This is a genomic window from Streptomyces sp. NPDC025651, assembly GCF_055558735.1.
The window spans coordinates 397833-511064 of sequence record NZ_JBVHLZ010000007.1 but is presented as its reverse complement, the minus strand read 5'-3'; the positions used below and the strand labels follow the sequence as shown (position 1 = coordinate 511064).

The window sequence follows — 113232 nt, the reverse complement described above, 5'->3', positions numbered from 1 at the left end:
GGAGCTCGATCTGCGGCCCGCCCTGGAGGCCGTCCTGATGGTGGTCGACGAGCCGGCCACCGAGGAGCACCTCGCGAAGATCCTGCAGCGGCCCCGGCGCCAGGTCGCCGACGCGCTGCGGGAGCTCGCGGACGAGTACACCGTGCAGAAGCGGGGCTTCGAGCTGCGGCTCGTGGCGGGCGGCTGGCGGTTCTACACGCGGCCCGAGTACGCCGCCGCCGTGGAGGGCTTCGTCCTGGACGGGCAGCAGGCCCGGCTCACCCAGGCGGCCCTGGAGACCCTCGCGGTCGTCGCGTACCGCCAGCCGGTCAGCCGATCCCGGGTCTCCGCGGTGCGCGGGGTCAACTGCGACGGCGTGATGCGCACGCTCCTGCAGAGGGGTCTGGTGGAGGAGGCGGGCGCGGAACCCGAAACAGGTGCGATCCTGTACAGGACGACGAACTACTTCCTGGAGCGGATGGGCCTGCGCGGCCTGGACGAGCTCCCGGAGCTCGCGCCCTTCCTCCCCGAGGCGGACGCGATCGAGGGCGAGACACAGGAAGGTGTCCCGTCGTTCGACCCGGACGCACCCGATGCGCCGGGGTACGAGTACACCCAGGACACAGCCGACTAGACGGAACATTTGATGCGAAGCAGCAGCGGCAGGAACAGCAGCGGAAACAACGGCGGGAGCCGTGGTGGCAACAGCGGCGGCCGCGGCAACAGCGGTGGTCGTGGCGCGAGCGGCGGCCGCGGCAATTACCGGGGTGCCGGTAACAACCGTGACGACAGGCAGGGCAGGGACGACAGGCCGAGCCGCCCGAGCAAGCCGCGTCCCGAGGAGCGTCGCTACGACGTGGGCGCGGGCGGCACCAAGGACGGCCCGAAGTCGGGTCGCGGCAACGCCGCGCGCGGTGGCGCCAAGGGCGGCCCCAAGCGCGGGCAGCAGTCCGGCGGCCGGACGGCCCCCTCGCGCTCGCGTGAGTACGAGACGCGGGCCGAGGAGCGCAACCGCGAGCGGTACGCGGGCAAGCCCAAGGTGAACCTGCCCAAGACCTTCCCGGGCGCCGAGCAGGAGGGCGAGCGGCTGCAGAAGGTGCTCGCCCGTGCCGGGTACGGCTCGCGGCGCGCCTGCGAGGAGCTGGTCGACCAGGCCCGCGTCGAGGTCAACGGCGAGATCGTCCTGGAGCAGGGGCTGCGCGTCGACACCGACAAGGACGAGATCAAGGTCGACGGCCTGACGGTGGCCACGCAGTCGTACCAGTTCTTCTCGCTGAACAAGCCCGCCGGCGTCGTCTCCACCATGGAGGACACCGAGGGCCGCCAGTGCCTGGGTGACTACGTGACCAACCGCGAGACGCGGCTGTTCCACGTGGGGCGGCTCGACACCGAGACCGAGGGCGTCATCCTGCTCACCAACCACGGCGAGCTGGCGCACCGCCTGACCCACCCGAAGTACGGCGTGAAGAAGGTCTACCTCGCGCACATCGTGGGCCCGATCCCGCGCGACCTGGGCAAGCAGCTCAAGGACGGCATCCAGCTGGAGGACGGGTACGCCCGCGCGGACCACTTCCGCGTCGTCGAGCAGACCGGCAAGAACTACCTCGTCGAGGTCACCCTGCACGAGGGCCGCAAGCACATCGTGCGGCGCATGCTCGCCGAGGCGGGCTTCCCGGTCGACAAGCTGGTGCGGGTGGCCTTCGGGCCGATCACGCTGGGCGACCAGAAGTCCGGCTGGCTGCGGCGGCTCTCCAACACCGAGGTGGGCATGCTGATGAAGGAAGTCGACCTGTAGACCTTCCGGGTCGTGCCTGCGGGTGACGGCTTGTGCGTGCCACCCCCCTCTCTTTATAGTCGGGTAGACCATAAAGAGAGGGGGGTGGTCGTGCATGCAGGGGTACGACAAGCACGCCTTCGAGCCCTTTGCCGTCACCGTCGATCTGGCGGTGTTCACCATCCGCGACGGCGCGCTGCACGTGCTGCTCGTCGAACGCGGCCAGGAGCCGTTCGCCGGGCGCTGGGCACTGCCCGGCGGATTCGTGCTCCCCGACGAGTCGGCCGAACAGGCCGCCGGGCGTGAGCTGGCCGAGGAGACCGGCATCGCGGACGTCAGCGGGCTCCACCTGGAGCAGGTGCGCACCTACAGCGCGCCGGACCGCGATCCGCGCATGCGGGTCGTCTCCGTCGCCTTCGCGGCGCTCGTGCCCGATCCTCCCGAGGCGCGCGGGGGAGGCGACGCGGCCCGCGCGGCCTGGCTGCCGTACGGCCCGGCGACGTACCGGCCGCTCGCCTTCGACCACGACCGGATCCTCGACGACGCCCACGACCGCGTCGGCGCCAAGCTGGAGTACACCGGGCTCGCCACGGCCTTCTGCGCCCCCGAGTTCACGCTCGGCGAGCTGCGCCAGGTCTACGAGGCGGTGTGGGGCGCCGAGCTCGACCCCGCCAACTTCCGGCGCAAGGTCGTCGGCACCGCCGGGCTCGTCGAGGCGATCCCCGGCGCCGCGCGGCTGACCAGCGGGCGCGGCAAGCCCGCGGCCCTCTTCCGGGCGGGCACCGCCACCGCCCTGCACCCGCCCCTGCTCCGGCCCACCTCGGAAGGAACCTCCTCATGAAGCGCGCTGCCACCGGATCCCTCCTCGGGCTCGCCCTCGGGGACGCGCTCGGCTTCCCGACCGAGTTCAACGACGTACCGTCGATCCTCGCCAAGTGCGGGCCGTGGCGGGAGATGGAGCTGCCGAGTCCCGCGTTCATCACGGACGACACGCAGATGACGCTGGCACTCAGCCGTGCGCTCAAGGCCGCGGCCGCGCGCGGGCTGTGCGGTCCTGAGCGCTTCGCGCACCTCGCGCGCCGGGAGTTCGTCGCCTGGAACGAGTCGCCGGACAACAACCGCGCCCCGGGCAACACCTGCATCCGGGCCTGCGAGCTGCTCGCCGACGAGGAGCGGGCCTGGCGGGACGCCAGCCAGGTGCACTCCAAGGGGTGCGGGGCCAACATGCGGGTCGCGCCGCTGGGCCTGATGCCCCGCATCGACGACGAGGTGCGGGCCGGCGCCGCCCAGCTGCAGTCCGCGCTCACCCACGGGCACCCCACGGCGCTGGCCGCCAGTGACCTGACGGCGTACGCGGTGCAGCTCCTCGCCCGGGGTGCGGAACCCATGGGTCTGGTCGGGCAGTTGCGCTCGTACGCCCTGGAGAACCGCACCCACTACCGCGAGGCGTGGCTCGGCGACCTGTGGACCCGCTCGCAGGACCCGTCGCCCGAGCACTTCATCTCCCGCGGCTGGGACGAATGCCTGGCCGTCCTGGAGCGTCTGGAGGCCGCCCTCAAGCACGCCAATCCCGAGACCGACCCGTGCCTGGCCACCGGTGCGGGCTGGATCGCCGAAGAGGCGCTCGCCACCGGCCTGCTGTGCTTCCTGATGTTCGTCGACGAGCCGGTCACCGCGCTGCGCAGGGCCGCCTGCACCTCGGGCGACTCCGACTCGATCGCGTGCCTCGCGGGGGCCTTCGCGGGGGCCCACGTCGGCGCCGGCGCGTGGCCCGCCGCGTGGACGGAGCGGATCGAGCACCGGGCCGAGCTCCTGGAGTTCGGGGCCCTCTGGGACGCTTGAGGGATGACTGTGGACCTGGGCCCCGACCTGGACATCGACCTCACCTCCGTCGTCGCCGAGCAGCGTGACCCGCTGCTCTTCGCGACGGTCTCCGGAGCGCACCTGTACGGCTTCCCGTCCCGTGACTCGGACGTGGACCTGCGCGGGGCGCACCTGCTGCCGGTGGCCGACCTGGTGGGGCTCAGGGAGCCGGACGAGACGCGCTCCAGGGTGGGGGACAGGGACGGGGTCGAGATGGACCTCGTCACGCACGACCTGCGCAAGTTCGTGCGGCTGATGCTGCGGCACAACGGCTACGTCCTGGAGCAGCTGCTCTCCCCGCTGGTCGTGCACACCACGGACGCGCACGCGGAGCTCGTCGCCCTCGCGCCTGAGGTGCTCACCAGCCACCACGCCCACCATTACCGGGGGTTCGCCAGGACCCAGTGGCGGCTGTTCGAGAAGAACGGCGAACTCAAGCCGCTGCTCTACACGTTCCGCGTGCTGCTGACCGGGATCCATCTGATGCGCAGCGGTGTCGTGGACGCGCATCTGCCCACGCTCGTCGGGGAGGTCCCGGCCGCCCCCGCCTATCTGCCCGAGCTCGTCGCCGCCAAGGCCGAGGCCGAGCACGGCGGCGCCGATGTGGACCACGCGCGCGTGGCCGCCGACGTGGGGCGGCTGCACGCCCTCCTCGACGAAGCCCAGGCGGACTCAGCGCTGCCGGGCGTCCACCGCGCGTACGACGCCCTGCACGACCTCGTCGTCCGCGTACGCCTCGCGGGGGCGCAGGGCTGACGCGCGGCGCGTGCGGAACAGGAAGTCCTCGATCCGCTGCCGGTCGGGCCCGGCCGGCAGCGGGCTGTGCGGCGCCGCCTCCTCCGCCTCGGCCGCGAGGCGGTTCATCCAGGACTCGACCTCGGACCAGGACACCTCGCCGCGCTTGACCGCGAGCAGCGGCTCGCGCTGGTCGCCGACGTCGATCGTCAGCTCGCCGGTGCGCAGCAGGTCCCGGCAGGACATCAGCAGCCGCAGCAGGTGCATCGCGTGCTTCCAGCGCGGGGCGCCGTGCGTACGGACGTCCGCGTCCAGCTTCTTGCGCTGGCCCAGGGCGTAGCGCGCGAAGGTGTCGTGGGCCTGGCGGGAGAGGAACGCGCCGCGCAGGTCGAGCAGTTCGCGCCCGGTGTCCGTGACGTGCTCCACGAGCGGGGAGTGCAGGCACTCCAGGACGTTCGGGTTGGCGCGCAGGGCCAGCTCGCAGAAGCGCTCGAGCTCCCAGCTGAACTGCTCGTCGGCGGGCCCGTCCACATGGGTCGGCGGCTTCTCGAAGTGCCAGAAGAGCGGTGTGGGGGCGAGGAAGACGCCCCTGCGGTCGGTGTCGCTGCCGTCCGTGGCCAGGCCGAAGGCGCGCGAGCCCATCACGCAGGAGTAGATCGTGTGGTCGCGTACCAGGTCCTGGGGGTGCATGCGGTCGAGCGTACGGTCCGCGGCTAGCCGAGGGTGATCGAATTTCCGGTGACCGTGATCTTCTGCGGGGACAGCGGGCGAGGGGCGGGGCCACCGGCGACCGAGGCGTCGGCCACGCGGTACTTGCTGCCGTGGCAGGCGCAGTTGATCGTGCCGTCCGCGACCTCGGAGACCGTGCAGCCCTGGTGGGTGCAGACCGCGGAGAAGGCCTTGAAGTCGCCGCTCTCGGGCTGGGTCACGACGACCTTCCTGTCCTTGATGACCTTGCCGCCGCCCACCGGGATGTCGGAGGTCTTCGCCAGCTCGGGCCCCGCGGGCGGCTTGTCTCCGGAGGGCTTGTCGCCGGACTCGGACGGTTCCTTCGAGGCGGGCGTGGTGTCGGCCGCCGTGGGGGAGTCCGGCGGCTCCGGCTCCGCCCCTTCGTCGCCGTACTTGGTGCACCCCGCCGTCAGTGCCGCCGCGCCCGCCGCGAGGACCGCCCGCCGGGACGTGCTGCCGCCGCTCATGTCGTCACCCCGAACGTGCGGAAGAACCAGAGCGCCGACGTCAGCCAGATCACCGTGAGCGAGGCGAAGACCAGGCCCGCGACCACCGGAAGCAGCCAGCCGGGCAGCTTCTCCGAGCGGAGCAGCAGCATCTTGGCGCTGAACGCCCCGAAGAAGAAGCAGCCGAGCAGCGAGTGCCACATCACGCGGGTCGAGTACGTCTGGTAGCCGAGGCCGTAGAGGCAGTGGACCGCCACGGGGACGGCGACCAGGAACGCGATCCGGCCCGACCAGCGGTGCAGGGCCGCCGACCAGGAGGGGCCCGGGACCTTCCCGTACAGCATCAGGGCCGAGAGGACCTGGAGCAGCGCGAAGGCGAACGCCGTCGTGCCCAGCCAGGACTTCACCGCGCTCGTGCTGCTGAACCCCGCCAGGTTGAAGGCGGTGCCCTCGGGGTCGTGGACCGTGCCGTACGCGCCGAGGCCGACCGCCACGGCCGCCGCCACCAGCGCGGGCAGGAGATAGCGGGCGGCGCCCGCCCTGCGGTGCCCACCCGCGTGCGGGGGCACGGGGAAGCCGCCCTGGGTGGGGGCGTTCGGGTCGACGCTCATGCGGGCTCCCTCGGGGCGTTGCGGGACGCTAGGGCGTTACGGGACGTGCGGTGATGTCGTCGCCGTCGACCCGGACGGTGCCGGTGTCCGGGTCGAGTCGCGGGGCCTTGCCGGGCTCGCCGTCGCGGTTGAGGATGCCGACCTGGCCGCCGTCGGGCAGGACGATCCAGCCGCCGTCGAGCTTCGCGCCGCGCACCTCGGTCGTGGCGCGGTAGAGCCCCGAGGGCTTCTCGGCCTTCTCGGCGGTGAACTTCGAGGTCTCTTTGTCGATGTCGACCGTGCCGCGGGCCTTGTCGTCGGCGATCCGGCCGTTCAGCTTCGCGCCGTGCTTGCCGGTCAGCCGCATCGAGCCGTCGTCCTCGACGTCGCCCTTGAGCCAGGACTCCTTGTCGCGGCCGTCGCAGAAGTACGCGATGGCCTTGCCGTCGCGCACCGAGATGGAGACCGCGGAGGTGTCGTCGTCGGTGCGGCCCGCGTAGGTGGCGTCGGGCGGCGGCTTCTTGTCCGGCTTCTCGTCGGGCTTCTCGCTCTCGGTGGGTTCGGGGGAGGAGGGTTCCGGCGAGCTCCTGGTGGGGGAGGGCGTCGGCGTCGCCGCGCCGGGTGCGTCCCCTCCGTACGACGAACTGCCCGTCCCTGTCGTCGCGTTGAGCGACAGCATGAACAGGGCGAGCAGCAGCCCGCCGAGAAGGGTGAGGAGCGGACTTGAGCGCTTCATACGAGCCTCCCCCGAGGCGCGGCACCTGCCGACGTTCCATGCAAGCGGACCCACCCCCGCCCGTCCATAGCTCAACGGCACCCAATCGGCCCAAGTGGCGACAGGGGGCGATTCGGGTGACATTGGCATGGTCTGAGGCCCCGGGTCCCCAAGGCGCGGACCAGGCCACTCTCGGAAAGGCGTGACCATGGCGGGTAACGATCTGGGCAGCCTCCTCGGCGGGCTCCTCGGCGGCGGCCAGGGCAGTGCGGCCGGCGGCGGGGGCGGCAACGTCCTCGGCTCGCTGCTGGGCGGACTGCTGGGCGGGGCGGGCGGCGGTGCCGGCGGCGGTCAGGGAGGGGCGGGGGCCGGGAGCAATCCGCTGGGCGGGCTGCTCGACTTGATCACGAAGTCGGGCCTCGTCGACCAGGCGCAGCTCGACTCCTGGGTCGGCAAGGGCGACAACCAGCCGCTCTCCCCGGACCAGGTCAAGCAGGCCGTCCCCGACGAGACCCTGGACAAGGTGGCGGGCGAGGCGGGCGTGAGCCGTGACGAGGCCGCCGACCAGATCGCGCAGCAGCTCCCGCAGGTCGTCGACAAGCTGACCCCCGAGGGCCAGGTCCCGACCGAGTCCCTGGAGGACCTCGTCAGGCAGCAGCGGCTCTGACCCCCCTGGGGACCGCGCGGCGCCCGTCTCGGCAGACGGGCGCCGCGCACCCCTTTGCCCGGCCCTGACTACGCTTGCCGTACAACAGTCGTACGAAGGCGAGCGAGGAGCAGCACTGTGGCGGTACGAGCGGTCCGGGGCGCCGTCCAACTGGAGCGGGACGAGGCCGGGCACATGGCCGAGCAGGTCGCCGCGCTGCTCACCGAGATCCTGGAGCGCAACGGGCTGACGCAGGACGACCTCATCAGCATCTGGTTCACGGCCACGCCCGACCTGCACTCCGACTTCCCCGCGGCCGCCGCGCGCGGCATCGGCATCGTCGACGTACCCCTGATCTGCGCGCAGGAGCTGGAGATCGACGGGGCCATGCGCCGCGTCGTCCGCGTCCTCGCCCACATCGAGACCGACCGCCCCCGTTCCGAGATCGCGCACGTCTACCTCGGCGCCGCGGCCACACTCCGCAAGGACATCGCCCAGTGAGAACCGCCCTCGTCATCGGAACCGGCCTGATCGGCACCTCCGCCGCCCTGGCCCTGGCCTCGCGCGGCGTCACCGTCCACCTCGACGACCACGACCCGGGGCAGGCCCGCACCGCCGCCGCGCTCGGCGCGGGCACCGACGAGGCCCCCGAGGGCCCCGTCGACCTCTGCGTCGTCGCCGTGCCGCCCGCGCACGTCGCCGCCACGCTCGCCGACGTCATGCGGCGCGGTGTCGCGCGCGCCTACATCGACGTGGCCAGCGTCAAGGGCGGCCCGCGCCGCGACCTGGAGGCGCTCGGCCTCGACCTCACCCCGTACATCGGGACGCACCCCATGTCGGGGCGCGAGCGCAGCGGCCCGCTCGCCGCCACCGCCGACCTCTTCGAGGGGCGGCCCTGGGTGCTGACCCCGACCAGGGACACCGACACCGAGGTGCTCAACCTCGCCCTGGAGCTGGTCGCGCTCTGCCGTGCCGTCCCCGTCGTCATGGACGCCGACGCCCACGACCGCGCCGTCGCCCTCGTCTCGCACATGCCGCACCTGGTCTCCAGCATGGTCGCGGCCCGCCTGGAGCACGCCGAGGAGTCGGCCGTGCGGCTGTGCGGCCAGGGCATCCGCGACGTCACGCGGATCGCCGCCTCCGACCCCCGGATGTGGATCGACATCCTCTCCGCCAACCCGGGCCCCGTCGCCGACCTGCTGGCCGCGGTCGCCACCGACCTGGACGAGACGGTGACGGCGCTGCGCGCGCTGCAGTCCACCGACGAGGAGAAGCGGACCGAGGGCGCGGCCGGCGTCGAGAACGTGCTGCGGCGCGGCAACGCGGGCCAGGTCAGGGTCCCCGGCAAGCACGGCGCCGCCCCGGCCGCGTACGAGGTCGTCGCGGTGCTCATCAACGACCAGCCGGGTCAGCTGGCCCGCATCTTCGCCGACGCGGACGGCGCGGGCGTCAACATCGAGGACGTCCGCATCGAGCACGCGACCGGCCAGCAGGCGGGCCTGGTGCAGCTCATGGTCGAGCCGCGGTCCGTGCCGGTCCTCAGCACGGCGCTGCGGGAGCGCGGCTGGTCGATCCGGCAGTAGGGGGCCCGCGAAGGGGCTGTCGGGGCAGGGTGTGCGAGCCAGTAACCTTGTGCGGGGCGCCTTTCCGTCCCGCCTCCTGCTCCGTGTACTGAGAAAGGTGTTCGCCGCCCCGTGGAAACCGCCACAAACGCCGCCCCGGCAGCCGTGATCGTCGCCATCGACGGACCGTCCGGCACGGGCAAGTCGAGCACCTCCAAGGCCGTCGCCGCCCAGCTCGGCCTCAGCTACCTGGACACGGGCGCCCAGTACCGTGCGATCACCTGGTGGATGGTGCACAACGGCATCGACCTGACCGACCCGGGCGCCATCGCGGCCGCCGCGGGGAAGCCGGAGATCGTCTCGGGCACCGACCCGTCCGCCCCGACCATCACGGTCGACGGCACGGACGTCGCGGGCCCGATCCGCACCACCGAGGTCACCTCCAAGGTCAGCGCGGTCAGCGCCGTCCCCGAGGTGCGCACCCGCATCACCGAGCTGCAGCGCTCCATCGCCGGGTCGGCCGAGAAGGGCATCGTCGTCGAGGGCCGTGACATCGGCACGACCGTGCTGCCCGACGCCGACCTGAAGATCTTCCTCACCGCCTCGGCCGAGGCGCGCGCCGCCCGCCGCTCCGGCGAGCTCAAGGGCGCCGACGTCAAGGCGACCCAGGAAGCCCTGGTCAAGCGGGACCAGGCCGACTCGAGCCGCAAGACGTCCCCGCTGGCCAAGGCCGGCGACGCCGTCGAGGTCGACACCACCGACCTCACGCTGCAGCAGGTCATCGAGTGCGTCGTCACCCTCGTCGAGGAGAAGCGGGCAGCCAAGTGAGCGAGGCTCCCGCCGAGCGGGCCGCCTCCGAGCGGGGTGCCGAGGTCGGCCGCCGCATCGGCGTCGGCCTGATGTACGGCCTGTGGAAGCCGCGCGTGCTCGGCGCCTGGCGGGTGCCCGCGAGCGGGCCCGTGATCCTGGCCGTCAACCACTCGCACAACGTGGACGGCCCGATGGTCATGGGCGTCGCGCCCCGGCCCACGCACTTCCTGATCAAGAAGGAAGCGTTCATCGGGCCGCTCGGCTCCTTCCTGCACGGGATCGGCCAGCTGAAGGTGGACCGCTCGGTCGCCGACCGCACGGCCATCACCCGGGCGCTCGGCGTCCTGGAGCAGGGCGGCGTCCTCGGGATCTTCCCCGAGGGCACCCGGGGCGACGGCGACTTCGCGTCGCTGCGGGCCGGGCTCGCGTACTTCGCGGTGCGCTCCGGCGCCCCGATCGTCCCGGTCGCGGTCCTGGGAAGCACCGAGCGCGGCGGACGGTTGATAAAGCAGCTGCCGCCGCTGCGCAGCCGGGTCGACGTCGTCTTCGGAGACCCTTTCGAAGCGGGCGACGGCAGTGGGCGGCGTACGCGCAAGGCGCTGGACGAGGCGACCGTGCGCATCCAGGAGCGGCTGACCGCCCACCTGGAAAACGCCAGGCGCCTGACCGGGCGCTGAGTGAGACTTATCAAGTAGTGCCCCGATCCGACACGCGGACCGGCGCACCGATCACCACGATGAACGACGAGGTACGGACTTCATGAACGACCAGACACAGCCCGAGGGCGACGGCTTCGCCGAGCACGACCACGGGGCGCTCGGCGACGCCGAGTACGCACAGTTCATGGAGCTCGCCGCCGAAGAGGGCTTCGACATCGAGGACGTCGAGGGCGCCATCGAGGAGGCGGGCCACGGCCCGCTGCCCGTCCTCGCCGTCATCGGCCGCCCCAATGTCGGCAAGTCGACCCTGGTGAACCGCATCATCGGGCGCCGCGAGGCCGTCGTCGAGGACCGCCCCGGCGTCACGCGCGACCGCGTCACCTATGAGGCCGAGTGGTCGGGCCGCCGCTTCAAGCTCGTCGACACCGGCGGCTGGGAGCAGGACGTGCTCGGTATCGACGCCTCCGTCGCCGCCCAGGCGGAGTACGCGATCGAGGCCGCGGACGCCGTGGTCTTCGTCGTCGACGCCACGGTCGGCGCCACCGACACCGACGAGGCCGTCGTGCGCCTGCTCCGCAAGGCGGGCAAGCCCGTCGTGCTCTGCGCCAACAAGGTCGACGGCCCCTCCGGCGAGGCCGACGCCTCCGCCCTGTGGTCCCTCGGCCTCGGCGAGCCGCACCCCGTCTCCGCGCTGCACGGCCGCGGCACCGGCGACATGCTGGACGCCGTCCTTCAGGCGCTGCCCGAGGCACCCGCGCAGACCTTCGGCGGAGCGATCGGCGGCCCGCGCCGCATCGCGCTCATCGGCCGTCCGAACGTCGGCAAGTCCTCGCTGCTCAACAAGGTGGCCAACGAGGAGCGCGTGGTCGTCAACGAACTGGCGGGCACCACCCGCGACCCGGTCGACGAGCTCATCGAGCTGGGCGGCGTCACCTGGAAGTTCGTCGACACGGCGGGCATCCGCAAGCGCGTCCACCTCCAGCAGGGCGCCGACTACTACGCCTCGCTGCGCACCGCCGCCGCCGTCGAGAAGGCGGAGGTCGCGGTGATCCTCATCGACGCCGCCGACACCATCTCCGTCCAGGACCAGCGCATCGTCACGATGGCGGTCGAGGCGGGCCGCGCGATCGTCGTCGCGTACAACAAGTGGGACACCCTCGACGAGGAGCGCCGCTACTACCTGGAGCGGGAGATCGAGACCGAGCTCGGCCAGATCTCCTGGGCGCCGCGCGTGAACGTCTCGGCGCGCACGGGCCGCCACATGGAGAAGCTGGTCCCCGCGATCGAGACGGCCCTGGAGGGCTGGGAGACGCGCGTGCCGACCGGGCGTCTGAACGCGTTCCTCGGCGAGATCGTGGCCGCCCACCCGCACCCGGTGCGCGGCGGCAAGCAGCCCCGCATCCTCTTCGGCACGCAGGCGGGCACCAAGCCGCCGCGGTTCGTCTTCTTCGCGTCGGGCTTCATCGAGGCGGGGTACCGCCGCTTCCTGGAGCGCCGTCTGCGCGAGGAGTTCGGCTTCGAGGGGACGCCGATCCACATCTCGGTGCGGGTGCGCGAGAAGCGCGGCCGCAAGAAGTAACCACCTGTACGAACCGTTCGCCCGCACGAACCATTCGTACGTACGTGAATGCCCGGCCCCCTTCGTGGGGAGCCGGGCATTTCGCTGTCCGGGGCCGCGGGCTCAGTGCTCGCGGCGCGGGCCCGGCGGCAGGGCCGCGGGGAACTGGTGGTGGCCGGTGGCGTGGTGGTCGTGCTGGCCGTAGCGGGCCACGTGGAACTGGCCGTACGAACCGTGGCGTTGGTCGTGCCGCGGGTCGTGGCGGGGGTCGTGCCGGGCGTCGACGCGGTGCTGCATGCCGTAGGGCCCCGTGCCGAAGGCGGTGAACCCCAGCTCCTCCTCGCCGGTCCGGTCGCCCGGCAGGGCCCTGAAGGCCCGCAGGTACTCCGAGTACAGCGTGTCGTAGATGGGAGTGGCCGAGTGGTCGCCCGTCGAGTCCTGCGCCGTGCGCATGGACGGGATGGGGTTCTGGTACGCCGGCCGGTGGCGGGAGGGGTCGTATGTGTGCACGTATGTGCCAACGAAACCGGCGCCCGACGGATGCGGGGCGCGCGCCGCTTTCCCTGTCCGGCAGGAGCGTGACCGGCGCATTCGAGCCCCGCGTGCGGTCGGCTCAGGTCCCGGCGAGCGGCATCGCGGACGCGACGAGCCTGCCCTGGGCCGCGGCCTTGTCCAGGGCGTCGCGCAGCAGGTCCTCGCGGGGCTGGCGGCCGATGGAGCCGACGGGCGCGGCGAAGAGCAGCACGGTCTGCGTCTTGTTGGCCGCGGCCCGCCAGGCCTCGGTGACCTGGAGCGGCTGGTGCGCCTGCCACCAGGCGACGGGGGAGCCCCCGCCGGTGCCGGGCTGCAGGACGGCGTGCAGCTGGCCCATGGCGAGCAGGACGGACCAGCCGGGCAGGACGGGCGGCACGCCGTCGAGCGAGGTGACCGGCATGAAGCCCTGCTCGATCAGGAGCGGCAGGAAGTCGTCGCCGCCACCGGCGCCCGGCTCCGTGCCGGGGCGGGCGATGGGTCCCGTCGGCTCGACGACGAGGGCGGGGCGCAGCTCGCCCTCGATCAGGACGAGACCGCTGGTCACGCCGAGGACGGCCTGGCTCGGCGTGACCTCGGCGGCCCCGTCGCCCTCCTCACCGGTGATCGACCGCACGGCGCCCTGCAGCTGCTCCTCGGAGACCGTGACGATCTGCGAGGGCAGGCAGGTGGCGTGGGCGAAGGCGAGCACGGCGGTCTCGTCGCCGACGAACAGGACCGTGCTGGTGCGCTCCTGTTCGGCGTCGCCAGGGGTGCGGCAGGACGTGCAGTCGTAACTGCCCGGGGTGTTCTCTCCGGCGAGCAGGCGGTCGGCTTCTTCGTCGCCGATCTCGGCGCGTACGTCGTCGCTGACGTCGAGCATGCGCGGCACGGGTGGCTCCTCGGGATCGTCACATGGGGTGCATGGGGTGGGTGTGGTGGGCCGGACGGTGCCCGGCTCATAAGAAGACAACGGCGGATCAGTGGCGCAAGTCACGCGCGAAGGCGAACGGAATCGAACCATCCGCAGCGGAGGGTGAGTTGGCCGCTGGAATCCGTCACTCCGCGCCAACACGTGCTGGGTGCACGGAAGTTGGGGCGGTGAGCTGAGTCACAGATCACCGTGTGGCGTGGTCGATAAATCCTGACATCAGCGAATGAAGTGGGTGGCCGAAACTCGCCGATACCCGGGGTAACGCTCAACTGGCCTGGAATGACAAGGAGTTGGTTGTTATCGGGGCGAGAGGGCTCATAGATTCCACCGCCGTGTGCAGCGAGCACCGCTCGGGTACGTCCGCCGGTCGCATAGCCAGCACGAAGCACCGTTCACCGGCGGGCGGGACCGATCGGACCCCAGGCGCCGGATGCGTGAGGGGCCCGAACGGCCAGGGGGAGCCCGGGTCCTTCGAGAGGGATATTCATGTCCGCACGTCCCAAGCGCACCCGCACCACGGCAGTGATCGGAGGGGCCGCTCTCCTGGCTCCGCTGGGCCTGCTCGCCGCGACCGGCCAGGCCGGAGCGGCGGACAGCGGAGTGTGGGACCGCATCGCACGGTGTGAGAGCGGCGGAAACTGGCAGATCAACACGGGCAACGGCTACTACGGCGGGCTGCAGTTCTCCGCCAGTACCTGGCGCGCGTACGGCGGCGGGGCCTACGCGCCCACCGCCGACAAGGCATCCAAGGCGCAGCAGATCGCTGTCGCCACCAAGGTCCAGCGCGGGCAGGGCTGGGGCGCCTGGCCCGTCTGCTCGGCCCGCGCGGGAGCGTACGGCAGCGCGCCGTCCGCCGCGGCTCCGGTGCCCAAGGCGGTCAAGCCTGCGCCCAGGGCCGTCAAGCCGCGGGCCGCCTCGCCCGGCCACTCCGACCGCGGGTCCTCGCGCGGCGTGCCCGGGAACTACACCGTCCGGCAGGGCGACACCCTGAGCAACATCGCGGCCCGCCACGGGACGAGTTGGCAGCGCGTCTACGCCGCCAACCAGCAGGTCATCGGCGGCGACCCGGACGTCATCGTGCCGGGTCAGCGGCTCAGGGTCTGACCCGCGTCGTCCGACCGGGTGGGGTCGCCTCCGTGGCGGCGCGGCACGCCCCTGGCCCGCCGCGGAGCTGCCTAGCGTGACCCGATGCACCCGAAGCTGACCAAGCGTCTCCGGTCCGTGTCCCTGGTCGTCGGGGCGACCCTGGCGGCGGTGGCGCTCTCCTCGGCCACCGCGTCCGCGGCTCCGCCGCCGCTGCCGGGCGCCCCGTCCCCGACGTACGACTGCTCCCTGACGAAGGGGCCGTGGCACTGCCTCGCCCAGTGCGAGAGCAGCGGCCGCTGGCATGTGAACACGGGCAACGACTACTACGGCGGGCTGCAGTTCTGGCAGCCCACCTGGGAGGAGCACGGCGGGCTCGCGTACGCGCCGCGTGCCGACCTCGCCACCAAGGAGGAGCAGATCAAGGTCGCCGAGGAGGTGTTGCGCACCCAGGGCTGGGAGGCCTGGCCCGTCTGCTCCAAGGAGGTGCGGATCGACCGCTTCGACCGGCGCGTCCACGTGGTGAAGGCCGGGGAGACGCTCAGCTCGATCGCGCTCAAGTACGGCGTGAAGGGCGGGTGGAAGGCCCTGTACAAGGCCAACCGGCACATGGTCGGGGACCGTCCCGACCGGCTCAACGTCGGCACCCTGCTCGTCATTCCGGGGCGTACCGCCTCCGGTGCCCCCGGGCGGAGCTGAGCTCTTCCGGCTCTCCGCTGAACACGACCGCGCCCCGGCGCAGTTCGTGCACCACTGCCGTCCGGCTCGCGCTCTCGCGCAAGGCGGGCGGCAGTCGCTGTTCGGCCACGACCACGCAGGCGTCCAGGTCGCGCAGCAGGGCGTACGTCCGTGCCGCGACGGCGGGAGACATGCCCTGCGCCGGTTCGTCCACGAGGATCACCGCCGCGTCCGAGAGCAGGGCGCGGGACAGGGCCAGCATGCGCTGCTCGCCGCCCGAGAGGGTGCCCGCGCGGCGGGGGAGCAGCGGACGCAGCTCGGGGTAGGCGGCCACGGCGCGGGCGAAGTCGCCCCCGGCTGCGCAGAGTTCGAGGTTCTCCCCGACGGTCAGGGCGGAGAAGACCGCCTGGCGGTCCGGGACGAAGCACAGGCCCTTCGCGGCCCGTACGTGGGCCGGCTGGTGCGTGATGTCCCGCCCGTCGCGGACGACCGCGCCCGCGGAGAGCGCGACCGTGCCGGCCAGGGCGCGCAGGGTCGTGGTGCGGCCCGAGCCGTTGCGGCCGAGCAGGACGGAGACGGCGGCGGCGGGCGCGGCCAGGGTGACGCCGTGCAGGGCCTCCAGGGGGCCGTAGTGGACGTGCGCGCCGCGCAGTTCGATGCCGTGCATTCAGTGGGCCTCTCCCCAGCTCCGCAGGACGTGGTCCGCGGGGCCCGACGTGACGATGCGGCCCGCCGCCATCACGTGCACGGTGTCGGCGAGGCCCGCCACCAGGTCCAGGTCGTGCTCGACGACCAGGAGGGCCGTGCCGTCGGCGGCCAGGGCCCGCAACAGAGTGGTCAGCGCCGCCACTTCGGCCGCGTCCAGGCCCGCGGCCGGCTCGTCCAGGAGGAGGGTGTGGGGCGATCCGGCGAGGGCGCGCGCCAGTTCCGTGCGCCGGAGGGCGCCGGTGGACAGGTCGGCCGCGGGGTGCGCGCGCAGCTCGGTCAGGTCCAGGAGGCGCAGGGCTTCGGGCGTGGCCCGGGGGCTGTGCCGTACGGGGCTCTGTTCCGCGCCCACCCGGACGTTCTCGGCGATCGTCAACGACGGGAAGACCGCGAGCTGTTGGAAGGTGCGGGCCATGCCGGCGCGGGTGCGGGCGTGGGCGGGCAGCCGGGTGATGTCGCGGGCGCCGAGGGTGATGCGGCCGGAGTCGGGCCGCAGGGTGCCCGCCAGGCAGTGGAACAGGGTGCTCTTGCCCGCGCCGTTGGGGCCCACCACGGCGGTGACGTGGCCCGGGGGGACGGTGAGGGTCACGTCGTCCAGGGCGGTGTAGCCGTCGTAGGTGAGGGTGATGTGGTGGGCGGTGAGGGTGGGGTGGGGCGCTCCGCGGTTCCTGTCGGGGGGCAGTGCCTTTGGCCGCGGGTGGGCGGGGGGCTTCAGGTTCGCCCCGTTGGCGGGCGGCTTGGAGGCTGCCTCGTGGCGGGATGTCTGGCGGTGCTCCTCGCGGACGGGCGTCTTCGGGTGGGCCTTGCGGACGGATGCCGTCGGGCGGGCCTCGTGGGCGAGTGTCTTCGGGCGGGTCTCGCGGCCCGGTGCCTCGCCCTCGGGGCGCCGCGGGGGCCGGTCCGCAAGGGTGCCGACCGCCAGGGCCTCCCGGGCCGCCCTGCCGAGGGGAGTCAGGCGCGGGCTTCGGCGGAGCCGTCTCGTGGCCGTGCGCAGCGCCTCGTACGGGCCGCCGGGGAAGCGGCCGATCAGGACGGCGAGTACGCCGATCAGCGCCGCCGCCACGCCGCCCCGCGTGCCCGCGTCCAGGCCGACCAGGAGGGCCGCCGCGGCCAGCGCGCCGAGGACGCTGTCCGAGCCGAGGACCACCACCGCCGCGAACCAGAGCAGCCCGCGCACGGGGTCGTACGCCCCTGAGTCGAACGCCCGCTGCCCCATGGCGAGCATGCCGCCGCCCAGCGCGGCGAGCGCCGCCCCGGTGACGAACGCGGTGAGTTTCAGGGTGCGCACGGGCACCCCGGCCGCCGCCGCGCCCGCCTCGTGGTCCCGCATCGCCGCGAGCGCACGGCCCGTGCGGCCCCGGCGCAACGCGGTCACCAGGAGCAACGCCCCTGCCAGCAGCGCGAGTTCGAGGACGTAGTACGCACGGTCGCTGCCGAAGCCCGCGGGGCGGTCCACGGTCAGGCCCGACGTCGCGTACGGCTGCGCGAAGACGAAGCGGCTCACGCCCACGCCCACCGCGAACGTCGCGAGCGCCAGGGCCAGGCCGTGGCGGCTGATGGCGGGCCAGCCGGTGAGCAGCCCCAAGGGCGCGACGAGCAGGACGGCCACCGCCAGGGCGGGCAGGTGCGGCAGCTCGGGCAGCCCGGGGAAGCGCCCTGCCGTCAGGAGGGCGGTGAAGAGGGCGCCCAGACCCGCGTACGCCGCCTGCCCGAGGGAGATCTGACCGCCCCTGCCCGTGACGATCACGAGGGACAGGAGGATCACCGCGAGCGCGGGCACCTGCACGGAGGTCGTCAGGTCCCGGCCCGCGAAGCCGAGGGGGATGAGGAAGAGGACCGTCGCCACGATCCAGGCGCCCGGCGGCGTGGGGACGCGGGCCGTCGCCGTGCGGGGCAGGGCGTCCTGGGAGCCGATGCCCGGCAGGATCAGGGCCGCGACAAGGAGGGCGATCACGAAGAGGTTCGCGCCCGCGGTCTGGACGAGCTGCTCCTGCCAGCCGCCCGGGTGCAGGCGGGTCACCTGGCTCTGGGCCACGCCCAGGCCGAGCGCCGCCACCACGGCGACGGGCAGGCTGCGCATCCCGGCCGCCACCGCGACGGCCACCACCTCCATGACCAGCAGCGGCATGCCGTACGGGTCGAGACGGACGAAGGGTGCGAGCAGGACGCCCGTGAGGCCCGCCGTGAAGGAGCCGAACGCCCAGCCCGCCGCGGCCACCCGGTCCGCGTCGATGCCGAAGAGCACGGCGAGGCCGCGGTTGTCGACGACGGCGCGCAGCTCGCCGCCGAACCGGGTCCACCGCGTCACCGCCCCCACGGCGACGGCCAGGACGACGGCCGCGCCCAACTGCGCCCAGGGGTCGGAGGACAGGAGGGTGGGTACGTCGTCCCGGGCGCCGGGACCCCATACGAGAGTCGCGCCGCCCACCAGCAGGACGAAGACGCCGATCGACGCCACCAGGGTCTGCGCCGGATCCCTGCCCAGAACCGCCAGCGGGCGGAAGACCGCGCGGTCCAGGAGCAGGCCGATGCCGGGTGCGACCACGAGCAGCGTGACCGCCGCCGCGAGGGGCAGCGGCCAGTGCCATTCGGCCGTGAACTGCCGCAGGACGTACGCGCAGACCATCGCGATGGCGCCGTGCGCGAAGTTGAGGACGCCGGTCGCGCGGTACGTGACGATCAGGCCGATCCCGGTGAGGGCGGCGGCGCTGCCGACCGAGAGCCCGGCCAGCGTGAGGTCGTAGCTCAGGGACGCCACCGGGTCATCGCTCCGGGGCGGGCTCGGGGTCCGGGGCGGGCGGCGGGGCGTCGGGACCCGCGGAGGGCGAGCGCCGCGGCTCGCAGATCGGGCAGGGGGCGAGGCCGCCCGTCGACAGGGCCGTGGCGTCCACGGGCACCGCCTCCGGTTTGCCGGCCACCAGCGGGCAGTCCGCGCGGTGCCAGAGCGTTCCGCCGGGGACCATGAGGAGCTCGCCGCTGGTCGCCACGGGGGGCCGGGGCCGCTCCGCGGAGGTCGCGGGCCCGGCCGCCACCAGGAGGCCGTACAGCTCCTCGACGCGCGCCGCGGCCAGGGTGCTCCTGCCGTGGGTGAGCAGCACCGCGCCCGCGACGATCAGCGCGGCGCCCGGCACCGTGCAGGACGCGAGATAGGGCAACTGCCGCTCGGCGAACCGCTCCCCGGAGATGCCGTACCAGCCGATCACGCAGAGCACCGCGCCGGCCGCGAGCGCCGCGAACGCCGCCCACAGCACGGGGTGCACGGCACGCGGCCCGGCCGGTCGGGGCGCACTGCCGGTCCGATCTGTCCGATCCGCCCGCATCGAGGCCCCCTGGGACACGTCGTCGGTCATCTGGATCACGCAGGTCTGGTCAGTGATGTCGATGGGCTGTCCATGTCAGCCGATCGCTTGCACTATGCCTTCTGGAAGCTGACCCTGAAAGCACCGGGCCCTGACGGCCCGGTCCGACACCCGGTGGTGAGCCAGATGGTTCTCGGGAGCAGCCCCAGGCGGGGGACGGATCACGGGCGGGGAAGGGCGCGGAGCGCGGTACTGGCGGCCGCCGCGGTCCTGCTGATCGTTCCGGCCGCCGCGGCCTGCGGTGACGACAGCGGAGGCGGGGACGGCGGCAAGCCGCCCGAGCCCTCCATGGAGGAGACGACCGAAGCCTCGAAGGAACCACAGGACGGCGCGACCGCGCCCGCCGACCCGGCGGCCGCCAAGAAGGAGGTCGAGGAGAACTGGGAGAAGTTCTTCGACCCCGAGGTCTCCCTCAAGGAGAAGGAGACCGTTCTGGAGAACGGGGCGAAGATGCGCGCCGTACTGAAGAGCTTCAGCGGCGACGAGCGCGGCAAGCAGGTCGCGGCGAAGGTCGGCGAGGTCGAGTTCACCTCGGCCACCGAGGCGGCCGTGACGTACGCACTGACCCTGAAGGGCGCCACCGCGCTGCCCGACGCCTCCGGGACGGCCGTCAACCAGGACGACACCTGGAAGGTGTCCGTCAAGACCCTCTGCGCCCTGGTGAAGCTGAGCGGGAATGCGTCGCCCGGTCCGGGCTGTTGAGGCGCTGCTCGTCGCCGCGCTCCTGACGGCGAGCGCGGCCTGCGGGAGCCGGCTGCCCGAGAGCGACTTCGAGCGGCGCTCCGCGGCGCCCGCACCCGCCGGGGGAGCACCGGTCAGGGTCGGCGTCATCACGAGCGCGACCAGCCCGGTCGGCGGCTCCGCCTTCACGGGTCCGCGCGACGGCGCCCAGGCCTACTTCGACCGCCTGAACGAGCGCGGCGGCATCGCGGGACGCAAGGTCGAGGTGCGCACCTGCGACGACGGCGGCAGCGGCGTCGGCAACAACGACTGCGTGCGCAAGCTGGTCGACGAGCAGAAGGTCGTCGCGCTCGTGGCGACCTCCTCCCTGGACTACGCGGGCGCGTCGAGGGTTTCCGGCGCGGGCGTGCCCGACATCGGGGGCCAGCCCATCGGGTCGGCGTACGAGACGTATCCGCATCTGTACGGGATCTACGGCAGCTCCGCCCCGCGCGAGGGAAAGCCGGGATGGGGCGGCAAGCTGTACGGCGGCACGGAGGTGTACCGCTACTTCAAGCGGGAGCAGGGCGCCAGGACCGCCGCCGTCGTCTCCTACAACCAGGCCTCGTCCGCCGCGTACGCAAGGCTCGTCACCCGGGGCCTGAAGGCCGAGGGGTACGAGGTCGTCACCGAGCAGGTCGACTTCGCGCTGCCCAACTTCCGCGCCGCCGCGGCCGATCTGAAGGAGCGGGACGTCGACCTCGTCTTCGACGCGATGGACACGCACGGCAACGCCCGGCTGTGCGAGGCGATGGACGACGTCGGCGCGGAGGTGACCGCGAAGGTCACCAACGTGCAGAACTGGACGTCCTCCGTGGGCGACGACTACAAGGACGCGCCGCGCTGCCGCAACGCCCTGTGGGCCACGGGATCGAGCCGGAACCACGAGGACACCGGCCACCCGGCCGTACGGGAGTTCCGCGCCGCCATGAAGGGGCACGAGGACCTCTCCCAGTGGCAGTTGGAGGGCTGGGCCGCCGCCATGTGGTTCACCGACGCGGCGAAGTCCTGCACAAGCGGAGGCGGCGACGTCACGCGCGCGTGCGTGGACCGCTTCATGAACCGCGACGAGCCGTACTCCGCGCGCGGGCTGCTTCTCCCGGTCAAGTTCGAGCAAAGGGACGAGCCGCCCAGGACGCGCAGGACGTGTGTGTCGGTGGCCCGCTGGCAGGACGAGAAGGGCTGGGTCACCCAGGGCGGGGACATGAACGACAACTGCTTCGACGTCCCACAGCTCTCCTACCAGCCTTGATGTGTGAGATCGCGGAAAGGTTCCCTTCCCCGGCTACCGATCACGCATCCGTTTGAGAACAGGATGGTGATGACACCCAACCCTTGGCCAGGAATCCCCGTCTAACCCATCGGTAGGCGGACGAGGGGGACTGTCCGCACGGAAGCGCGGAATACGGGGACGCATGCACATCTCTTTCCTGATTCACAACGCGTACGGAATCGGAGGGACGATCCGGACGACGTACAACCTGGCGAACACGCTGGCCCAGCAGCACGACGTCGAGGTCGTCTCCGTCTTCCGGCACCGCGACGAGCCGGTCTTCACGCCCGACCAGCGCGTACGGCTGAGCCACCTCGTCGACCTCCGCAAGGGCACCGCGGGCTACGAGGGCGAGGACCCCGAGCACCTGAGGCCCGCCCGTACGTTCCCCAGCGCCGAGGGCCGCTACGACCAGTACAGCGCGCTCACCGACCGGCGCATCGCCGACCACCTCGCGTCCCTCGACGCGGACGTCGTCGTCGGCACCCGCCCCGGCCTCAACGTGCACATCGCCCGCCAGACCGCGCGCGGCCCCCTGCGGGTGGGTCAGGAACACCTCACGCTCGACAGCCACAGCAGGGAGCTGCGCCGCCAGCTGCGCAGCGTCTACCCCCGCCTCGACGTCCTGACCACGACGACCGAGGCGGACGCCCGCGCCTACACCCGCAAGATGCGGCTGCCCGGCGTCCACGTCCAGGCCGTGCCGAACCCGGTGCCCGCGCCCGGCATCGAGCCGGCCGACGGCTCCCACAAGTGGGTCGTGGCGGCGGGCAGGCTCGCCCCCGTCAAGCGGTACGACCTGCTGATCAGGGCCTTCGACAAGGTGCGGCGCGAGCGCCCCGACTGGCGCCTTCGGATCTACGGCGGCGGCAAGCAGAAGGAGAAGCTCCGCGCGCTGATCGACGAGCTCGGCCTCTACAACCACGTCTTCCTCATGGGCCCCGCCCATCCCATCGAGCCCGAGTGGGCCAAGGGCTCCATCGCCGCCGTCACCTCCAGCCTGGAGTCCTTCGGCATGACGATCGTCGAGGCGATGCGCTGCGGGCTCCCTGTCGTCGCCACCGACTGCCCGCACGGGCCCGGCGAAATCATCGACAACGGTGTCGACGGGCGCCTCGTCGAGGTCGGCAACCCCGACGCCATCGCGGGCGGACTGCTCGAACTGATCAACAACGACTCGCTCCGGCAGCGGATGGCGGGCGCGGCGCTCCAGGACTCCGAGCGCTTCGACCCGGAACGCATCGCCGAGCGCTACGACGCGATGTTCTCCGGGATGCTCGCCCGCGGGAGCTCGCTGGGGGGCCGGATGCGCGGCTCCCTGCACCGCACGCGCGGCGCGCTGCTCGGGGGCGCGTACGCCGTGCGGGATCTCGGCCGCGTACAGACGAAGGGATCGACCGCATGACGGCCTTGGCCACCTCGCAGGCGGCGTCGCACGCCGGGGACGACCAGGAGACGGCCACGGCACCGCATGCCGACTGCATCGCCGACTCCGCCGGAGGCCTCACCTTCGACGTCACCGATCCGGGGGAGCCGGACACGAAGGACGCGGCCTATCTGCTGCTGCGCCGCCGCGACTCCGACGACGAGGTGCGCCTGCCGCTCTCCCCGTCGGCGGACGGCAGGCTGCGGGCCGCGCTGCCCAGCAGCGTCCAGCTCGCCGAGGGCCGCTGGAACGCGTACGCACAGGTCGCCGGCGGCGAGACGCGCCGTCTGATGCCGGGCGTGAACGACCTGCGCTCGCTGGTCGACCGCGCGCCGAGCGGCAGCCGCGGCCATGTCGCGGTGCGCATCCCGTACGCGACGAAGCAGGGCAACCTCTCCGTGCGCAGCTGGCTGCGCGCGCCGCACGCCGAGGCCGGCGAGATCGAGCTCGCCGACGCGGCCATGACCGTCAACGGCCGGGTCTACGGCACCGTGCTCACCGACGACGCGTACGCCGAGGCCGTGCGGCGCGCCGAGCCCGACCTCGTGTACCGGGCCGAAGTCACCGCCGAGGGGCCGGAGTTCGCCTTCCGGCTGCGGCACGGTCTGCTGGCCGACAGCGGCCCCGGGCCCTGGGACCTGTGGCTGCGTCCCGCGGGGGAGAGCGGGCCGCGGGTGCGCCTGGCCCGGCTCCTGGACGACGTCCCGGACAAGAAGACGATCTTCACCTACCCCGTGATGCGCTTCGTGACGGCGGCGCACGGCGCGGTCGAGGCGGGCCCGTACTACACCAACGACAACGACCTGTCGGTCCGCATCCGCGAGGCGCGGGACGAGGGGAAGAGCGGCGGGCAGGGGAACGGCGAGCAGGAGAACGGCACCGAGGCCTGAGACCCCTGACGCCCCTGACGTCCCCGACATCGCGGACCGTGGCTGTCCTCGACCCGGGGCACAATCACGTCCATGTTGGAGACATCGGCACGACTGCTCCGCCTGCTCTCCCTGCTGCAGGCCCACCGCGAATGGTCCGGCGCGGACCTCGCCGACCGGCTCGGCGTCACCCCGCGCACGGTCCGGCGCGACGTGGACCGGCTGCGCGAGCTCGGCTATCCCGTCAACGCGAGCCCCGGCACCGGCGGCGGCTACCAGCTCGGCGCGGGGGCCGAGCTGCCGCCGCTGCTCCTGGACGACGACGAGGCGGTCGCGGTCGCCGTCGGCCTGCGCACCGCCGCGGGGCAGGGCATCGAGGGCATCGGCGAGACCTCCGTACGGGCCCTGACCAAGCTCGAACAGGTGCTGCCGAACAGGCTGCGCCGCCGCGTCGGCGCCCTGAACGCCTTCACCGTGCCGATGCTGCGCACCCCGCAGCCCCAGGGCGTCGACCCTGCGGTCCTGACCGAACTCGCCCACCTGTGCAGGGACTCGGAGCGGCTGCGCTTCGACTACCGCGACCACCAGGGCAGTTCGACCCGCAGGATCGTCGAGCCGCACCGCCTGGTGTGCACCGAGCGCCGCTGGTACCTCGTGGCCTGGGACCTGGACCGCGAGGACTGGCGCACGTTCCGCGCGGACCGCGTCGAGCCGAGGCCGCCGCACGGGCCGCGGTTCGCGCCGCGCACCCCGCCGGCCGACGACCTGGCCGCGTACGTCTCGAAGGGCGTCTCCACGCGCGCGTACGCGGCACAGGCCGTGGTCCGCCTCCTGGTGCCCCTGGCGGAGGCGGCCCAGCGCATCACGCCCTCCGACGGCACCCTGGAGGCCGAGACCGAACAGACCTGTCTGTTGCGCACGGGCGCGGCGAGCCTGGACGTGATGGTCTTCCACGTGATGTTCATGGGCTTCGAGTTCGAGGTCGTCGAGCCCGCCGAGCTGTCCGAGCGGGTCAGGTCGGCCCGGGACCTCCTGAGCCGGGCCCTGGACCGGGGTGCTCCGTCTGGGGATCGGCCCGGGGAACCGACCCGTTCCGAGCGGCCGCGAACGCCGCGTACTCGGGATGGTGCAGGTCGAACGCCGGGGACTCGGAGCGGATCCGGGGCAGCGTGACGAAGTTGTGCCGGGGCGGCGGGCAGGAGGTCGCCCACTCCAGGGAGCGGCCGAAGCCCCAGGGGTCGTCGACGTCCACCTTCTTGCCGTACTTGGCGGTCTTCCAGATGTTGTAGAGGAACGGCAGCGTGGACAGGCCGAGCAGGAACGCCCCGATGGTCGAGATGGTGTTGAGGAGCGTGAAGCCGTCCGCCGCCAGGTAGTCGGCGTAGCGGCGCGGCATGCCCTCGGCGCCCAGCCAGTGCTGGACCAGGAACGTGGTGTGGAAGCCCACGAAGAGCGTCCAGAACTGGAGCTTGCCGAGCCGCTCGTCGAGCATCTTGCCGGTCAGCTTCGGCCACCAGAAGTAGAAGCCGCCGAAGGTCGCGAAGACGACGGTGCCGAACACGACGTAATGGAAGTGGGCGACGACGAAGTACGAGTCGGTGACGTGGAAGTCGAGCGGCGGCGAGGCCAGGATGACGCCGGTCAGGCCGCCGAAGAGGAAGCTCACCAGGAAGCCGACCGCCCACAGCATGGGTGTCTCGAAGGAGAGCGAGCCCTTGAGCATCGTGCCCGTCCAGTTGAAGAACTTCACGCCCGTCGGGACCGCGATGAGGAAGGACACGAAGGAGAAGAAGGGCAGCAGGACCGCGCCGGTGGCGAACATGTGGTGCGCCCACACGACCACGGACAGACCGGTGATGGCCATCGTCGCGCCGACCAGCGGCATGTAGCCGAAGATCGGCTTGCGGCTGAAGACAGGGATGATCTCCGTGACGATGCCGAAGAACGGCAGCGCGATGATGTAGACCTCCGGGTGCCCGAAGAACCAGAACAGGTGCTGCCACAGCAGCGCGCCCCCGTTCTCCGAGGCGAAGACCATCGAGTGGAAGCGCCGGTCGGCCTCCAGGACGAGCAGGGCGGCGGCGAGCACGGGGAACGCGATCAGGACCAGGATCGACGTGAACAGCACATTCCACGTGAAGATGGGCATCCGGAACATCGTCATGCCGGGCGCGCGCATCCCGATGATGGTCGTCAGGAAGTTCACCGAGCCGAGGATCGTGCCGAAGCCGGAGAGCGCGAGCCCCATGATCCACAGATCGGCGCCGATGCCGGGCGAGCGCTCCAGGCTGTTGAGCGGCGCGTACGCGAACCAGCCGAAGGCGGCGGGCCCGCTCGGCACCAGGAGCGAGCCGAGCACCATCAGGCCGCCGAAGAGGAACAGCCAGTACGAGAGCATGTTCAGGCGGGGGAAGGCCACGTCGGGCGAGCCGATCTGCAGCGGCATGATCTCGTTGGCGAACCCCGCGAACGTCGGCGTCGCGAAGAGCAGCAGCATGATCGTGCCGTGCATGGTGAAGGCCTGGTTGAACTCCTCGTTGGTCATCAGCTGCAGCCCGGGGCGGGCCAGTTCGGCCCGCATCATCAGGGCCATCAGGCCCGCGGCGAGGAAGAAGACGAACGACGTGATCAGGTAGAGGTGGCCGATCTTCTTGTGGTCCGTGGTGGTCAGCCAGTCCACGACCACCCGGCCGGGCCGCCGCTCGCGCACCGGCCGCTCGGTCGCACGCACCGTCTCGGTCCCCATCGCTTGCCCCTTCGCCATCGCGTCCTGGGCCTGCCCGAAGCCTGCTCGAAGCTCACGCCATGATGCTCGCGTCGCCCCGACTGCGACAGGGGGCGTACACGGCTTCCGGACGTCCGGCGCGTGGGTGTCCGCGCGGGTGTCCACTCCGGAATCATGAATTCCCTATGCGTCGTCACATCCCGCGCCGCGTCCGGTATTCGGAAATGGGGAGGGCCTGTAAAGAACCCGCGATGTTATTCGGGGCGGGTGGTCGAAGTGATCGGGGATACGGCTTTCGCGTGGCGTGAAGAGGCCCTTGAATTACGTCGCCACAAGTGCGGAACCGCCCGTACGTGTGACGGAGTTCGACCGAAACGCACGTCGTGATCCTGTGACAAAAGCGTGACCGGAGAGGTACCGGTGACGCATGGTGCGCGGCCCCGGCCTTCCCCGCCGACGCCGCGCCGCCTAACGTGGCGGCCATGGCACCTATTCCCACTCCTCCGACGGAGCCCCAGGACAGCCCGGACCGTTACGTGGGCCTGCCGGCCGAGGGCGCCGAGCGACAGGCGCGCGAGCACGGCTGGTCCACCGTCAGGTCGCTGGCGCCGGGCACGATCATCACCATGGAGTACCTCGCGGGGCGGCTGAACTTCGAGGTCGACCAGGGCGTCGTGAAGCGCTGCTGGAAGGGCTGAGCGGCGCTCGCGCGCGCCCCGCGACCGGCACGGCGGAACGACGAAGGCCCCGGCTCCTGTGCGGAACCGGGGCCTTCGCGATGCGAGGGATGGGTTGTGCGTACCGGCCCCCGCCGTCTGGGGTCAGCCGCCCGCCACCGGGCGGGCCGACGTGGTGCCGCGTGAGACGCGGTCGGAGTGCGGCGGCCTGCGGCTGCCCGCGGGGGTGACCGGGCTCCGCTCGGAGCGGGCCGTGTGCGGGCCCGGCGCGAGGTAGGCCGGGCGTCCCGAACGGGCGGCGCCGACCGTCTCGCGGGCGGGCGCGGCGTCCTCCGTGGCGAGGCGCTGGGGCACCATCGCGGAGGCGCCGATGGGCGCGGGCGCCGTTTCGGGGGCGAGGACGACACCGGCGCGGCGGGCGCGCAGGGCCTCGCGGACGCCGAAGACCATGGCCTCGACCCGGGCGACCAGCGGCTCGAACCAGGGCAGCGCGAGCAGGATCAGCAGGCCCGCGGCCCAGCCGAGGAAGACGTCGCTGATCCAGTGCGTACCGAGGTAGACGGTGGTGAGTCCGACGCTGAGGGAGACCACCGCGGACAGGGCCGACAGATAGCGGCGGGTGACCGGGGTCGAGGCGAGGTAGGCCAGGATTCCCCAGGTCACGACGGCGTTGGCGGTGTGGCCGGAGGGGAATATATCGCCGCCGAGCCACATCTCGTTCGAGCCGATGGTGGTGGCGTAGTGCGGGCCGAGGCGGCCCATGCCGAGCTTGGCGGCGCCGACCGTGACGTTGAGCAGCAACAGCGCGGCGCCGAACATCAGGAGCGGGCGCAGGGTGTGCTGCCGCCAGGAGCGCCAGCCGAGCCAGGCCGCGACCATGACGGCGGTGGGGCCGCGCTGGCCGAGGACGACCCAGTAGTCCAGGAAGGCGTGGATCTCGGGCCACTGCTGGTAGGGCCGGAAGAACATGACCTGCCAGTCGAACCGCACCAGCCACGAGGTGGTCAGCACGGCGACGACGATGGCCAGGTAGAAGGCCAGGGTCGCGCTGAAGAGCACGACTCTGTGCCGGCTCATCCTCGGCACATCGAGGTGGGCCGGTCGTTCCGGCTCACGGTCAAGACGGGCGAAGACCCGGTCAAGACGGGTGAGGTTTCGTTCGGTACGCACCCAATCGACGTTACAGCGAGTGAGTGCGGCACTAGGCCGAATCAGTGGCTTTGTGATGACGATGTGATGTGGGATTGATCTCAGGTCGAAGTTTATTCCCCGGGAATCCCCCTGGGAATCCTCATTTCCCCGGCGCTCCCTTACTCAATTCGTTGATCATTTTCGGCGCCGTTTTATGGGTCTTATGAATTCGTTCACCGGTGCCTGGCGTGGAATTTTCCGGCCGGTCGCCGGGGGCGCCGAAATGATCATGACGTGATCACGGTGGGCCCGAGCCGTGCAGCCAGAACGCCCCGTACACCGCGCTCGCCACGGCCACACCCCCCAGGACCAGCGCCGACCTGGACGTACGCAGCCGGGCCAGCGCCACCGCGAGCGGCAGCAGGAGCGGGAAGGCGGGCAGCAGGAGCCGCGGCTTCGAGCCGAAGTAGCCGGCCGCGCACAGCGCGAGCGCGACGACGATCCCGCAGTAGACGAGCAGCGGCAGCGGCTGCCTCTGCCGTACGCCGATGACGTACAGCCACACGACCAGGGCGACGCCCACGATCAGGCCGATCCCCGCGAGAGCCCCGGGCACGGACGTGAACTTCTCCCCGACGAAGCGCGCGAAGGCGTAGCCGAAGTCGAAGCCGTTGCCCCAGCCCGCCTGCACGTCGAGGTAGCCGAAGAGGCCGCCGCCGGTGCGGTGGCCGACCCAGAGCACATAGCCCGCGGCGCCCAGCGGGGCCAGGAGCACGCCGAGGAGCATGCGCCGGTCGGCCCGCCGGTCCCGGTACATCCGCACGGCGGCCGTCACCCAGATCGCGGCGACCACCGCCGCGCCGACCGGCCGGGTCAGACCCGCGAAGGAGGCGAGCACGCCCGCCCACACCCAGCGGCCCCTGAGCACCGCGTACAGCGACCAGGCCGCAAGCGCCGTGAACAGCGACTCGCTGTACGCCATCGACTGCACGATGCCGACGGGCAGCACCGCCCAGAGTCCGACCGCGCAGATCCCTGCCCGGCGCCCGTACACATGGTCGGCGACCGCGAAGATCCCCGCGGCGGCGAAGAGTGAGGCGACCCAGCTGACCACCAGCCCCGCGTCGGCGTACGACAAGGGGCTCACCGCCGAGACGAGCCGCTCCAGCCAGGGCAGCAGCGGGAAGAACGCGAGGTTCGAGTGGACGCTGCCGTCCGGGAGCGTCACCTCCCAGCCGTACCCATGCTCGGCGACGCGGGTGTACCAGAGCGAGTCCCAGCGGGCGGTGAGCAGCGTGTGCGGGCTCTTGCCCGCCACCGCGCCCCACACCGCGAGCACGGCGAGACCCAGCGCACGCACCCCGGCGTACACGAGGAGCGCGGGCGCCGCACGGCGCAGCGCGTGGTCCGCACGGCCCGGCGGGAGGTCTTGATCAAGATCGGTCACGGGCTCGATTATCGGCCGTCGAAGGAACTGGAAGCCCGCCAGGGGCGTGGACGAAGGGTGGGGGCGTGGCGTACGCCACACCGCATCCGTGCAACCGTGAGAGGTCCGCCACGCGCCCCAGGCGTGAACTCGCGTACTCTGACGGCTCACTCGCCTTGTCTGCGCCGCCGGAGCAGGGAGTTCTATCCCGCAGGCCGCCGATGCGAGGGATCACTGGGAGGTACGCACATGTCCGGGACGACCACGGCCGCAGCATCGCAGGGCCGTCGGGGATCCGGGGCCGGTGCCGGGGCCAACCGCTGGGTCGTGCTCGTCGTCCTCTGCGTCAGCCTGCTGCTCGTCGCCGTGGACGCCACCGTGCTGCACGTCGCGGTGCCCGCGGTCACCGAGGACCTGAAGCCGGGCGCGATCGAGCTGCTGTGGATCGTCGACATCTATCCGCTGGTCTGCGCCTCGCTCCTCATCCTCTTCGGCACGCTCGGCGACCGCGTCGGGCGCAGACGCGTGCTCCTCCTCGGATACGCCCTCTTCGGCGTCGCCTCGGCGGTCGCGGCCCTCGCGGACAACGCGCAGGTCCTGATCGCGGCCCGGGCGCTGCTCGGCGTCGGCGGCGCGATGATCATGCCCGCGACGCTCTCGATCCTGCGCCAGGTCTTCCCCGACCGGCGCGAGCGGGCCGTCGCCATCGGCATCTGGAGCGCCGTGGCCGCCGTGGGCGCGGCCGTCGGACCGCTGCTCGGCGGGTTCCTCCTGGAGCACTTCTGGTGGGGCTCGGTCTTCCTCATAAACATCCCGCTGATGCTGGTCAGCCTCCCCATCGGACGCTGGCTGCTGCCCGAGTCCACCGGGGACCGCGACGGGCCGTGGGACGTGACCGGCGCGCTGATGGCCGCGGCCGGACTCTTCGGCGTCGTGCTCGGCGTGAAGCGGCTCGGCGGCGGCGAGTCGCCGCTCGGCGCCACCACCCTGGTCTCCCTCGCCGTGGGCACCGTCCTGCTCGTCGGCTTCGTCCGCAGACAGCGCAGGCGCAAGCACCCGCTGGTCGACCTGTCGATGTTCGCGCGCCCCGCCTTCAGCACGTCGGTCGGCTGCATCGTCCTCGCCATGCTCGCCCTGGTGGGCCTGGAACTGATCGCCGCGCAGTACCTCCAGCTGGTCCTCGGCCTGTCCCCGCTGGAGACGGGGCTGCGCCTGCTGCCCCTCACCATCGCCGCGATGGCCGCGGGCCTCGCCGGATCCAAGCTCCTGAGCCGCTTCGGCCCGCGCGCGATGGTCTGCGCCGGCTTCTGCCTCACCGCCTTCGCCGTGGTGCTCCTCACCGGCATGGGCGGCCACGCCAACGACGTGCTGCTCCTCACCGGCTTCGTCCTGCTCGGCTTCGGCCTGGAGACCACGCTCTTCGGCGCGTACGAGTCGATGCTCAGCGAGGCGCCGCCGTCGCAGGCGGGCGGGGCGGCCGCGATCGGCGAGACCTCGTACCAGCTGGGCGCGGGCATCGGCATCGCCCTGCTCGGCAGCGTCATGAACGCGGCGTACGCGCCGGGCCTCTCCTCCGTCCGCGGCGTGCCGGCGGCGGACAGCGCCGCGGCGAGCCACTCGCTCGGCGAGGCCTACGGGGTCGCCTCGCGGCTCGGCGGCGAGGCGGGCGACGCCCTGCGGGCCGCTGCCCGGGACGCCTTCGTGCACGGGCTGCACGTGACCTTGCTGGTCAGCGCGGGGCTGCTGCTCATCGGGGCCCTCGCGGCGCTGAAGCTGCCGCGGGCCATGGAGTGCGGGGCGCCTGCGGCGCGGCTTGAGCAGGGGGTGCCGGCGCCCCGTGACCCCGCGGGGGTCGGGGCCGAGTCGCTTCGCTGAGGTGCGTTCTGGCCTTCGGCCAAGGCTTTCCCCACCCGCCCGCCCTTTCAGGGCGGGTGGATGGCTGAGGTTCAGGGGGGCGTGGGGTGGGGGGCTTCGGGTGTAGGCGCTCAGCAGCTGGTCGCGCCCGCGCGGCGGAGCCGCATATGGGCACAGCCCCGCGCCCCTGAGGGGGCCCGAGCCGCTCTGGACGTGCGGGACACTCCGTCGTAACGTCAGCGCGAGCCGTAGCTAACTACCACTGCTAGTTTTGTGCCGCCGGAGGCCCGCATGTCCGCAAGTGCCCGCACCCCTCTGCCGCCCTTCGACCCCACCGACCCCCTCGGCATCGACGACCTCCTCGACCCCGAGGACCTCGCGATCCGTGACACCGTGCGCACCTGGGCCACGGACCGGGTCCTGCCGCACGTCGCCGACTGGTACGAGAAGGGCGAGCTGCCCGGCATCCGCGAGCTGGCCCGCGAGCTCGGCTCCCTCGGGGCGCTCGGCATGTCCCTTCAGGGCTACGGCTGCGCCGGTGCGAGCGCCGTGCAGTACGGGCTCGCCTGCCTGGAGCTGGAGGCCGCCGACTCCGGGATCAGGTCCCTGGTCTCGGTGCAGGGGTCCCTCGCCATGTACGCGATCTGGAAGTTCGGCTCCGAGGAACAGAAGCAGCGGTGGCTGCCGGGCATGGCGGCCGGCGAGATCATCGGGTGCTTCGGCCTGACCGAGCCCGACCACGGCTCCGACCCGGCGTCCATGCGGACCCACGCCAAGAAGGACGGCACCGACTGGGTGCTCAGCGGGCGGAAGATGTGGATCACCAACGGGTCGGTCGCCGGTGTCGCCGTCGTCTGGGCGCAGACCGAGGACGGGATCCGCGGTTTCGTCGTGCCGACGGACAGCCCCGGGTTCTCGGCGCCCGAGATCAAGCACAAGTGGTCGCTGCGCGCGAGCGTCACCAGTGAGCTGGTGATGGACGAGGTGCGGCTGCCCGCCGACGCCGTGCTCCCCGAGGTCGTCGGCCTCAAGGGCCCGCTCAGCTGTCTCTCCCACGCCCGGTACGGCATCGTCTGGGGCGCCATGGGCGCGGCCCGCTCCTCCTTCGAGGCGGCCGTGGAGTACGCGAAGACCCGCGAGCAGTTCGGCAGGCCCATCGGCGGCTTCCAGCTCACCCAGGCCAAGCTCGCCGACATGGCGGTCGAGCTGCACAAGGGCATCCTGCTCGCCCACCACCTCGGGCGGCGCCTGGACGCGGGCAGGCTCCGTCCCGAGCAGGTCAGTTTCGGCAAGCTCAACAACGTACGAGAAGCGATCGAGATCTGCCGCACGTCCAGGACGATCCTGGGCGCCAACGGGATCTCGCTCGAGTACCCCGTCATGCGGCACGCGACGAACCTCGAGTCGGTGCTCACCTACGAGGGCACCGTCGAGATGCATCAGCTGGTACTGGGCAAGGCGCTCACCGGTCTCGACGCCTTCCGGTGACCGGTCCGGCCACGGGTCCGGCTCCGGTGAGCGGCCCTGCCCCTAGCTCTGGTTGAAGAAGCCGTCCGAGGGACGGCTCGCGGCCTCGCCGCTGACGATCTGCGTGTCGGCGGGGGTGAGCAGGAAGACCCGCGTCGCCACGCGCTCGATCGAACCGCGCAGACCGAAGGTGAGGCCGGCCGCGAAGTCGACTACGCGCTTGGCGTCGGTGGGCTCCATGGACGTGAGGTTCATGATGACCGGGACGCCGTCCCGGAAGAGCTCGCCGATGCCGCGCGCGTCCCGGAAGCTGTCCGGGGTCACGGTCCCGATCCGGTGTCCCTGCTCCTCGGCCGTCTCGCTCGCCACCCGCACCCGCGGGTCGGTGACCCAGGCCTCCGGCTGGTCGGGCCCCTCAGTCCGGTCGTCTTCGTAGCCGTCGTCGTAGTAACGCTCGTCGTTGTTGTCGTCGACGAGGCCAAGCCAGGCACTCGCCTTGCGCACCGATCCCATGGACGCCTCCTCTCACAGCGGTTTCCCTGCGTTCCGCATCCCTATGGTCGTCCATGATGCGGATGGTGCGCCAAGTGGATAGTCGCCGCGCGGGGTTTTCGTGACGGTACTGGTGCAGAGTCAACACGCCGACGCACGTGGCACTCCAAGGGTATTGCCGTGTACGGCTGCTGACGGAGAGTGAAATATGATTCTTCACGGCGTATGGGTGACGGTCGGTGCGTCCGGGTGAACGAGACCCTCTACGATGCCGGAGTTGATCGACATCGGGCTCTCGGGGGAGTCGTCTTGTTCGGAATCGTGCGGCCCTGCAGTCATCGTCTCGGCGAAGGACTCAAGACGCAGTGGATGGCGCACCTGTGCGGGCTCTGCCTCGCACTGCGCGGTGACCACGGGCAGTTCGCCCGCGTCGTCACCAACTACGACGGGCTCATCATCTCGGTTCTGACGGAGGCTCAGGCCGAGCGGGCCACCGGGTGGCGGCGCACCGCGGGGCCCTGTCCGCTGCGCGGGATGCGCACGGCCTCCGTCGCGCAGGGCGAGGGGGCGCGGCTCGCCGCCGCCGTCTCGCTGGTGCTCGCGTCGGCCAAGGTCCGTGACCATGTCGTCGACGGGGACGGGCTGCTCGCCCGCAGGCCGGTGGCCGTCGCCGCCCGGCGCGTGGCCAGGAGCTGGGACAAGGCGGGGGCGCGGACCGGCGCCGATGTGGGATTCGACACGGCGGTTCTGGTCGACGCCGTCGAACGGCAGGCCGGCGTCGAGGCCTTGGCGGGCCCCGGCACCTCGCTGCTCGCGGTCACCGAGCCGACCGAGACGGCGACCGCCGCGGCCTTCGCGCACACCGCCGTGCTCGCCGGGCGGCCCGGCAACGCGGAGCCGCTCGCCGAGGCCGGCCGGCTCTTCGGCCGCCTCGCGCACCTGCTCGACGCCGTGGAGGACAAGGAAGCTGACGCCGCGTCGGGTGCGTGGAACCCGCTCGCCGCGACCGGCACGTCCCTGGCCGAGGCGCGGCGGCTGGCCGACGACGCGCTGCACGGCATCCGGCTCGCGCTGCGTGACGCCGAGTTCACCGACGGCAAGCTCGCGCACCTGCTGCTCGCGCACGAGCTGGGCCGGTCGATCGACCGGGCCTTCGGCACCGACGCGTGCGGGCACACCCATGAGGTGACGGCCCATCAGGGCGGGTCCTTCGGGCCGCCGCAGGGCGGCGGACAGCACGACGGACAACAGGGCGGGCCGTACGGACCTCCCTCCAGTGGTCCGTACGGCCCGCAGAATCCGTACGGGGGTGGCAATCCGTACGGAGGCGGTGGGCCCGCTGTTCCGGGTGGGCCGGGTGGGCCGGGTGGCCCCGGTGGCTTCGGTGGCGGGCCCGACTTCGGGAAGCCGCCGAAGCCGGGCAGGCGGGGCTTCTGGGCGGGGTGCGCCGTCGCCATCGGGCTGTGCTGTACGTGCAAGATGTGCTGCGCCGACGAGTACGAGGGTCCCTGGTCGCGCAAGAAGCGCGAGGGGTGCTGCTCGAACTGCGACTGCGGCGACGCGGGCTGCTGCTCGTGCTGCGAGTGCTGTGCGTGCTGCGATTGCGGGCTGTGAACGGGCCGCGCCCCGCAGGGGCGCGGGGAACCGCGCGACAAGCCACGACGAACCCGCAGGAGTCCGACGGCGTGACGAGGCAGATCCGGCCGGTCAGTCCTTGATCTCCGGTGGGGAGATCCGTGACTTCTCGATCGCCGAGCCCTGGGTGCCCCACTTGTTCAGGATGCGGTCGTACGTCCCGTCCTTGATCAGCTGATCGACCGCGGCCCGGAACGCGGGCGCCAGCTTCGTGCCCTTCTTGAAGGCGAAGCCGACGTCGAGCCGGTGGTACTCGCCGAGGAACTTCAGGCCCTCCTGCTGCTTCACCGCGTACCGCAGGCCGTTGATGGTGGACATCACCACGTCGGCGCGGCCCTGCTGCAGCGCGGCCCAGATCGCGCTCTGCTCGGCGTACGTCTTCACGCTGTACGGCTTCTTGCCCGCGTCCTCGCAGACGTGCTTGTTGTCCTCAAGAGTGACCTCGAAGGTGGTGCCCGCGCCGGTCGCCACGTTCAGGCCGCACAGCTGCTCGAAGTCGGTGACCTTCTTCAGCTTGCTGTCCTTGCGGACGGCGAAGCCCTGGCCGTCGTTGATGTACGTGACGAAGTCGATGGTCCTGCGGCGTTCGTCGGTGACGCCGAAGTTGCCGGTGCCCAGGTCGTACTTGCCGCTGCCGAGGGCGGGCAGGATCGCCTCGAAGCTCGCGGCCTCCCGCTTCAGCCTCAGGCCGAGGACCTTGGCGACCGCGTCCGCGAAGTCGATGTCCTGGCCGACGATCGTCCTGCCGTCCTCCAGGTAGAGCGCGCCGGGCGGGGTGCCGCCGACGGAGGAGGCGAGGGCGAGCGTGCCCCGCTCGCGCACGTCCGCGGGCAGCAGGTCCGCCGCGGCCCCGTTCTTCTTGACGGAGGACACCACGTCCGTGGTCGGGATCTTCGCGCTGTCGCCGGCCGGGGCCGCGCCCGACGCGGTCTGCCCGGAGTCGCCGGAGCCGCAGGCGGTCAGCGCGAGGGTGGCGGCGGTGATCAGGGCGAAGGCCGCCGGGAGGCGGCGCGGATGCGGGGGCGTGCTCATGGCGTGGCGTTCTCCAGCTCGGCAGGGCAGGGCGAAGCGGACGTACGAGGGGAGGGGTGCCGCCGCTCAGGACGCGAGAGGCGTGAGAGCGGTGACGTACGCGTGTGAAGGCGGGCTCAACGGCGTGCGGGAGCACGGACGTTGGAGAGGCAAGACGCGCGGGAGCCGAACTCCGACGGGCCCGAAGGGCTCAGCGGGTGCGTGATGCGCAGGGGGTGCGTGACGCGCGGCGGGGTCGGCTCAAGAGGGCATCAACAAGACGCCGACCACACTCGACCGAAGTCGATGTGGGAGCGCGTGACCAGCCACTGCTGCGGATGCATGAGCTAAGTGGAACAGGCATCCGTTTCCGCGTCAACTGCCGTGAGACGTACGGCTCATATCCTGGACAGTCTTGACAGTGGACGTGAAGCGCCCCGTAGTGTCGAGGGCGGATCGTGCTGAGGGGCTCGGTCCGTGTGAAGGCGTCACCCGTGTTCGATCGTCTGTATCCACGGAGCCTTCCGCATGTCTTCCGACACCCTCGCCAAAGTCGCGACCGCCCCTCCACCCGGTAGTCCCGAAGGGCTCGACGCCACGCCCCGCATCGTGCCGCGGCCCCGTGCCGGGCAGTGGACGGCGGCCGCGGTCGTCCTGGTGCTGCTCGCGCTGGTGGCCAACTCCGTCGTACGCAATGAGGCGTTCCAGTGGGACGTCGTCGCCGACTACTTCACCTCGGCGTCCGTGCTGCGCGGCCTCGGGCTCACGCTCTGGCTGACCGCCCTCGTCATGGCGCTCGGCTTCGCACTCGGCACGCTGCTCGCCATGGCCAGGCTCTCCGCCAACCCCGTGCTCAGGTCGGTGAGTTGGGGGTACGTCTGGTTCTTCAGGTCGATGCCGATCCTGGTGCAGCTGCTGTTCTGGTTCAACATCGGGGCGCTGTACCCGGAGTTGTTCGGCGTGAAGACGGTGAATCTGCTCGGTCCCGTCACCATCGCCGTCATCGGACTCACCCTGCACGAGGCCGCGTACGCCGCCGAAGTCGTGCGCGGCGGCATCCTCTCCGTCGACCGCGGGCAGATCGAGGCCGCGCAGTCGCTCGGGCTCGGGCGGTGGCGCCGCTGGCGGCGGATCGTGCTGCCGCAGGCCATGCGGTCCATCGTGCCGCCCGCGGGCAACATGCTGATCGGCACGCTCAAGGGGACCTCGATCGTCTCCGTCATCGCCGTGCAGGACCTGCTCTACTCCGTGCAGCTCGTCTACCACCGCACCTACCAGGTCATCCCGCTCCTCATGGTCGCCACCCTCTGGTACGTCGTGGTCACCTCGGTGCTCGGTGTCGGGCAGTACTACGTCGAGCGGCACTACGCGCGCGGCTCGGAGCGTGCCCGGTGAGGCGCTCCCTGGTGATCGTGGGCGCGGGCCCGCGCGCCACCGGCATCCTGGAGCGCATCGGCGCCAACGCGCCCGAGCTGTACGGGGGTTCGGGCGGCGGGGGTTCGGGCGTCGAGGGGCTCGACATCCACCTCGTCGACCCCTATCCGCCGGGCGGCGGGCGCATCTGGCGACACGACCAGTCGCCGCTGCTCTGGATGAACTCGCAGGCCCAGGACGTCACGATGTTCACCGACGAGACGGTGGAGGTGACGGGCCCCGTCCTGCCGGGCCCCGCGCTCCACGAGTGGACCGGACGGGACGGGCGGGCCTTCCTCGGCCGCCGCGAACAGAGCGGCTACATGCGCTGGGTGTACGAGAAGGCCGTGGCCGCCCTGCCGAAGGGCGTCGCCGTCCACCACCACCGGCGCAGGGCGCTGCGCGTCACCGGGGCGCGTGACACCCGCCAGGAGGTGCTGCTCGACGGCGTCGAGGAGCCGCTCGCCGCCGACCTCGTCATCCTCGCGCAAGGCCACCTTGACGCCGAACTCGACGAGGAGCAGAAGGAGTTGGCCGCCTACGCCGAGGCCAACGGCCTCGTGCACCTGCCCCCCGACTTCACCGCCGACAGCGACCTGTCGCGGCTCGCGCCCGGCGCGCCCGTCATCGTGCGCGGCTTCGGGCTCGCCTTCGTCGACCTGATGGTGCTGCTCACCGAGGGGCGCGGCGGACGGCACGAAGGGGACACGTACGTGCCCTCGGGGCGCGAGCCCGTCCTGTACGTCGGGTCACGGCGCGGCGTCCCCTACCACTCGAAGATCGGCTACGACTGGGAGGGTGAACGGCCGCCGCTGCCGCGGTACTTGGGCCCGCGCCAGATCGAGGAACTCCTCGCGCTTCCCGGCGGCTTCGACTTCCGGCGGGACGTCTGGCCGCTCATCGAGAAGGAGCTCGGCTTCGCCCACTACCACCGCCTCTTCACCGCGCACCCCGAGCGCACCAGGACCCCCTGGCCGGACTTCGACGAGAAGTACGAGGCCTGCGCGCCGGGCAGCCCCGAACTGGACGCCCTCGTCGCCTCCGCCGTGCCCGACCCCGCGGACCGGCTCGACCTCACGGCCCTCGACCACCCCCTGGCCGGGGTGCGGTACCCCTCGTACGAGGCGCTGCAGGAAGGCCTGCGCGGGTACATCGGGGGCGACCTGACGCGCAGGCACGACCCGGGGCACAGCCCCGACCTCGCCGTCTTCCTCGGACTGCTCTCCGTCTACGGGCAGGTGGTGCGGCTCGGGGACGTGGGGCAGTGGTGGCACGGGTTCTTCAGCTACCTCGCGTCCGGGCCGCCGGGACCCCGGCTGCGGCAGCTGCTCGCCCTCTCGCGCGCCGGGGTCGTGCGGTTCCTCGGCGCGGACGTCCATGTGGCCGCGGAGGACGGGGTGTTCCGCGCGCAGAGCCCCACCCTGCCGGGGCAGGTCACCGAGGCCCGTGCGCTCGTCGAGGCGCGGCTGCCGCAGCCCACCCTCGACCGCACCAAGGACCCGCTCCTTCGCGCGCTGCGCGCCGAGGGGGCCGCGTCGACCGAGGCGGGACTCCTCGCCGTCGACCCGGTCGACGGGCGGGTGCTCGACCGCGCGGGGGTGCCGCACCCGCGCCGCTTCGCGCTCGGCCCGCACACCAACGCGCGCGGCGCGGGGGCGTTCACCCGGCCGCGGACCAACAGCCCCACCTTCCGGCAGAACGACGCCACCGCGCGCGCCGTACTCGACTTCCTGCGCACCTCCACGACCCGAGGAACCCATGTCCCTGACCAGTGATCCACCCGTCAGCGAAGGCGACAGGGCCACGCGGCCGGCAGGTGACGACCACGCCGCCCTGAAGGTCGTGCCCGTCCGGCACCCCTGGCGGTGGGCCGCCGTCGCCGCGACCGCCGTCCTGGTCGCGCAGTTCGCGCACGGACTCGTCGCCAACCCGGCCTGGGAGTGGGGCGTGTTCGCCGAGTTCTTCACCGCGGACGTGATCCTCAAGGCCGTCTGGGTCACCCTTCAACTGACCTTCTACGGCACGGCACTCGGCTTCGCGCTCGGCATCGTCCTCGCCTTCATGCGGCTCTCCGCGAGCCCCTTCCTGCGGTCGGTGGCCTTCGCGTACGTCTGGGCGTTCCGCTCGATCCCGCTCATCGTGCAGCTGCTGTTCTGGTTCAACCTCGCCTACCTCTACAAGGAGCTGCGGTTCGGCATCCCGTTCGGGCCCGGCTTCTTCTCCTTCGACACCATGGGGCTGGTCGGCGCGATGGGCGCCGCGGTCCTCGGACTCGCCCTGCACCAGGCCGCGTACGCCGCGGAGATCGTGCGGGCGGGCGTACTGGCCGTCGACAGCGGCCAGTCGGAGGCCGCGGCCGCGCTCGGCATCCCCCGGGCGCGGCAGCTGCGCAGGATCGTTCTTCCCCAGGCGATGCGGTCGATCCTGCCGAACGCCGCCAACGAGATCATCTCCCTCTTCAAGGGCACCTCGATCGTCTCCGTCATGGCGATCGGTGAGCTCTTCTACCAAGTGCAGGTCATCTACGGCCGCAACGGCCGCGTCGTGCCGCTCCTGATGGTCGCCACCGTCTGGTACATCCTCCTGACCAGCGCGCTCTCCGTCCTTCAGCACTACGTCGAACGTCACTTCTCCAAGGGGGCCGCGCGATGAGCGCCCAGATCGCCGACACGAAGACCGCCATGGTCGAACTCCGCTCCGTCCGCAAGTCCTTCGGCTCCCTGGAGGTGCTGAAGGGCGTCGACCTGGAGGTCGCCGCGGGCGAGGTCACCGTCGTCCTCGGGCCCTCCGGGTCCGGCAAGTCCACGCTCCTGCGCACCATCAACCACCTGGAGAAGGTGGACGGGGGCTGGGTCAGCGTCGACGGCGCGCTCGTCGGCTACCGCCGTGCCGGGGACAAGCTGTACGAGCTGCGCGAGCGCGAGGTGCTCAAGCAGCGCACGCGGATCGGCTTCGTCTTCCAGAACTTCAACCTCTTCCCGCATCTGACCGTCCTGGAGAACATCGTCGAGGCGCCCGTCTCCGCGCTGAAGCGGCCCCGCAAGGACGCCGTCGCGAGCGCCGAGGCCCTGCTCGCCCGGGTCGGCCTCGCCGACAAGGCCGGCGCCTACCCCAAGCAGCTCTCCGGCGGGCAGCAGCAGCGCGTCGCCATCGCCCGCGCGCTCGCCCTGGAGCCGAAGCTGCTCCTCTTCGACGAGCCGACGTCCGCGCTCGACCCGGAGCTGGTCGGTGAAGTCCTCGACGTCATCAAGGACTTGGCGCGCCAAGGCACCACGATGATCGTCGTCACGCACGAGATCGGCTTCGCGCGGGAGGTCGCCGACACGGTCGTCTTCATGGACGACGGCCGGGTCGTCGAGCGCGGTGCCCCCGGCGACGTACTGGAATCCCCGCGGCACGAGCGTACGCGCGCGTTTCTCTCCAAGGTCCTCTAGGAGCCCCTGAATGCATTCCCGACGCACCACCCTCGCCGCCGCCCTCGCCCTGCTGGCCACCGCGCCCCTGCTCGGCGCCTGCGGCGGTGACAGCGACGCCGCGACCGGCGGCGGACGGCCCGGCACAGAGAAGGTCGGGTCCGTCGACATCGGGCCCGACCAGCACCGCGTACGCGGCAGGAAGGTCGCGTCGATCGCCGCGCTCGTGCCTCAGGAGGTCCGGGAACGGGGGACGTTGCGGCTCGGCGGCGGCGCCGACTCGGCCCCTCCGCTCGGCTTCTACGCCACCGACGACAAGACGCGGATCGGCTCCGAGGTGGACCTCGCGATCCTCGTCGCCGACACCCTCGGCCTTGAGCCGAGGTTCGAGCAGGTCTCCTGGGAGAACCTCTTCGTCGGTCTGGACAGCGGGAAGTTCGACGGCGTCTTCAGCAATGTCACGGTGACCGAGGAGCGCAAGGAGAAGTACGACTTCGCGACCTACCGTCTCGACAACATCGCCTTCGAGGCGAAGAAGGACGCCGACTGGACGGTGAAGGGGCCCGAAGGCGTGGCGGGCAAGTCCGTCGCGGTCTCCTCGGGCACCAACCAGGAGAAGATCCTCGTCGACTGGAGCAGGCGGAACGAGAAGGCCGGGCGCGAGCCGGTCGACATCAAGTACTTCCAGAAGGACTCCGATTACTACCTGGCCCTGCAGTCGGGGCGCATCGACGCGTATCTCGGGCCGAGCCCCGCGGTCTCGTACCACGTGGCCTCCGCCGGTCAGACGAAGGTGGTCGGCTCGCTCTCCGGCGGGGGCGCGGCGCTGCAGGGGGAGATCGCCGCGACCACGAAGAAGGGGAGCGGGCTTGCGGACGCGTATGCCGCGGCTCTCAACCACGTGATCAGGGACGGGAGTTACGCGAAGGTCCTGAAGCGGTGGGGGCTCTCGCGCGAGGCCGTGAAGAAGTCCGAGATCAATCCGCCGGGCCTGCCGAAACCGTAGCCGACCGCCTGCACAGAAAGGTTCAGCCGATGACCCACCACGTACCCGGCCGCGGACCCCTCCACCTCGCCGCCGCCATCGACCAGAACGAGGCCTACGACGCCGACTCCTACGGCGAGTTGGCGCTGCTCGCCGAGCACGGGGCGCTGGACTTCGTGACCCTCGGGGACTCCTTCGCGCGGCCCGGACTCGACGCACTCGCCGTGGCCGCCAGGATCGCGCCCGGCACCGGGCGCGTCGGACTCGTGCCGACCGTCACCACCACGCACACCGAGCCGTTCCACGTGCAGGCCGCCGTGGCGACCCTCGACTGGGTCAGCCACGGGCGGGCCGGCTGGACGGTCGACGTGTCGGCGACCGAGGCCGAGGCCAGGCTCTTCGGACGGCGCCGTGCCGCGCCCCGCGAGGAGCTGTGGCACGAGGCCGGTGAAGTCGCCGACGTCGCCCGGCGGTTGTGGGACAGCTGGGAGGACGACGCGGAGATACGGGACGAGTCGACGGGCCGCTTCATCGACCGGGACAAGCTGCACCACGTCGACTTCGTGGGCCGCTCCTTCTCGGTGAAGGGCCCCTCCATCGTGCCGCGGCCACCGCAGGGCCACCCCGTGGTCGTCGTCGACGCGACCGCGCCGCAGGCCCGCGAGACCGCGGCCCGGCACGCGGACGTCGCCCTCGTGCGCGTCGCGTCCGCCGAGCGTGCCGACGCCGCGCGTGCCGAACTGCGGGGCCTTGCCGCGCGGTTCGGGCGCGACCCGCGGACGCTGCGGGTGCTTGCCGCCCTCGTCGTCGACCTCGGCGGCGGTGAGTGTGCCGCCGAGCCGGGCCACGGCGGAGGGTCGCTGCCCACCGCCGAGGGGCCCTCCTACCGGGGCGGGCCCGTCGACCTGGCCGACCTGATCGCCGACTGGCACCGCGCGGGCGCCGTGGACGGCTTCCACCTCACGCCCGTCGAGCCGCGCCGCGACCTGGAGCGGCTCGTCAACGGCACCGTCGCGCTGCTCCAGCACCGCGGCCTGTTCCGCACCTTCTATCCGGGCAGCACGCTCAGGGAGCACCTGGGGCTCGCCCGGCCCGCCAACCGCTACGCCGCGCTCGTGGAGGAGCCGTCACTCGTGGGGGAGCCGTCATGACCGAGGGGCCCAAGCAGGTGCATCTGGCCGCCCACTTCCCCGGGGTCAACAGCACCACCGTGTGGACCGACCCCAGGTCCCGCTCGCACATCGACTTCTCCTCCTTCGCGGCGCTCGCCCGCACCGCCGAGCGCGGTCTGTTCGACTTCTTCTTCCTCGCCGAAGGGCTGCGTCTGCGCGAGCACAAGGGGCGGATCCACGACCTGGACGTCGTCGGGCGGCCCGAGTCGCTCACCGTGCTGACCGCGCTCGCCGCCGTCACCGAGCGGCTCGGCCTCGCGGGCACCGTGAACGCGACGTTCAACGAACCCTTCGAACTGGCCCGCAGATTCGCCTCGTTGGACCATCTGAGCGGGGGCCGCGCCGCCTGGAACGTGGTCACCACCTCGGACGCCTTCACCGGCGAGAACTTCCGGCGCGGCGGCTACCTCGACCGCGCCGATCGGTACACCCGCGCCGCCGAGTTCCTCGCGACGGCGCGCGAGCTGTGGGACTCCTGGACCCCGCAGGGGCGGCCGCGCCCCTTCGCGCACCAGGGGCGGCACTTCACGGTCGAGGGCGAGTTCACCGTGCCGCGCTCCCCGCAGGGGCACCCCGTGGTGATCCAGGCCGGGGACTCGCCCGAGGGGCGGGAGTTCGCCGCTTCGGCCGCCGACGTGATCTTCACGCGGCACGGCACACCGGAGGCGGGCCGCGCCTTCTACGCCGACGTCAAGGGCCGCCTCGCGACGTACGGACGGGACCCCGACGACCTGAAGATCATGCCCGGGGTCACCTTCGTGCTCGGCGACACCGCGGCCGAGGCCCAGGAGAAGGCCGCCGAGATCCGCCGCAAGCAGGTCTCGCCGCAGAACGCGATCCTCGCCCTGGAGCAGGTGTGGGGCGTGGACCTGTCCGCGTACGACCCCGAAGGGCCGCTGCCCGACATCGACCCGGACCCGGATTCGGAGCTGGTGCAGGGGCGCGTCAAGATCAGGGATCCCTTCGCCGTCGCCGCGAAGTGGCGGGCCCTGTCCGAGGCCAAGGGCCTGTCCATCCGGCAGACCGTCATCGAGACGACCGCCCGCCAGTCCTTCATCGGCACACCGGACACGGTCGCCGCCGAGCTCGCGGAGTCCGTGGCGACCGACGCCGCCGACGGCTTCATCCTCGTACCGCATCTGACGCCGGGCGGGCTCGACGACTTCGTCGAGAAGGTGGTGCCCCTGCTCCAGGAGCGCGGCGTGTACCGCACGGAATACCGGGGCGCGACGCTGCGCTCCCACCTCGGGCTGCGCGAGCCCGTATGGAAGGGTTGATGATCATGAGCACCGAACACGACGCCGTCGCGGACGCCGAGGCCGCACAGGACTGGAAGCGCTGGCACGAGCAGCGCACGGAGACGGTATCGGCCCCCTACGGGCCGCTCTCCCTCACCGGCACCCACTGGCTCGCGGACCACCCGGACGGGCACCTTCCGGGCATTCCCGGGCAGTGGACCGAGACGTCCGACGCGGTCGTCCTGACCGCGGGCCGGGGCGACGGCCTGACCGTCGACGGACAGCCCCTGACCGGACAGGCCCGCCTGGCCGCCGACTCCGGCCCCGTCACCGAGGCGCGCGTCGCGCACGGCGGGCGCCGCCTGGTCGTCCTGTGGCGCGAAGGCCTGTGGGCGGTACGGGACTTCGACCCGGACGCCGCCGCGCGCCGCGCCTTCAAGGGCATCGACGCCACGCCCCACGACGCCCGCTGGGCGGTGCCCGGGCGCTTCACGCCGTACGACGAGCAGCGCACCGTCACGGTCGGCAACGCGGACGGCAAGGAGCGCGGCCTCGGCCTCGGCGGCGAACTCTCCTTCCGGCTCGGGGGAGTCGAGCACACCCTCCAGGTGGCGGTGGAGGGCGACGGATCCCTGTGGGCCGTCTTCGCGGACGCCACCAGCGGCACCTCCAGCTACCGCTTCCGCTTCCTGCGGCCCGCGGCGCCCGACGCGGAGGGCCGCACCACGGTCGACTTCAACCGGTCGCTGCTGCCCCCGTGCGCCTTCGCCGACCACTTCATCTGCCCCTTCCCGCCGCCCGGCAACACCCTGGTCACCGAGATCGCGGCGGGAGAGCGGAACCTTCTGGACCGCTGACTCGTCAGAACGGACGGCTTCGGCACGGAGGCCGGCGACCCGAGCCCCGGTGGCGTACGAGAGGTACGAGACCCACCGGGGCCGGTCGACGTGTATCGGTCGGCGGCCGAAAGACGCCCTTGTGCGGCCTGTCCCGCCCCCCAATACTCCCGAGCAGCGCTTGTCAGGAGCACGGCGTAACCGGAATTCGCCTTGCTCTTTGGCTGCGCCTCACGGGTCCTCAACCCACAAGGACCCACTGACTTCCCTCGGGAGGAACAAACGTGAGGATCAAGCGCACCACCCGCCGCAGTGGCATAGCGAGACGCACGCGTCTGATCGCGGTGGCCAGCGGACTCGTGGCCGCAGGAGCGCTCGTCGTGCCCGCGGCGAACGCCCAGGACGGCGCGGCGACCTTCAGTGCGGCACAGCTGGAACAGGCCAACGACGCGGTGCTCGACGCCGATGTCGCGGGCACCGCCTGGGGCGTGGACCCGAAGACCAAGCAGGTCGTCGTCACCGCCGACAGCACGGTCTCCAAGGCCGAGATCGCCAGGATCAAGGAAGCGGCGGGGTCCAACGCGGACGCCCTGAAGATCCAGCGCACCCCCGGCAAGTTCCAGAAGTACATCTCCGGCGGCGACGCGATCTACGCGTCCAGCTGGCGCTGCTCGCTCGGCTTCAACGTGCGCAACAGCGCGGGAACCTACTACTTCCTGACCGCCGGGCACTGCACCGACGGCGCGACCACCTGGTGGGCCAACTCGGCGAAGACCACCGTGCTCGGCACCACGTCGGGCTCCAGCTTCCCGACGAACGACTACGGCATCGTCCGGTACACCAACACCTCGATCACCAAGTCCGGCACCGTGGGCAGCCAGGACATCACGCGCGCCGCCGACCCCACCGTCGGGCAGAACGTGACCCGGCGCGGCTCCACGACCGGCACGCACAGCGGCCGGGTCACCGCGCTGAACCAGACCGTCAACTACGGCGGCGGCGACGTCGTCTACGGCATGATCAAGACCACGGTCTGCGCCGAGCCCGGCGACAGCGGCGGCCCGCTGTACTCCGGTTCCACGGCGCTCGGTCTGACCTCCGGCGGCAGCGGCAACTGCTCGTCCGGCGGCACGACCTTCTTCCAGCCGGTCACCGAGGCGCTGCGCGCGTACAACGTGAGCGTCTACTGAGACCCGCGCTCGGCCACTGAGACCGTGGCCGGCGGCAGGATGAGCCCCCGCCCGGCTTCCGGGCGGGGGCTCGCCCTATCCCCGGGGAGCGAGCTACCTTCGAAGTGGACGCCCAACACGCCCAATTCGGACCCTGGGGGGCCGGCATGGTCGAGGAGCTGGTGGCAGCGGGAGTGACCCTCGGGTCTGTCGGAGCGGTGTACCTGATGGCGGCGGCGCGCGTCGTCAAACAGTACGAACGGGGCGTGGTGCTGCGCCTCGGTCGGCTGCAACGGTCGGTGCGCGGACCGGGGTTCACCATGATCGTTCCCTTCGTGGACCGGCTCCGCAAGGTGAACATGCAGATCGTGACGATGCCGGTGCCCGCGCAGGACGGCATCACGCGCGACAACGTCACGGTGCGGGTCGACGCCGTCATCTACTTCAAGGTCGTCGACGCCGCCGAGGCCGTGGTGCAGGTCGAGGACTACCGCTTCGCGGTGTCGCAGATGGCGCAGACCTCGCTGCGCTCCATCATCGGCAAGAGCGACCTGGACGACCTGCTGTCCAACCGCGAAAAGCTCAACCAGGGCCTGGAGTTGATGATCGACAGCCCCGCCATCGGCTGGGGCGTGCAGATCGACCGCGTCGAGATCAAGGACGTGTCGCTGCCCGAGACCATGAAACGGTCCATGGCACGGCAGGCCGAGGCCGACCGCGAGCGCCGCGCCCGCGTCATCAACGCCGACGCCGAACTCCAGGCCTCCAAGAAGCTGGCCGAGGCCGCGCACGAGATGGCCGAGGAGCCCGCCGCCCTCCAACTGCGCCTGCTGCAGACCGTGGTGGCCGTCGCCGCCGAGAAGAACTCCACCCTCGTCCTGCCCTTCCCCGTGGAGCTGCTCCGCTTCCTGGAACGGGCCCAGCAGGCGCTGCCGCAGCAGCCCGCGGCGGACTCCGCGAAGCTGCCGCAGCAGCCCGCTGCGGACCCCGCGAAGCTGCCGGAATCCGGAGCGCGGGAGGCGGAAGTCGGAGAGTCGGGCCCCTCTGAAGGGTCGAGAACCAGACAGGACTAGTCCTCACCCCCTGGCGATCGTTCCTTGCGCGCGGTGTTTGCAGCGGGAACCGACGTGGCGAGATCGAGATCACCCAACGGGCGGGGGGCGTGCGGCAGTTGCCGCGTGCGCGTCCTGAAGTAGACCTTGTGTGCGACTGGAGGGCATCGGGATAGTGGGCGAGGCCAATTTGGCATGGACGCGGCTTCTTCAGCGTGGCAACTCCGTGCCGCGTAAGCCCTGCGGCCCACCCGGCCCCACACCGGACGGGTCGATCCCCCCACAGGAGGTCGTGAGTTTTGAAGCACCGACGCATACCCAAGCGGCGTGCCGCCGTGGCAGGCGCGGGCATCGCCGCGCTGATCGCCGCGGGAATCACCTTCCAGACTGCGAACGCGAGCGAGAACTCCCCGGAGCCCACGCCGGACACCCTCTCGGTGGCGAAGGCCGGATCGCTCGCCTCGTCCCTGACCAAGGACCTCGGCGCGGACGCCGCGGGCACGTACTACGACGCGAAGGCCAAGTCCCTCGTCGTGAACGTGCTGAACGAGAGGGCGGCGGACGCCGTCGAGTCGGCGGGCGGCAAGGCCAGAATCGTCGAGAACTCCCTGGCCGAGCTGAAGAGCGCCCGCGCGACGCTCGACGACAAGGCGGCCGTGCCCGGCACCTCGTGGGCGATGGACCCGACCACGAACAAGATCGTCGTGACGGCGGACCGCACGGTCAAGGGCGCGAAGCTCGACAAGGTCGGCGCGATCGTCAAGAGCCTCGGCGGCAAGGCCGAACTCAAGCACAGCAAGGGCGAGTACAAGGCCTTCATCGCCGGCGGCGACGCGATCTGGGGGAGCGGTTCGCGCTGCTCGCTCGGCTTCAACGTCGTCAAGGGCGGCCAGCCCTACTTCCTGACGGCGGGCCACTGCGGCAACTCGGTCAAGAGCTGGTCCGACTCGCAGGGCGGCCAGGAGATCGGCACCACGGAGGAGTCGAGCTTCCCGGGCAACGACTACGCCATCGTGAAGTACACGGCCGACACCCCGCACCCGAGCGAGGTCAACCTCTACGGCGGCACCCAGGCGATCAGCAAGGCCGGGGACGCCACGGTCGGCCAGAAGGTGACGCGCAGCGGCAGCACCACCCAGGTCCACGAGGGTGAGGTCACCAAGCTGGACGCGACCGTCAACTACCAGGAGGGCCAGGTCGACGGTCTGATCCAGACCACGGTCTGTGCGGAGCCCGGCGACAGCGGCGGCGCGCTCTTCGCGGGCGACACCGCGCTGGGCCTCACCTCGGGCGGCAGCGGCGACTGCTCCTCCGGCGGCGAGACCTTCTTCCAGCCGGTGCCGGAGGCCTTGTCGGCCTACGGAGCGGAAATCGGCTGAGCCTGTACGAAGCTTCCTGTACGAAGCTTTGAGCCCCGCCCCCGGAAGACCGGGGGCGGGGCTTTTCCGTAATCCTTGTGAAAACATTCACAAGCGCTCAAGGGTCCTAAGTCCCGCAATGTTCGCGCAGGTCAGAGCTGCTTCTTGAGATCTCCTGTGCGGCCCGAAGGGACTTTCTGCCTGCCTGATGAGGCCTTTTTCGGGCGCTCCAGTGGAACGTAAAGGTGTCGAATTGGAGCAGCACAGAAAAAGGTCTCGACGAAGGAGTACCCGCCATGCAGGCCAAGGAGATGGTGGACGGACTCGTGCGGGGCGCCCTCGTGGCGCTCGAACGGTTCGAGTCGTACGACCAGGAGCAGGTCGACCACATCGTCAAGAAGGCCTCCCTCGCCGCGCTGAGTCACCACGGGGAGCTCGCGCGGCAGGCGGTCGAGGAGACGGGGCGGGGCCTCTTCGAGGACAAGGCCGTCAAGAACCTCTTCGCGTGCGAGCACGTCGTCAACTCGATGCGCGGCCTGAAGACCGCGGGCGTCATCTCCCGCGACGAGCTGAACGGCATCACCGAGATCGCCGAACCGGTCGGCGTCGTCTGCGCGATGACCCCGGTGACCAACCCGACCTCGACCACGATCTTCAAGGCCCTCATCGCCCTGAAGACCCGCAACCCGATCGTCTTCGCCTTCCACCCGAGCGCCCAGAACTGCTCGGCCGAGGCCGCCAGGATCGTGCGGGACGCCGCGATCGAGGCCGGCGCGCCCGAGCACTGCGTGCAGTGGGTCGAGGAGCCCTCGATGGAGGCCACCGGCCTTCTCATGAACCACGAGGGCGTCTCGACGATCCTCGCCACCGGCGGCAACGCCATGGTCAAGGCCGCCTACTCGTGCGGCAAGCCCGCGCTCGGCGTCGGCGCGGGGAACGTACCCGCCTACGTCACCCGAAGCGGCAAGCTCCGGCGGGCCGTTCACGACATCGTGCTCTCCAAGGCCTTCGACCACGGCATGATCTGCGCCTCCGAGCAGGCCGTCATCCTCGACCAGGAGATCTACGAGGAGGGCCTCGCGGAGTTCCGTCGGCTCGGCGCGTACGTCGTCTCGGCGGCCGAGAAGACCAAGCTGGAGGAGTTCGTCTTCGGCACGACCGCCTTCGCCAACAACTGCTCGGGCGCCAGGCTGAACGCCGCCGTCGTCGGCAGGTCCCCGCGGTGGATCGCCGAGCAGGCCGGGTTCGAGGTCCCCGAGGGCACCTCGGTCATCGTCGCCGAGTGCGCGGAGGTCGGCGAGGGCGAGCCGCTCACCCGCGAGAAGCTCTCCCCGATCCTGGCCGCGCTCAAGGCGGAGACCACCGAGCACGGCCTCGAACTCGCCGCGCGGATGGTCGAGTTCCACGGCCTCGGGCACAGCGCCGCCATTCACACCGAGGACGAGGAGCTCGCGGAGGAGTTCGGCAGGCGCGTCAAGGCGGTCCGTGTCATCGTCAACGCGCCCTCGACCTTCGGCGGCATCGGCGACGTGTACAACTCCTTCCTCCCCTCGCTCACCCTCGGCTGCGGTTCGTACGGACACAACTCGGTGTCGAACAACGTCTCCGCGGTCAACCTGGTCAACGTCAAGCGGATCGGACGGCGCAACAACAACATGCAGTGGTTCAAGGTCCCGCCGAAGATCTACTTCGAGCGCAACTCCCTGCGGTACCTGGGGGAGATGGAGGGCATCAGGCGCGTCTCGATCGTGACCGACAAGACCATGTCGGCGCTCGGGTTCGTCGCCCGCGTGAACGACATCCTCGCGGCGCGGCCCGAGCCCGTCACCGTCCAGGTCATCGACGACGTCGAGCCCAACCCGGAGCTGGCGACGGTACGGGCCGGTGCCGCGCTCATGCGGGACTTCGGGCCGGACACGATCATCGCCCTCGGCGGCGGCTCGCCGATGGACGCGGCGAAGGTCATGTGGCTGATGTACGAGCACCCGGAGGTCGAGTTCGCGGACACCAAGGAGAAGTTCTTCGACATCCGCAAGCGGGCCTTCAAGTTCCCGGGGCTCGGCGAGAAGGCGCAGATGGTGGCCGTCCCGACCACCTCGGGCACGGGCAGCGAGGTCACCCCCTTCGCGGTCATCTCCGACCCGGAGGCCGCGCAGAAGTACCCCCTCGCCGACTACGCGCTCACCCCGAACGTCGCGATCGTCGACCCGGTCCTGCCGATGAAGCTCCCCGCGACCGTCACCGCCGACTCCGGCTTCGACGCGCTGACCCACGCCACCGAGGCGTACGTCTCCGCGTACGCGAACGACTACACCGACGGGCTCTGCCTCCAGGCGATCAAGCTCATCTTCGAGAACCTGGAGCGGTGCGTGGTCAACGGGGCGAAGGACCCCGAGGCGCGCGAGAAGATGCACAACGCCTCGACGGTCGCGGGCATGGCCTTCGCCAACGCCTTCCTCGGGCTCGTGCACGCCATGGCGCACACCCTCGGCAACACGTTCCACGTCGCCCACGGGCGCACCAACGCGCTGCTCCTGCCGCACGTCATCCGGCACAACGGCACGGTGTCCGGCAAGGCGACGCCTTGGCCGAAGGCGGAGGTCTACCGGGCGCCCGAGCGGTTCCAGGAGATCGCGCGGACGCTGGGTCTGCCGGCGGCCTCGGCGGAGGAGGGCGTCGAGTCCTACGCCCGGGCGGTCGAGGAGCTGCGGGCCAAGTGCGGGATTCCCTCCTCCTTCCGGGAGGAGGGAGTCGATGAGGCCGCCTTCCTGGAGGCGTTGCCGCAGCAGGTGATGAACGCGTACGCGGATCAGTGCGCGCCCGCCAATCCCCGTATGCCGATGCTCTCCGAGATGGAGCGGTTGATGAAGCAGGCGTATTACGGGGACGGGACGGGGGCCTGATCCGGTCTGCCGTCTGCGGGTCGTGTGTGGCTTGTCGCGCAGTTCCCCGCGCCCCTTACGGGGCGCCGGACCCCGCGCCCCTGAGCGAGGGCGCGGGGTTCAGCGTTTGGGCCAGTACCAGAGAGGCTCGTCCAGGAGGCTCTCCCTGCCGGCTACCGACGTCTGTCCTGCCTCCTTCACCAGTTCTATGGAGTTGACGTCGATCCGGTGGCGGGCCGCGCCCTTGGAGACCGCTTCGGCGAGCGGGTCGGCGTGGGTCACCAGGACCACCTGCGTGTCCTTCGTCGCCGTGAGGATCAGGTCCGCCAGGGGGCGCAGGAGGTCGGGGTGCAGGCTCGTCTCCGGCTCGTTCAGGACCAGGAGGGACGGGGGGCGGGGCGTGAGCAGCGCCGCCGTCCACAGCAGATAGCGCAGGGTGCCGTCGGACAGTTCGGCCGGGCCCAGCGGGCGCAGCAGGCCGCGCTGGTGCAGTTGGATCTCGAACCGGCCGCCGTTGTCGACGACGCGGACCCGGCTGCCGGGGAAGGCGTCCGCCACGGCCTCGTCGAGCGCTTGGTCGTCGCCGATCTCGCGGATGGTCTGCAGGGCCGCGGCGAGGTCCGCGCCGTCGTGGCCGAGGACCGGGGTGCGGGTGCCGATCCGGGCGGCGCGCGCGGGGGCGTCGGCGTCGGTGCGCACGTGGTCGTAGAACCGCCAGGAGCGGATCAGTTCGCGGAGCCTGAGCAGGTCGGGGGCGAGCTGGGGGTCGGCGAACTCGCTGAGCATGCTGTCGTACGGCCTGATGCCCTGGGAGCGGTGCCAGCCGCCGTCGGCCGTGCGGGTGCGCACGGCCGGGCCCGCGCGGTCGCAGAGCAGCGCGGCGGGCCGAAGGACCGGGCCCGCCCAGGTGGACTCGCGCTTGATCTCGGGGTCTAGGGCGAACATGGAGGGGGAGCCGGGGGCCGAGGCGGGGACGCCGAAGTCGACCGCGTACCCGAACTCGTCGCCCGCGAAGCCGAGTTTGAGGCCGGCGGGCTCGGCCTTGCGCTCGCCCGCCCAGAGCGCGGACGGCAGGCCGCCCTCACGGGCCAGGGCGGGGACCGCGCCGCCCGTGGCGGAGTCGGCGAGCAGGCGCAGGGCGCGGTACAGGCTGGACTTGCCCGTGCCGTTCGCGCCCGTGATCACGTTCAGCCGGTCCAGCGGGACGATCAGCTTGCGCAGGGAGCGGTAGTTCTCGACGGCGAGTGTGCGGATCATGTGTCTCAGCCTCGCACCCGGGTCTGACAATCCCCCTCGGCAAGCCCTCCCGGCTCACGTCTCCGGCTGTACGTCCGGTGCGTCCGGGGCCAGGAAGCGGCCCATCGGCAGGACCGGGCGGCCCCAGGTGGACGCCATCACCTGGCCCGCGAGCAGATAGAGCGCCCCGGCGCTCGCGCCGAGCCCGAACCAGCCGGCGACCCGGTTCCAGCCGACCGAGCCCGTGAAGCCGTTGCAGGTCATCGCCACGAACACGACGAGTACGCAGGTGAAGGTGAGCAGCAGCGCCAGATGGATGCGGAAGCTGGCCAGCCACAGCACGAAGACGACGAACACCCAGGGCAGGGTGAACAGGCCCATCGTGTCGCCGCGCAGCGACGGGTCGAGGCCGGGAAGCACCCAGAGCAGCATCAGCGCCTTCGCCATCCAGAAGAGCCCGAAGCCGCCGAAGACCGTGGCGTGCCAGGTGTCGCCGCGCTGCGCCTGGAAGAGCCCGGCGAGCAGCTGCGCGAGCCCGCCGATGAAGAAGCCGACCAGGGGCACGACCGAGTGCAGGAGCTTCTCGGGGAAGACGCCCGCGTCGATGCCGGTGGCGATCGTCGTGACCACGATGAAGCCGGTGAGTCCGAGCGGGCCCAGCTGGGCCTGCGCGGTGGGCTCCATGCGTTTGACGGAGACCGCCTGGGCCGCGGGGCCCGTGCGGTGCGGGAAGTTCACGCAATGCCCTTGCCGTAGCTGGTGCCGGTCAGGTCGATCGAGCCGTTGTTCTTGTTCTTGCGCCGTGCGGACAGGGCGAGGGTGACGACGACGCCGAGGACCGCCCAGGCGGCGAGGACCAGGAGCGGCCCGGTGACCGCGTTCCCCTCGAAGTACGCGATGGAGCGCGCCACCCAGGTGCCCGCGCCCGGCGGCAGCCAGGGCCCGATCGCCTCCCAGAAGGGCGGCAGCATCGGCAGCGGGAAGGCGCCGCCCGCGCTCGGGTTGCCCGCGATGACGACGAGGAGGACGGCGAGGCCGATGCCCACGATGCCGGTGAGCGACTGCAGGGCGAGCGTGATCGCGCCGACCCCGAAGATCACCAGGGCGCCGAGGCCCCACAGGCCCATGATGCTGCCCGGCAGGGCGCCGAGGATCGGCCCGATGATGATCGCGCCGCCGAGCCCGCCGACGATCGAGTAGAGCGCCATGGTGCCGAGCCTGATGACCGCGCGCGGGACGTTGGCGGCCCGGGACCCCGCGCTGATCGCGAGGATCGACGCGCACAGGTAGCCGCCGACGCACCAGCCGACGACCAGGTAGAACGACGAGAGCCCGTTGAAGTCCTGCTTCGACGCCGGGGCCACGTCGACGGTCTTCACCGCGCGCTTCTCGGCTCCCTCGATCTTGGCGGTGAGCTCGGTCAGGGTCCTGGAGAGCGCGGTTCCGCCGCCGGAGGCGACCAGGAGGGTGTCGGTGGTGCCGCGCGGGTCGACGATCAGGGCGCCGTCGATGTCGCGGTTCATGATCTGGTGGCGGGCCTCGCCCTCGCTCTCGACCACGCGGGTGTCGAGCGGTTCGCCGGGGAGCTTCTTCAGCCGGTCGGCGGTCTGCTCGGCCGCGGGTCCCGGGGCGACCACACCGAAGGGGACGTCTCTCGGTTTCGGGTTGTGCAGGGCCCCTACGTAGGAGGCGATGAACAGCAGCTGCAGGGCGAGTACGCCGATGACGAGCAGGGCTGCTCGCGGAGTGACGGCGCTCTTCAATTCGTCGGCGAACCTCATGCCCCCACGCTCGGGGGCCCCGGCCGTTCCCGCAGGTGGGATGGGCCGAACGGACGACAGGAGCGGACTGGGGGTGCCCGGAAACCGCCAATCGAACATTCGTGTCGTACGTGAGTTCGAAACTGGTCTATGGTGGAGACGGGGGATGTGAGATCGGATCGAGGCAGGGTTTCAGGAGGTGCGTGTGCCAGGGTTCACGCATCTGCACACCGTCTCCGGGTTCTCCCTGCGGTACGGCGCCTCGCACCCGGAGCGGCTCGCCGAGCGCGCCGCCGAGCGGGGCATGGACGCCCTCGCGCTCACCGACAGGGACACCCTCGCGGGCGCCGTCCGGTTCGCCAAGGCCTGTGAGAAGGCCGGGGTGCGGCCGCTGTTCGGGGCCGAGCTCGCGGTGGGGGCGCTCGTCCCCGCCAAGGGGGAGCGGCGGCGGGCGCCCGTGCGCGGCGGTGCCTTCATCGACGAGTCGACCCCGCGCGTGACCTTCCTCGCCCGCGACGGCGCCACCGGCTGGGCGACGCTCTGCCGCCTGGTCACCGCCGTGCACCGCGAAGGCGCGGGACAGCCCGTCCTGCCGTGGCGGGAGAACCACGGCGAGGGGCTGACCGTGCTGCTCGGCCCCGCCTCCGACGTGGGGCGCGCGCTCGCCGCCGGGCGTCCGGACCGGGCGGCCCGGCTCCTTGCCCCGTGGCGCGAGCGGTACGGCGACGCGCTGCGCCTGGAGTCCGTCTGGCACGGCCGCGAGGGCACGGGGCCCGGCTCGCTCCGGCTCGCCGCGCGCACCGTCGGCTTCGCCGCCGAGCAGGGCGTGCGCCCCGTCCTGAGCAACGCCGTGCGCTACGCCGACCCGGGCCAGGGCCCCGTCGCCGACGTCCTCGACGCCGCGCGCCGCCTCGTCCCCGTCGACCCGACCAAGGAACTCGACGGCGGCGAGCGGTGGTTGAAGGGCGCGGACGACATGTTCCGCGTCGCCGAGCGTGTCGTCGAGGCCGCGGGCTTCCGCCGCGACACCGCCCACCGGCTGCTCGAACAGACCCGTGCGGTCGCCGCCGAGTGCCTCGTCGACGCCGAGGACGACATCGGTATCGGGTCCGTGCACTTCCCCGAGCCGCGCCTGGTCGGCGCCGGGCGCCGCACCGCGCAGCGCGTCCTGGCCTCCCGGGCGGCGGCGGGCATGGTGCTGCGCGGGTACGACCGCGGCCCCGGGGCCCGGGACTACTGGGAGCGGATGCACCGGGAGCTGGACATCATCGCGCACCACGGCTTCGCCTCCTACTTCCTGACCGTGGCCCAAGTGGTCGACGACGTACGCGACCTGGGCATCCGGGTCGCGGCGCGCGGGTCGGGCGCGGGGTCGCTGGTCAACCACCTCATCGGCATCGCGCACGCCGACCCCGTCGAGCACGGGCTTCTCATGGAGCGGTTCCTGTCCAAGCGGAGGGCCGTGCTTCCCGACATCGACATCGACGTCGAGTCGGCCCGCCGTCTGGAGGTCTACCGCGCGATCATCGGCCGCTTCGGCACCGAGCGGGTCGCGACGGTCGCCATGCCCGAGACCTACCGGGTCCGCCACGCCGTGCGCGACGTGGGCGCCGCCCTGTCCATGGACCCGGCCGACATCGACCGGATCGCCAAGGCCTTCCCGCACATCCGTGCCCGCGACGCCCGCGCGGCGATGGAGGAGCTGCCCGAACTACGGCAGATCGCCCGGGAGTTGGGGGACCGCGACCGGCTGTGGGAGCTGGTCGAGGCCCTCGACGCGCTGCCGCGCGGCGTCGCCATGCACCCGTGCGGGGTGCTGCTCTCCGACGCCTCGCTGCTCGCCCGCACGCCGGTGATGCCGACCAGCGGCGAGGTCCCCCATAGCCTTAAGGGCATGGGAGGTGCCCCCCTCCCCATGTCGCAGTTCGACAAGGAGGACGTCGAGGACCTCGGCCTGCTCAAGCTGGACGTGCTCGGCGTGCGGATGCAGTCGGCGATGGCGCACGCGGTGGCGGAGGTCGAACGGGCCACGGGGGAGCGGGTGGACGTGGACGCGGTGCCGCCGGGTGATCCGGCTACGTATCAACTCATCAAGTCCGCCGAGACGTTGGGGTGTTTCCAGATCGAGTCGCCGGGCCAGCGTGACCTGGTCGGACGCCTTCAGCCCGCGACCTTCCACGACCTGGTGGTCGACATCTCCCTCTTCCGTCCGGGGCCCGTCGCCGCCGACATGGTGCGGCCCTTCATCGAGGCCAGGCACGGCCGCGCGCCCGTCCGCTACCCGCACCCCGACCTCGCGGAGCCGCTGAAGGAGACGTACGGAGTCGTCGTCTTCCACGAGCAGATCATCGAGATCGTGGACATCATGACCGGCTGCGGGCGCGACGAGGCGGACCGGGTGCGGCGCGGGCTCTCCGACCCCGATTCGCAGGGGCGGATCCGCTTCTGGTTCGCGCAGCACGCGGCGGCCAGGGGGTACGACACGGAGACGATCGCCCGCACCTGGGAGATCGTCGAGGCCTTCGGGTCGTACGGATTCTGCAAGGCGCACGCGGTGGCCTTCGCCGTGCCGACGTACCAGTCGGCGTGGCTGAAGGCCCATCACCCGGCCGCGTTCTACGCGGGGTTGCTCACGCACGACCCCGGCATGTACCCGAAGCGGCTGCTGCTCGCGGACGCGCGGCGGCGGGGGGTGCCGATCCTTCCGCTGGACGTGAACCGGTCGGCGGTCGCTCACCGCATCGAACTGGTGTCTGATAAATCGGGATCCCGGGAGGTCTGGGGGCTGCGGCTCGCCCTCTGCGACGTGCACGGCATCAGCGGCGCCGAGGCCGCGCGGATCGCGGAGGGGCAGCCCTACGCCTCGCTCGTCGACTTCTGGGAGCGGGCCAGGCCCTCCAAGCCGGTCGCGCGGCGGCTCGCGCAGGTCGGCGCGCTCGACGCGTTCGGCGCCAACCGCCGAGACCTGCAGCTGCACCTGGCCGAGCTGCGGCGCGGGACCCGGGGCGCGGCAGGAGGCCAACTGCCCCTGGCCGGCGGGCGCGGGACCGCGGCCGCGGGGCTTCCCGACCTCGACGACGCGGAGCGGCTCAGCGCCGAGCTCGGCGTCCTCGGCATGGACTCCTCCCGCCATCTCATGGGCGACCACAAGGAGTTCCTCGCGGAGCTCGGCGTGTTCGACGCCCGGCGCCTGCGCGAGGCCGAGCACGGCGCGACCGTCCTGGTCGCGGGCGCCAAGGCGGCCACCCAGACCCCGCCGATCCGCTCCGGCAAGCGCGTCATCTTCACCACCCTGGACGACGGCACGGGCCTGGTCGACCTGGCCTTCTTCGACGACGCCCACGAGCGGTGCGCGCACACCGTCTTCCACTCCTGGCTGCTGCTGGTGCGCGGCGTGGTGCAGCGGCGCGGGCCGCGCAGCCTCAGCGTGGTCGGCTCGGCGGCGTGGAACCTCGCGGAGCTGGTGGAGGTGCGGCAGGAGGGCGGCCTCGACGCGGTGGCGCTGCGCCTTGCGGAGCCTGCGGAGTCCGTGGAACCTGCGCAGTCCGTGGAGGCCGCGGAGCCCGCTGGGTCCTCTGGGCCCGCTCCCGGGGAGAAGGCGGCGGACGGCGGGCGGCGCATCCGCATGTCCACGGGGTACGAGATGCACCCCTGGGCGGATCTTCGTCCTGCGGGCGAAGGCGCCGCGGGGACACGGAAGTTGTGGCATCGGAGTCCGGGGAGCGCGGGATGAACGAAGGGACCACCACCCTCTACGTACGCTTTCTGCTGCCTCCCCTGCACGAAGCCGTCCTGCCCCGACTTCTGGGCCTGCTCGGGGAGTTCACCCCTCTGGTCGAGGCGCTGCCGCCCGACGCCGCACTCGTCGACGTGCGGGGCGCGCGGCGGTACTTCGGGCGGAGCGCCGTCGAGCTGGCCGCGCTGATACGGGTGCGGGCGCTCGCCCGGTACGGAGTGGAGTGCGCGGTCGGCGCGGGGCCCGGACCGATGCTGGCCCGGATGGCCGCGCGCGGCGCCGCGCCGGGCGTGACCCGCGCGGTGCCCGAAGGGGCGGACGGGGTACGGGAGTTCCTCGCCGAGCGGCCCGTCGGCGAGCTGCCGGGCATCGGCCGCGCCACCGCCCGCACCCTGTGCGAGTACGGGCTCGACTCCCTCGGCAAGGTCGCCGCCGCGCCCCTGTCCACCCTGCAGCGGCTCGTCGGCGCCCGCGCGGGCCGCGAGCTGCGCGAGAAGGCGCGGGGCGTCGACCGCACCCGGGTCACACCGAACGCCGCCGCGCGTTCGGTCTCCACCGAACGGTCCTTCGCCCGCGACGAGTTGGACCCCTTCCGGCACCGCCGCGCCCTGCTCTCCTGCGCCGAGGAACTGGGCGTCGGGATGCGCGGCGAGAGCCAGGTGTGCCGCGCGCTGACCCTCACGGTGCGGTACGCGGACCGCACCGGCTACTCGGCGATCACCAGGACCCGGACGCTGCCCGAGCCGACCGCGCACTCCACCGCGCTGACCGCGGCCGCGTACCGCATGTACGAGGCGCTCGGCCTGCAGCGCGCCCGGGTGCGCGGCATCGCCCTGCGCGCCGAGGGGCTCGGGCCCGCCGAACACGCGGCCCACCAGCTGACGTTCGACCCGGCGGACGACAAGGCCCGCCGGATCGAGGAGGTCGCCGACCGGGCGAGGGCGAGGTTCGGGCCCGGGGCGATCGTGCCGGGGACGCTGGCGGCGTAGCGTCCCCGCGCCCTCAGTCGGCGCCGCCGCGAGGCCCGCCGCGTCCGGAGTGCGCATGGCCGCGCCCGGTCGCGTCGCCGGGTGGGCCCGTGCGGTGTGCCCGCCGTGCACGTCGCCCGCGTCGAGCAGCGCGCCGACGTGCCGCGGCCCGCGCGGGTGGTCGCGGAACCGGTGGCCGCCCGCGTCCGGTTCGACCGGGCAAAGGGGCATCCGCGGTGCGGTGGTCCTGTCCGCGCCGTTCGGCCCCAGGAACCCGGTCACCCGGGCCGGACGCACCGTGAAGGGGAGGCGGTCGACGGCGAGTCGGCCGGGACACCGGCCCGGCGGCCGCATCCGCCGGGGGCGGGGTAGCCCGTGGGCGTACGTCTTCGGGCCCATGCCCAGGTCAGGGGTGCGCGCCTAGGATCGGGGGATGCATGCGACGCCCCCTGCCCCCGGTCCGCCGGCCTCGTTGCGTACGGTGCGCGCCTGGTCGCGCGACCCCCGGCTGACGGCGGTGGCCTGGGCCGCCTCGCTCGCCTACCCCTTCGCCCTGTACTTCGGGATGATCGAAGGGCACGGCGGCTTCGGTGCCCTGACGGTCGTTCCGCTGCTCGTCCTCACCGCGCTGGTCGGCGTACTCCTGCGGAGCGGGCCGCTGCCCGCGCTGGCGCTGCTGCTCGCCGGATGGGCCGCCGCGCGGCTGCAGATGCCGAACTCCGAGATCGTGTACCTGCAGGTGCTCCTCGGCGACCTCGCCGTCGGGTACATCGCCGCGGTCCGTCCGCGCCGCACCTCGGTCGCGGCGGCCGCCCTGGCGTTCGGCGCGCAGCTCGCCACCAATCTGCCCTCGCTCGGGCCGACCCCGGTCAGGTCCGCCCAGCTCGCCGCGTTGATCGCCCTCGCGGTGTTCGCCGCCTGGCTGACGGGCGACTCGGTGCGCGAGCGCAGGGAACACGCGCGGGAACTGAGCGCACGCGCGGCCGCCGACGCCGTGACCGCCGAACGGCTGCGCATCGCACGGGAGTTGCACGACATGATCGCGCACAGCATCGGCGTCATCGCCATCCAGGCGGGCGTCGGCAGCCGCGTCATCGACACCCGGCCCGCCGATGCCCGCAACGCCCTCTCCACCATCGAGGCCACCAGCAGGGAGACGCTCGCGGGGCTGCGCAGAACGCTGGTCGCGCTGCGCAGGCCCGCGGAGGGCGCTGCTCCCTTGGGCCCCGCCCCCGGCCTGGGCGCGGCCGACGTCGACCGCCTGGTCGCGTCGACGCTGGACGCCGGGGTGCGCGTCGACGTGCGTCGGCGCGGCACGCCCCGGCCGCTGCCCGCCGACATCGACCTGGCCGCGTTCCGGATCCTGCAGGAGGCGCTCACCAACGTCGTACGGCACGCGGGCGCCGACGCCTGCCGGGTGACCATCGACCACGGCGCCGACGAGGTGACCGTCCAGGTCGACGACGAGGGCCGCGGCGGGCTGCCCGCCGGAACCGGCTACGGCATCGTCGGCATGCGCGAGCGCGTCGGCCTGCTGCACGGCCGCTTCGCCGCGGGCCCCCGCCCCGAGGGCGGCTTCCGCGTGACGGCCCGGCTGCCCGTGCCGCGCGGGGACGCCGGATGAGCGCCGTACGCGTCGTCCTCGCCGACGACCAGCCGCTGGTGCGCGCGGGCCTGCGCGTGCTGATGGCCGACACCCCGGACATCGAGGTCGTCGGGGAGGCGGGCACGGGCGGCGAAGCGGTGCGGCTCGCCTCGCAGGTGCGCCCCGACGTCGTCGTCATGGACATCCGCATGCCGGGCATGGACGGCATCGAGGCCACCCGTCTGGTCAAGGAGGACCCGGCGGGGCCGAGCGTGCTGGTCCTGACCACCTTCGACGACGACGAGTACGTCTACGGCGCCCTGCGGGCTGGCGCGAGCGGGTTCCTGGTCAAGGACATGGCGCTGGAGGACATCCTCGCGGCGGTCCGTGTGGTCGCGGCGGGGGACGGGCTGATCGCGCCGGGCGTCACGCGGCGCCTGATCGAGGAGTTCGCGGCCCGCCCCGAGCCCGCGCCGCCGCCGGCGCCGCGCGCGGTGGAGGGCATCACCGACCGGGAGCGCGAGGTCCTCACCCTGGTCGGGCGGGGCCGGTCCAACGCCGAGATCGCCGCCGAACTGTTCATCACCGTGGCCACGGTCAAGGCGCACGTGGCGCGCCTGTTCACGAAGCTGGACGCCCGCGACCGCGTCCAACTGGTCATCCTCGCCTACGAGATGGGGCTCGTGGCGCCCATGCGGTGACCGTGAACCGACCTGACCGGCGGGGTGCCTCCGAGGGCGGCAGCCGTGACCGTGCCAGTGATTGCTGGAACTTTTTACCGACGCGCGGCTTCACTCCTCACCTACCCGCGCGTACTTTGCCATGCACGCATCATCCCGGTGATCCGGATCGCAGGGCGTACAGCCATCGCAACTCCCTTGAGCCGCAAGGAGATCACACGATGCTGCCCTGGAGACGAGCGCTGCGCGCGCTCGCCGCCGCCCTGCTCGTCACGGGCGCGCTCACCCTCACCCCCACCGCCGCGGCCGCACCGGCCACGGCGCCGGCCGCGACGTCGAGGGGCTGGAACGACTACGACTGCAAGCCGTCCGCCGCGCACCCCCGCCCGGTCGTCCTCGTGCACGGCACGTTCGGGAACTCCGTCGACAACTGGCTGGTCCTCGCGCCCTACCTGGTCAAGCGCGGCTACTGCGTCTACTCCCTGGACTACGGCCAGTTGGAGGGCGTGCCGTTCTTCCACGGGCTCGGCCCCATCGACAAGTCGGCCGGGCAGCTCGACCGCTTCGTCGACAAGGTGCTCGCCTCGACGGGCGCGAAGGAGGCGGACCTCGTCGGCCACTCGCAGGGCGGCATGATGCCGCGCCATTACCTCAAGTTCCTCGGCGGCGCCGACAAGGTGAACGCCCTCGTCGGCCTCGCGCCCGACAACCACGGCACGACGCTGCTCGGCCTCACCAAGCTGCTGCCGTACTTCCCCGGCGCGGCGGACCTGCTCACCACGAAGACGCCGGGCCTCGCCGACCAGGTGGCGGGGTCGCCGTTCCTGACCAGGCTCAACGAGGGCGGGGACACGGTGCCCGGCGTGCGCTACACCGTCATCGCCACCAAGTACGACGAGGTGGTCACCCCGTACCGCTCCCAGTTCCTCGACGGCCCCGGGGTGCGCAACGTGACCCTGCAGGAGCTGTGCCCGGTCAACGTCGCGGAGCACGTGGCGACAGGGATTCTGGACCGCGTCGCCCACCACGAGGTGGCGAACGCGCTGGATCCGGAGCACGCGACGCCGAGCACGTGCCTGTCGTAGCGGGCGAAGGGCCGCGCCTCCCCGGTCCCCGGGAGAGGCGCGGCCCTTGAAGAGCGGCGGTCAGCGGCCGTGGCGGCCGGCCGCGCGGCGGCGGGTCGTGGCGAACATCGCCGCGGCGCCGACGGCGAGGGCGGCCGCGCCGCCGACCGCGATGTACGGGGTGGTGCTGTCGCCGCCGGTCTCGGCGAGGTTGTCGCTCGCGGTGGTGCCGGTGGTGGCCGGCTTCTCGGCGCCGCCGTTCACCTCGGGCTGGTTGCCGGCCGGCTCGTCGGCGGGGGCGGCCTCGGTGACGTCGGCGCCGGTCTTGGCGTCGGCGTCGCCGTGGCCGTGGTGCTCGACGGAGGACTTGTCGGCGCCGGCCGCGATGTCCTGCTCCGAGGGGGCGGAAGCGGCCGGGGCGGGGGCGGAGCCCGAACCGCCGGTGTCCTTGCCGAAGACGACGTCGGAGCAGGTGTAGAAGGCCTCGGGGGAGTCCGAGCGCTGCCAGATCGAGTAGATGAGGTGGCGTCCCGACCTGGCGGGGATCTTGCCGTCGAAGACGTAGTCGCCGTTCTCCATCTTCGGGTCGGTGACCTTGACGAAGGGCTTGTCCTCCAGGTCCGACCACTTCAGGGGCTTGGCCGGGTCGTACGAGTCCTTCGTGACGTACAGCTCGAAGGAGCCCTTGTGCGGGGCGGTGCCCTTGTAGCGGAAGGTGTGGTTGCCGGCGGCCAGCTTGCTGGACGGCCAGTCGGCGCGCGGCAGGTCGAGGCCCTTGTACTTGTCGTTGTTGGCGCTGCACAGCTTGCCGTCGGGGATGATCTCCTTCGACTTGCCCGCGGCGTTGGCGATGTTCACGCCGTTCCAGTCGTAGAAGGCCTGGGCCCCACTGGCGGCCACGGCGGCCTTGCAGGCGGCCGACTTCGGGGACTCGGGCCCCTCCTGGAAGCAGGCGGAGACCCGGCTGACCGGGTCCGTCATCGAGCCGTGCGCGGCGGCGGGCGTGACCGAGAGGGCGGTCAGGGCGAGCGGGGCGACACCGACGGCGGCGATCGCGGCGACCTTGCGGCGACGAGCAGGCATGGGTGGTTCTCCTCAACGACGTTTCAGGGGTGGGGACACGAGACGGCCGCGAACGGCCGGCACCGCCCCCCGACACATGCGGCACCGACGGTTCGGAACCGCCCCGGCGCCGAGAAAGCTAGCCCCTCGAATCCGCGAAATCGCCTGCTGAGGCCGGGTGATGGAGATCCTTATGGTCGCTTTAAGGAAGCGCTCAGGCTCCGCTCAGGTCGCGCCCGCGATGCCCGGTTTGGCGCTGCGGGGCCGGGGCTCATCCCACCCACCGGTACCGCCGCTCCGGCCGCCCCGTCCCCCCGTACCGCAGCGACACCTCGGCCCTCCCCGTGGTCGTGAAGAACTCCAGGTACCGGCGGGCGCTCACGCGGGAGAGGGCGCCCGCTTGTGCGCACTGTGTGGCCGAGAGGCCCTCCGGGTGGTCGCGGAGGGTCTGTTCCACCAGGTCCGCCGTGTGGGCCGCCAGGCCCTTCGGCAGTTCCCTGGAGCCCGGTGGCCGGGTGCCGAAGATGTGGTCGACGTCCTCCTGGCGGGCCTCCTCCAAGCCGTCGAGGCGGGCCCGCAGGGTGGCCACGTGTCTCAACTGCGCTTGCAGGGCCGCCTGGTTGAAGGGCTTGATCAGGTAGTGCAGGGCGCCCGCCCGCAGCGCGGCCCGTACGATCCCCGCGTCCCGCGCCGCCGTGATGAACAGGGCGTCCACCGGCTGCCGTGCCGGATCCCGCTCCTCCGCGGCCCGCAGCTCGCGCAGCACCGCGATGCCGTCCATGTCGGGCAGATACACGTCGAGGAGTACGAGGTCGGGGCGCAGGCGCTCCACAGCGCCGACCGCTTCGGCGCCGCTGTGGGCGACGCCGACCACCGTGCATCCCTCCACCGAGGCGACGTACCGACTGTGCAGCTTGGCGACCATGAAGTCGTCGTCCACGACCAGCACCCTTGTCATCGCGGCAGGCTATGGGCGCGACCACAACGACCACAACGTCCGTTGCTTCCGGAAGAGAGACAGGTTGTCGACGCGCGGGCAACATGTGGGCCACCTCACACCCGACTACGTACCGACAGGTGGTGGCACACGTGCGCCTGCGCACCCCCCTCGCCCTGTTCGGGTCCGCTCTCCTCGTGCTCGTGGCGCCGCCGCTGCTCACCACGGGCAGCGGCGCCGAGACCGGAACCCGGATCCCGGGCCTGCGCCTCATGGTCCCCAACACGCCCGGCGGCGGCTACGACATCACCGCCCGTACCGCGGCGAGGAACGCCGAGGACGCCGAACTCACCCACAACATCGAGGTGTTCAACCTCCCCGGCGCCGGCGGCACCGTCGGCCTGACCCGGCTCGTCGGCGAGCACGGCAACGGCAAGCTCGCCATGTCCATGGGCCTCGGCGTCGTGGGCGCCGCCCGCTCCAACCACGCGCCCAAGACCCTCGCGGACACGACGCCCATCGCCCGGCTCACCGAGGAGCAGGACGTCGTCGTGGTCGCCAGGAACTCCCCGTACAAGACCATCGAGCAGCTCGTCGACGCCTGGAAGGAGAACCCCGGCAAGCTGCCCGTGGGCGGCGGATCGTCCCCCGGCGGACCCGACCACCTCGCGCCGATGCTGATGGCGCGCGCCGCCGGGATCGCCCCGAAGAAGGTGAATTACGTTCCCTTCGACGGCGGCGGCGAACTGCTCGCCTCGATCCTCGGCAGCAAGGTCGCCTTCGGTGTCTCCGGAGTCGGCGAGTACCTGGACCAGATCAAGTCGGGCGAGCTGAGGCTGCTCGCCGTCACCGGGCCCAAGCGGGTGCCCGGCCTGGACGGGCCCACGCTCAAGGAGTCCGGCTACGACGTGAACTTCACCAACTGGCGCGGCATCGTCGCCCCGCCCGGACTCAGCGACGCCGAGCGGGACAAGCTCATCGGACTGGTCGAGAAACTGCACGCGTCGCCCGAGTGGAAGAAGTCCCTCAGGACCAACGGCTGGGACGACGCCTTCCTGCCCGGGGAGGAGTTCGGCGACTTCCTGGAGGCCCAGGACGAGCGCGTCGTGTCGGTGCTGAAGGAGCTGGGGCTGTGACCGCGACCGACCCCGCTCCCGAAGCGCGGGCCGCCCGCTCCTGGCTGCGCGAGCACTCCGAACTCGGCGTGTGCGTCCTGCTGCTGGCCCTCGGCGTGCTCGTCCTCACCGACGCGCTCACCATGGACGTGGAGATCGCCCAGCGCGGCCCGATCGGCCCGAAGACCGTGCCGGTCGTGGTCGGGATCGGGCTGCTCGTCGTCGCCCTCCTGCTCGCCGTCGACGTCCTGCGCGGCGGACACGGCGAGGCCGAGGGCGGCGAGGACGTCGACCTGTCCGAACCGGCGGACTGGCGCACGGTGTTGCTGCTCGCCGGCGTCTTCCTCGCCACCGCCGTCCTCATCGAGCCGGTCGGCTTCCCCGTCACCGGGGCGCTGCTCTTCTGGGGCTCCGCCTACGCCCTCGGCAGCCGGCGCGTCGACCGGGACCCGCTGATCGCCGCGGCGCTCTCCGTCGTCACGTACGGAGTCTTCGACAACCTGCTCGGCGTGCCCCTGCCGGGCGGCCCCCTGATGGGAGTGCTGTGACATGAACGCCTTCAACTCCCTGATGGACGGCTTCGGCACGGCCCTGACCCCGATCAACCTCCTGTGGGCCGCGGTCGGCGTGCTGCTCGGCACCGCGATCGGCGTGCTGCCCGGCATCGGCCCCGCGATGGCGGTCGCGCTGCTGCTCCCCGTGACGTACGGACTCGAACCGACCGGCGCCTTCATCATGTTCGCCGGTATCTACTACGGCGCGATGTTCGGCGGCTCGACCACCTCCATCCTGCTCAACACGCCCGGCGAGAGCGCCGCCGTCGTCGCGGCGCTGGAAGGCCATCCGATGGCCAGGTCGGGGCGGGGCGCGCAGGCCCTCGCGGCCGCCGCCATCGGGCACTTCGCGGGCGGCATGATCGGCACGGTCCTCCTGGTGGCGCTGGCGCCGACCGTGGCCGACCTGGCCGTGGACATCGGCGCCCCCGACTACTTCGCGATCATGGTCCTGGCCTTCATCGCGGTCACCTCGGTGCTCGGCTCCTCCCGCATCCGGGGCCTCGCCTCGCTCCTGATCGGCCTCACCATCGGCCTGGTGGGCCTGGACCAGATGACGGGGCAGCAGCGGCTGACGTTCGGCTCGCTCCAACTCGCCGACGGCATCGACGTGGTGATCGTCGCGGTGGGCCTCTTCGCGATCGGCGAGGCCCTGTGGGGCGCCGCGCACCTGCGCCGCACCAGCGGCCATGCGGTCCCCGTCGGGCGCCCCTGGCTGGGCGGGCAGGACGTGCGGCGCACCTGGAAGTCGTGGCTGCGCGGCCCGTTCATCGGCTTCCCGTTCGGCGCGATCCCGGCGGGCGGCGCGGAGATCCCGACCTTCCTCTCCTACGTCACGGAGAAGCGCCTCTCCAAGCACAAGGAGGAGTGGGGCAAGGGCGCCATCGAGGGCGTCGCGGGGCCCGAGTCGGCGTCCTCCGCGTCCGCCGCGGGCACCCTCGTCTCCATGCTGACGCTCGGCCTGCCCACCACGGCCGTCGCCGCGGTGATGCTCGCGGCCTTCCAGCAGTACGGGATCCAGCCGGGCCCACTGCTCTTCGAACGCGAACCCGACCTGGTCTGGGGCCTGATCGCCTCGCTCTTCGTCGGCATGGTCCTGCTCCTGGCCCTGAACCTCCCGCTGGCCCCGCTCTGGGCGAAGCTCCTGCGCGTTCCGCGGCCCCACCTCTACGCGGGCATCCTCTTCTTCGCGGCGGTCGGCGCGTACGCGGTCGGCGGCGAACCGCTGGACCTCGTCATCCTCCTGGTCATCGGCCTGATCGGCTTCGGCATGCGGCGCTACGGACTGCCGGTCCTGCCCGCCGTCATCGGCGTCATCCTCGGCCCGGGCGCCGAGCAGCAGCTGCGCCGCGCCCTGCAGATCAGCGACGGCGGCCTCAGCGGCCTGTTCACACCGTTCTCCGTGACGGTCTATGGACTGATCGTCCTGATCGTGGCGTGGCCGTTGGTGAAGAAGGCACTGGTGCGGGCGCGCCGACGTGGCGTAGACGTGGAGGCATGAGCGCAGCACCCGAGACACCCGCGGACATCCGCCCCGCCACAGCCGCCGACGTGCCCGCCGTGCGGGCGGTGACCGACGCGGCGTACCACCACTACATCGAACGCATCGGGGTGGTGCCCGCCCCCATGGAGGCCGACCACGCGGCCGACGTGGCGGCGGGGCGGGTGTACGTCACCGGGGACCCGGTGGTCGGGCTCCTGGTCCTCGTCCCGCGCCCGTACGAGGGCCGGCTCCTCCTGGAGTCGATCGCGGTCCACCCCGATGCCGCGGGGCAGGGGGTGGGCCGCCGGCTGCTCTCCTTCGTGGACGCGCACGCGCGTGCGCTCGGCTTCATCGAAGTCACGCTCTACACCAACGCGTTGATGTGGGAGAACCAGAAGATCTATCCCCGCCACGGCTACGAGCTGGTGGAGCGCCGCGTGGACGGCCCCTACGACCGCCTGTACTACCGCAAGCGCCTCAAGGACACCTGACCCGGCCGCATCAGGTGTCCTCTCACCCGTCTTGCGCCCGTCCTCACCCGTCCGGCCACCAGGTCCGCTGAATGTCCTTGCGGACCTCGGGCCTTTCCCGCGGAGCGACCTCCGACTCCTGCCTCTCCCGCGTACGTCGACTGCTGGACCTGCCGGTGGGCTTGTGCGTGGTCACTCGGCGCATGACTGCCTCCCTGTCCTGTCCTACCGATTTCCACCGGAGGGGTCCGCTAGACCTCCGCGGGGCCGGTTTCTGATCCAGGGGCGACAGCCGGCGTCCGCGGACACCGGACCTGAGGGGCCGTCAGAGCGTGGCGAGACCCTCGCCGCGGGCCACGGACTCCAGGTCGTCCAGGGCCCGGAGGGCTGCCGCGGCCGCTGCGGGATCCGTGGTGGGGAGGGTGCTTGCCTCGAACTCGTCCTCGTCCAGGCGCAGTACGGTCGTGCCGTCCGCCGAGCACCACAGGTCCAGGTCCAGGTCCACCACCGTCACGGTGCCGCCGTCGCGGACCGTGGGGCGGGTCACGTCGCAGTACCAGCCCTTGTGGGTGCCGTCGGCGGCGTACACCTCTTTGATCGCGTACCAGCGGTCGCGCCAGTAGTGCTCCACGAAGACGTCGCCCGGCTCGAAGCGGACGAAGCCGAAGTCGCGGGTGTCGGGGGCCGCCCAGGGGGCGCGGACCGTGATCCGTGCGCCGTCGTCGTGGAGCAGTTCCGCCGGGTAGCGGATCTTCGTGCGGCCCGCCTTGGTGAGGGTGATCTCCAGGGTGGGGGCGTCGGCGGGTTCTGTGTCAGCCGAGGTCGCGGACATGGCGTACCTCCGTCGCGCAGATCTCGTAGCCGAACCACTTGTTGATGGCCAGCATCGGTTCGTTGCCGGCGTCGTTGCCGGTGAACGCCTCCGTGCAGCCCGCCGCGCGGGCCCGGTGCAGGGAGTCGTTCTTGGCGAGCTTGGCCAGACCGCGGCCGCGGTGCGCCCGTGCGGTGCCGGTCATGCCCGAGGCGTAGCGGCCCTCGCCGTCCGTGCGGGCCAGGCTGAACGCCGCCGGGCGGCCGTTCACCAGGGCGACGGTGGTGAGCTCCTGACTGACCAGCGGGTGGTGCCAGGTCTCGGCGAGCCAGTGCTGGTAGTCCGTGAACTCCGCGGCCACGTCGCTCGGTTCGTCCGCGACCGTCTCCGCGTCCAGGTCGAAGAGGGGGCGCGCGTCCTGTGCGTACACCGAACCGCTCACCAACTCCACGCCGGACGGCGGCTCCTGGAGCGGCGGCAGGGAACCGCCCGCCAGGTCGAGGCGGAGGAAGTGCGCGCTGCGGCTCGCGCGGTAGCCGCGCCTGGCGGCGAAGGCGAGGTTCGCCGGCTCGTCGAGGACCCACGAGTAGACGGTGGTGGCGCCCTCCGCGGCCAGGTGCTCCTCGGCGGTGCGCAGGATCAGTGAGCCCGCGCCGGTGCCGCGCCGGTCCGGGTGCACGTACACGTTGGCGAAGCCCTGGCCCGGCTGGGGGCTGTCGTAGGCGAGGCCCACCTGCGCCGTGCCGATGACCTCGCCGTCCGCCTCCGCGATCAACTGCAGGTAGTGGGCGTCCGGGTGGGCGTGCGCCCGGTCGAACGCGACCGATTCGGCGGTGGCGAGCATGGCGGGGACGCAGACGCGGCGAACGGCGGCGAAGCCTTCGGCGTCCGCCGGGGTGGTGGGGTCGAGTGCCCGGACGATCACTGTCATGGGGCCGCACGGTACGCGGGGGGCGTGCGCGGGCGCTTCCCATTTTCCGGCGGGTGTTCCGCTCCGGGCGGGGCGGGTGTGCGGGAGAATCGCCGTGTGACTTTGAAGATCGACATCGATGGGGGCGCGGGCGACGCGCCGTACGAGCAGGTGCGGGCCCAGATCGCGGAGCAGGCGCGGGCGGGGGCGCTGCCGGTGGGCTACAAGTTGCCGACGGTGCGCGGGCTCGCGGAGTCCTTGGGGCTCGCGGCCAACACGGTCGCCAAGGCGTATCGGGCGCTTGAGGCGGACGGGGTCGTCGAGACGCGGGGGAGGAACGGGACGTTCGTCGCCGCGGCGGGGGACGCGGCGGCGAAGGGGGCCTCGACCGCTGCGCAGTCGTATGCCGACACGGCCCGGCGGCTGGGGCTCTCCGAGGAGGAGGCGCTCGCGGCCGTGCGGGACGCGTTGCGCGCGGCTTACGGGAGTTCTGGCTAGGCGTGGTTTACCGGTGCTCGGCGGCTTCGGTGTTGTGCCCACCCTTCCCCAAGCTCTCGGCTTCGCTCGAGCAGGGGAGACCCCACTCGCCCTGCGGAACGCCTGCCCACAACGGGGGGGGCTGCTTGCAGAGGATGGGCTACAAGTACAAGCCCGCCTCCGCGTCCTCCCTCTGGGTCGGGACCGAGGTCGGGGCCGTGCCCCGGCGGAGGGCGAAGAGTTCTGCCAGCGTCGCTCCCTCGCGGCCCACGCCCTCCTCCGTGCCCAGCCACTCCACCGCCTCCGGGCGGGTCAGCGCGCCCACCTCGATGCGGGCCAGGCAGCGGCCGGGGCGGACGACCGCCGGGTGCAGGCGCTCCAGGTCCTCGTTGGTCGTGACGCCCACCAGGACGTTGCGGCCCTGGCCGAGCAGTCCGTCCGTGAGGTTCAGGAGACGGGACAGCGCCTGGCCCGCCGTGTGCTTCGCCTCGCCGCGGATCAGCTCGTCGCAGTCCTCCAGGAGCAGCAGCCGCCAGCGCCCCTTCGCCGTGCCGTCGTCCTCGCCGATCGCGATGTCCATCAGATAGCCGACGTCACTGAAGAGCCGCTCGGGATCCAGGACGCAGTCCACCTGGCACCAGTCCCGCCAGGACCGCGCCAGCGTCCGCAGCGCGGAGGTCTTGCCCGTGCCCGGCGGCCCGTGGAGCAGCAGCAGCCGCCCCGAGATGTCCTCCGGCGTCGTCTTCATCAGCTTGTCCATCGCGTCGGCCACCGGCGCCGTGTAGTTGGGCCGCACCTCCTCCCACGTACCCGCCGAGATCTGCCGGGTGGTGCGGTGCGGGCCGCGCCGCGGAGACACGTACCAGAACCCCATGGTCACGTTCTCCGGCTGGGGCTCGGGCTCGTCCTGCGCGCCGTCCGTGGCCTGCTTCAGGACCTTCTCGGCGAGCTCCTCGGTGGTCGCCGTCACCGTGACGTCCGCACCGCGGTTCCAGCGGGAGACCAGCAGCGTCCAGCCGTCCCCCTCGGCGAGCGTCGCGCTGCGGTCGTCGTCGCGCGCCGCGCGCAGCACCTTCGCCCCGGGCGGCAGCAGCGTGGAACCGGACTTGACGCGGTCGATGTTCGCGCTGTGCGAGAAGGGCTGCTCGCCCGTCGCGAAGCGGCCGAGGAACAGCGCGTCGACGACATCCGACGGGGAGTCGCTGTCGTCGACGTTCAGCCGGATCGGCAGGGCGTCCTGAGGGTTCACAGACATGCCGCCATGATCCGGCACGCACCCGCCCTCGTGCATCCGGTTTCCGAGGTGCGTCCCTTGTGTCCCGTTCCGTGGCGCGGACGCACGGCTGTGGTGCGGAACCTCGCCTACCGTCAACATGCCCGGATACCCTTGCCCCTGATGGGACGTCATGGGTGGAATTCGGGGACACGGCGGTGGCGTCTCACCGCCCTGCTCGGCGTTGGCGCGGCCGTGGTGGCCCTGGTGATCACACTGGTCAGCACGTTGCCCGGCGGCGGGGGAAGCACCGCGGGCACCACTCCCGACGGCGACAAGGTGCACGGCACCCCCGCCGTCCCTCCCGGTGACGCCGAGCCGCAGGTCGGCTGGGGCTTCACCCACACCCAGTACAGCGCGGACGAGGGCGGGGACGAGGCCGTCGAGCGCGCCCGCTCCGCACTCGCCGACCAGGGGCGGCCCGTCCCGCAGATCCAGCACCTCATGGGCTGGGGCGCGGGCAACCCGGAACCGGTCCCGGGGCGCTACGACTTCTCCGGCATGGACCGCCGCATGGACTTCATCCGGGCCAGCGACGGCACCCCCGTCATCACGCTGTGCTGCGCCCCGGACTGGATGAAGGGCGGTGAGCCCGGCGCCGACAACACCGACTGGAGCCAGCAGTCCCTGGAGACCGCCCCGGAGCGCGAGCACTACAAGGACTACGCGAACCTCGCCGCGACCGTCGCCAAACGCTACCCGGACGTACGCCACTTCGTCGTCTGGAACGAGTTCAAGGGCTTCTGGAACACCGAGAAGGGCCGCTGGGACTACGAGGGGTACACGGAGTTCTACAACCTCGTCTACAAAGCCCTGAAGAAGGTCAACAAGGACATCATGGTGGGCGGCCCCTACCTCGTCATGGACAGCGTCGACCCCCGCCAGACCCACGGCGTCTCCCAGGAGGTCAAGGGCCCCTGGGGCAGCATGGACCAGCGGGTCCTCGACGCCTTCGACCACTGGAACAAGAACAAGGCGGGCGCGGACTTCGTCGTCGTCGACGGCTCCAGCTACACCGTGGACGACGAGATGATCCCCGACGAGTTCGAGGCCACCGACAAGTTCGCCGCCGTGGGCAGGTGGGTGCGCGAGCGGACCGGTGACCTGCCGCTGTGGTGGGCCGAGTACTACGTGGAGCCGAGCGACAGCCAGGACAACCGCGACGACTGGTCCGAGGCGCACCGCGTCGCCGTCCAGGCCTCGGGGCTGATGGAGATGGCCCGCGGCGGCGCCACCAGCGGCTTCTACTGGAACCCGCAGAAGAGGGGCGCCAAGTGCGCGGGCTGCCTGTGGACCTCCACCCAACTGCCCGACGGCGGCGCGCCGTTGCCGATGATGGACCTCGTCGACCGGTTCGGCACGGAGTTCGGGCCCGGCACCGAGTACGAGAAAGTGCAGGTCGCCGCCGACGACCGGCCCGACGTCCGTGTCCTTGCCGACGACGAGACGGTCCTCGTGGTGAACACCCTCGACCGGAAGATCAGCGCGAAGGTCGACGGGCAGCGGTTCGACATGGCGGGGTACGAGGTGAAGTGGCTCAAGCGGTAGCCCACTTCACCCCTGGCGCGTGGCGCTCACGCCATCGTCACGAACCGCTGGATCAGTGACGCGAGCAGCACCGCGAGCAGCGGCAGTGAGAACCAGAAGCTGCTCTGCAGCCACCTCTGCTGCCGCACACTGGGCGCCGCGGCGACCCGCACCACCTCGCGCGTCGCGAGGAGCAGCACCACCGCGACGGCGGCGAGCCCGCCCACCACCGACCACGGCGTCCACGTCACCTTCGGGCCCACCGGGCCGGGATCGGCCTTCGCCGCCCTGCCGTCCGGCTCCTCGCGCAGGGCGTAGAGGGTCGCGTCGTCGTTGGTGAAGACCTTCTCGAGGTCCTGGCGCTCGTCGAGGTTCTGGATGAGCCGCGGCTCCCACGACCTCGAATAGCCCGCGTCCAGCTGCAGATACGTGGTCTGGCTGCGGTTGATCATCAGATACGAGTTCGGCCCCGCGTCCTTGAGGGCCTTCACCAGACCGGACACCAGGACCGGGTCGGCCGGCGCGAGGGTGGGGAGGTACTCCACCTTCTCCATGTCCCGGGCGCCCCAGGGCATCGCGGGCGTCACGTTCTTGACCGTGTCGTTGCTCATCCAGAGCAGCCGCACCGTGGGGTCGTCGTGCGCGTACACGTACTCCATCGCCGTGACCTCGCCGGGGCGGATCCGCTCGAAGGGCTCGTTGCCCCAGCGGGCCACCAGGAAGCCGCCCATCAGGACGAGCCCGGCCATCAGCGCGGCCAGCGGCGCGAGGCTCACGCGGTCGCGGTCCCGCTCCTCCGCCGTGATGCCCGCGCGCGGGAACAGCGCCAGACCGGCGAGCAGGGCCGCGCCCGGCAGCGCGAACATGAAGACGCGCAGGGCCATTTCGCCGCCGTACGACTGCATGGCGAAGCCCAGGAACGGCACGAAGGTCAGGACGAGCAGCGAGCGCTCGCTGTACTTGTAGAAGCGCCGCCGCCACCAGCCCCAGCAGGCGAACGCCAGGACGGCGCCGGCCATCGCCACGCGCACGTACAGCACCAGTTGGTGCGTCGAACTGCCGCCCTCGATGCGCCCGGAGACCGAAGAGGACACATTGCCGCCCACGCCGCCGACCCCGCCGAACAGCTCCTCGAAGTGCCCCGACCAGTACGGCTCGGCGAGGAAGCCGAGCCATACGACGACGAGCACCCCGAAGAGGATCGGCAGGCCGCGCAGTTCGGAGCGGCCGACCAGGACGAGCACCGTGAGCACGCCGAGCATCACGAACGGCGTGAGCTGGTGCGCGGGGACCGTCGCCGCGAAGAGACCGATCAGGACGAGCAGGAGCACCGCGCGCTCCCGGCGCCCCGCCGGTTCGACCTCGGTCTCGCCGGGGCGCCGCTTGGCCCACAGCACGCGCGGGGCCCGGAACCACACCATGAGGACGGCGACGAAGGCGATGTACAGCAGGAAGGTGAAGCCCTGCGGGGAGAAGTAGTCCTGGCCGACCCAGCCGCTGAGCACGAAGATCCACAGGCCCGCCCACTTGGCGCGCCAGGCCGCCCGCATGGAGCGCACGAGCAGCAACATCGGTGCCAGGTAGAGCAGTTGGATGACCGTCGGCCACCAGCGGATCACCTCGGTCATGTCCGAGAGACCGCAGGCCTCGGCGACGAAGGTGGCCGCGGCGAAGAAGCCGGGCCAGCTCCAGCGCGCGTCCAGATCGGGCACCGCGGTGCCCGTCCGGTCGATGTACTCCATGAAGCCCAGGTGCTGCCAGGCCGTGGCGAACCGCGGCTCGGCCTCGATGACCGCGGGCAGCGCGTGCAGCGACACGACGGTGGCGAGCAGCGTCACCAGGAGGAGGCCCTTGAGGGGCCGGTCCATCCAGAGCAGCGCGGCGAACACGACGATCAGGAGGGCGGCGCCGAGGAGTGTCGGCATCGGCAGGACGGAGATCAGCCCGAGGCCGCCCATGTCGTCCAGGTCCTTCTCGCCGAGGCCGAGGGCGGGAAGCCAGTACAGCCCGAGCGCGGCGGCGAGGAGGAGCGCCATGACGAGGACGCCGGCCCAAGGAGTGCGCGGGGGAGCGGCGGGTTCCTCGGGCAGGGGGCCTTCGGGCAGGGGCTCGCCGGTCGACAGGTCGTCGGTCAGGAGGTCGTCGGTCGGCGGCCTCTTGGTCAGGGGCTCCTCGGGCAGGTCCCCCGCCGTGGAGGGGGGCTCTGCCGGGGGAGCGGGCGGCATGGGGACTTCGGGGACCACGGGGGCCTCCGGGGCCGCAGCGACCGCCGAGGCCTCCGGAACCACTGAGGCCTCCGGAACCCCCACGGCCTCCGAAGCCGACGCGGTCTCATGCGCCGACGCGGACACGTCCCGCCCCGGCCCCTCCGCCGGCGGCGTCGACACGGACGAGGAGGCCCCGGCGGGCGGGGTGGATCTCAGCGCCCAGGTGGGCCGGTGCTCCATGTCGTCCCCCTCGCTCTGCGCCGCGGGAGTCCCGGCGGCGGGCGTGCCAGGACCCGGCCGCACGTCCGGCCTGCGCTCCTGGTGATCGAAGTCGAGCTGCACGGCGAGCTGCAGCGTGTCCGAGTCGAGGTACTCGCGCAGCGCCCACGCGGGCCCGTGACGCTCCCTGCCCTTGGCCGGCGCGGCGGCCTCCGCCCGCACCTGCTCGGCGGGCGCGTCCGGCGTCCCCAGGTCGGCCAGGTCCCCGTCCGGCGCCGCCCCGTCGGCCGCCCGCCCCGGCGGTGTCGCCCGCGCCACGCGGTACAGCTTCGGCGCCGCGATCGCCACGATCACCGCCAGGCTGGAGATCTCCGCGACGCCCGCGCCCGTCAGACCCATCCGCGGCAGCAGGAGCAGCGTCAGACCGAGCACCAGGACGCACAACAGGCCCTGCAGCCAGGCGATTCCGGTGGTCCGGCTCTGCGCGCGCCGCACCGCGAAGTACGTCTCCATGACGACCCGCAGCAGCGCGCCCACCGCGAACCAGCGCAGCAGGGGAGTGGCCGCGTCGGCGTACCCCTGTCCGAACATGCTCAGGACGTACGGCGCGGCCAGGAAGAGGATCGCGCACACCGGCAGCATGATCATCGCCATCCGGCGCAGCGCCGAGCGGGTGTTGGCGGCAAGCAGCGCCGGGTCGTGCGCGCCCTCCACGGTCAGCGAGGCGCCCATGTTGATGGCCAGGAGGTTGACCGTGCCGCCGATGGTGGTGGTGATGTAGAAGTACGCGTTGTCGACCGAGCTGACCTGCGAGGCGACGATCACGGGTACGAGATAGACCACGGCGAGCGAGAAGAGCGAGCCGGTGTAGTCGCCGGCCAGGAAGCGGCCGATCTCACGCAGTGACGGCGGATGGGCCTTGCCCTCGGTGGCCTTCACATGGCGCGGCACCAGACGCCGGAAGACCAGCCAGCCCAGCGGGATCACCGACACCGCGATGGAGGCGACCCAGGACACGAAGACGCCCGCGGTGGGGATCGCCGCGGCGATCGCGATGAGCAGCCCGAGCTTGGCCACCGAGAAGACGGTGTTGCCGACGGGCACCCATAACGCGCTGCGCAGCCCGGTCAGGACGCCGTCCTGCAGTGTCAGGACCGACCAGGCGACCACGGCGAGGACGAAGCCGACGCCGTGGACGGGACCGTGCAGGAAGCGGTACGAGGGCCCCCACAGGTTGAGCGTGAGCAGGAAGACCACCGCGGCCAGCGCCACGGCCACCGAACTGCCCGCGTACGTACGGAAGATGAGCCTTCCCGTGGCACGGCCCGCGATCGGTATGAACCGCGCGAGGGCGCCCGTCAGCGTCACGGCGGTGAGCCCCGCGAGGAGTTTCATCGCGGCGATCGCCGCCGAACCCTGGCCGACGGCCGACTCCGAGTAGTACCGGGCGGCCGCCAGCCAGAAGCCGACGCCGAGCACGCCGGAGATGCCCGTGTTGAGCATCAGCGCATAGGCGTTGCGGAACAGCGGGCTGTCGGCGTCGCCGCGGCCCGGCAGGCGCATTCTGCGGGGCCTGCCGGACGACGGCGACCGCCCGGTGCTCGCGGACCCGGAGACGTCGGCCTGGGCCGTGGTCGTGTCAGACACGGGAGAGAATTGCCTTCCGGCGGACCTGTCGGGCTCGGCGGACCATCGCGTACCCCTTGGTGAGGGCGCGGTCCCTGGCGAAGGTGCGGGTCATCGAGCGGCCCGTCACGAGCCGCTCGAACTCGGCGGTCCCGGTGGAGCGGCGCACGGTGACCCGCCGCAGCGCGTACGGGCCCTGGGTGCGGCGCGCCAGGCCGTTGCCGACGGCGAGCGCCTGGGTGAAGCCCGTCTCCCGCACGCGTTCGCGCACCCGGCGGCTGGAGTAGCCGTACGGGTACGCGAAGGAGGCGGGCCGGGTGCCCAGTTCTTCGGTCACTATGTCGCGGCAACGTCTCAGCTCGAACCGCAGCTCGTCGTCGGTGAGTTGGTCGAGTTCGGGGTGCGTGTGGCTGTGGCCGCCGATCTCCGTTCCGGCGGCGGCGAGTTCGCGCACCTGGTCCCAGTCGAGCATGCGGTCCAGGCCGCCGCCGGTGTCGTGGTCCCCGCGCAGCCAGCCGGTGGAGACGAACAGGGTCGAGGCGAAGCCATGCTTGGCGAGCACGGGCAGAGCGTACCGGTGCACGCCCTCGTAGCCGTCGTCGAAGGTGATCAGTATCGGCCGCTCGGGGAGCGTGGTGCCCGACGAACGCCACACGTCGGCCAGTTGGGAGGTGGTGAGCGGGGTGAACCCCCGCTCGCCGAGGACTTCCATCTGGCGGGTGAACGCGTCGGGTGACACCGAGAGGTCGCGCGTCGCCTCGTTCGGCACGCGCGCGACCGCGTGGTACATCAGTATCGGCACGGGTCTCCCACTCATGCGGCAGCCCCCTCGCCGCCTGTGCTCCTCTTGTCGTCGGCGGGGGTCCGGTCGCCGATCTCGACGACCGAGAACGTGGCGCCGCCCCCGCGCGCACGGATGCTGCCGAGTACGTACCCCCCGGCCGCGGCGGCCACTCCCGCCACGATGGCGCCCGCACGGCCCGCGCCGCCCGTCCGTCCGAGCAGGGCGTCCCGCAGCCCGCGGGCGATTCCGGCGGGCAGCACGCGCGTGGTGTAGCGGCGCTCGGACTCAAGTCCCTTGTCTGCGCCGACACTTCGGGCCACGAGCGCCTTCGAGAGGCCCTCCGCGTACGTCCTGGTGCGGAAGTAGGCGAACCGCTCCCGTGCCGCCGGTACCCGGTGGTGGATCACCGAGCGGTCGTCGATCAGCAGGATCGCGTCCGGTGCCGCGCGGGTGAGGCGGATGCAGAACTCCGTCTCCTCACAGCCGAGCGGCCGCTTGTCACCGTCCCGCCCGATGCCCGTCGCGAAGCCGCCCGCCACGTCGAAGGCGGAGCGGCGGAACGAGGCGTTGCCCCCGAGGACGTTGCGCACGCGCACGCGGCCAGGAGGGAGCCCCTTGTACGTACAGCCCACGACCCAGTCGAACTCCTCGGGGAACCAGACGGGCCGCCGTCCCGACTCCCAGGCGGGCAGGGTGCGGCCGCCGACGGCGAGGACCCGCGGGTCCTCGAACCCCTCGGCGAAGTGCAGCAGCCAGTCCCGCTCGGCCACGGCGTCGTCGTCGAGGAAGGCGACGATGTCACCGCGGGACGCGGCGATGCCGGTGTTGCGTCCGGCCGACAGGCCGCGGGGGCCCGCGTTGGCGAGCACCCGCACCCCTTCGGCCTCCTTGTACTCCTTGGCCAGGCGGTCCAGGAGCGTGGCGTTGTGGTCGACCACGAGCAGGGTCTCCAGGGCCGCCCGTGACTGCCCGCGCACCGAGGAGACCGCCGCGAGGATGTCCTCCCAGCGGTCCTCGGTGTACACGCAGATGACGACCGATATGTCTGCGCTCAAGACACCTCTCCCTGGCCGGTGCGGAAGGGGAGTCCCCGCGCACCCTTGCGTCGTGCCGCGCTCCGGGCGCGGTCGGCACGCTCGGTGAGGATGACCTTCAGTACGCGGATGCCGTCGCGGACGGCACGGAGGTTGCTGGTGCCGTGGATGCGCAGGTACTCGTGGCTCGGGATCTCCTGCACCTTGAGCCCTGCCTTGACGACCCGGATGTTCATCAGGGTCTCGACCTCGAAGCCGGTGCAGTCGAGCTCGATCTTGTCGAGGCAGTGGCGCCAGAAGGCGTTGTACCCGTAGCACAGGTCGGTGTAGCGGGCGCCGAACTTGGCGTTCACGACGGAGCACAGGACGTGGTTGCCGAGCTTGCGGATCGGCGTCATGTCGTCCGTGCCGCCGCCGTTGGCGAAGCGGGAGCCCTTGGCGAAGTCGGCGCCCGAGACGAGGGCGGAGACGTAGGAGACGATTTCGTTGCCGTCGGCGGAGCCGTCGGCGTCGACCATCACGATGATGTCGCCCGTGCACGCCTCGAAGCCGGTGATCAGGGCGTCGCCCTTGCCCTTGCCGAGCTGGCGGACCACCTTCACGTCCGGCCACAGCTCGCGGGCGACGGCCACCGTGTCGTCGGTGGAGTTGCCGTCGACCAGGACGACCTCATGGATCCAGTCGGGCAGTGTCTTGAAGACGTACGGAAGGTTCTCCGCTTCGTTCATGGCCGGTATCACGACGCTCACCGGCGGAGTGATCGCCAAGTGGGTCGAGATCGGACGGTAGTTCCTCGAGATCTCGTTTAACGGGTCTTGGCCGGCGTCTGCCGGGCGCACAAAAGAACTCATGAGTCCTGTGGTCCCTCTCGTCCGGTGGACCGCCCGCCCCCGGGCGGTCCGGAAATTGATCCGGTTCGAAAGGGGGGTTCTCACTTGCGCATGACGAAATGGATCTCCGTGCATGCCGGGTGAGCTGGCATTGCGCGGGACGTGACTCGGATGAAGAGCGATCACCGAGCACGGCACCCCCCTACCGCGCCCCGCACCGGAACCATCGCGATCTTGAGCCCTCCCCTAGATCGCATTGCGTGATGGGCCGTTGCGGGTGGATGTAAGACGGTATTGATGATTGAGACTGTATGGCAAGACCTGGAACTTGGCCTCACGTTTTTCATGATTTGTGCAATCTAAGCGGTCACATTCGGACCGCCCTATTCCCTGCCGCGTGATCGTAATTTGCCCATCTGCTTCAGCAGTTTGTCGGCGGGCTCGAACAATTCCGGCCTCGACTGCACGGTGTTGCGCAGCGCCCTGACCGGGGCGCGCCGCGCCCGATGGCCGAGCGCGACGGGGTGGCGGAGTGCCACCCACCCCTCGGACACGGCGAGTTCGCGTGTCTTGAGGGAATCCTTGTACGCCTTCTGGCCGCGGCCGAGATCGAGGTACGCGATCCCTTCGGCGGCCGCGGCCTCGGCCATGCGCAGATGCAGGACCAGGCCGGGCGAGTACTTCGAGAACGCCGGGTCGTAGGCGGGGAACCAGCAGGCGAGTATGCGTTCGGAGCGGAGCCCGAAGTGGGCGGCTATCGGCGCGTCCCCGGCGTAGAGGACCGAGAGGATCCCGGCGAACGAGTCGGAACGGGTGTGGAAGAGGCGGCGCACGAGCTGGGTGATCCAGGGGTGCGCGAAGCGGTCGCTGCGGCCGGTCCTGCGGTACTGCGCGGACTTCCAGCCCATCAGGGTGGCGAGGGCCTCGGGGTCGCGCTCGTCGTGCACGTAGCGCACCGGGCCGTGGTCGCGGGCCAGTTTTCGATCCTTTGCGAGTGTCGTGCGGGTGAACTTCGGTGAGTGTGTGCGGAGTTGGCCGAGATAGGTGTCGTATCCCTGGTCGATGTCCATGACGGGAGAGGGGAAGGAGGCGGACCTGCCGGCCTCGAAGGGCCCCTGTCCGCCCACCAGATGGTCGAACTCCCACACCGCGAGCCCGCAGGCCCGCAGCAGCTGCCCGGCGTCCCAGTCGAAGCCGGGCCGGTGCACCAGGCCCTGGCAGTCGGAGACGCCGAGGCCGATGGCCCGGCCGACGCCGGTGATGGATCTCTGGAAGGGGAAGAAGGCGGCCGGTTCGCCGTCCTCGTGCGCGACGGCGATCCGCACCCCGCGCCGCCAGTGCCCCGTCGCGAGTGCGAACTCCGGCGAGAGGAAGGGGTTGGCGAGGTCGGGCGAGCCGTTCAGATGCGCCTTGGACTGCAGCGCGGTCCACGCCGCCCGGTCGGCGGCCGTCAGCTCGCCGGGGCGGTGCACGGTGATGTTCACGTCAGGAGGTCCACCTTCTCGTCGTACGGCGACGCAGCCGCCGTACCACTGTCAGCAGGAGGATGAGCGAGCTGAGCGCGGCGACGACGGCGACTCCGCCGCGCACCGACCACGCGTGCAGCGCCAGCATCCCCTGGGCCACGAGGAGGTCGAGCGCGACGGCGCCGGAGACGGACGCCACGACGCGGCCCCATGGCTCAAGTGTCCGCAGCGCGGCACCGATCGCCGCGCCGGGCGCGGCGAGGAGGAAGAAGAGTGTGAACGGGCCGCGCAGCGGTGAGCTCAGATCGATGAGCGCGAGCACCGCGCCCACCGCGCCCACGGCGACTGCCGCCCCTGCGAGCAGGGGCAACAGGGTTCTGTCGCGGTCCTGCCCGGTGCGCTGCCCCATGTCTGATGGCGGCGCCTTGATCCCGATGGTCTGCATTGGCGACTTTGCCCCCCAGCGCGCCGGATGCCGGGCTTCAATGTCGCGCAGTCCCGGGCGGTGCGTCAAGGTGCGGAGGAAGCGTGCAGATGTTCCCCGCCAGACCCTCTCGTGGTGGATGAACTCCCGGTGTGGGCAAGGGAATTGTTGACGCATTCATTGACATGGACACTGTCGGTGGCCAGTGGTGCGTGCTACCAAAGGTGAGGCAGAAATCCTGCTAAGGGAGGTTCCATGAGATTGTCCCGAATCACGGCATACATGTCCTCGCTCCTCCTTGCCGTCGCCTTCGCCCTCACCGGGGCGTCGGCGGCCCACGCCGACCGGTCGACCGACCAACGGGCCGCCGCCACCGGCTATGTGGCCCTCGGCGACTCCTACTCCTCGGGCGTCGGCGCCGGCAGCTACGACGGCAGTTCCTGCAAGCGCAGCTCCCGCGCCTACCCCGCGCTGTGGGCGGCGGCCAACTCACCCTCCAGCTTCAACTTCGCGGCCTGCTCGGGTGCTCGTACGAGTGATGTTCTGGCGAACCAGCTCGGCCCGCTCGGCACGGGCACCGGACTCGTCTCGATCTCCGTCGGCGGCAACGACGCGGGCTTCGCCGACGTCATGACCACCTGTGTGCTGCAGTCCGAGAGCAACTGCATCGCACGCATCAACCAGGCCCGCCAGTACGTGGACTCGACGCTCCCCGGCAACCTCGACAAGGTCTACGACGCGATCAGCGCGAAGGCGCCGTCGGCCCGCGTCGTCGTCCTCGGATACCCCCGCTTCTACAAGCTGAACGGCACCTGTACCGCCGGCCTCTCCGAGCGCGAGCGGGCCGCCATCAACGACGCCGCGGACTACCTGAACTCGGCGACCGCCAAGCGGGCCGCGGACCACGGCTTCGCCTTCGGCGACGTCACCAGCACCTTCACCGGGCACGAGATCTGCTCGGGCAGCGCCTGGCTGCACAGCGTGAACTGGCTCAACATCTCCGAGTCCTACCACCCGACCGCCGCCGGACAGTCCGGTGGCTACCTCCCGGTGTTCACCGCGGCTGCCTGATCCCGAGCGGCCGCTCGAACGCGTACGGCGAGGAGGAGGCGTACGGCGAGTAGGAGGTCCCGTCCGTCGGGGGCTCCTGCTCGCACGTCACCGAGTACGCCACCGAGTCGGAGGTCGCCGCCACCGGCCCCCGCACCTCCACATGGATCGAGTTCTCGTACGTCCCGCCCTCCGAGTCGTACGCCGTCTCGACGTGGTTCACCTGCCGCGTCTTGCCGCTGCCCGAGGAGAAGGACAGCGTCTTCCACCCGGGGTCGCTCGGCTCGCCGGACGCCGTCACCCAGCGGTACTCGACGGTCGCGGGGACGCGTCCCACCGTGAACGTCGCGGTGAACGACGGTGCTTGACCGGCCGTCGGCGGACAGGCGCCCTCGTACTCGGTATGGGTGCCGGTGACGTGCACCTTCACGGTCTGGGCCGGGGGAGTGGTCGTGCCTCCGTTGCCTCCGTTTCCCCCGTTGCCGCCGTTCGTGGAGCCCCCGCCGTCGTTGCCGCCGTCGCCCCCGTCGGTGGAACCGCCGGACGAGGAGCCGTCGTCCGAGCCGCCCGTCGTGCCCCCGCCGCCGTTCTTGCCGCCCGTGGAGCCGCCGCCCGTGTCGCCGCCCTCCGAGGTGCCGCCGCTGTTGCCGCCGCCTCCGTCGTCGCGATTGACGAGGGCGTACGTGAGCCCGGCGAGGGCGAGCGCCAGGGCGAGGACGCCCGCCACCAGGACGGCCACCGTGCGGCGCCGACGGCCCGGTTCGGTCACCGCCGTGTCGGCCGAGGACGCGGAAGGGCCGGGCGGGGTGACCGGCAGGGGCGCGGGCGGCGTGGGCCCCTGCGGCTGCCGCTCGGCCGTGACCGTCGGCATGTAGGGCAGCGCGGTCTCCGTGCGCGGGGCGCCGCCCGAGGCGACGATGCCCAGATCGCGCTCGGCGTCGGCGGCGGACATCCGCTCGTCCGGGTCCTTGCGCAGCAGGCCCTCGATGACCGGGGTGAGCGGTCCCGCGTTGCGGGCGGGGGGCAGCTCCTCGTCCACGGCCGCGCGCAGCGTGCTCAGCGGGGTGTCCCTGCGGAACGGCGAACTGCCCTCCACCGCCGCGTACAACAGCACGCCCAGCGACCACAGATCGGACGCGGGACCGGGCCGCTGCCCCAACGCCCGCTCGGGGGCGAGGAATTCGGGCGACCCCACGACCTCCCCCGTCATGGTCAGCGCGGAGCTGCCCTCGACCATGGCGATGCCGAAGTCGGTCAGGACGACGCGGCCGTCGTTCGCGATCAGTACGTTGCCGGGCTTGACGTCGCGGTGCAGGACCCCGGCGTCGTGGGCGGCGCGCAGGGCGGCGAGGACCTCGACGCCGATGCGGGCGGCGCGCTGCGGCGACAACGCCCCCTCGGCGTCGAGGACATCGGACAGCGAGAGCCCCCGCACGATCTCCATGACGATCCAGGGCCGCCCACCCTCATTGGCGACGTCGTACACCGTCACGACGTTCCGGTGGGGGATGCGGGCGGCGGCCCAGGCCTCGCGCTCCAGGCGGGCGTAGAGCCGGTCGACCTCGTGCGCCGGGAGCCCGGCGGGCGCGCGCACTTCCTTGACGGCCACCTCGCGCCCGAGCACGTCGTCACGGGCCCGCCACACGGTGCCCATGCCGCCTTCGCCCAAGGGGTCCAGGAGGCGGTACCGCCCGGCGATCACGCGCTCTGGCTGGCTCACGGGCGCCCCCATCCGCAGCGGTGCGATTCTCCACAAAAGTAGCTCAACCGAGCGCTGTTGCGGCCCCCTTGAACACCAATCCACACCCAAGGGCGAGCACCACGCAGGCCGACCCGAGCGGCAGGAACCGCCCCGTGCCGCGGCGCAGCCACCCGGGCCCGAGCCGCCGCCCCGCGAACGCCCCGACGCGGACGACGAGGAACCCGGCCGCCGTCAGCGTGAGGGCGAGCCCCGCGCCGTACGCCACCACGAGCAGCAGCCCGAACCAGGCCTCGCCGAGGGCGGCGGCGCCGACGAGGACGACGACGGCGGAGGGGCTGGGCACGAGGCCGCCGGCGAACCCGAGGAAGAGGGTGCCGCGAAGACTGCCCTGAGGCGGGTGATGGTGATGGTGATGCTCATGGTGGTGATGATGGGTGTGCTGGTGCCGCCTGCGCAGCCAGGCCCTGCGTACGAGGAGCACGCCGGCCCCGGCGACGAGCAGCCCGCTCACCACGCCGAGCCAGGCGACCACGGTGGGCCCGGCGGCGGAACCCCCGGTGACGAGGAGGCCGAGGGCGAGCACGCCGAGGGTGTGCGTGACGGTCACCGAGCCGGCGAGCGGCAGGACGTCGCGGGCCGAGGCGCGGCCCCGGGCCGCGGCGGTGGCGGCCATCAGCGTCTTGCCGTGGCCCGGCGCGAGGGCGTGCAGGGCGCCCAGGAGCACGGCGGTGCCGAGCGCGAGCGCCGCGAAGCCCGGCGTCAGCGGGTGCCTGCCGATGAGCCCGGTCAGGGCCTGCGCCCACCGGTCGGCACCGCGGGGCAGGACCGTGGCGGCCCCCTCCTCCGGCCTGTCGTCCCTGAGGGAGGCGCCGCCGGTCGTGATCCGCAGCGAGGCGGACGTGGTGTCGGGCGGCGCGGAGAGCTGCCGCTCCGGGTAGCGGGTGAGCCGCTTCGAGGCGGAGGTCTTCGGTACGTCGGAACGGGCGAGGGTCATCCGGTCGCCTCGGGCGGTGATCTCCCGCCAGCCCGTGCGGTCGGCGTCGGCGCCGCGGAACCGGACGGTGAACGCGTCGCTCCGGGGCAGGGGAGCGGTGAACGCGCACTCCAGGCGCAGGGTGTCGAGCCCTGCCTCGCCGGGGCGGACGCGGGCCAGCGCCTTCCCGACGCCCAACGCCGCGCGCCGCCCGTCCACGCTGACGCGGACGTCTTCGGCGGCGCCCCGGCACCGCTCCTGGCCCCACCGGCGCAGTCCCACTTCCTGGATACGGCTCCTGGCCTGCGTGGCGGGTATCTCGGCGAGGTCCTCGACGTGATCGACGGTGAGCCGGCCCGGCGCGACGAGCAGCCCGTCGTACCGGCTGACGGTGAAGTTGCCCAGGGGGTGGGCATGCGCCTCGCCGGCGGGCGCGACGAGCAGGAGCAGTGCCCCGAGGGGCACGGCCCCGAGGAACGCCCACTTCTTGCTCCGCGGTGGTTTCACGGCGCCCCACCCCCGAGCGTCTCCAGGGCCTGCCGGGCGTCCTTGGCGCCCACCGGTGAGAACGCGGGGTTCAGCCGGAGCGCGGCCCGCAGGGAGCGGCGGGCGGCGGCCGTGTCGCCCGTGGCCCGTTCGATCATTCCGCGGTGGTACAGGAACGACGCCTCGCGGAACCCCGTGGCCGTGGCGCGGCGTGCGTACCGCAGTGCCTCCTCGTCCCGCCCGTTCGCATGCAGCGCCCACCCGAGCGCATCGGCCGTGTGCACGGTCTCCCGCCGCCCCCACTCCGCCCGCGCCGCCCGCAGCGCCACCGCCGCGTCCCCGTGGTCGGCCGAGGCGAGCGCCGTCTCCAGATCCGGTTCGACCCCGTTCGCGCGGGCCAGCGCGGCCCACGCGTCCACCAGCCGGTACTGCTCGCGGGCCCGCTCCTTCTCGCCCCGCGCCTCGTACAGCTCGCCGAGCGCGATCAACGGCCCCGGCAGCGGCTGCCGGTCCACGACCTCCCGCAGCCCCGCGACCGCCGCGCCCGCCTCCCCGCGCGCGGCCCGCGCACGCGCCCGGCACTCCAGCGCAGGCAGGTAGCCGCCGTCGGCCCGCAGCGCGACCTCGCAATGACGCAGCGCGTCCCCGTAAGCGCCCTGGCGCCACGCCAGTTGACCCAGCGCCGTCGCCACGTACGCCACGTCGCCGGGCGTGGACGCCCCGTCGAGCGCCCGCTCCAGGACGCGCCGGGCCGCCGTCACGTCGCCGCGCAGCTCCCGTACGTACGCGTACCGCGTGAAGACCGGCACTCCGGGCCGCCGCGCGTCCGCCTCGTCGGCCGCGCGGGCCGCGGCGTCGTAGCGCCCGAGCTCGACGAGGGCGTCGACGCGGGTGGCCAACGCCCGTTCGCTGTACGGGTTCTCGTCGAGCGCGTCGGTCGCGAACCGCAGGGCGGCGCGGAAGTCGTGCCGGGCGGCAGCCACCGCGGCGCGCCCCGCGAGCGCCGCGTCGTTGCCGGGGCGCAGCTCCAGAGAGCGGTCGAGGGCGCGGTCGGCGGCGCGGTAGAGGGCGGGGTCGCCGCGGGTGCGGGCCTGCTCCACGTAGGCGGTGCCGAGCGTGGCCCAGGAGGTGAAGTCCTCGGGCTGGGCGCGGAGATGGGCACGGAGCGCCTCGACGCCGCGGTCGAGGTCCCCGCCGCGGAGCCCTTCGAGCGGGACCGACGCGGGAACCCCGACGGGCGCTCGCCCGCCTTCCTCCTCACCGCCGAGGACGACGGCACCCGCGGTGAGGGCAAGGGCGAGAGCGGTGACGGCCACGGCGCTCCGCAGGGAGTTGCGAGCCATGAGAAAGAGACCGGACCTTTCCGGGAGAAGAAGAGACAAGGCGAGCGGATGGCGCGACCCGCAGGGAGGGGAGGCAGCGAGCCGCGCCGTTCAGGGGAGGACTGGGACAGGACTCCCAGACCCCTCAGGCCTTCAGGTCCTCAGGTCCTCAGGTCCTCAGACCTCTAGGTCCTCAGGCCTCCAGGTCCTCAGGCCTTCAGGTCCTCAGGCCTCCAGGTCCTCAGGTCCTCAGGTCCTCAGGCCTCCAGACATCCGGAAGTCCGAGCCCTCAGGCCCCTCCGGAAACCCCGCGCCTCCGCCCCCGCCACCACGCGAGCCCGAGCCCCACCAGCAGTACGCCGGCGGCGCCCGCCGCCGCCGAGGCGATCAGGACCGTGTTGTCCGGAGCGTCGGACGACGAGGACGCCGGGGTCACGGCGCCGCCCACCATGGCGTCACGGGCCGATGTGCCGTCGTCGTTCGCCGTGGCCAGGGGGCCGCGCGAGCCGGGCGTGGGCAGGGCCAGGTAGGGGAAGGTCCCGCCGAACGCCTGGTCGTTGACGTTCACCGCGTCGCCCAGGTCGTTCTTGTTGCCGACGAGTTCACCGGCCACGGCCTGCAGCTCGATGTCGACGACGTCGTCCGCGAGCCGCCGCCCGTTCGGGAAGCCCGCGTTGTCGCCGTCGAGGACGCCGAGCCGCTTCGGGTCGGCCGTCGGCTTGATGGAGGTGTTGAGGCGCAGAGCCTCCGCGGGCCGCACGTTCGGAGGCTGGTTGAGGCCCTTCACGCCCGTCAGGAAGACGGACACCAGGTCCTTCCTCGGCTCGTCCGCCGCCTTGATGCCGTAGATCTTCTCCAGGAGCCGCGCCAGCTCGGGCTTCTGTACGTACGAAAGGAAGTCCGCGTCGTTCCACGGCGAGGACGCGTTGAACTTGTCCTTGTCGCGCAACGGCACGACCAGCTCGTTCACCAGCGGGCTGCCGAGGCGCGACACCTGCGTCCACTCGCCCTTGGCGTTCTTGCGCTGGGTCGTCGACCAGATGCCGACCGTCGGCTGCTTCTCCGACTGGCGGATGTCGGCGCTCGGGACCTGCAGCGCCACCGAGTTCACGTTGTAGCCCTTGAGGGTGTCGCGGCCGACCTCGGAGAGGTCACCGCCGTAGAGCAGGTCGAACACCCGCAGGTCCAGGAAGAAGGGGTCGTCGGCCTGCCCGACGTACGACGTGCCGCCGCCCGAGACCTTCCGCACGGCCTGGTCGCGCAGCTTCTTGTAGTCCGGCATGGAGGCCTTGCCCACGTGCGAGGGCGCGACCGGCAGATTGTCGGCGATCTTCTTCGTGGAGACGACCTTCTGGTCCTTCAGCTTCAGCAGGTCGATGTCGTACGTCTGCGTGATGTTGAGGTCCGGGTCGTCGAGGCTCGTCACCTGGCCCGTGTTGTAGAGGAAGGTGTTGCCGTTCCTGACCTTGGTGTCGAAGGTCCAGCGGTAGAGCAGATCGCCCTGTGCGTCCCCGTCGCTGTCGATGTGGACGTCGTACTGGGCGTCCTCGGGGAACGGATAGAAGTTGGGCCCGCCCGCGGGCTCCTCGAAGGGCGTCCAGTTCGCCACGATCGTCGTGGTGTCCGGCTTGTCGGGGCTGACGAACGCGTACACGTCCGTGTTGTCGTACTGCGGCTGCCCCGAGATCAGCGGCGCCTCCCGGTGGCTCGAGGCCTTCGCGGCCCCCGGTGCCAGCGCGCTCACCCCCGCGGCTGCGAGCCCCCCGGCGGCGAGTGCGCCGCAGACCAGCGTGGCGAGGCCGCGTCGCCCCGTCCGACTCCTGGCTATTGCTGTCATCGCGTCCGTCCTTACGCACGTGTCCCAGGCTGGGTGCCTGACTGACACAGCGCATTCGGGGCCGCGGGGCGGACGGATTGGCCCCGCTTCCCGCCGGGCCGTCATGCGTGAGATAGCCCACGTCGTCGCGGCCCTCGGTGTCCGCGTGGAGGCCCGCGGTGATCACCGCGCGACCGTTTGTCCAACTCGCCCTGGAATCAGTCGTATTCGGAGAGTAATCGTCAACCTCCTTGCCCAGGAGGTGAATCCTGCGCCCGGGATACACGCGTGTCACGATGGGGCGATAGGGTTAACCTGCCCTGGGCCGGGTGCCCTCGTACGGGTGGGGAGTGACATGGAACAGATAACAGTGCGCAGCAGGGCGCGTGTCCCTGCGATCACGTGTGGCAGCAGCGCGACCAGCTCGCGCCTCGACCGCCATCTCTCGGTGCTGGGCGGCCCCGCCGTCCCGCAGCGCGAGTCGCACGAGGCGACGTTGCTGATGCGTGAGCTGACGTCGCGTGACGCCGCGCACGCCCGCAGCAGCAGGGGTGCCCGAGTGAGGCGTGTCTCGCTCTTCGCGCCGCTGCGCAGGTTGCGGCGGTCGCTTTTCGGGGGTCGCTGACCGCGGGTGGTCTGGGGGTAACGGCCGTCGCTCCACGGCGGACCTCTCCCACCCACCCACCCGATCCCTCCCCGTCGCTCGTTCCCGTATCAGATCAGGGCGAACTGCCCGTCAGGCCCCTCTTCGTGATGGTCCAGCACGGACGCGGGACGCCGCGCCGCGTCCGGCACCGGCAGCACACCCGCCCGTGACAGCGCTTCCGCGGTGATCGCGGAGTCCTCGGCGCCCAGAGACCCGGCCAACTCCCCCCGGTCGGGCGCCAGTTCCGCGATCAGCGCCAGCACCGTGATCAGTTCGAGCAGCTCCGACGTCCAGGCCTGGGGCCACACCGCGGGCCTGATCGCCTCCAGGGTCCCCGCCTCCACCTCTCCCGTACGCAGCGCGAACCACCGCTCCACGATCCGTACGCCGCTCACCTCGTACTCCCAGGCCTCCTTCGGCACCGGTGAGATGACGCCCTCCTCGCCGACCCACAGGACCTGCTCCTCGGCGTCGTACGACAGGGCGGTGGGGCGCGCGGGCAGCGGGGCCCGCACATAGGGCCTGCGGCCGCCGGGCAGCTTCGGGCGCTCGCCGTTGCCGCGCAGCTGCAGCCAGAGCAGCCGCCGCCCCAGCTCCACACCCCGCGCCCACACGGCGGCCTCGGAGGTGAGCGGCACCCGGCAGCCCGCCGCCGAACCGACGCCCGCCGCGAGCACCCACGCGAGCAGGTCGCGCGCCGTGACGTCCTGGTCGAGCGCCTTCGACAGATGCGCGAGCAGCCCCGGCGCCACGTTGGGCTCCAGGCCCCCGGGACGGCGGAACAGCGGCCGCACGCGCCCCGGCCGCCCGGCCGGCGAGCGCCCGTCCGGGAGGATGGCCGAGGCGAGCACGGCGGGCCCCGCGGCACCGGGAACGTACCCCTGCTCGACGGCGAAGAGCTGGCCCTCGCCCGCGACGCGCCACAGCTCGGGGCGGGCGACGTCGATGAGGCGGTGGTCGGGGATCAGCCACTGCTCGTCGAAGGGGCCGTGCAGCACACGGACCGGCTCCGGGCAGGGGCCCGACTCCCTGGCCAGGCGGCCCGTTCCGGCCCGGTGGCCCGGGAGCCCGGCCACCGCCGTGTGCAGCGTGCGGGAGCGCGTCGGTCGGAACAGCGCCTCGCGCTGTGGCCCTTCGGCGCGCACGAGGGTGTCCCAACGGGCTCTGAGGGATGCGGCGTCCGGGCCCATCGGCCACCCGCGGCCCGGCCGGAGCGGTGCGACGGACCACGGCATGAGGTCCGCGAGCAGCGGCGCTTCGTCGTGCGTCACGCCCGGCATCGTACGACGTACCCGCCGGGGTCCGTCACGTCGCGTCGAGCGTGACCGAGAAGGAGAAGCGGTCGCCGCGGTAGTGGATGCGGGCCACGTCCAGGGCCCGGCCTTCCTCGTCGTAGGTGACGCCGGTGTAGTGCAGGATCGGGCTGAGCAGCGGCACTTGGAGGAGACGGGCGGTCTCCGGGTCGGCCAGGGTGGCCTCGACGGTGTCGGTGATCCGGCTGATGCGCACGCCCACCACGTCCCGCAGGACCTTCGTCATCGGCCACCGCACGAGGTCGTCGAGGTCGATGCGCGCGGCCAGTTCGGGGCGGATGAAGTTGCGGGCGTGGTTGGTCGGTTCGCCCGTCTTCTCGTCGCTGCGCAGCCGGTGGTACGTCGCCACCTCGGCCGAGTCCGGGAAGTAGTCGGTGAGTTCGGCGGGCGGCGGCGCCGTGCCGTGGCCGAGCAGCTCGGTGGTCATGCCCGACTGCTGGGCCACGATCGCGTCGACCGAGCCGAGCAGCCGGACCGGGGAGCCGCGCTGCGCGCTCGGCTCGATGAAGGTGCCGCGCCGCCGGTGGCGGGTGATCAGCCCCTCGTCCTCCAGCTCCTTGAGCGCCTGCCGCATGGTCAGGACGCTCACGCCGTAGTGCCCCGCCAGCTGCTCCTCGGTGGGCAGCCGGAGCGGGGACTCGGGCGCGCGGCCGAGTATCGAGGCGCGCAGGGACTGCGACACCTGGTACCACAGCGGCAGCTTCCGATTCAGGACGATCGAGTCCGGGGCGAAAGCGGTCACGGTCTCTCCGAATCAGAGTGGTGGTGCGTCAGTTGCGGAAGTGGCGCTCCAGACCCTGCCATACGTCGTCGTAGCCGCGCTGCAGGTGGGACGCGGTCGCCGCCTGTTCCGTCGCCGTCACCGGCCAGCGCGTCTCGAACATGAACGCGAGGCCGTCGTCGATCTTCTGCGGCTTCAGCTCGGCGGCCGACGCCTTCTCGAAGGTCTCGCGGTCGGGGCCGTGCGCGGACATCATGTTGTGCAGCGAGCCGCCGCCGGGCACGAAGCCTTCGGCCTTCGCGTCGTACGCGCCCTCGATGAGGCCCATGTACTCGCTCATCACGTTCCGGTGGAAGTACGGCGGCCTGAAGGTGTCCTCGCCCACCAGCCAGCGCGGCGCGAACACCACGAAGTCGACGCCCGCGAGGCCCGGGGTGTCGGACGGCGAGGTGAGCACCGTGAAGATCGAGGGGTCCGGGTGGTCGTAGCTGATCGTGCCGATCACGTTGAAGCGGTGCAGGTCGTAGACGTACGGGACGTGGTTGCCGTGCCAGGCGACCACGTCGAGCGGCGAGTGGTCGTACGTCGCGTGCCACAGGTTGCCGCAGAACTTGTTCACCACCTCCACCGGGCCCTCGACATCCTCGTACGCCGCCACGGGCGCCCTGAAGTCCCGTGCGTTCGCCAGGCCGTTGGCGCCGATCGGGCCGAGGTCGGGGAGCTGGAAGGGCGCGCCGTAGTTCTCGCACACGTACCCGCGCGCGCTCGTGTCGAGCAGCTCCACGCGGAAGCGGACGCCGCGCGGGATCAGCGCGACCTCGCCGGGCTCCGCGTGCAGCAGGCCGAACTCGGTGCGAAGGAGCAGCCCGCCCCGCTCGGGGACGATCAGCAGTTCGCCGTCCGCGTCGCTGAACACCCTGTCCCGCATCGAGGAGTTGGCGTGGTAGAGGTGAATGCCCATGCCGGTGCGCTGCGCCGCGTCGCCGTTGCCGCCCAGCGTCCACAGGCCCGCCAGGAAGTCCGTGCCGGGCGCGGGCTCGGGAAGGGGGTTCCAGCGCAGCCGGTTCGGGTCCGGCACCGACTCGGCGAAGGGGGCCGTGCGGATCGCGCCGTTGTCGACGCGCGTGAACCGCGGGTGCGCGGCCGAGGGGCGGATGCGGTACAGCCAGGAGCGTCGGTTGTGCGCGCGGGGCTCGGTGAAGGCCGAGCCGCTCAGCTGCTCGGCGTAGAGGCCGAGGGGCGCGCGCTGGGGCGAGTTGCGGCCGTGCGGCAGTGCGCCGGGCACCGCCTCGGAGCTGTGTTCGTTGCCGAAGCCGGAGAGGTAGGCCAGCCCTTCGGCCGTCTTGCGTGCGTCGCTCTCGCCCGTGCGCTCCGGGCTGCTTGCGTGGTCCCCGCTCATCATCGCTCCCTCGTCAATGATTCCTATGGAACACCGTAGGATTCGTGTTTTCCTTCCGCAAGGGGAAACCGGAATGTGAGCGGTGCTCCGCTCCCGATGTGAGCGGTGCTCTACTCCCGCCACGAGCCGTGCTCTACTCTCCCGGGATGCCCCACCCGAACCCGCCCAAGGAACCGCGCCCCCCGGCCTCCCTGCGCCGCGTCCCCGTGCAGGAGCGCAGCGCGGAGCGCCTGACCCGGATCCTCGACGCCTGCGCCGCCGTCCTGGACGAGGTCGGCTACGAAGGCCTCACCACCCGCGCCGTCGCCCAGCGCGCGGGTGTCCCGATCGGCTCGGTGTACCGCTTCTTCGGCAACAAGAGGGCCCTGGCCGACGCCCTGGCCCACCGCAACCTCGACGCGTACGCGGAGCGCGTGGCCGCCCGTGTGAGCGGCGTGGAGCGCGGCGAGTGGCGCGGCGCGGTCGACGCCGCGTTCGACGAGTACCTGGCGATGATGCGCACCGTCCCCGGCTTCGGCCTCGTCGACTTCGGCATCCCCTCCGCGCCCGAGGCGATGCCCGACGCGAACCTCCAGGTCGCCGAGCGCGTCGCCGCCCTGCTCTCCGGCCACCTGGACCGCCCCCTCGACGCCCGCCTGCGCCGCACGATGCTGGTGGGCGTCGAGGCGGTCGACGCGGTGCTGCAGCTGGCGTTCCGGGCGGACCCGGCGGGCGACCCGGCGCTGGTCGACGAGGCGAGGGTCCTGCTGCACGCTTACTTCGCGCGGTCGCTGGACTGAACGGCCCCGAGGGTTGCCCGTCGCCGCCGAGCGGCCCCAGGAGAGCGGCCCGTTGCTAAGGTGATCGCACCCGATCGGCGGGCCCAAGGGGGGACATGGCACGAGTGGTGTGCGTCCACGGGATCGGTCAACAACACCTGGGCGAGAGCCAGTTGTACGCCTCCTGGCACCCGGCGCTCTGCGACGGACTGACGCGCGCCGCCGCCCGCCCCCTCGCCGCCTCCGACATGACCTGCGTCTTCTACGGCGACCTGTTCCGGCCCGCGGGACGCACCCTCTCCGTGCAGGACCCGCCGCTCGACGCCTCGGACGTCGCCGAAGGCCTGGAGAGCGAGCTGCTCCTGCGGTGGTGGGAGGAGGCCGCCCGCACCGACCCCGCCGTCGTGGCGCCCGACGCCCGCACCCTCGCCCGCACTCCGTACGCCGTGCAGCGCGCCCTCAACGCGCTCAGCCGCTCCCGGTTCTTCGCCGACGTGGCGCTGCGCTCCCTGGTCCTGGACCTCAAGCAGGTGCGGGCCTACCTCACCGACGCGGCCGTCCGTGCCGAGGTCCTGCGCCGCGTCGCCGCGGCCGTCACCGGCGACACCCGGGTCGTCGTCGGCCACTCCCTGGGCAGCGTCGTCGCCTACGAATCCCTGTGCGCGCACCCCGAGTGGCCCGTCCGCGCGCTGCTCACGCTCGGCTCTCCGCTGGGCATCCGCCACCTCGTCTTCGACCGCCTGGAGGTCGGCGACGGCGGCGGTCCGGGGGACTGGCCGGGCCCGGTGCGGCACTGGACCAACATCGCAGACGAAGGGGACGTCGTCGCCCTCGTCAAGGACCTGCGCCCGCTCTTCGGTGACCGGGTCCGCGGCCACCTCGTGCACAACGGCGCGAAGGCCCACGACGTGACCCGTTACCTGTGCACCGAGGAGGCGGGCAGAGCGGTGAGCGAGGGCTGCGGTGACGGCTGACGCGCCCGCCGCCCCGTCCGCCGAAGCGCCCCCTGCCCCGCCCGCGCCGGCGCGCCGCTTCCTGCTGTCGACCGCGGTCACCGACGTGCGCGCGCATCCGGAGGCCGCCCGCCCCGAACTCGCCGACGACGTGGCCCGCATCGAGCGGCTCTTCCTCGACGAACTCGGCTACCGCAGGGGCGCGGACCTCGGCATCGACCCGAGCCGCGAACAACTCACCAAGGGCCTGCGGGCGTTCGCCACCGCCCCCGAACGCGCCCCCGGCGACTACGTCGTCCTCTACCTCGCCTGCCACGGCGTCACCGCCGAACGCAGCGGCAGGCACTACCTGTTGCTCGCCGACAGCGACGCCCGCGACCTGCGCGGCACCGCCCTGCCCACCGAGGACCTGGTGGCCCTGCTCTGGGAGGACACCTGCGTCGAGCGGCTCCTCGTCCTCATCGACGCCTGCTACGCCGAGGAGGGCACCGACACCGCCCTGCGCGCCGCCCTGGAGGCGCGCAGGTTCCACGGCTCCGTCACCGAACACGGCGACACCGGCCTGGTCCTCGTCGCCGCATCCCGGCGCAAGGAGGAGGCGTACACGGGGGCGCTCTCCGCGGCCTTCGACCGGGCCGTGCGCGCCCAGGCCACCGCGGGGCACGCGCCCGCCCACATCGCCCTCGGCCAGGTGATGTCCGCGATCCGCGCCGACCCCGGCATCCCGCGCTCGCAGCGGCCCACCTGGTCCCTGACCCACGCCGTCGCCGACGTACCCGACTTCCTGCCCAACCCGCGCCACGTCCCCGGCGCCTCGGGCCTCAAGCTGGAGGAGATCGACCGGATCGTCTCCCTCGCGGGGCGCGAACGGCGCGCCAGGCAGGCCGAGTTCACCGGGTTCTTCCTGCCCAGGGCGCGCGGCACCGACGTACCCACCGAAGAGGTCTGGGACTTCACGGGCCGGCACACGGCACTCGCCGACGTCACCGGCTGGCTCGCCCCGCAGCGCGCCGCCGACCGGCTGTGCGTGGTCACCGGCGACCCCGGCTCCGGCAAGTCCTCCCTGCTCGGCATGGTCGCGGTGCTCACCGACGCGGCCCACAGCGACGCCGTGCCCCGCGCGGAACTGCCCGCCGTGCTCCCGGGCCCCGGCGCCGTGGACGCCGCGGTCAACGCGAGCCACAAGACGACCCGGCAGCTCCTCGACGCCCTGTCCGCCGCGTCCGGCTGCGCCGCCGCGTCGCTCGGCGCGCTCACCGCCCACCTCCAGGGCAGGACCGAACCCCTCGTCGTCCTCATCGACTCCCTCGACGAGGCGCTCGCCCCGCACGAGGCCGTCGAGGAACTCCTCTCCCCGCTCATCGATCCCAGGCGCCAACTGCCCCTGCGGCTCCTGGTCGGCGCCCGTCCGCACATCGCCCGCCTGCTGCCCGCCTCCGCGCGCCGCATCGACCTGGACGACGAGCGGCACGGCGACCCGCAGGCCGTCCGCGCCTACGTCCGCAAGCTCCTCACCACCCCGGGGTCCGTGCTGTGCACCGCGCCGCCCGACCGGGTGGACGCCATCGCCGAGGCCATCGCCGAAGCGGCGGGACGCTCCTTCCTGGTGGCCAGGATCACCGCCCGCACCACGGCACGCGAAACCCGCGTGCCCGACCCGGACGACCGGCGCTGGCGCGACGAACTGCCGCGCCTGCCCGGCGAGGCCATGGAGCGCGACCTGGACCAGCGCCTCGGCCCGCTCGCCGACCGCGCCCGCGACCTGCTGCGGCCCCTCGCCTTCGCGCAGGGCGCCGGGCTGCCCTGGGCCGGCATCTGGCCGCGCCTCGCGGCGGCGCTCGGCGACCGGGCCTACGGCGACGAGGACGTCGTCTGGCTGCGCCAGGCCGCCGGATCGTACGTCGTCGAGAGCGTCGAGGACGGCGGCTCCGTCTACCGGATCTACCATCGCGCCCTCATCGAGCACCTCAGGGAGGGCCGCGGCGCCGAGCGGACGCAGCGGGTGATCGCGGGCATGCTGGAGGGCCTCGACCACCCTTACGTACGGCGGTACTTGGCGCTGCACGCCGCGGAGGGCGGCGTCCTGGACCGTCTCGTGGTGGACGCGGGCTTCGTCCTCACCGCCGACCCGGACCAGCTGCTGGCCGCGCTGCCCCGGCTGCGTACCGCCGACGGGCGCCGCGCGGGGCGTGCTGTGCGCGACGTCGAGGAGCTGCTGCGGGGACACCGGCCGCGTGTCGCCGACCCCGAGAGCCGCGCCCGCCTCCGGCTCGCCGCCGTCTGCCGCAAGGCGACCGGGCTCGCCGCGTCGTGCGACCGGGGCGATCTGCCGTGGCGGGCCAGGTGGGCGGCGTGGAATCCGCATGGCGGGGCGCGGCGGTACGAAGGGATGGAGGCGTTGGCGGGGAGCGGCATCGTGGTGCCGATGGGGGAGGGGGCGTACTTCCTGGAGAAGCGGCCCTACCGTTCGGGCGCCGTCGTCTGGGACCTGGACACGGGGGACCGTACGGAGCGGCCGGGCACCGACGAGGCCATGCTCGGCACCACGTGGACGGCGATTCCCCAACTTGCGGGCTGTGCCGCGGCGTTGTCGAACCACGCGATCGTCGAATGGGTCATGGGAGAGAGACGCGTCCGCCACTGGCGGCTGCTGCACGTCTTCGACGCGGGCCGGGGGCACTACTGGTGCTGGCGGCTGCTCCCCCACCACGATGCCGATTTCGATCACGAACGCCTGGGGCTGCGCAGGGCGGAGCACGTGCTGGTGTGGGGCGACGAGGACGGTGCCGGACCGCCGGCCCACGCGGTGCTCCGCTTCCCGGGCGGCGACTGTCTCGCGTACTCCTTGACCACGAAGAGCGCGGAGCCCCGGTTGTCCCGGCGCCGTCGACGCGCCCTGCTCGACTACGAGAGACGACAGCGGGAGCATCTGGAGTTGCAGCTCGTCGCGGTGTGGGCGGGCCGTTTCGAACGGGCCACCGGGCGGCCGGGGAGTCCGCTGCGCAGCATCACCGCGCTGGCCGCCCTGCCCCCGGAGTACGGCCACCGGATGCTCTCGGGGTACTCCGACGCCACCGCGGGGATCTCCGACGTCCATGAACTGGCGCCGGCCGCGGGCGTGTTCACCGGGCACGACGGCGCCGTGGTCGACCTCGCGCACGTGCCCGGGCACGCGCAGGGCGAACTCGTCGTCACCATGGGGACCGACAACACGGTCCGCCTGACCTCACTGACCGACCGGGCACAGGTACGCACGCTGCTCCGGCACGACCTGCCGCCCTGTGCGCTGGCCGTGCACCGGGCGGGCCGCCAGTGGATCGTCGCCGTCGCCACGGCCGACGGGCTGCTGCACCGCGTCGACCTGGACAGCGGGCGCCCGCTGGGCCTGCCGCTGCGGATCGGGGGCGGTCAGGGGGTGCGGCTCGCGACGTTCCGGCTCGGCTCGGCGGACTGCGTCAGCGTGCAAGGCGGAAGGGGCGGCCTCCAGTTGTACGACCTGGTGACCGGCGACCGCGTCGGTGGCCAGGTGGGGCTGCACGAGGCATCGGCCGTGTGCGCGGTCGGCGGGACCACGGCGGTCGGTGGCAGCGACGGGGTGATTCGGCTGTGGCCCGGCGTGCACGCCGCCGACTCCACCCAGATCAACGGCCACGAGGCGCCGGTTCTCGCGCTCGGCGCCGTGCGGGGCAGGGGTGGGGCGGCCGCCCTGGTGAGCGTCGGACGGGACCATCTGATCCGCTGCTGGGACGTCTCGGAGCAGCGGGAGCTGTGGCGGCGGGCCCTGCCGGTCGATCCGCTCTGGACGCATCCACTGGTGTCCTGCGCGACGGTCGGCCGCACCCGCGAGGGGCCCGGACTGGTGGCGACGGGAGAGGTCAGCGGCCGGGTCACGGTCCTCGTGCTGCCCGGCGGAGTCCCTCTGGATCAGCGGGAGTTCACCGTCCCGGGCCTCGTCACGGCGTTGACGACGGGCACGGTGCGCGGCCGTGACGTGGTCGTGGCCGCCACCGGCACGGGGCGCATCGCCTGCTGGGACGTCACGCACGGCAGGTGGTTCGGCCTCGGCCCCGAACCCGAACCCTCCTTCTGGGCCACGGCACTTGCCCTCGACTCCGACGGCTCGGGGCGGCTGCTCGTGGGCGCCGACGACGGCACCGTACGGGAATGGACCCTGCCCACCTGCCGCCCGCTCGGCGAGCCGCGCCAGGTCCATGGCGCGCCCGTGTACGCCCTCGCCTTCGCGCGGGGGACGCCGTCGTCCGGCACGCGGGCCTTCAGCGCGGGCGCCGACCGCCGCCTCGTCGCGCTCTTCGGCGAGGACCACTGGGAACGCCGCCTCCCTTTGCCCGTGGGGTCGTTGGGGCAGGCGCCCGACGGCGGGCTGCTCTGCGGCGACGAGCGGGGCACGCTGTGGCGGCTCGACGAACGCGCCGGGGGCTGGGAGCTGACCGAGGCCCTGGACGCCGTGCCGAGCGCGACGGCCGTCGCGGCGTTCGCGGTGGACGGGGGGACGGCGGTGGCGGCGGGAGGATCCGACGGCACGGTCCAGGTGCGCGACGGCGCGAGCGGTGAGCTGCGCCACCAGCTGCGACCGGCCTGCGAGAGCGGGGTCGCCGAGCTGATGGCTGTCCGCGTGCCCGGGCCCGTGGGTGTGCCGGTGCCCGCCCTGTTCTCGCGCAGTGAGCTGGGAGTGGTGGAGCGCTGGGACCTCGGCGACCGGCACGGTGCTCGTCCTTTAAGGACCGTGCTGCGCGAGGCCGTGCTGCTCGCCGACGGGCCGCGGTCGGCGCTGATGCGCCTGCGAGGACCGGCCCCGCACGACGGCGACGTCGCCCTGGCCCTGGACGCCCGCGGCCACTTCGCGACGGTACTCGACGTCGAGCGCGGCCCGCTCCGGGACAGGCTGGGGCTCGCCGGCGCCCCCGACCTGATCACCGGCGGCACGGCCGTGGTGCGCTGCGCCGACCGGCAGTTCATCGCCGTACCGACCGCCGCGGGCCTCTACCTCGTCGAGGTCGGGACCTGGCGCCGATTGCTGCTGCCCCGCCGGGGCGACGTACGGGCCCTTGCCGCGCTCCCGGGCGGACCCGACGACTCACTCGTGCTCGTCGGCGCATACGTCACGGCGGTGCTGCCCGTCGCCCCGATCCTCGCGGCGCTCGACGGCCCGCCCGAGCGAGTGCGGCGGCTCGATGTGCACGTCAGGTACGCGTACGCCTCCCCGGTCCTCAGGGCGCGTCACGCCACCGTCCTGCCCGGCGCGCGGGCGTTCGCGATGGCGGGCCGCCGGGAACTCGCCGTCGCCGGGGCCAGGGACGGCCTCGTCCACTGCATGATCGACCTCCCCTCCGTGTGCACGGGCCTCGCCGCGGGTCCGCACGGCGAGCTCGCCGTCGCCACCCGCAACGGCGTGATCCTCCTGGACGTGCCCGCGGCGGCCGCGCCGTAGCGGCCTTCGAGACACGTCCGTGACCAGGAGTTTTGCGCTTATTGCTCGCGCGTCAACATCTTGTTAACGCTCAAGAGCGGGTCCTACCGTCATCCGGACCGCCAGACCTGGTGGGAGTTCGAAGGTGAACGTGAGGTTGCCCCCATGCTGACCATCCTCGGATTCGTCATGATCGCCACCTTCCTGGTGCTGATCATGATGAAGAAGATGTCGCCCATCGCGGCCCTGGTGCTGATCCCCGCGATCTTCTGCGTGTTCGTCGGGAAGGGAGCCCATCTCGGGGACTACGTCCTCGAAGGCGTCGGCAATCTGGCGCCCACGGCGGCCATGCTCATGTTCGCCATCGTGTACTTCGGCGTCATGATCGACGTCGGCCTCTTCGACCCGATCGTCCGGGGCATCCTGCGCTTCTGCAAGGCGGACCCGCTGCGCATCGTGGTCGGCACGGCCGTGCTCGCCGCGATCGTCTCGCTCGACGGCGACGGCTCGACGACCTTCATGATCACGGTCTCGGCGATGTATCCGCTGTACAAGCGCCTCAAGATGAGCCTCGTCGTGATGACGGGTGTCGCCGCCACCGCCAACGGCGTCATGAACACCCTGCCCTGGGGCGGCCCGACGGCCCGCGCCGCGACCGCGCTGAAGGTCGACGCCGCCGACATCTTCGTCCCGATGATCCCCGCCCTCGCCATGGGTCTGGTCGCCGTCTTCCTCCTCTCGTACGCGCTGGGTCTGCGCGAGCGCAAGCGGCTCGGCGTGCTCTCGCTGGACGAGGTCCTGGAGAAGGAGACGAGCGGCGAGACGGTCCTGGTGGGTACGGGTGGCGGTGACGGCCGTACGTCGCTCACCAAGAAGGCCGCCGGGGGAGCGGGCGGCGGCACCGACGCGGACGCACCGGACGCCCCCGACAGCGAGGGCGACGACGACGGCTTCCAGGGCCTGGACCCCAACCGCCCCACCCTGCGCCCCAAGCTCTACTGGTTCAACGCCGGCCTCACCGTCCTGCTGCTCACCGCCATGATCATGGAGTGGCTGCCGATCCCGGTCCTCTTCCTGCTCGGCGCCGCCCTCGCGCTCACCGTCAACTTCCCGCACATGCCCGACCAGAAGGCCCGCATCGCCGCCCACGCGGAGAACGTCCTCAACGTCACCGGCATGGTCTTCGCCGCCGCCGTCTTCACCGGCGTCCTCACCGGCACCGGCATGGTCGACCACATGGCCGACTGGCTCGTCGACGCCATCCCCGACGGCATGGGCCCGCACATGGGCCTGGTGACCGGTCTGCTCTCCATCCCGCTCACGTACTTCATGTCCAACGACGGCTTCTACTTCGGTGTGCTCCCGGTCCTCGCCGAGGCGGGGCAGGCGCACGGCGTCGGCACCCTGGAGATCGCCCGCGCCTCCATCGCCGGACAGGCGCTGCACATGTCGAGCCCGCTGGTGCCCGCCGTGTACGTCCTCGTCGGCATGGCCAAGGTCGAGTTCGGCGACCACACCCGGTTCACCGTCAAATGGGCCGTGCTCACCTCGCTGGTGGTGCTCGGCGCCGGAATCCTCTTCGGCATCATCTGATGCCCGACGCGACACCCGGGCCCGGTGGCAGGGGCTGGCTGCTCCGTCTCGTCATCGCCTTCAGCTTCGCGCAGGGGGCGGTGTCGATGGCGCGGCCCGCCGTCTCCTACCGGGCCCTTTCGCTGGGCGCCGACGAGCGCGCCATCGGCGTCATCGCGGGCGTCTACGCGCTGCTCCCGCTCTTCGCCGCCGTACCGCTCGGACGCAGGACGGACCACGGGCGGTGCGCGCCGCTGCTGCCCGTCGGCGTCGCCCTGATCGCGGGCGGCTGCGCGCTGAGCGGCACGGCGGACTCCCTTGCCGCGATGGCCGCGTGGAGCGGCGTGATGGGGCTCGGCCACCTCTGCTTCGTGATCGGCGCGCAGTCGATCGTGGCCCGGCAGTCCGCGCCCGCCGAACAGGACCGCAACTTCGGGCACTTCACCATCGGCGCCTCGCTCGGCCAGTTGGTCGGGCCGATCGCCGCCGGTGCCCTGATCGGCGCCGACATGGACCGCACGAGCGCGCTGGCCCTGCTGGCGTCGGCGGGGGTCGCCGCGGTCTCCCTCACCTCGCTGTGGCGCATCGAGCACCGGCGCTCCGGTGCGCGCCCCGCCGAACGGGCCGCGAAGGTACCGGTCCTGGGCATCCTGCGCACCCGCGGCGTGCCCGCGGGCATCTTCATCAGCCTGGCCGTGCTCTCGGCGACGGACATCCTCACGGCCTATCTGCCGGTGGTCGGCGAACACCGGGGCATCGCGCCCGCCGCCGTCGGGCTGCTCCTGTCGCTGCGGGCGGCGTCGACCATCGCCTGCCGCCTGGTGATGACGCCGCTGATCGATCTGCTGGGCCGGGGCGCGCTGATCGTCACGACCTGTGTGCTCGCCGCGCTGCTGTGCGCGGGGATCGCGCTTCCCGTGCCGGTGTGGGCACTGGGCGCGATGCTCGTCCTGCTGGGCTTCTGTCTGGGAGTGGGCCAGCCGCTGTCGATGACGACGGTGGTCCAGGCCGCGCCGCCCGCCGCCCGCTCGACGGCCCTCGCGCTGCGCCTCACGGGCAACCGCCTGGGCCAGGTCGCCGCCCCCGCGTCGGCGGGCCTGATCGCCGGAGTGGCGGGCGTGGCGGCGCCGTTCGTGATGCTGGGCGTACTGCTGCTCGTCGCGGCGGGCCTCGGCGCGCGCACGTCCCCCGGGGGCGCCGGCAGCCCCCGGGGAACAGGCGGATCAGACGACAGGACCAGTCGCAGTCACCGAACTCGCCGTCAGAACAAGGGAGTTACACGGAACGGCGAGGTCACGGAACGATCTTGAGCAGCTTGTTCGGGGAACCCGAACCCGGGCTGGTCACGACGTTCGGCGTGGCGCCGTTCACCAGCGCCGACGAGACCTGCGCCGGCGTGGCCGAGGTGTGGCCCGCCAGGTAGACCGCCGCCGCGCCCGCGACGTGCGGGGCGGCCATCGACGTACCGGAGATGGTGTTGGTGGCCGTGTCGCCGGTGTGCCAGCCCGCCTTGATGTTCACGCCGGGCGCGAAGATGTCCAGGACCGAGCCGTAGTTGGAGAAGCTGGCCCTGGCGTCCGTGTTGCTGGTGGCGCCGACCGTGATGGCCGCGGGGACGCGGGCGGGCGAGGTGTTGCCCGCGTTGGTGTTGGAGTTGCCCGCCGCGACCGCGTAGGTGACGCCGTCGGCGATGGAGTTCTTCACCGCGTTGTCGAGCGAGGTGGAGGCGCCGCCGCCGAGCGACATGTTGGCCACGGCCGGGGCTCCGGCGGCGTGGTTGCCGGTCACCCAGTCGACGCCCGCGATGACACCGGCGGTGGTGCCGGAGCCGTTGTTGTCGAGCACGCGGACGGCCACGACCTTGGCCTTCTTGGCCACGCCGTAGGTCTTGCCCGCGATGGTCGTGGCGACGTGCGTGCCGTGGCCGTTGCCGTCCTGGGCGGTGTTGTCGCCGTCGACCGCGTCGTAGCCGTTGACCGCGCGTCCGCTGATCTCCGAGTGCGAGATCCGCACGCCGGTGTCGATCACGTACGCGGTGACGCCGGAACCGGCGCTGTCCGGGTAGGTGTAGGTGCCGGACAGCGGCAGCTTCGCCTGGTCGATGCGGTCCAGGCCCCAGGGGGCGTTGGACTGCGTGGCCGTGGCCCGGAGTCTCTGGTTCTGCTCGACGGAGGCGACCGCCGGGTCGGCGGCGAGTCTCTTCGCCCCGGTCGCGCTCAGCTTCGCGGAGTAGCCGTTGAGCGCGGACTTGAAGGTCTTCTGCACCGAGCCGCCGTACTCGGATATGAGGTCCTTGCCCTGGGCGGTGGCGGCCTTGAGACCCGAGCTCTTCTTCAGCGTGACGATGTAGCTGCCCTTGATCGCGTCGGCGGAGTTCGCCGCGATCACGGTGCCCTCGGCGGGGGCGGCCTGGGCGGGCAGAGCGGTGACCGCACCGAGGACGGCGGCGGTGGCGGTCGAGATCGCCGCGGCGATCACAGTCTTCTTGCTGCGCAGCGTTGCCATTACGAGGGAGTCCTCCTCATAGGCGGCGCGCCCGGGGTCGGGCGACGCGACTGTGGGGGGTGTGCGCGGGATCGCACACACAAGAAGGGAGCGGTGAGTGCCGCTCCCGTCGCGATCAGTAGCGTGGCCTCTCCGCAGGTCTAGATCAAGGGAGTTGACGTCTTGACATGCGTCTGTCACGTACTTGAAATCGAATACAAGGCGAATATGCGGGGTGTGTCCGGATAACGGCGGAGGGGTGGATGGCTCCGGTTCAGTCCTTCAAGTCGATCGGGGAGGCTCGGTGACGAGCCGGTCGGTGAACTCTCCCTCGACCGGGCCGCGTCGGGCCCCCGGCGGATCAGCCGGTGAAGCCCGGTACCACCAGGCCCGACTCGTACGCGATCACCACCGCGTGGGTGCGGTTCTGCGCGCCGAGCTTGGTGAGCACGTTGCCGACGTGCGTCTTCACGGTCTCCAGGCTCACCGTGAGCGACTGCGCGATCTCCGGGTTGGACAGACCGGTCGCCATCAGGCGCAGCACCTCCTCCTCGCGCCCCGTCAGCTCCGCCCTCGGCAGCGCCTGTGCGGAGTCCAGCGGGCGGGCGGCGACCATCCGGCGCAGTGCCGCGGGGAAGAGGATCGTCTCCCCGGCCGCCACCACCCGCACCGCTTCCGCGATCTGCCGGACCGGGCGCCGCTTGAGGACGAACCCGCTGGCTCCCGCGCTGAGCGCGGCGGTGACGTAGTCGTCGTTCTCGAAGGTGGTGATCACCACGACCTTCGGCGGCTCCGCCGACTCCGCGAGCAACTGCCGTGTGGCGTCGATGCCGTTCAGGCGCGGCATCCGTACGTCCATCAGGACCACGTCCGGCCGCACGAGCCGCGCCCGCTCGACCGCCTCGGTGCCGTCGGCCGCCTCGGCGACCACCGCGATCCCGGGCTGCGCCGCAAGGAGCGTACGCAGGCCGCTGCGGGTCACCTCGTCGTCGTCCGCGATGAGGAGGGTGACGGAGGTGTCCGGTGCGCTTGCCGCGGGCTCCGTCGCCCCGGCCGCGCCGGAGTCGATCATGCCGGAACCCGCACCGGCAGCCGGACCTCGAGGTGCCAGCGCCCTCGGCCGTCCGGTCCTGACGCGAACTCGCCGTGCAGCAGCCGCACCCGCTCGGCCAGACCGGGCAGCCCGTGCCCGGAGGTCGGGAAGGCGTCAGGTCCCGGACGGGCCGTGCCCGCCCCGTCCCCGTCGACGAAGCCGACTGCGTTGACCACGCCGAGCTCCAGCGCGTCCGGCGTCGCCGCCACCCGGATCCCGATCGGACCGCCGGACCCGTGCCGCAGCGCGTTCGTCAGGCCCTCCTGCAGGATGCGGTACGCCGCCCGCGAGAGCGTCCCCTGCACCTGTGCCAGGTCGCCCGAGAGATCGGGTTCCACCGCCGCGCCCGCGTGCCGCAGGCGGTCGATCAGGTCGGGCAGGTCGGCCAAGGTGCGGGTCGGCGCCGTCTCGGCCTGCTGCTCGCGCAGCACGCCGAGGACGTAGTCCAGGTCCTCCAGCGCCGCGCGTGCCGACTCCTCGATGCTGCGCAGGGCGGCCCGCGCGGCCACCGGGTCGTCGGAGAGCACCTCGCCCGCCACCGCGGCCTGGATCGTGGTCGCCGTGAGCGTGTGCCCGATCGAGTCGTGCAACTCGTGGGCCAGCCGGTTGCGTTCGGCCAGGTGCAGCTCCCGCTCGGCCGCCAGCGCGAGCCGCTCGGCCGGGGAGGGCCCGAGCAGCCGGGGCGCCGCCCACCGCAGGGCGCAGGTCACCGCCACGCACACGACCGCCGCGAGCAGCACGCAGCCGAGCGCCACCGCCCAGCGCTCCGCACCGCTCTCCGGCCGTGCCGACCAGCCGAACAGGCTCAGCTCCATCTTGGAGCGGAGCCCGTCGAACGGCAGCGTCAGGCCCGCGAGCAGCAGCGCCCCGCCCACCAGCGCCCCCGCCCACCCCAGCGCCACGTGCAGCAGCAGCCAGACAGCGGTGCGCCGGTGGTCGCCGCGGGCCGGCGGGGCCGGCAGCGGCACCTTCAGCAGCCGGCGGGCACCGGGTATCAGCGCCCGCCGTGTGACGCGGGCCAGCCCGAGCGTGCCGATGAGCGCCGCCCAGACCAGCAGGGTCAGCACCATCTGGATGGCTTGGGGCGCGGACGGCCACGCCAGCGCGGGCAGCATCGCGAAGGGCAGCAGCGGAAGGCTCGCGAAGGCGCCGCCCAGGGCGAAGGCCATGCCTGTGTACGTGGAGCCGCGCAGCAGCGGCCGGATTCCTCTGATCACAAGGGGCAAGTATGGCCAGCTCGCGCGCCGGGGGCCTCCCCCGATGGAGGGAGGCCTTTTTCCTGCTTTCCCGCGATGTGTGCCCGAGCCCCTGAAAACCATGATCGGTGGCCTGCCCCTCCGACAGGGGGGCGGCAGACGAGACCCGACCTCCCCAGGAGTTTCCTCATGCGTGAGCAGGAATCGCACCGGCCCCGTTCCTTCCGACGGCCGGGCACCCGGCGCATCGTCGTGCCGGCCGCCGCCGCGGTGGCCGTCGGCGTCATGGCGGTGGGTGCGCTGATGTCGCCCGCGGAGAAGGCGGGCGCGTCCGCGGCCCGGCCGGACTCCGTCCAGCGCGGCCTGGACGCCCTCGTACGCGCCGACGGCATGCCCGGCGCGCTCGCGAGCGTCAAGGGCCGCGACGGCCGCACCCGCACCTACACCGCGGGCGTCGGCGACCTCGCCACCAGGGCGAAGGTGCCCAAGGACGGGCAGGTGCGGATCGGCAGCAACACCAAGACGTTCACCGCGGTGGTCGTCCTGCAGCTGGTCGGCGAGAAGAGGATCCGCCTCGACGCCCCGGTCGACACCTATCTGCCGGGCCTCGTCCGGGGCAAGGGCATCGACGGGGGCCGCATCACCGTCCGCCACCTCCTCCAGCAGACCAGCGGGCTGCCCAACTACACCAAGTACGAGGACCTCGAACCCCGCTTCTACGAACCCCGCGAGCTCGTCGACTTCGCCCTCAAGCACCCGTCCGAATTCGAGCCGGGGAAGGGATGGGCGTACAGCAACACGAACTACGTGCTGGCGGGCATGATCGTCGAGAAGGTCACGCGCCACCCGCTCGCCGCGGAGATCGACCGGCGCGTGATCAAGCGCATCGGGCTGCGCCACACCTACTTCCCCGCCCCTCGCGACGCGACCATCCGCGAGCCCCACCCCAAGGGCTACCTCCAGGAAGCGAAGGGCACCCCTCCGCGGGACATCACGGAACTCGACCCCTCCTGGACCTGGGCCGCGGGCCAGATGATCTCCACCAACTCCGACCTCAACCGGTTCTTCTCGGAGCTGCTGCGCGGCCGCCTCCTGCCCGGGGCCCAGCTCGACCAGATGCGCACCACCGTCCCCGCCGACTACTTCGGCCACGGTGCCCGCTACGGTCTGGGGCTCGTGAGCAAGCCGTTGTCGTGCGGCGGTCTCTCCTGGGGCCACGGCGGGAGCTACCCCGGCTACGAGACCCGCGGCGGCGTCACGGACAAGGGCCGCCGCGCCGCCAACGTCGCCGTGACCGTCCAGCCGACGGACAAGGCGGCCGTCCGGCATCTGGAGAAGGTCGTGGACACGGCCCTGTGCCGATGAACGCCGCCCGACGAGGGTAGGACCGCAGCCGGGGCCGCCTCAGGGCCGGAGCGGGGGGCGGCGGTCTCCGGTGCCCCTGGTGCTGGAAAACTATCAGCGCTAGTTTGTAGCGCGGACGACAACCTGGAGGAATGCGATGAAGGCCCACGACGGGATGTACATCGACGGCGCCTGGCGCCCGGCTGCGGGCGCCGACACGATCACGGTCCTGAACCCCGCGGACGAGCAGCCCATCGGCCAGGTCCCGGCCGGTACCGCCGAGGACGTGGACGCCGCGGTCCGTGCCGCCCGCGCCGCCCTGCCCGGCTGGGCCGCGACCCCGCCCGCCGAGCGCGCGGCCGTCATCGGCGCCCTGCGCGACCGCCTCGTCGCCCGCAAGGGCGAGGTCGCCGAGACCGTCACCGCCGAGCTGGGCGCCCCGCTGCCGTTCTCCGAGGCCGTGCACGCCGGTGTGCCGATCCTGGTCTCCGGTTCGTACGCCGAGCTCGCCGCGACGTACCCCTTCCAGGAGAAGGTGGGCAACTCCACCGTCTATCTGGAGCCGGTCGGCGTGGTCGGCGCGATCACGCCCTGGAACTACCCCCTCCACCAGATCGTCAACAAGGTCGCCCCCGCGCTCGCCGCGGGCTGCACCGTCGTGCTCAAGCCCGCCGAGGACACCCCGCTCACCGCCCAGCTCTTCGCCGAGGCGGCGCACGAGGCGGGCGTGCCCGCGGGCGTCTTCAACCTCGTCACGGGGCTCGGCCCGGTCGCGGGCCAGGCCCTGGCCGAGCACGAGGGCGTCGACCTCGTCTCGTTCACGGGATCGACGGCGGTCGGCAGGCGGATCGGCGCCGCGGCGGGCGCGGCCGTCAAGCGCGTCGCCCTGGAACTCGGCGGCAAGTCCGCCAACGTCATCCTGCCGAGCGCCGACCTCGCCAAGGCGGTCAACGTCGGCGTCGCGAACGTCATGTCCAACTCCGGCCAGACGTGCAGCGCCTGGACCCGCATGCTGGTCCACACCGACCGGTACGACGAGGCCGTCGAGCTCGCCGCGGCCGCCGCCGCCAAGTACGGCGACCGCATCGGCCCCGTCGTCAACGCCAAGCAGCACGAGCGCGTGCGCGGCTACATCGCCAAGGGCGTCGAGGAGGGCGCCCGGATCGTGGCCGGCGGCCCCGACGCGCCCAAGGAGCGCGGCTACTACGTCCGACCGACCGTCTTCGCCGACGTCACCCCCGAGATGACCATCGCCCAGGAGGAGATCTTCGGCCCGGTGGTCTCGATCATCCGGTACGAGGACGAGGACGACGCCCTGCGCATCGCCAACGGCACCGTGTACGGCCTGGCGGGCGCGGTGTGGGCGGCCGACGAGGCCGAGGCGGTGGCGTTCGCCCGCCGCATGGACACCGGCCAGGTCGACATCAACGGCGGCAGCTTCAACCCGCTCGCGCCCTTCGGCGGCTACAAGCAGTCGGGCGTCGGCCGCGAGCTGGGCTCGCACGGCCTGACCGAGTACCTCCAGACCAAGTCCCTCCAGTTCTAAGGGAGTTCCCCGCATCATGGTCCGCGCCGCCGTACTTCCCGCCGTCGGGGCTCCGATGGAGATCGCCGACATCGACCTGCCCGAGCCCGGACCCGGCCAGGTCCGTGTCCGGCTCGCCGCCGCCGGGGTCTGCCACTCCGACCTGTCCCTGTCCAACGGCACCATGAGGGTGCCGGTCCCCGCCGTCCTCGGCCACGAGGGCGCGGGCACCGTCGTCTCCGTCGGCGAGGGCGTCACGCACGTCGCGCCCGGCGACGGCGTCGTCCTCAACTGGGCGCCCTCCTGCGGCAGTTGCCATGCCTGCACGCTGGGCGAGGTGTGGCTGTGCGCGCACGCCCTGGAGGGTTCGGCGAACGTGTACGCCCGCCGCGCGTCCGACGGCTCCGATCTCCACCCGGGCCTGAACGTCGCCGCGTTCGCCGAGGAGACGGTCGTCGCCGCGAACTGCGTCCTGCCCGTGCCGGACGGCGTGCCGCTCGCCGACGCCGCCCTGCTGGGCTGCGCGGTCCTCACCGGCTACGGCGCCGTCCACCACTCGGCGCAGGTCGAGAAGGGCGAGACGGTCGCCGTGTACGGAGTGGGCGGGGTCGGCCTCGCCGCGCTCCAGGCGGCCCGGATCGCGGGGGCCTCGAAAATCGTCGCGGTGGACGTGTCCCCGGAGAAGGAGGAGCTCGCCCGCCGGGCGGGGGCGACGGACTACGTGGCCGCCTCCGAGACGACCGCCCGCGACGTCCGCGCCCTCACGGGCAAGCAGGGCGTCGACGTCGCCGTGGAGTGCGTGGGCCGCGCGGTGACGATCCGTACGGCCTGGGAGTCCACGCGGCGCGGCGGGCGCACCACGGTCGTCGGCATCGGCGGCAAGGACCAGCAGGTCACCTTCAACGCCCTGGAGCTCTTCCACTGGGGCAGGACCCTCTCCGGCTGCGTGTACGGCAACTCCGACCCCTCGGTCGACCTGCCGGTCCTGGCCGGCCACATCCGCGCGGGGCGCCTGGACCTCAGCGTCCTGGTGACCGACCGGATCGGCCTCGACGGCATCCCGGCGGCCTTCGACAACATGATCGCGGGCAAGGGCGGCCGAGCGCTGGTCGTCTTCTGATCAGTCCGCGTCCCGCTCCGGCCGGTCCGCGTCCGACCGGTCCGCGTCCCGCGAACCGGTGAGCCGGGGAAAGGACTTGGCACCCGCCAGGAACACCAGCGTGGTCAGCACGAACGGCCAGGTGAAGGTGTGCCCGCCGGACGGCGCGAAGAGCGCCGACATCGCCGAGCCGACCGCCGTCGCCGCGGCGGCACCCACGAGTGCGTACGTGAGTGTCGCCGCCCGCGCGGGCAGGAAGACGCCGCACAGGGCCAGGGCGACGAGCACGGAGTTGTATCCCATCGTGCCGTCGGCGATCTGCGCGGCGGGGGCGCCGAGGGCCCACGCGGTGACGGTCCCGACGGTGCTGCCCAGACACGCCACGGCCGCCGCGCGACGGCTCGCGAGCAGGATGCCGAGGAGCAGCAGGGCACCCACGTACCACTGCGGCATGAAGAAGATCTCGGCGAAGGCGGTGAAGAACGCCCTTGCCAGCTCGTCGGGTCGGAGCGCGGTGGGTCCCGATGCCGGGCTGGTGAGGGCCGCGAGGCCCTCGCCGTGGTGCCAGACCCGCTGGAAGCCGGGTGCGGCGATGGTGGCCGTGGACGCGATCAGGCAGTACGGCAGGGTGAGCGTGGGCAGCCCCCAGACGCCGAGCAGGTTCGCCACGGCCGAGGTCGCGACGGTGACGACCACGCAGCCCGCGAGCGCGAGCAGCGCCGTCGACAGGTGTCCCGCGCCCAGGAAGACCGCGAGACACAGCGCCGTCAGGCAGGCGTTGAAGCCTTCGAGGCCGGACGCGACACGGGTCCGGTCCGCGCCGAGGAGCCGCGCGGTCGCCGTGCCGACGGCGGTGCCCGCCAGGCCGTAGAGCCCGTACCGCCAGCCCGCGGCGAAGAGCGCGACGCAGAAGACCGCGCCCGCCGCGACGCTCGGCAGAAAGGTGACCTGGGCCTGGCCGCGCAGCACCTGCGCGGCGAAGACGCGGACGCCGGGTGGCCCGATCGCCCGCCCCACGCCCTCACTTGAGCCCCCGGCGTCCAGCGCATCCGTCGCGTGCCCCACGGCCCCTCCCGTGTTACGTCCCTGTGTCGTCCGACAGGACGGATGCAGGTTACATCTACGTGTCCGTGCGCTCGAACCAGGTCATCAGGACGCCGTTGTCGAAGGTCTCGCGGGCGCTCGCGCGGAACCGGGTGGGGTCGAACTGCCCGTCGAAGACGGGGATTCCGGCCCCGGCGACCACCGGGTAGCTCTTGATGACGATCTCGTCCAGCTCGGGGAGCAGCGAGGCCGCGAGCCGTCCGCCGCCGCACAGCCAGATGTCCTGCCCCCGCTGCTTCCTGAGGTCGCGGACCAGGTCGAGGGGGTCGCCGCCGACCACGGTCACCGCCGGGTCGGGGGAGGAGGCGAGGGTGGTCGACACCACGTACTGGCGCAAGTGCGCGTACGGGCTCGTGGTGCCGTGGTCGAGGACCGTGCGGTAGGTGCCGTGGCCCATCAGCACGGTGTCGAAGCGGAGGTTGGGGGCGTCCGCGAGACCGGCGTGCGGGCGCAGGGCGGTGGGGACCGTCTCGGGGTAGCGGGCGTTGATCCGCGCGGCGTAGGCGGTGGCCTGGGCCGCGTCGCCCACGGGGTAGAAGTCGACCTCGCCGCCGGGGCCCGCGATGTAGCCGTCGATGGAGGCGCCGATGTAGTAGACGAGCTTGCGCATCTGTTAACTCCCCCTGTAGTACTTCTACTGTAGTGGTGGAAACGTAGTACTACACGTGGAGTGGTGTCAATGGTGCGCAGGAATGACGGACGGCGGGCGGCCCTGGTCGACGCCGCCATCGAGGTCCTCGCGGGCGAGGGTGCCCGCGGGCTGACCTTCCGGGCGGTGGACACCGCGGCGGGCGTGCCCACCGGCACGGCCTCCAACTACTTCAGCAACCGCGACGACCTGCTGACGCAGGCGGGCGCCCGGGTCTACGAACGGCTCACGCCCGACCCCGCGGAGGTCGAGCGCCAGCGCGCCGCCAAGCCCGACAAGGAGACCTACGTCGCGCTGATGCGCGAGGTCGTCGGCCGGGTCAGCGGCTTCCGCACCGGCTACCTCGCCCTGCTCGAACTCCGCCTTGAGGCGACCCGCCGCCCCGAGCTGCGCGCGGTCCTCACCGACCGCGTCCGCGCCGACCTGGACGCCAACCTCTCGTACCACGAGGAATCGGGTCTGCCGGGCGACGCCATGGCGGTCAAGCTCCTGTACCTGGCCTTCAACTGGCTCATCGTCGAACAGCTGACGCTCCCGGACGTCCTCTCGGAAGCGGAACGCGACGAGCTCGTGGCGGCGGCGGTGGAGCGCATCGTCACGGAGTGACGGGCCGTCCCCGAGGGCGTCTGAGGGCGGCCCTCAGACGCCCTCGATGCCGAGGTGCTCGGCGAGCGCTCGGCTTCCGGCGGCGGTGAGCCGCACCGCGCGCTCCGTGCCGATCCGTTCGCACCAGCCCGTCTCCAGGGCGTGGCGGCAGAGCGCGGCCCCCGCGGCGCCGGCCAGGTGGGGGCGGCGTTCGGTC

At 72.2% G+C, this 113232-nt stretch carries 97 protein-coding genes and 1 pseudogene (2 of these 98 running past the window's edge); 56 read left to right on the top strand and 42 right to left on the bottom strand.

All coding sequences use genetic code 11. The features are described from left to right. The 5 genes from scpB to ACZ4D5_RS26350 all read left to right on the top strand — a co-directional run. Positions 1–613, top strand: the 3' portion of a protein-coding gene (gene scpB, locus ACZ4D5_RS26370) for an SMC-Scp complex subunit ScpB (RefSeq protein ID WP_467774861.1). 44 nt of this gene lie to the left of the window's left edge; the window shows 613 of its 657 coding nt (coding positions 45–657); its start codon lies beyond the left edge, outside the window; the stop codon is at positions 611–613. A gap of 12 nt (positions 614–625) precedes the next feature. Beyond that, on the top strand, positions 626–1774 hold the full coding sequence (locus ACZ4D5_RS26365; RefSeq protein WP_467774860.1) for a pseudouridine synthase: 1149 nt from the start codon (positions 626–628) through the stop codon (positions 1772–1774). 94 nt (positions 1775–1868) lie between these two features. Beyond that, entirely contained in the window at positions 1869–2594 is a 726-nt protein-coding gene (locus ACZ4D5_RS26360; RefSeq protein ID WP_467774859.1) for an NUDIX hydrolase, read from the top strand. Further along, entirely contained in the window at positions 2591–3595 is a 1005-nt protein-coding gene (locus ACZ4D5_RS26355; protein WP_467774858.1) for an ADP-ribosylglycohydrolase family protein, read from the top strand. The genes ACZ4D5_RS26360 and ACZ4D5_RS26355 overlap by 4 nt, the downstream gene beginning before the upstream one ends. A gap of 3 nt (positions 3596–3598) precedes the next feature. Next, on the top strand, positions 3599–4372 hold the full coding sequence (locus ACZ4D5_RS26350; protein ID WP_467774857.1) for a nucleotidyltransferase domain-containing protein: 774 nt from the start codon (positions 3599–3601) through the stop codon (positions 4370–4372). Here the strand turns inward: ACZ4D5_RS26350 and ACZ4D5_RS26345 are convergent. The 4 genes from ACZ4D5_RS26345 to ACZ4D5_RS26330 are packed head-to-tail and all read right to left on the bottom strand — an operon-like array spanning position 4289 to position 6852. Beyond that, positions 4289–5179, bottom strand: coding sequence for a nucleotidyltransferase domain-containing protein (locus tag ACZ4D5_RS26345; RefSeq protein WP_467774901.1), 891 nt, complete (start codon positions 5177–5179; stop codon positions 4289–4291). The genes ACZ4D5_RS26350 and ACZ4D5_RS26345 overlap by 84 nt on opposite strands. Further along, complete coding sequence (locus tag ACZ4D5_RS26340) at positions 5065–5547, bottom strand: Rieske (2Fe-2S) protein (RefSeq protein ID WP_467774856.1); 483 nt, start codon at positions 5545–5547, stop codon at positions 5065–5067. The genes ACZ4D5_RS26345 and ACZ4D5_RS26340 overlap by 115 nt, the downstream gene beginning before the upstream one ends. Then, positions 5544–6137, bottom strand: coding sequence for a DUF6529 family protein (locus tag ACZ4D5_RS26335; RefSeq protein ID WP_467774855.1), 594 nt, complete (start codon positions 6135–6137; stop codon positions 5544–5546). The genes ACZ4D5_RS26340 and ACZ4D5_RS26335 overlap by 4 nt, the downstream gene beginning before the upstream one ends. A 28-nt stretch (positions 6138–6165) precedes the next feature. Further along, a complete protein-coding gene (locus ACZ4D5_RS26330; RefSeq protein WP_467774854.1) occupies positions 6166–6852 on the bottom strand; it encodes a hypothetical protein in 687 nt (228 codons plus the stop codon). 187 nt (positions 6853–7039) lie between these two features. Between ACZ4D5_RS26330 and ACZ4D5_RS26325 the strand changes: the two genes are divergently transcribed. The 6 genes from ACZ4D5_RS26325 (at position 7040) to der (ending at position 12087) form a co-directional block, all read left to right on the top strand. Continuing rightward, positions 7040–7498 carry a YidB family protein gene (locus tag ACZ4D5_RS26325; RefSeq protein WP_467774853.1) on the top strand — a complete coding sequence of 153 codons (459 nt, stop codon included), beginning with the start codon at positions 7040–7042 and terminating at the stop codon, positions 7496–7498. 117 nt (positions 7499–7615) lie between these two features. After that, positions 7616–7978 carry a chorismate mutase gene (aroH, locus tag ACZ4D5_RS26320; protein ID WP_467774852.1) on the top strand — a complete coding sequence of 121 codons (363 nt, stop codon included), beginning with the start codon at positions 7616–7618 and terminating at the stop codon, positions 7976–7978. Continuing rightward, positions 7975–9060 (top strand): prephenate dehydrogenase, encoded by a 1086-nt coding sequence (locus tag ACZ4D5_RS26315; RefSeq protein WP_467774851.1) that lies wholly within the window; start codon positions 7975–7977, stop codon positions 9058–9060. The genes aroH and ACZ4D5_RS26315 overlap by 4 nt, the downstream gene beginning before the upstream one ends. A 111-nt stretch (positions 9061–9171) precedes the next feature. Then, entirely contained in the window at positions 9172–9867 is a 696-nt protein-coding gene (gene cmk / locus ACZ4D5_RS26310) for a (d)CMP kinase (RefSeq protein WP_467774850.1), read from the top strand. Beyond that, positions 9825–10526: a lysophospholipid acyltransferase family protein gene (locus ACZ4D5_RS26305; protein WP_467774849.1), complete on the top strand. Its 702-nt coding sequence runs from the start codon at positions 9825–9827 to the stop codon at positions 10524–10526. Before cmk ends, ACZ4D5_RS26305 begins: the two co-directional genes overlap by 43 nt. Positions 10527–10608: 82 nt before the next feature. Then, positions 10609–12087 (top strand): ribosome biogenesis GTPase Der, encoded by a 1479-nt coding sequence (gene der, locus ACZ4D5_RS26300; RefSeq protein WP_467774848.1) that lies wholly within the window; start codon positions 10609–10611, stop codon positions 12085–12087. 102 nt (positions 12088–12189) lie between these two features. On the opposite strand, the gene ACZ4D5_RS26295 is transcribed toward der, so the two are convergent. Both ACZ4D5_RS26295 and ACZ4D5_RS26290 read right to left on the bottom strand, forming a co-directional pair. Next, the gene (locus ACZ4D5_RS26295; RefSeq protein ID WP_467774847.1) at positions 12190–12519 is read right to left on the bottom strand and encodes a hypothetical protein; all 330 of its coding nucleotides are present in this window, start codon (positions 12517–12519) and stop codon (positions 12190–12192) included. 160 nt (positions 12520–12679) lie between these two features. Next, positions 12680–13468: a hypothetical protein gene (locus tag ACZ4D5_RS26290; RefSeq protein ID WP_467774846.1), complete on the bottom strand. Its 789-nt coding sequence runs from the start codon at positions 13466–13468 to the stop codon at positions 12680–12682. A gap of 528 nt (positions 13469–13996) precedes the next feature. On the opposite strand from ACZ4D5_RS26290, the gene ACZ4D5_RS26285 reads away from it, so the two are divergent. Both ACZ4D5_RS26285 and ACZ4D5_RS26280 read left to right on the top strand, forming a co-directional pair. After that, positions 13997–14614, top strand: coding sequence for a transglycosylase family protein (locus tag ACZ4D5_RS26285; protein ID WP_467774845.1), 618 nt, complete (start codon positions 13997–13999; stop codon positions 14612–14614). 84 nt (positions 14615–14698) lie between these two features. After that, positions 14699–15292, top strand: coding sequence for a LysM peptidoglycan-binding domain-containing protein (locus ACZ4D5_RS26280; protein WP_467774844.1), 594 nt, complete (start codon positions 14699–14701; stop codon positions 15290–15292). Here the strand turns inward: ACZ4D5_RS26280 and ACZ4D5_RS26275 are convergent. The 3 genes from ACZ4D5_RS26275 to ACZ4D5_RS26265 are packed head-to-tail and all read right to left on the bottom strand — an operon-like array spanning position 15249 to position 19296. Then, positions 15249–15938 (bottom strand): ATP-binding cassette domain-containing protein, encoded by a 690-nt coding sequence (locus ACZ4D5_RS26275; protein WP_467774843.1) that lies wholly within the window; start codon positions 15936–15938, stop codon positions 15249–15251. The genes ACZ4D5_RS26280 and ACZ4D5_RS26275 overlap by 44 nt on opposite strands. Beyond that, a complete protein-coding gene (locus tag ACZ4D5_RS26270) occupies positions 15939–18734 on the bottom strand; it encodes an ABC transporter permease subunit (protein WP_467774842.1) in 2796 nt (931 codons plus the stop codon). A gap of 4 nt (positions 18735–18738) precedes the next feature. Continuing rightward, the gene (locus ACZ4D5_RS26265; protein ID WP_467774900.1) at positions 18739–19296 is read right to left on the bottom strand and encodes a hypothetical protein; all 558 of its coding nucleotides are present in this window, start codon (positions 19294–19296) and stop codon (positions 18739–18741) included. Between the two features lie 165 nt (positions 19297–19461). Between ACZ4D5_RS26265 and ACZ4D5_RS26260 the strand changes: the two genes are divergently transcribed. The 5 genes from ACZ4D5_RS26260 to ACZ4D5_RS26240 all read left to right on the top strand — a co-directional run bounded on the left by ACZ4D5_RS26260 (position 19462) and on the right by ACZ4D5_RS26240 (position 24796). Continuing rightward, complete coding sequence (locus tag ACZ4D5_RS26260) at positions 19462–20037, top strand: MTB12 C-terminal domain-containing protein (protein WP_467774841.1); 576 nt, start codon at positions 19462–19464, stop codon at positions 20035–20037. Beyond that, entirely contained in the window at positions 20012–21307 is a 1296-nt protein-coding gene (locus ACZ4D5_RS26255; RefSeq protein WP_467774840.1) for an ABC transporter substrate-binding protein, read from the top strand. The genes ACZ4D5_RS26260 and ACZ4D5_RS26255 overlap by 26 nt, the downstream gene beginning before the upstream one ends. 163 nt (positions 21308–21470) lie before the next feature. Next, complete coding sequence (locus ACZ4D5_RS26250) at positions 21471–22733, top strand: glycosyltransferase family 4 protein (RefSeq protein WP_467774839.1); 1263 nt, start codon at positions 21471–21473, stop codon at positions 22731–22733. Next, positions 22730–23644 carry a hypothetical protein gene (locus ACZ4D5_RS26245; RefSeq protein WP_467774838.1) on the top strand — a complete coding sequence of 305 codons (915 nt, stop codon included), beginning with the start codon at positions 22730–22732 and terminating at the stop codon, positions 23642–23644. The genes ACZ4D5_RS26250 and ACZ4D5_RS26245 overlap by 4 nt, the downstream gene beginning before the upstream one ends. Before the next feature lie 72 nt (positions 23645–23716). Then, positions 23717–24796 carry a helix-turn-helix transcriptional regulator gene (locus ACZ4D5_RS26240; protein ID WP_467774837.1) on the top strand — a complete coding sequence of 360 codons (1080 nt, stop codon included), beginning with the start codon at positions 23717–23719 and terminating at the stop codon, positions 24794–24796. A 1-nt stretch (position 24797) separates the two neighbouring features. Here ACZ4D5_RS26240 and ctaD read toward each other — a convergent pair. Next, positions 24798–26369, bottom strand: a pseudogene (ctaD, locus tag ACZ4D5_RS26235) (aa3-type cytochrome oxidase subunit I); the annotation flags it as partial. 461 nt (positions 26370–26830) lie between these two features. Between ctaD and ACZ4D5_RS26230 the strand changes: the two are divergent. Further along, a complete protein-coding gene (locus ACZ4D5_RS26230) occupies positions 26831–27046 on the top strand; it encodes an I78 family peptidase inhibitor (RefSeq protein WP_467774836.1) in 216 nt (71 codons plus the stop codon). 123 nt (positions 27047–27169) lie between these two features. Here the strand turns inward: ACZ4D5_RS26230 and ACZ4D5_RS26225 are convergent, their stop codons facing one another. Both ACZ4D5_RS26225 and ACZ4D5_RS26220 read right to left on the bottom strand, forming a co-directional pair. After that, on the bottom strand, positions 27170–28195 hold the full coding sequence (locus ACZ4D5_RS26225; RefSeq protein ID WP_467774835.1) for a phosphatase PAP2 family protein: 1026 nt from the start codon (positions 28193–28195) through the stop codon (positions 27170–27172). Between the two features lie 259 nt (positions 28196–28454). Further along, positions 28455–29603 carry a mannosyltransferase family protein gene (locus ACZ4D5_RS26220; protein ID WP_467774834.1) on the bottom strand — a complete coding sequence of 383 codons (1149 nt, stop codon included), beginning with the start codon at positions 29601–29603 and terminating at the stop codon, positions 28455–28457. A gap of 228 nt (positions 29604–29831) precedes the next feature. Here ACZ4D5_RS26220 and ACZ4D5_RS26215 point away from each other — a divergent pair, with 228 nt between their 5' ends. Next, the gene (locus tag ACZ4D5_RS26215; protein ID WP_467774833.1) at positions 29832–31457 is read left to right on the top strand and encodes an MFS transporter; all 1626 of its coding nucleotides are present in this window, start codon (positions 29832–29834) and stop codon (positions 31455–31457) included. 270 nt (positions 31458–31727) lie between these two features. Further along, positions 31728–32924 carry an acyl-CoA dehydrogenase family protein gene (locus ACZ4D5_RS26210; protein WP_467774832.1) on the top strand — a complete coding sequence of 399 codons (1197 nt, stop codon included), beginning with the start codon at positions 31728–31730 and terminating at the stop codon, positions 32922–32924. 42 nt (positions 32925–32966) lie between these two features. On the opposite strand, the gene ACZ4D5_RS26205 is transcribed toward ACZ4D5_RS26210, so the two are convergent. Further along, complete coding sequence (locus ACZ4D5_RS26205) at positions 32967–33416, bottom strand: cell division protein SepF (protein WP_362327059.1); 450 nt, start codon at positions 33414–33416, stop codon at positions 32967–32969. A 288-nt stretch (positions 33417–33704) separates the two neighbouring features. On the opposite strand from ACZ4D5_RS26205, the gene ACZ4D5_RS26200 reads away from it, so the two are divergent. Then, entirely contained in the window at positions 33705–35009 is a 1305-nt protein-coding gene (locus ACZ4D5_RS26200) for a DUF5685 family protein (protein ID WP_467774831.1), read from the top strand. A 93-nt stretch (positions 35010–35102) separates the two neighbouring features. Here ACZ4D5_RS26200 and ACZ4D5_RS26195 read toward each other — a convergent pair whose 3' ends face one another. Next, entirely contained in the window at positions 35103–36062 is a 960-nt protein-coding gene (locus ACZ4D5_RS26195) for an ABC transporter substrate-binding protein (protein ID WP_467774830.1), read from the bottom strand. A 507-nt stretch (positions 36063–36569) separates the two neighbouring features. Here ACZ4D5_RS26195 and ACZ4D5_RS26190 point away from each other — a divergent pair. From ACZ4D5_RS26190 to adhE, 12 genes are all read left to right on the top strand, one after another. Then, positions 36570–37436 (top strand): amino acid ABC transporter permease, encoded by an 867-nt coding sequence (locus ACZ4D5_RS26190; RefSeq protein ID WP_467774829.1) that lies wholly within the window; start codon positions 36570–36572, stop codon positions 37434–37436. After that, positions 37433–39229, top strand: coding sequence for an FAD/NAD(P)-binding protein (locus tag ACZ4D5_RS26185; RefSeq protein WP_467774828.1), 1797 nt, complete (start codon positions 37433–37435; stop codon positions 39227–39229). The genes ACZ4D5_RS26190 and ACZ4D5_RS26185 overlap by 4 nt, the downstream gene beginning before the upstream one ends. Further along, positions 39213–40106: an amino acid ABC transporter permease gene (locus ACZ4D5_RS26180; RefSeq protein WP_467774827.1), complete on the top strand. Its 894-nt coding sequence runs from the start codon at positions 39213–39215 to the stop codon at positions 40104–40106. The genes ACZ4D5_RS26185 and ACZ4D5_RS26180 overlap by 17 nt, the downstream gene beginning before the upstream one ends. A gap of 29 nt (positions 40107–40135) precedes the next feature. Further along, positions 40136–40888 carry an amino acid ABC transporter ATP-binding protein gene (locus ACZ4D5_RS26175; protein WP_467774899.1) on the top strand — a complete coding sequence of 251 codons (753 nt, stop codon included), beginning with the start codon at positions 40136–40138 and terminating at the stop codon, positions 40886–40888. A gap of 10 nt (positions 40889–40898) precedes the next feature. After that, entirely contained in the window at positions 40899–41873 is a 975-nt protein-coding gene (locus ACZ4D5_RS26170) for an ABC transporter substrate-binding protein (protein WP_467774826.1), read from the top strand. Between the two features lie 29 nt (positions 41874–41902). After that, complete coding sequence (locus tag ACZ4D5_RS26165; protein WP_467774825.1) at positions 41903–43003, top strand: LLM class flavin-dependent oxidoreductase; 1101 nt, start codon at positions 41903–41905, stop codon at positions 43001–43003. Beyond that, entirely contained in the window at positions 43000–44301 is a 1302-nt protein-coding gene (locus ACZ4D5_RS26160) for an NtaA/DmoA family FMN-dependent monooxygenase (protein WP_467774824.1), read from the top strand. The genes ACZ4D5_RS26165 and ACZ4D5_RS26160 overlap by 4 nt, the downstream gene beginning before the upstream one ends. 5 nt (positions 44302–44306) lie before the next feature. After that, entirely contained in the window at positions 44307–45119 is an 813-nt protein-coding gene (locus ACZ4D5_RS26155) for a DUF1684 domain-containing protein (protein WP_467774823.1), read from the top strand. 263 nt (positions 45120–45382) lie between these two features. Further along, entirely contained in the window at positions 45383–46288 is a 906-nt protein-coding gene (locus tag ACZ4D5_RS26150) for a S1 family peptidase (protein ID WP_467774822.1), read from the top strand. 146 nt (positions 46289–46434) lie between these two features. Further along, complete coding sequence (locus tag ACZ4D5_RS26145; RefSeq protein WP_467774821.1) at positions 46435–47340, top strand: slipin family protein; 906 nt, start codon at positions 46435–46437, stop codon at positions 47338–47340. Positions 47341–47618: 278 nt separating this feature from the next. Continuing rightward, positions 47619–48698: a S1 family peptidase gene (locus ACZ4D5_RS26140; protein ID WP_467774820.1), complete on the top strand. Its 1080-nt coding sequence runs from the start codon at positions 47619–47621 to the stop codon at positions 48696–48698. Between the two features lie 275 nt (positions 48699–48973). Further along, positions 48974–51580: a bifunctional acetaldehyde-CoA/alcohol dehydrogenase gene (gene adhE / locus ACZ4D5_RS26135; RefSeq protein WP_467774819.1), complete on the top strand. Its 2607-nt coding sequence runs from the start codon at positions 48974–48976 to the stop codon at positions 51578–51580. A 99-nt stretch (positions 51581–51679) separates the two neighbouring features. On the opposite strand, the gene ACZ4D5_RS26130 is transcribed toward adhE, so the two are convergent. The 3 genes from ACZ4D5_RS26130 to ACZ4D5_RS26120 are packed head-to-tail and all read right to left on the bottom strand — an operon-like array spanning position 51680 to position 54576. After that, positions 51680–52816 (bottom strand): AAA family ATPase, encoded by a 1137-nt coding sequence (locus tag ACZ4D5_RS26130; protein WP_467774818.1) that lies wholly within the window; start codon positions 52814–52816, stop codon positions 51680–51682. Positions 52817–52870: 54 nt separating this feature from the next. Continuing rightward, positions 52871–53533, bottom strand: a complete 663-nt coding sequence (locus ACZ4D5_RS26125; protein ID WP_467774817.1) for an acetate uptake transporter — start codon at positions 53531–53533, stop codon at positions 52871–52873. Next, positions 53530–54576 carry a DUF3533 domain-containing protein gene (locus tag ACZ4D5_RS26120; RefSeq protein WP_467774816.1) on the bottom strand — a complete coding sequence of 349 codons (1047 nt, stop codon included), beginning with the start codon at positions 54574–54576 and terminating at the stop codon, positions 53530–53532. The genes ACZ4D5_RS26125 and ACZ4D5_RS26120 overlap by 4 nt, the downstream gene beginning before the upstream one ends. 184 nt (positions 54577–54760) lie before the next feature. Between ACZ4D5_RS26120 and ACZ4D5_RS26115 the strand changes: the two genes are divergently transcribed. From ACZ4D5_RS26115 to ACZ4D5_RS26095, 5 genes are all read left to right on the top strand, one after another. Continuing rightward, positions 54761–58288 carry a DNA polymerase III subunit alpha gene (locus ACZ4D5_RS26115; RefSeq protein ID WP_467774815.1) on the top strand — a complete coding sequence of 1176 codons (3528 nt, stop codon included), beginning with the start codon at positions 54761–54763 and terminating at the stop codon, positions 58286–58288. After that, entirely contained in the window at positions 58285–59280 is a 996-nt protein-coding gene (locus ACZ4D5_RS26110) for a DNA polymerase Y family protein (protein WP_467774814.1), read from the top strand. The genes ACZ4D5_RS26115 and ACZ4D5_RS26110 overlap by 4 nt, the downstream gene beginning before the upstream one ends. Before the next feature lie 412 nt (positions 59281–59692). After that, positions 59693–60883 carry a sensor histidine kinase gene (locus ACZ4D5_RS26105; protein ID WP_467774813.1) on the top strand — a complete coding sequence of 397 codons (1191 nt, stop codon included), beginning with the start codon at positions 59693–59695 and terminating at the stop codon, positions 60881–60883. Continuing rightward, positions 60880–61545, top strand: coding sequence for a response regulator (locus ACZ4D5_RS26100; protein WP_467774812.1), 666 nt, complete (start codon positions 60880–60882; stop codon positions 61543–61545). Before ACZ4D5_RS26105 ends, ACZ4D5_RS26100 begins: the two co-directional genes overlap by 4 nt. Positions 61546–61745: 200 nt before the next feature. Next, positions 61746–62609 carry an esterase/lipase family protein gene (locus ACZ4D5_RS26095; RefSeq protein WP_467774811.1) on the top strand — a complete coding sequence of 288 codons (864 nt, stop codon included), beginning with the start codon at positions 61746–61748 and terminating at the stop codon, positions 62607–62609. A gap of 60 nt (positions 62610–62669) precedes the next feature. On the opposite strand, the gene ACZ4D5_RS26090 is transcribed toward ACZ4D5_RS26095, so the two are convergent. Next, positions 62670–63671 (bottom strand): lytic polysaccharide monooxygenase auxiliary activity family 9 protein, encoded by a 1002-nt coding sequence (locus ACZ4D5_RS26090; RefSeq protein ID WP_467774810.1) that lies wholly within the window; start codon positions 63669–63671, stop codon positions 62670–62672. Positions 63672–63921: 250 nt separating this feature from the next. Beyond that, entirely contained in the window at positions 63922–64608 is a 687-nt protein-coding gene (locus tag ACZ4D5_RS26085) for a response regulator (protein ID WP_467774809.1), read from the bottom strand. A gap of 131 nt (positions 64609–64739) precedes the next feature. Here ACZ4D5_RS26085 and ACZ4D5_RS26080 point away from each other — a divergent pair, with 131 nt between their 5' ends. The 4 genes from ACZ4D5_RS26080 to ACZ4D5_RS26065 are packed head-to-tail and all read left to right on the top strand — an operon-like array spanning position 64740 to position 68230. Further along, entirely contained in the window at positions 64740–65723 is a 984-nt protein-coding gene (locus tag ACZ4D5_RS26080) for a Bug family tripartite tricarboxylate transporter substrate binding protein (protein WP_467774898.1), read from the top strand. Then, positions 65720–66250 (top strand): tripartite tricarboxylate transporter TctB family protein, encoded by a 531-nt coding sequence (locus ACZ4D5_RS26075; protein ID WP_467774808.1) that lies wholly within the window; start codon positions 65720–65722, stop codon positions 66248–66250. Before ACZ4D5_RS26080 ends, ACZ4D5_RS26075 begins: the two co-directional genes overlap by 4 nt. 1 nt (position 66251) lies before the next feature. Next, on the top strand, positions 66252–67757 hold the full coding sequence (locus ACZ4D5_RS26070) for a tripartite tricarboxylate transporter permease (protein ID WP_467774807.1): 1506 nt from the start codon (positions 66252–66254) through the stop codon (positions 67755–67757). Continuing rightward, a complete protein-coding gene (locus tag ACZ4D5_RS26065; RefSeq protein WP_467774806.1) occupies positions 67754–68230 on the top strand; it encodes a GNAT family N-acetyltransferase in 477 nt (158 codons plus the stop codon). The genes ACZ4D5_RS26070 and ACZ4D5_RS26065 overlap by 4 nt, the downstream gene beginning before the upstream one ends. Before the next feature lie 43 nt (positions 68231–68273). Here ACZ4D5_RS26065 and ACZ4D5_RS26060 read toward each other — a convergent pair whose 3' ends face one another. The 3 genes from ACZ4D5_RS26060 to ACZ4D5_RS26050 form a co-directional block, all read right to left on the bottom strand. Next, positions 68274–68414: a hypothetical protein gene (locus ACZ4D5_RS26060; protein WP_467774805.1), complete on the bottom strand. Its 141-nt coding sequence runs from the start codon at positions 68412–68414 to the stop codon at positions 68274–68276. 120 nt (positions 68415–68534) lie between these two features. Further along, positions 68535–69041 (bottom strand): ribonuclease FAU-1 family protein, encoded by a 507-nt coding sequence (locus tag ACZ4D5_RS26055; RefSeq protein WP_467774804.1) that lies wholly within the window; start codon positions 69039–69041, stop codon positions 68535–68537. Beyond that, positions 69022–69951 carry a GNAT family N-acetyltransferase gene (locus ACZ4D5_RS26050; protein WP_467774803.1) on the bottom strand — a complete coding sequence of 310 codons (930 nt, stop codon included), beginning with the start codon at positions 69949–69951 and terminating at the stop codon, positions 69022–69024. The genes ACZ4D5_RS26055 and ACZ4D5_RS26050 overlap by 20 nt, the downstream gene beginning before the upstream one ends. 96 nt (positions 69952–70047) lie before the next feature. Between ACZ4D5_RS26050 and ACZ4D5_RS26045 the strand changes: the two genes are divergently transcribed. Continuing rightward, positions 70048–70428 carry a GntR family transcriptional regulator gene (locus ACZ4D5_RS26045; protein ID WP_467774802.1) on the top strand — a complete coding sequence of 127 codons (381 nt, stop codon included), beginning with the start codon at positions 70048–70050 and terminating at the stop codon, positions 70426–70428. Between the two features lie 139 nt (positions 70429–70567). Here the strand turns inward: ACZ4D5_RS26045 and ACZ4D5_RS26040 are convergent, their stop codons facing one another. Further along, positions 70568–71662, bottom strand: a complete 1095-nt coding sequence (locus tag ACZ4D5_RS26040) for a DUF5925 domain-containing protein (protein ID WP_467774801.1) — start codon at positions 71660–71662, stop codon at positions 70568–70570. Between the two features lie 141 nt (positions 71663–71803). Between ACZ4D5_RS26040 and ACZ4D5_RS26035 the strand changes: the two genes are divergently transcribed. Continuing rightward, positions 71804–73228, top strand: a complete 1425-nt coding sequence (locus ACZ4D5_RS26035; RefSeq protein WP_467774800.1) for a GH39 family glycosyl hydrolase — start codon at positions 71804–71806, stop codon at positions 73226–73228. 26 nt (positions 73229–73254) lie between these two features. Here the strand turns inward: ACZ4D5_RS26035 and ACZ4D5_RS26030 are convergent, their stop codons facing one another. The 6 genes from ACZ4D5_RS26030 to ACZ4D5_RS26005 all read right to left on the bottom strand — a co-directional run bounded on the left by ACZ4D5_RS26030 (position 73255) and on the right by ACZ4D5_RS26005 (position 81818). Continuing rightward, complete coding sequence (locus ACZ4D5_RS26030) at positions 73255–77280, bottom strand: lipopolysaccharide biosynthesis protein (RefSeq protein WP_467774799.1); 4026 nt, start codon at positions 77278–77280, stop codon at positions 73255–73257. Continuing rightward, positions 77273–78076 (bottom strand): polysaccharide deacetylase family protein, encoded by an 804-nt coding sequence (locus ACZ4D5_RS26025; RefSeq protein WP_467774798.1) that lies wholly within the window; start codon positions 78074–78076, stop codon positions 77273–77275. Before ACZ4D5_RS26025 ends, ACZ4D5_RS26030 begins: the two co-directional genes overlap by 8 nt. Further along, positions 78073–79098, bottom strand: coding sequence for a glycosyltransferase family 2 protein (locus tag ACZ4D5_RS26020; RefSeq protein WP_467774797.1), 1026 nt, complete (start codon positions 79096–79098; stop codon positions 78073–78075). The genes ACZ4D5_RS26025 and ACZ4D5_RS26020 overlap by 4 nt, the downstream gene beginning before the upstream one ends. After that, positions 79095–79928 carry a glycosyltransferase family 2 protein gene (locus tag ACZ4D5_RS26015; RefSeq protein ID WP_467774796.1) on the bottom strand — a complete coding sequence of 278 codons (834 nt, stop codon included), beginning with the start codon at positions 79926–79928 and terminating at the stop codon, positions 79095–79097. The genes ACZ4D5_RS26020 and ACZ4D5_RS26015 overlap by 4 nt, the downstream gene beginning before the upstream one ends. 362 nt (positions 79929–80290) lie before the next feature. Then, positions 80291–81391: a GNAT family N-acetyltransferase gene (locus ACZ4D5_RS26010; protein ID WP_467774795.1), complete on the bottom strand. Its 1101-nt coding sequence runs from the start codon at positions 81389–81391 to the stop codon at positions 80291–80293. Position 81392: 1 nt separating this feature from the next. Beyond that, positions 81393–81818 (bottom strand): hypothetical protein, encoded by a 426-nt coding sequence (locus tag ACZ4D5_RS26005; protein ID WP_467774794.1) that lies wholly within the window; start codon positions 81816–81818, stop codon positions 81393–81395. A 234-nt stretch (positions 81819–82052) separates the two neighbouring features. Here ACZ4D5_RS26005 and ACZ4D5_RS26000 point away from each other — a divergent pair, with 234 nt between their 5' ends. Beyond that, complete coding sequence (locus ACZ4D5_RS26000) at positions 82053–82868, top strand: SGNH/GDSL hydrolase family protein (protein ID WP_467774793.1); 816 nt, start codon at positions 82053–82055, stop codon at positions 82866–82868. On the opposite strand, the gene ACZ4D5_RS25995 is transcribed toward ACZ4D5_RS26000, so the two are convergent. The 4 genes from ACZ4D5_RS25995 to ACZ4D5_RS25980 form a co-directional block, all read right to left on the bottom strand. Further along, the gene (locus ACZ4D5_RS25995; RefSeq protein WP_467774792.1) at positions 82852–84579 is read right to left on the bottom strand and encodes a serine/threonine-protein kinase; all 1728 of its coding nucleotides are present in this window, start codon (positions 84577–84579) and stop codon (positions 82852–82854) included. The two genes, ACZ4D5_RS26000 and ACZ4D5_RS25995, sit on opposite strands and share 17 nt — an antisense overlap. A gap of 31 nt (positions 84580–84610) precedes the next feature. After that, positions 84611–86029: an urease accessory protein UreH domain-containing protein gene (locus ACZ4D5_RS25990; protein WP_467774791.1), complete on the bottom strand. Its 1419-nt coding sequence runs from the start codon at positions 86027–86029 to the stop codon at positions 84611–84613. Further along, positions 86026–87351 (bottom strand): tetratricopeptide repeat protein, encoded by a 1326-nt coding sequence (locus ACZ4D5_RS25985; RefSeq protein ID WP_467774790.1) that lies wholly within the window; start codon positions 87349–87351, stop codon positions 86026–86028. The genes ACZ4D5_RS25990 and ACZ4D5_RS25985 overlap by 4 nt, the downstream gene beginning before the upstream one ends. Before the next feature lie 268 nt (positions 87352–87619). After that, positions 87620–89167 (bottom strand): DUF4331 domain-containing protein, encoded by a 1548-nt coding sequence (locus ACZ4D5_RS25980; protein WP_467774789.1) that lies wholly within the window; start codon positions 89165–89167, stop codon positions 87620–87622. A 334-nt stretch (positions 89168–89501) separates the two neighbouring features. Between ACZ4D5_RS25980 and ACZ4D5_RS25975 the strand changes: the two genes are divergently transcribed. Continuing rightward, a complete protein-coding gene (locus tag ACZ4D5_RS25975) occupies positions 89502–89771 on the top strand; it encodes a hypothetical protein (protein WP_362327178.1) in 270 nt (89 codons plus the stop codon). Positions 89772–89860: 89 nt separating this feature from the next. Here ACZ4D5_RS25975 and ACZ4D5_RS25970 read toward each other — a convergent pair whose 3' ends face one another. Genes ACZ4D5_RS25970 through hmgA form a run of 3 tightly spaced genes read right to left on the bottom strand, consistent with a single transcriptional unit; the run spans position 89861 to position 93225 of the window. Next, positions 89861–91072, bottom strand: coding sequence for a type ISP restriction/modification enzyme (locus tag ACZ4D5_RS25970; RefSeq protein WP_467774788.1), 1212 nt, complete (start codon positions 91070–91072; stop codon positions 89861–89863). A gap of 25 nt (positions 91073–91097) precedes the next feature. After that, on the bottom strand, positions 91098–91847 hold the full coding sequence (locus tag ACZ4D5_RS25965) for a GntR family transcriptional regulator (RefSeq protein WP_467774787.1): 750 nt from the start codon (positions 91845–91847) through the stop codon (positions 91098–91100). A 28-nt stretch (positions 91848–91875) separates the two neighbouring features. After that, positions 91876–93225, bottom strand: coding sequence for a homogentisate 1,2-dioxygenase (gene hmgA, locus ACZ4D5_RS25960; protein WP_467774786.1), 1350 nt, complete (start codon positions 93223–93225; stop codon positions 91876–91878). A gap of 146 nt (positions 93226–93371) precedes the next feature. Between hmgA and ACZ4D5_RS25955 the strand changes: the two genes are divergently transcribed. The 5 genes from ACZ4D5_RS25955 to ACZ4D5_RS25935 all read left to right on the top strand — a co-directional run bounded on the left by ACZ4D5_RS25955 (position 93372) and on the right by ACZ4D5_RS25935 (position 103246). After that, the gene (locus tag ACZ4D5_RS25955; RefSeq protein WP_467774785.1) at positions 93372–94004 is read left to right on the top strand and encodes a TetR/AcrR family transcriptional regulator; all 633 of its coding nucleotides are present in this window, start codon (positions 93372–93374) and stop codon (positions 94002–94004) included. A 95-nt stretch (positions 94005–94099) separates the two neighbouring features. Continuing rightward, on the top strand, positions 94100–94957 hold the full coding sequence (locus tag ACZ4D5_RS25950) for a hypothetical protein (protein ID WP_467774784.1): 858 nt from the start codon (positions 94100–94102) through the stop codon (positions 94955–94957). Further along, on the top strand, positions 94947–100385 hold the full coding sequence (locus ACZ4D5_RS25945; protein WP_467774783.1) for an nSTAND1 domain-containing NTPase: 5439 nt from the start codon (positions 94947–94949) through the stop codon (positions 100383–100385). Before ACZ4D5_RS25950 ends, ACZ4D5_RS25945 begins: the two co-directional genes overlap by 11 nt. 144 nt (positions 100386–100529) lie before the next feature. After that, entirely contained in the window at positions 100530–101957 is a 1428-nt protein-coding gene (locus ACZ4D5_RS25940) for a CitMHS family transporter (protein WP_467774782.1), read from the top strand. Continuing rightward, entirely contained in the window at positions 101957–103246 is a 1290-nt protein-coding gene (locus ACZ4D5_RS25935) for an MFS transporter (RefSeq protein WP_467774781.1), read from the top strand. Before ACZ4D5_RS25940 ends, ACZ4D5_RS25935 begins: the two co-directional genes overlap by 1 nt. On the opposite strand, the gene ACZ4D5_RS25930 is transcribed toward ACZ4D5_RS25935, so the two are convergent. The 3 genes from ACZ4D5_RS25930 to ACZ4D5_RS25920 all read right to left on the bottom strand — a co-directional run bounded on the left by ACZ4D5_RS25930 (position 103230) and on the right by ACZ4D5_RS25920 (position 106730). Continuing rightward, the gene (locus ACZ4D5_RS25930) at positions 103230–104441 is read right to left on the bottom strand and encodes a S8 family peptidase (RefSeq protein WP_467774780.1); all 1212 of its coding nucleotides are present in this window, start codon (positions 104439–104441) and stop codon (positions 103230–103232) included. The two genes, ACZ4D5_RS25935 and ACZ4D5_RS25930, sit on opposite strands and share 17 nt — an antisense overlap. Positions 104442–104781: 340 nt before the next feature. Beyond that, positions 104782–105492 carry a response regulator transcription factor gene (locus ACZ4D5_RS25925; RefSeq protein WP_467774779.1) on the bottom strand — a complete coding sequence of 237 codons (711 nt, stop codon included), beginning with the start codon at positions 105490–105492 and terminating at the stop codon, positions 104782–104784. After that, complete coding sequence (locus ACZ4D5_RS25920) at positions 105489–106730, bottom strand: sensor histidine kinase (RefSeq protein WP_467774778.1); 1242 nt, start codon at positions 106728–106730, stop codon at positions 105489–105491. Before ACZ4D5_RS25920 ends, ACZ4D5_RS25925 begins: the two co-directional genes overlap by 4 nt. A gap of 168 nt (positions 106731–106898) precedes the next feature. Here ACZ4D5_RS25920 and ACZ4D5_RS25915 point away from each other — a divergent pair, with 168 nt between their 5' ends. The 3 genes from ACZ4D5_RS25915 (at position 106899) to ACZ4D5_RS25905 (ending at position 110698) form a co-directional block, all read left to right on the top strand. Then, a complete protein-coding gene (locus tag ACZ4D5_RS25915) occupies positions 106899–108074 on the top strand; it encodes a serine hydrolase domain-containing protein (RefSeq protein WP_467774777.1) in 1176 nt (391 codons plus the stop codon). A gap of 136 nt (positions 108075–108210) precedes the next feature. Further along, positions 108211–109599, top strand: coding sequence for an aldehyde dehydrogenase family protein (locus ACZ4D5_RS25910; protein WP_467774776.1), 1389 nt, complete (start codon positions 108211–108213; stop codon positions 109597–109599). Between the two features lie 16 nt (positions 109600–109615). Then, positions 109616–110698, top strand: coding sequence for a Zn-dependent alcohol dehydrogenase (locus tag ACZ4D5_RS25905; protein WP_467774775.1), 1083 nt, complete (start codon positions 109616–109618; stop codon positions 110696–110698). Here the strand turns inward: ACZ4D5_RS25905 and ACZ4D5_RS25900 are convergent, their stop codons facing one another. Continuing rightward, positions 110699–111742, bottom strand: coding sequence for an urea transporter (locus ACZ4D5_RS25900; RefSeq protein WP_467774774.1), 1044 nt, complete (start codon positions 111740–111742; stop codon positions 110699–110701). A gap of 55 nt (positions 111743–111797) precedes the next feature. Continuing rightward, positions 111798–112391, bottom strand: a complete 594-nt coding sequence (locus ACZ4D5_RS25895; RefSeq protein WP_467774773.1) for a dihydrofolate reductase family protein — start codon at positions 112389–112391, stop codon at positions 111798–111800. Between the two features lie 69 nt (positions 112392–112460). On the opposite strand from ACZ4D5_RS25895, the gene ACZ4D5_RS25890 reads away from it, so the two are divergent. Further along, complete coding sequence (locus ACZ4D5_RS25890) at positions 112461–113036, top strand: TetR/AcrR family transcriptional regulator (protein ID WP_467774772.1); 576 nt, start codon at positions 112461–112463, stop codon at positions 113034–113036. A gap of 33 nt (positions 113037–113069) precedes the next feature. On the opposite strand, the gene ACZ4D5_RS25885 is transcribed toward ACZ4D5_RS25890, so the two are convergent. Beyond that, a protein-coding gene (locus tag ACZ4D5_RS25885; protein ID WP_467774771.1) for an ArsR/SmtB family transcription factor crosses the window boundary here: on the bottom strand, positions 113070–113232 show its 3' portion. The gene runs 548 nt beyond the window's last position; the window shows 163 of its 711 coding nt (coding positions 549–711); its start codon lies beyond the right edge, outside the window; it ends in the stop codon at positions 113070–113072.

Coding starts and splice junctions, on each gene's coding strand:
- ACZ4D5_RS26365 (WP_467774860.1), top strand. CDS start 626: ATGCGAAGCAGCAGCGGCAGGAACAGCAGCGGAAACAACGGCGGGAGC.
- ACZ4D5_RS26360 (WP_467774859.1), top strand. CDS start 1,869: ATGCAGGGGTACGACAAGCACGCCTTCGAGCCCTTTGCCGTCACCGTC.
- ACZ4D5_RS26355 (WP_467774858.1), top strand. CDS start 2,591: ATGAAGCGCGCTGCCACCGGATCCCTCCTCGGGCTCGCCCTCGGGGAC.
- ACZ4D5_RS26350 (WP_467774857.1), top strand. CDS start 3,599: ATGACTGTGGACCTGGGCCCCGACCTGGACATCGACCTCACCTCCGTC.
- ACZ4D5_RS26340 (WP_467774856.1), bottom strand. CDS start 5,547: ATGAGCGGCGGCAGCACGTCCCGGCGGGCGGTCCTCGCGGCGGGCGCG.
- ACZ4D5_RS26335 (WP_467774855.1), bottom strand. CDS start 6,137: ATGAGCGTCGACCCGAACGCCCCCACCCAGGGCGGCTTCCCCGTGCCC.
- ACZ4D5_RS26330 (WP_467774854.1), bottom strand. CDS start 6,852: ATGAAGCGCTCAAGTCCGCTCCTCACCCTTCTCGGCGGGCTGCTGCTC.
- ACZ4D5_RS26325 (WP_467774853.1), top strand. CDS start 7,040: ATGGCGGGTAACGATCTGGGCAGCCTCCTCGGCGGGCTCCTCGGCGGC.
- der (WP_467774848.1), top strand. CDS start 10,609: ATGAACGACCAGACACAGCCCGAGGGCGACGGCTTCGCCGAGCACGAC.
- ACZ4D5_RS26295 (WP_467774847.1), bottom strand. CDS start 12,519: ATGCGCACGGCGCAGGACTCGACGGGCGACCACTCGGCCACTCCCATC.
- ACZ4D5_RS26285 (WP_467774845.1), top strand. CDS start 13,997: ATGTCCGCACGTCCCAAGCGCACCCGCACCACGGCAGTGATCGGAGGG.
- ACZ4D5_RS26280 (WP_467774844.1), top strand. CDS start 14,699: ATGCACCCGAAGCTGACCAAGCGTCTCCGGTCCGTGTCCCTGGTCGTC.
- ACZ4D5_RS26275 (WP_467774843.1), bottom strand. CDS start 15,938: ATGCACGGCATCGAACTGCGCGGCGCGCACGTCCACTACGGCCCCCTG.
- ACZ4D5_RS26265 (WP_467774900.1), bottom strand. CDS start 19,296: ATGCGGGCGGATCGGACAGATCGGACCGGCAGTGCGCCCCGACCGGCC.
- ACZ4D5_RS26260 (WP_467774841.1), top strand. CDS start 19,462: ATGGTTCTCGGGAGCAGCCCCAGGCGGGGGACGGATCACGGGCGGGGA.
- ACZ4D5_RS26255 (WP_467774840.1), top strand. CDS start 20,012: ATGCGTCGCCCGGTCCGGGCTGTTGAGGCGCTGCTCGTCGCCGCGCTC.
- ACZ4D5_RS26250 (WP_467774839.1), top strand. CDS start 21,471: ATGCACATCTCTTTCCTGATTCACAACGCGTACGGAATCGGAGGGACG.
- ACZ4D5_RS26245 (WP_467774838.1), top strand. CDS start 22,730: ATGACGGCCTTGGCCACCTCGCAGGCGGCGTCGCACGCCGGGGACGAC.
- ACZ4D5_RS26240 (WP_467774837.1), top strand. CDS start 23,717: ATGTTGGAGACATCGGCACGACTGCTCCGCCTGCTCTCCCTGCTGCAG.
- ACZ4D5_RS26230 (WP_467774836.1), top strand. CDS start 26,831: ATGGCACCTATTCCCACTCCTCCGACGGAGCCCCAGGACAGCCCGGAC.
- ACZ4D5_RS26215 (WP_467774833.1), top strand. CDS start 29,832: ATGTCCGGGACGACCACGGCCGCAGCATCGCAGGGCCGTCGGGGATCC.
- ACZ4D5_RS26210 (WP_467774832.1), top strand. CDS start 31,728: ATGTCCGCAAGTGCCCGCACCCCTCTGCCGCCCTTCGACCCCACCGAC.
- ACZ4D5_RS26205 (WP_362327059.1), bottom strand. CDS start 33,416: ATGGGATCGGTGCGCAAGGCGAGTGCCTGGCTTGGCCTCGTCGACGAC.
- ACZ4D5_RS26195 (WP_467774830.1), bottom strand. CDS start 36,062: ATGAGCACGCCCCCGCATCCGCGCCGCCTCCCGGCGGCCTTCGCCCTG.
- ACZ4D5_RS26190 (WP_467774829.1), top strand. CDS start 36,570: ATGTCTTCCGACACCCTCGCCAAAGTCGCGACCGCCCCTCCACCCGGT.
- ACZ4D5_RS26180 (WP_467774827.1), top strand. CDS start 39,213: ATGTCCCTGACCAGTGATCCACCCGTCAGCGAAGGCGACAGGGCCACG.
- ACZ4D5_RS26175 (WP_467774899.1), top strand. CDS start 40,136: ATGGTCGAACTCCGCTCCGTCCGCAAGTCCTTCGGCTCCCTGGAGGTG.
- ACZ4D5_RS26170 (WP_467774826.1), top strand. CDS start 40,899: ATGCATTCCCGACGCACCACCCTCGCCGCCGCCCTCGCCCTGCTGGCC.
- ACZ4D5_RS26165 (WP_467774825.1), top strand. CDS start 41,903: ATGACCCACCACGTACCCGGCCGCGGACCCCTCCACCTCGCCGCCGCC.
- ACZ4D5_RS26160 (WP_467774824.1), top strand. CDS start 43,000: ATGACCGAGGGGCCCAAGCAGGTGCATCTGGCCGCCCACTTCCCCGGG.
- ACZ4D5_RS26155 (WP_467774823.1), top strand. CDS start 44,307: ATGAGCACCGAACACGACGCCGTCGCGGACGCCGAGGCCGCACAGGAC.
- ACZ4D5_RS26145 (WP_467774821.1), top strand. CDS start 46,435: ATGGTCGAGGAGCTGGTGGCAGCGGGAGTGACCCTCGGGTCTGTCGGA.
- adhE (WP_467774819.1), top strand. CDS start 48,974: ATGCAGGCCAAGGAGATGGTGGACGGACTCGTGCGGGGCGCCCTCGTG.
- ACZ4D5_RS26130 (WP_467774818.1), bottom strand. CDS start 52,816: ATGATCCGCACACTCGCCGTCGAGAACTACCGCTCCCTGCGCAAGCTG.
- ACZ4D5_RS26120 (WP_467774816.1), bottom strand. CDS start 54,576: ATGAGGTTCGCCGACGAATTGAAGAGCGCCGTCACTCCGCGAGCAGCC.
- ACZ4D5_RS26110 (WP_467774814.1), top strand. CDS start 58,285: ATGAACGAAGGGACCACCACCCTCTACGTACGCTTTCTGCTGCCTCCC.
- ACZ4D5_RS26105 (WP_467774813.1), top strand. CDS start 59,693: ATGCATGCGACGCCCCCTGCCCCCGGTCCGCCGGCCTCGTTGCGTACG.
- ACZ4D5_RS26100 (WP_467774812.1), top strand. CDS start 60,880: ATGAGCGCCGTACGCGTCGTCCTCGCCGACGACCAGCCGCTGGTGCGC.
- ACZ4D5_RS26095 (WP_467774811.1), top strand. CDS start 61,746: ATGCTGCCCTGGAGACGAGCGCTGCGCGCGCTCGCCGCCGCCCTGCTC.
- ACZ4D5_RS26090 (WP_467774810.1), bottom strand. CDS start 63,671: ATGCCTGCTCGTCGCCGCAAGGTCGCCGCGATCGCCGCCGTCGGTGTC.
- ACZ4D5_RS26085 (WP_467774809.1), bottom strand. CDS start 64,608: ATGACAAGGGTGCTGGTCGTGGACGACGACTTCATGGTCGCCAAGCTG.
- ACZ4D5_RS26070 (WP_467774807.1), top strand. CDS start 66,252: ATGAACGCCTTCAACTCCCTGATGGACGGCTTCGGCACGGCCCTGACC.
- ACZ4D5_RS26065 (WP_467774806.1), top strand. CDS start 67,754: ATGAGCGCAGCACCCGAGACACCCGCGGACATCCGCCCCGCCACAGCC.
- ACZ4D5_RS26060 (WP_467774805.1), bottom strand. CDS start 68,414: ATGCGCCGAGTGACCACGCACAAGCCCACCGGCAGGTCCAGCAGTCGA.
- ACZ4D5_RS26055 (WP_467774804.1), bottom strand. CDS start 69,041: ATGTCCGCGACCTCGGCTGACACAGAACCCGCCGACGCCCCCACCCTG.
- ACZ4D5_RS26050 (WP_467774803.1), bottom strand. CDS start 69,951: ATGACAGTGATCGTCCGGGCACTCGACCCCACCACCCCGGCGGACGCC.
- ACZ4D5_RS26040 (WP_467774801.1), bottom strand. CDS start 71,662: ATGTCTGTGAACCCTCAGGACGCCCTGCCGATCCGGCTGAACGTCGAC.
- ACZ4D5_RS26035 (WP_467774800.1), top strand. CDS start 71,804: ATGGGACGTCATGGGTGGAATTCGGGGACACGGCGGTGGCGTCTCACC.
- ACZ4D5_RS26025 (WP_467774798.1), bottom strand. CDS start 78,076: ATGAGTGGGAGACCCGTGCCGATACTGATGTACCACGCGGTCGCGCGC.
- ACZ4D5_RS26015 (WP_467774796.1), bottom strand. CDS start 79,928: ATGAGTTCTTTTGTGCGCCCGGCAGACGCCGGCCAAGACCCGTTAAAC.
- ACZ4D5_RS26005 (WP_467774794.1), bottom strand. CDS start 81,818: ATGCAGACCATCGGGATCAAGGCGCCGCCATCAGACATGGGGCAGCGC.
- ACZ4D5_RS26000 (WP_467774793.1), top strand. CDS start 82,053: ATGAGATTGTCCCGAATCACGGCATACATGTCCTCGCTCCTCCTTGCC.
- ACZ4D5_RS25995 (WP_467774792.1), bottom strand. CDS start 84,579: ATGGGGGCGCCCGTGAGCCAGCCAGAGCGCGTGATCGCCGGGCGGTAC.
- ACZ4D5_RS25985 (WP_467774790.1), bottom strand. CDS start 87,351: ATGGCTCGCAACTCCCTGCGGAGCGCCGTGGCCGTCACCGCTCTCGCC.
- ACZ4D5_RS25980 (WP_467774789.1), bottom strand. CDS start 89,167: ATGACAGCAATAGCCAGGAGTCGGACGGGGCGACGCGGCCTCGCCACG.
- ACZ4D5_RS25975 (WP_362327178.1), top strand. CDS start 89,502: ATGGAACAGATAACAGTGCGCAGCAGGGCGCGTGTCCCTGCGATCACG.
- ACZ4D5_RS25970 (WP_467774788.1), bottom strand. CDS start 91,072: ATGCCGGGCGTGACGCACGACGAAGCGCCGCTGCTCGCGGACCTCATG.
- hmgA (WP_467774786.1), bottom strand. CDS start 93,225: ATGAGCGGGGACCACGCAAGCAGCCCGGAGCGCACGGGCGAGAGCGAC.
- ACZ4D5_RS25955 (WP_467774785.1), top strand. CDS start 93,372: ATGCCCCACCCGAACCCGCCCAAGGAACCGCGCCCCCCGGCCTCCCTG.
- ACZ4D5_RS25950 (WP_467774784.1), top strand. CDS start 94,100: ATGGCACGAGTGGTGTGCGTCCACGGGATCGGTCAACAACACCTGGGC.
- ACZ4D5_RS25940 (WP_467774782.1), top strand. CDS start 100,530: ATGCTGACCATCCTCGGATTCGTCATGATCGCCACCTTCCTGGTGCTG.
- ACZ4D5_RS25935 (WP_467774781.1), top strand. CDS start 101,957: ATGCCCGACGCGACACCCGGGCCCGGTGGCAGGGGCTGGCTGCTCCGT.
- ACZ4D5_RS25930 (WP_467774780.1), bottom strand. CDS start 104,441: ATGGCAACGCTGCGCAGCAAGAAGACTGTGATCGCCGCGGCGATCTCG.
- ACZ4D5_RS25925 (WP_467774779.1), bottom strand. CDS start 105,492: ATGATCGACTCCGGCGCGGCCGGGGCGACGGAGCCCGCGGCAAGCGCA.
- ACZ4D5_RS25915 (WP_467774777.1), top strand. CDS start 106,899: ATGCGTGAGCAGGAATCGCACCGGCCCCGTTCCTTCCGACGGCCGGGC.
- ACZ4D5_RS25910 (WP_467774776.1), top strand. CDS start 108,211: ATGAAGGCCCACGACGGGATGTACATCGACGGCGCCTGGCGCCCGGCT.
- ACZ4D5_RS25905 (WP_467774775.1), top strand. CDS start 109,616: ATGGTCCGCGCCGCCGTACTTCCCGCCGTCGGGGCTCCGATGGAGATC.
- ACZ4D5_RS25895 (WP_467774773.1), bottom strand. CDS start 112,391: ATGCGCAAGCTCGTCTACTACATCGGCGCCTCCATCGACGGCTACATC.
- ACZ4D5_RS25890 (WP_467774772.1), top strand. CDS start 112,461: ATGGTGCGCAGGAATGACGGACGGCGGGCGGCCCTGGTCGACGCCGCC.